The 115,343-nt window shown below is 71.5% G+C and carries 102 protein-coding genes (2 of these 102 only partly in view); 46 read left to right on the forward strand and 56 right to left on the reverse strand.

The window, feature by feature from the left end:
- From ACFYTT_RS07025 to mfd, 4 genes are all read right to left on the reverse strand, one after another.
- Window positions 1–1,559: the 5' portion of a DUF885 domain-containing protein gene (locus tag ACFYTT_RS07025; protein ID WP_387258021.1), read on the reverse strand. Its footprint begins 61 nt before the window's first position; the window shows 1,559 of its 1,620 coding nt (coding positions 1–1,559); it begins with the start codon at window positions 1,557–1,559; its stop codon lies beyond the left edge, outside the window.
- A 149-nt stretch (window positions 1,560–1,708) separates the two neighbouring features.
- A complete protein-coding gene (locus ACFYTT_RS07030; RefSeq protein WP_176092579.1) occupies window positions 1,709–2,683 on the reverse strand; it encodes a nucleoside triphosphate pyrophosphohydrolase in 975 nt (324 codons plus the stop codon).
- 2 nt (window positions 2,684–2,685) lie between these two features.
- The gene (locus ACFYTT_RS07035; RefSeq protein WP_387258022.1) at window positions 2,686–3,429 is read right to left on the reverse strand and encodes a hypothetical protein; all 744 of its coding nucleotides are present in this window, start codon (window positions 3,427–3,429) and stop codon (window positions 2,686–2,688) included.
- 22 nt (window positions 3,430–3,451) lie between these two features.
- Window positions 3,452–7,180, reverse strand: coding sequence for a transcription-repair coupling factor (mfd, locus tag ACFYTT_RS07040; RefSeq protein ID WP_387258023.1), 3,729 nt, complete (start codon window positions 7,178–7,180; stop codon window positions 3,452–3,454).
- 210 nt (window positions 7,181–7,390) lie between these two features.
- On the opposite strand from mfd, the gene ACFYTT_RS07045 reads away from it, so the two are divergent.
- Window positions 7,391–8,302, forward strand: a complete 912-nt coding sequence (locus ACFYTT_RS07045; RefSeq protein ID WP_387258024.1) for a cyclase family protein — start codon at window positions 7,391–7,393, stop codon at window positions 8,300–8,302.
- 12 nt (window positions 8,303–8,314) lie between these two features.
- Window positions 8,315–9,013, forward strand: a complete 699-nt coding sequence (locus ACFYTT_RS07050; RefSeq protein WP_357211717.1) for a hypothetical protein — start codon at window positions 8,315–8,317, stop codon at window positions 9,011–9,013.
- A gap of 46 nt (window positions 9,014–9,059) precedes the next feature.
- On the opposite strand, the gene ACFYTT_RS07055 is transcribed toward ACFYTT_RS07050, so the two are convergent.
- Window positions 9,060–10,100 carry a S66 peptidase family protein gene (locus ACFYTT_RS07055; RefSeq protein ID WP_176092574.1) on the reverse strand — a complete coding sequence of 347 codons (1,041 nt, stop codon included), beginning with the start codon at window positions 10,098–10,100 and terminating at the stop codon, window positions 9,060–9,062.
- A gap of 250 nt (window positions 10,101–10,350) precedes the next feature.
- Between ACFYTT_RS07055 and ppc the strand changes: the two genes are divergently transcribed.
- Window positions 10,351–13,137, forward strand: a complete 2,787-nt coding sequence (ppc, locus tag ACFYTT_RS07060) for a phosphoenolpyruvate carboxylase (protein ID WP_131051947.1) — start codon at window positions 10,351–10,353, stop codon at window positions 13,135–13,137.
- A 136-nt stretch (window positions 13,138–13,273) separates the two neighbouring features.
- On the opposite strand, the gene ACFYTT_RS07065 is transcribed toward ppc, so the two are convergent.
- Window positions 13,274–14,062, reverse strand: coding sequence for a hypothetical protein (locus ACFYTT_RS07065; protein WP_387258025.1), 789 nt, complete (start codon window positions 14,060–14,062; stop codon window positions 13,274–13,276).
- Between the two features lie 109 nt (window positions 14,063–14,171).
- Between ACFYTT_RS07065 and ACFYTT_RS07070 the strand changes: the two genes are divergently transcribed.
- Both ACFYTT_RS07070 and ACFYTT_RS07075 read left to right on the forward strand, forming a co-directional pair.
- The gene (locus ACFYTT_RS07070; RefSeq protein ID WP_131051945.1) at window positions 14,172–15,344 is read left to right on the forward strand and encodes a DNA recombination protein RmuC; all 1,173 of its coding nucleotides are present in this window, start codon (window positions 14,172–14,174) and stop codon (window positions 15,342–15,344) included.
- Between the two features lie 161 nt (window positions 15,345–15,505).
- Window positions 15,506–18,772 (forward strand): S8 family serine peptidase, encoded by a 3,267-nt coding sequence (locus ACFYTT_RS07075; RefSeq protein WP_387258026.1) that lies wholly within the window; start codon window positions 15,506–15,508, stop codon window positions 18,770–18,772.
- A gap of 119 nt (window positions 18,773–18,891) precedes the next feature.
- On the opposite strand, the gene ACFYTT_RS07080 is transcribed toward ACFYTT_RS07075, so the two are convergent.
- The 3 genes from ACFYTT_RS07080 to ACFYTT_RS07090 all read right to left on the reverse strand — a co-directional run bounded on the left by ACFYTT_RS07080 (window position 18,892) and on the right by ACFYTT_RS07090 (window position 21,433).
- A complete protein-coding gene (locus ACFYTT_RS07080; protein WP_387258027.1) occupies window positions 18,892–19,746 on the reverse strand; it encodes a hypothetical protein in 855 nt (284 codons plus the stop codon).
- Between the two features lie 188 nt (window positions 19,747–19,934).
- Complete coding sequence (locus ACFYTT_RS07085; RefSeq protein WP_176092571.1) at window positions 19,935–20,390, reverse strand: hypothetical protein; 456 nt, start codon at window positions 20,388–20,390, stop codon at window positions 19,935–19,937.
- Between the two features lie 53 nt (window positions 20,391–20,443).
- The gene (locus ACFYTT_RS07090; RefSeq protein WP_131051942.1) at window positions 20,444–21,433 is read right to left on the reverse strand and encodes a 4-hydroxy-3-methylbut-2-enyl diphosphate reductase; all 990 of its coding nucleotides are present in this window, start codon (window positions 21,431–21,433) and stop codon (window positions 20,444–20,446) included.
- Window positions 21,434–21,553: 120 nt separating this feature from the next.
- Between ACFYTT_RS07090 and xseA the strand changes: the two genes are divergently transcribed.
- Together xseA and ACFYTT_RS07100 are read left to right on the forward strand one after the other, a co-directional pair.
- Window positions 21,554–22,804, forward strand: coding sequence for an exodeoxyribonuclease VII large subunit (gene xseA, locus ACFYTT_RS07095; protein ID WP_131056002.1), 1,251 nt, complete (start codon window positions 21,554–21,556; stop codon window positions 22,802–22,804).
- Between the two features lie 31 nt (window positions 22,805–22,835).
- Complete coding sequence (locus ACFYTT_RS07100) at window positions 22,836–23,057, forward strand: exodeoxyribonuclease VII small subunit (protein ID WP_131056000.1); 222 nt, start codon at window positions 22,836–22,838, stop codon at window positions 23,055–23,057.
- A gap of 81 nt (window positions 23,058–23,138) precedes the next feature.
- Here ACFYTT_RS07100 and ACFYTT_RS07105 read toward each other — a convergent pair whose 3' ends face one another.
- Entirely contained in the window at window positions 23,139–23,972 is an 834-nt protein-coding gene (locus ACFYTT_RS07105; RefSeq protein WP_131055998.1) for a hypothetical protein, read from the reverse strand.
- A gap of 94 nt (window positions 23,973–24,066) precedes the next feature.
- Window positions 24,067–24,729 carry a DUF4245 domain-containing protein gene (locus ACFYTT_RS07110; protein ID WP_131055996.1) on the reverse strand — a complete coding sequence of 221 codons (663 nt, stop codon included), beginning with the start codon at window positions 24,727–24,729 and terminating at the stop codon, window positions 24,067–24,069.
- A 148-nt stretch (window positions 24,730–24,877) separates the two neighbouring features.
- Between ACFYTT_RS07110 and glpX the strand changes: the two genes are divergently transcribed.
- Together glpX and ACFYTT_RS07120 are read left to right on the forward strand one after the other, a co-directional pair.
- Entirely contained in the window at window positions 24,878–25,909 is a 1,032-nt protein-coding gene (gene glpX / locus ACFYTT_RS07115) for a class II fructose-bisphosphatase (protein WP_131055994.1), read from the forward strand.
- Between the two features lie 29 nt (window positions 25,910–25,938).
- Window positions 25,939–26,979, forward strand: a complete 1,041-nt coding sequence (locus tag ACFYTT_RS07120; protein WP_387258641.1) for a DMT family transporter — start codon at window positions 25,939–25,941, stop codon at window positions 26,977–26,979.
- On the opposite strand, the gene ACFYTT_RS07125 is transcribed toward ACFYTT_RS07120, so the two are convergent.
- From ACFYTT_RS07125 to ACFYTT_RS07145, 5 genes are all read right to left on the reverse strand, one after another.
- Entirely contained in the window at window positions 26,909–27,562 is a 654-nt protein-coding gene (locus tag ACFYTT_RS07125; RefSeq protein ID WP_131053575.1) for a rhomboid family intramembrane serine protease, read from the reverse strand. The two genes, ACFYTT_RS07120 and ACFYTT_RS07125, sit on opposite strands and share 71 nt — an antisense overlap.
- A 115-nt stretch (window positions 27,563–27,677) precedes the next feature.
- Window positions 27,678–28,361: a lytic transglycosylase domain-containing protein gene (locus ACFYTT_RS07130; protein ID WP_176092569.1), complete on the reverse strand. Its 684-nt coding sequence runs from the start codon at window positions 28,359–28,361 to the stop codon at window positions 27,678–27,680.
- Between the two features lie 292 nt (window positions 28,362–28,653).
- Window positions 28,654–30,069, reverse strand: coding sequence for a PhoH family protein (locus ACFYTT_RS07135; RefSeq protein ID WP_131053573.1), 1,416 nt, complete (start codon window positions 30,067–30,069; stop codon window positions 28,654–28,656).
- A 281-nt stretch (window positions 30,070–30,350) separates the two neighbouring features.
- Window positions 30,351–30,683, reverse strand: a complete 333-nt coding sequence (locus tag ACFYTT_RS07140) for a hypothetical protein (protein WP_131053572.1) — start codon at window positions 30,681–30,683, stop codon at window positions 30,351–30,353.
- Between the two features lie 28 nt (window positions 30,684–30,711).
- Entirely contained in the window at window positions 30,712–31,056 is a 345-nt protein-coding gene (locus ACFYTT_RS07145; RefSeq protein ID WP_131053571.1) for a hypothetical protein, read from the reverse strand.
- 264 nt (window positions 31,057–31,320) lie between these two features.
- Between ACFYTT_RS07145 and ACFYTT_RS07150 the strand changes: the two genes are divergently transcribed.
- From ACFYTT_RS07150 to otsB, 3 genes are all read left to right on the forward strand, one after another.
- Window positions 31,321–31,761 carry a helix-turn-helix transcriptional regulator gene (locus tag ACFYTT_RS07150; RefSeq protein ID WP_131053570.1) on the forward strand — a complete coding sequence of 147 codons (441 nt, stop codon included), beginning with the start codon at window positions 31,321–31,323 and terminating at the stop codon, window positions 31,759–31,761.
- 159 nt (window positions 31,762–31,920) lie between these two features.
- Window positions 31,921–32,274: a hypothetical protein gene (locus ACFYTT_RS07155; RefSeq protein ID WP_131053569.1), complete on the forward strand. Its 354-nt coding sequence runs from the start codon at window positions 31,921–31,923 to the stop codon at window positions 32,272–32,274.
- A gap of 88 nt (window positions 32,275–32,362) precedes the next feature.
- Window positions 32,363–33,187 carry a trehalose-phosphatase gene (otsB, locus tag ACFYTT_RS07160; protein WP_131053568.1) on the forward strand — a complete coding sequence of 275 codons (825 nt, stop codon included), beginning with the start codon at window positions 32,363–32,365 and terminating at the stop codon, window positions 33,185–33,187.
- Window positions 33,188–33,224: 37 nt separating this feature from the next.
- Here otsB and ACFYTT_RS07165 read toward each other — a convergent pair whose 3' ends face one another.
- The 3 genes from ACFYTT_RS07165 to ACFYTT_RS07175 form a co-directional block, all read right to left on the reverse strand.
- A complete protein-coding gene (locus ACFYTT_RS07165; protein ID WP_176092566.1) occupies window positions 33,225–33,995 on the reverse strand; it encodes an isoprenyl transferase in 771 nt (256 codons plus the stop codon).
- A 323-nt stretch (window positions 33,996–34,318) separates the two neighbouring features.
- Window positions 34,319–35,179, reverse strand: coding sequence for a hypothetical protein (locus ACFYTT_RS07170; protein WP_176092565.1), 861 nt, complete (start codon window positions 35,177–35,179; stop codon window positions 34,319–34,321).
- A 31-nt stretch (window positions 35,180–35,210) separates the two neighbouring features.
- Window positions 35,211–37,061 carry a phosphoenolpyruvate carboxykinase (GTP) gene (locus ACFYTT_RS07175; RefSeq protein ID WP_131053565.1) on the reverse strand — a complete coding sequence of 617 codons (1,851 nt, stop codon included), beginning with the start codon at window positions 37,059–37,061 and terminating at the stop codon, window positions 35,211–35,213.
- Window positions 37,062–37,487: 426 nt separating this feature from the next.
- On the opposite strand from ACFYTT_RS07175, the gene ACFYTT_RS07180 reads away from it, so the two are divergent.
- The gene (locus ACFYTT_RS07180) at window positions 37,488–38,015 is read left to right on the forward strand and encodes a GtrA family protein (RefSeq protein ID WP_131053576.1); all 528 of its coding nucleotides are present in this window, start codon (window positions 37,488–37,490) and stop codon (window positions 38,013–38,015) included.
- A gap of 101 nt (window positions 38,016–38,116) precedes the next feature.
- Entirely contained in the window at window positions 38,117–38,836 is a 720-nt protein-coding gene (locus ACFYTT_RS07185) for a GtrA family protein (protein ID WP_131053564.1), read from the forward strand.
- Window positions 38,837–38,916: 80 nt separating this feature from the next.
- Here the strand turns inward: ACFYTT_RS07185 and ACFYTT_RS07190 are convergent, their stop codons facing one another.
- Window positions 38,917–39,477: a PH domain-containing protein gene (locus ACFYTT_RS07190; RefSeq protein ID WP_176092564.1), complete on the reverse strand. Its 561-nt coding sequence runs from the start codon at window positions 39,475–39,477 to the stop codon at window positions 38,917–38,919.
- A gap of 117 nt (window positions 39,478–39,594) precedes the next feature.
- Window positions 39,595–40,470, reverse strand: a complete 876-nt coding sequence (locus ACFYTT_RS07195; RefSeq protein WP_176092563.1) for a biotin--[acetyl-CoA-carboxylase] ligase — start codon at window positions 40,468–40,470, stop codon at window positions 39,595–39,597.
- Window positions 40,471–40,544: 74 nt separating this feature from the next.
- Between ACFYTT_RS07195 and ACFYTT_RS07200 the strand changes: the two genes are divergently transcribed.
- On the forward strand, window positions 40,545–42,128 hold the full coding sequence (locus ACFYTT_RS07200; protein ID WP_131053111.1) for an acyl-CoA carboxylase subunit beta: 1,584 nt from the start codon (window positions 40,545–40,547) through the stop codon (window positions 42,126–42,128).
- 88 nt (window positions 42,129–42,216) lie between these two features.
- On the opposite strand, the gene ACFYTT_RS07205 is transcribed toward ACFYTT_RS07200, so the two are convergent.
- A complete protein-coding gene (locus ACFYTT_RS07205; RefSeq protein ID WP_176092562.1) occupies window positions 42,217–42,963 on the reverse strand; it encodes a M50 family metallopeptidase in 747 nt (248 codons plus the stop codon).
- 131 nt (window positions 42,964–43,094) lie between these two features.
- On the opposite strand from ACFYTT_RS07205, the gene ACFYTT_RS07210 reads away from it, so the two are divergent.
- Window positions 43,095–43,646 (forward strand): Uma2 family endonuclease, encoded by a 552-nt coding sequence (locus ACFYTT_RS07210; protein ID WP_254876715.1) that lies wholly within the window; start codon window positions 43,095–43,097, stop codon window positions 43,644–43,646.
- 97 nt (window positions 43,647–43,743) lie between these two features.
- Window positions 43,744–44,499 carry a GH25 family lysozyme gene (locus ACFYTT_RS07215; RefSeq protein WP_387258028.1) on the forward strand — a complete coding sequence of 252 codons (756 nt, stop codon included), beginning with the start codon at window positions 43,744–43,746 and terminating at the stop codon, window positions 44,497–44,499.
- An 80-nt stretch (window positions 44,500–44,579) separates the two neighbouring features.
- Here the strand turns inward: ACFYTT_RS07215 and ACFYTT_RS07220 are convergent, their stop codons facing one another.
- Entirely contained in the window at window positions 44,580–44,759 is a 180-nt protein-coding gene (locus tag ACFYTT_RS07220) for a hypothetical protein (protein ID WP_131053114.1), read from the reverse strand.
- Between the two features lie 145 nt (window positions 44,760–44,904).
- Window positions 44,905–47,280 (reverse strand): protein kinase, encoded by a 2,376-nt coding sequence (locus ACFYTT_RS07225; protein ID WP_387258029.1) that lies wholly within the window; start codon window positions 47,278–47,280, stop codon window positions 44,905–44,907.
- Between the two features lie 92 nt (window positions 47,281–47,372).
- Here ACFYTT_RS07225 and ACFYTT_RS07230 point away from each other — a divergent pair, with 92 nt between their 5' ends.
- Together ACFYTT_RS07230 and ACFYTT_RS07235 are read left to right on the forward strand one after the other, a co-directional pair.
- Window positions 47,373–47,585, forward strand: coding sequence for an acyl-CoA carboxylase subunit epsilon (locus ACFYTT_RS07230; RefSeq protein WP_387258030.1), 213 nt, complete (start codon window positions 47,373–47,375; stop codon window positions 47,583–47,585).
- A gap of 101 nt (window positions 47,586–47,686) precedes the next feature.
- The gene (locus ACFYTT_RS07235; protein WP_387258031.1) at window positions 47,687–48,148 is read left to right on the forward strand and encodes a hypothetical protein; all 462 of its coding nucleotides are present in this window, start codon (window positions 47,687–47,689) and stop codon (window positions 48,146–48,148) included.
- A gap of 226 nt (window positions 48,149–48,374) precedes the next feature.
- On the opposite strand, the gene ACFYTT_RS07240 is transcribed toward ACFYTT_RS07235, so the two are convergent.
- Window positions 48,375–48,497, reverse strand: coding sequence for a hypothetical protein (locus tag ACFYTT_RS07240; RefSeq protein ID WP_387258032.1), 123 nt, complete (start codon window positions 48,495–48,497; stop codon window positions 48,375–48,377).
- A 1,038-nt stretch (window positions 48,498–49,535) separates the two neighbouring features.
- Here ACFYTT_RS07240 and mycP point away from each other — a divergent pair.
- The 3 genes from mycP to ACFYTT_RS07255 are packed head-to-tail and all read left to right on the forward strand — an operon-like array spanning window position 49,536 to window position 52,017.
- Window positions 49,536–50,660 carry a type VII secretion-associated serine protease mycosin gene (gene mycP, locus ACFYTT_RS07245; RefSeq protein ID WP_387258033.1) on the forward strand — a complete coding sequence of 375 codons (1,125 nt, stop codon included), beginning with the start codon at window positions 49,536–49,538 and terminating at the stop codon, window positions 50,658–50,660.
- 37 nt (window positions 50,661–50,697) lie between these two features.
- Window positions 50,698–51,354 (forward strand): Maf family protein, encoded by a 657-nt coding sequence (locus tag ACFYTT_RS07250; protein WP_387258034.1) that lies wholly within the window; start codon window positions 50,698–50,700, stop codon window positions 51,352–51,354.
- Window positions 51,355–51,363: 9 nt separating this feature from the next.
- Window positions 51,364–52,017 carry an O-methyltransferase gene (locus ACFYTT_RS07255; RefSeq protein WP_176092559.1) on the forward strand — a complete coding sequence of 218 codons (654 nt, stop codon included), beginning with the start codon at window positions 51,364–51,366 and terminating at the stop codon, window positions 52,015–52,017.
- 179 nt (window positions 52,018–52,196) lie between these two features.
- Here ACFYTT_RS07255 and ACFYTT_RS07260 read toward each other — a convergent pair whose 3' ends face one another.
- Both ACFYTT_RS07260 and ACFYTT_RS07265 read right to left on the reverse strand, forming a co-directional pair.
- Window positions 52,197–52,952, reverse strand: coding sequence for an ABC transporter permease (locus ACFYTT_RS07260; RefSeq protein WP_176092558.1), 756 nt, complete (start codon window positions 52,950–52,952; stop codon window positions 52,197–52,199).
- Between the two features lie 20 nt (window positions 52,953–52,972).
- Window positions 52,973–53,932, reverse strand: coding sequence for an ATP-binding cassette domain-containing protein (locus tag ACFYTT_RS07265; RefSeq protein WP_131053122.1), 960 nt, complete (start codon window positions 53,930–53,932; stop codon window positions 52,973–52,975).
- Between the two features lie 182 nt (window positions 53,933–54,114).
- Between ACFYTT_RS07265 and ACFYTT_RS07270 the strand changes: the two genes are divergently transcribed.
- Window positions 54,115–55,866 carry a biotin carboxylase N-terminal domain-containing protein gene (locus ACFYTT_RS07270; RefSeq protein ID WP_176092557.1) on the forward strand — a complete coding sequence of 584 codons (1,752 nt, stop codon included), beginning with the start codon at window positions 54,115–54,117 and terminating at the stop codon, window positions 55,864–55,866.
- A gap of 90 nt (window positions 55,867–55,956) precedes the next feature.
- Here the strand turns inward: ACFYTT_RS07270 and ACFYTT_RS07275 are convergent, their stop codons facing one another.
- A complete protein-coding gene (locus tag ACFYTT_RS07275) occupies window positions 55,957–56,853 on the reverse strand; it encodes a LysR family transcriptional regulator ArgP (RefSeq protein WP_387258035.1) in 897 nt (298 codons plus the stop codon).
- A gap of 71 nt (window positions 56,854–56,924) precedes the next feature.
- Here ACFYTT_RS07275 and ACFYTT_RS07280 point away from each other — a divergent pair, with 71 nt between their 5' ends.
- Window positions 56,925–57,521, forward strand: coding sequence for a LysE/ArgO family amino acid transporter (locus ACFYTT_RS07280; RefSeq protein ID WP_176092555.1), 597 nt, complete (start codon window positions 56,925–56,927; stop codon window positions 57,519–57,521).
- A gap of 15 nt (window positions 57,522–57,536) precedes the next feature.
- Window positions 57,537–58,976 (forward strand): GuaB1 family IMP dehydrogenase-related protein, encoded by a 1,440-nt coding sequence (locus tag ACFYTT_RS07285; protein ID WP_176092554.1) that lies wholly within the window; start codon window positions 57,537–57,539, stop codon window positions 58,974–58,976.
- Between the two features lie 42 nt (window positions 58,977–59,018).
- On the opposite strand, the gene ACFYTT_RS07290 is transcribed toward ACFYTT_RS07285, so the two are convergent.
- Window positions 59,019–59,633: a TetR/AcrR family transcriptional regulator gene (locus ACFYTT_RS07290; protein ID WP_387258036.1), complete on the reverse strand. Its 615-nt coding sequence runs from the start codon at window positions 59,631–59,633 to the stop codon at window positions 59,019–59,021.
- Between the two features lie 85 nt (window positions 59,634–59,718).
- On the opposite strand from ACFYTT_RS07290, the gene ACFYTT_RS07295 reads away from it, so the two are divergent.
- Both ACFYTT_RS07295 and ACFYTT_RS07300 read left to right on the forward strand, forming a co-directional pair.
- Window positions 59,719–60,162, forward strand: a complete 444-nt coding sequence (locus tag ACFYTT_RS07295; protein ID WP_387258037.1) for a DoxX family protein — start codon at window positions 59,719–59,721, stop codon at window positions 60,160–60,162.
- A gap of 491 nt (window positions 60,163–60,653) precedes the next feature.
- On the forward strand, window positions 60,654–61,307 hold the full coding sequence (locus ACFYTT_RS07300; RefSeq protein WP_387258038.1) for a DUF998 domain-containing protein: 654 nt from the start codon (window positions 60,654–60,656) through the stop codon (window positions 61,305–61,307).
- Here the strand turns inward: ACFYTT_RS07300 and ACFYTT_RS07305 are convergent.
- Window positions 61,285–62,688, reverse strand: a complete 1,404-nt coding sequence (locus tag ACFYTT_RS07305; RefSeq protein WP_176092550.1) for an NAD(P)H-quinone dehydrogenase — start codon at window positions 62,686–62,688, stop codon at window positions 61,285–61,287. The genes ACFYTT_RS07300 and ACFYTT_RS07305 overlap by 23 nt on opposite strands.
- Window positions 62,689–62,794: 106 nt before the next feature.
- On the opposite strand from ACFYTT_RS07305, the gene ACFYTT_RS07310 reads away from it, so the two are divergent.
- Window positions 62,795–63,250 carry a gamma-glutamylcyclotransferase gene (locus ACFYTT_RS07310; RefSeq protein ID WP_131055326.1) on the forward strand — a complete coding sequence of 152 codons (456 nt, stop codon included), beginning with the start codon at window positions 62,795–62,797 and terminating at the stop codon, window positions 63,248–63,250.
- Between the two features lie 94 nt (window positions 63,251–63,344).
- On the opposite strand, the gene ACFYTT_RS07315 is transcribed toward ACFYTT_RS07310, so the two are convergent.
- From ACFYTT_RS07315 to ACFYTT_RS07325, 3 genes are all read right to left on the reverse strand, one after another.
- A complete protein-coding gene (locus ACFYTT_RS07315) occupies window positions 63,345–64,082 on the reverse strand; it encodes a hypothetical protein (RefSeq protein WP_176092549.1) in 738 nt (245 codons plus the stop codon).
- A gap of 74 nt (window positions 64,083–64,156) precedes the next feature.
- Window positions 64,157–65,089, reverse strand: coding sequence for a hypothetical protein (locus ACFYTT_RS07320; RefSeq protein ID WP_387258039.1), 933 nt, complete (start codon window positions 65,087–65,089; stop codon window positions 64,157–64,159).
- A gap of 4 nt (window positions 65,090–65,093) precedes the next feature.
- On the reverse strand, window positions 65,094–65,726 hold the full coding sequence (locus ACFYTT_RS07325; protein WP_387258040.1) for an MBL fold metallo-hydrolase: 633 nt from the start codon (window positions 65,724–65,726) through the stop codon (window positions 65,094–65,096).
- A gap of 113 nt (window positions 65,727–65,839) precedes the next feature.
- Here ACFYTT_RS07325 and ACFYTT_RS07330 point away from each other — a divergent pair, with 113 nt between their 5' ends.
- The gene (locus tag ACFYTT_RS07330) at window positions 65,840–66,874 is read left to right on the forward strand and encodes a DUF4349 domain-containing protein (RefSeq protein WP_387258041.1); all 1,035 of its coding nucleotides are present in this window, start codon (window positions 65,840–65,842) and stop codon (window positions 66,872–66,874) included.
- Here the strand turns inward: ACFYTT_RS07330 and ACFYTT_RS07335 are convergent.
- Entirely contained in the window at window positions 66,831–68,093 is a 1,263-nt protein-coding gene (locus ACFYTT_RS07335; protein ID WP_131054493.1) for an amidohydrolase, read from the reverse strand. The genes ACFYTT_RS07330 and ACFYTT_RS07335 overlap by 44 nt on opposite strands.
- 480 nt (window positions 68,094–68,573) lie before the next feature.
- The gene (locus tag ACFYTT_RS07340; protein ID WP_387258042.1) at window positions 68,574–70,160 is read right to left on the reverse strand and encodes a methylmalonyl-CoA mutase; all 1,587 of its coding nucleotides are present in this window, start codon (window positions 70,158–70,160) and stop codon (window positions 68,574–68,576) included.
- A 207-nt stretch (window positions 70,161–70,367) separates the two neighbouring features.
- Between ACFYTT_RS07340 and ACFYTT_RS07345 the strand changes: the two genes are divergently transcribed.
- The 4 genes from ACFYTT_RS07345 to ACFYTT_RS07360 all read left to right on the forward strand — a co-directional run bounded on the left by ACFYTT_RS07345 (window position 70,368) and on the right by ACFYTT_RS07360 (window position 75,549).
- Window positions 70,368–72,488 carry a serine/threonine-protein kinase gene (locus ACFYTT_RS07345; protein WP_387258043.1) on the forward strand — a complete coding sequence of 707 codons (2,121 nt, stop codon included), beginning with the start codon at window positions 70,368–70,370 and terminating at the stop codon, window positions 72,486–72,488.
- 46 nt (window positions 72,489–72,534) lie between these two features.
- Entirely contained in the window at window positions 72,535–74,253 is a 1,719-nt protein-coding gene (locus tag ACFYTT_RS07350) for a phospho-sugar mutase (protein ID WP_387258044.1), read from the forward strand.
- A gap of 215 nt (window positions 74,254–74,468) precedes the next feature.
- Window positions 74,469–75,353 (forward strand): helix-turn-helix domain-containing protein, encoded by an 885-nt coding sequence (locus ACFYTT_RS07355; protein WP_387258045.1) that lies wholly within the window; start codon window positions 74,469–74,471, stop codon window positions 75,351–75,353.
- Entirely contained in the window at window positions 75,346–75,549 is a 204-nt protein-coding gene (locus ACFYTT_RS07360) for a DUF397 domain-containing protein (protein WP_176092543.1), read from the forward strand. The genes ACFYTT_RS07355 and ACFYTT_RS07360 overlap by 8 nt, the downstream gene beginning before the upstream one ends.
- Window positions 75,550–75,785: 236 nt before the next feature.
- Here the strand turns inward: ACFYTT_RS07360 and ACFYTT_RS07365 are convergent, their stop codons facing one another.
- Window positions 75,786–76,460, reverse strand: coding sequence for a GPP34 family phosphoprotein (locus ACFYTT_RS07365; protein ID WP_176092542.1), 675 nt, complete (start codon window positions 76,458–76,460; stop codon window positions 75,786–75,788).
- 79 nt (window positions 76,461–76,539) lie between these two features.
- Window positions 76,540–77,172, reverse strand: a complete 633-nt coding sequence (gene upp, locus ACFYTT_RS07370) for a uracil phosphoribosyltransferase (protein WP_131054595.1) — start codon at window positions 77,170–77,172, stop codon at window positions 76,540–76,542.
- Window positions 77,173–77,304: 132 nt separating this feature from the next.
- Here upp and deoC point away from each other — a divergent pair, with 132 nt between their 5' ends.
- The 9 genes from deoC to ACFYTT_RS07415 all read left to right on the forward strand — a co-directional run bounded on the left by deoC (window position 77,305) and on the right by ACFYTT_RS07415 (window position 89,434).
- Entirely contained in the window at window positions 77,305–78,264 is a 960-nt protein-coding gene (gene deoC / locus ACFYTT_RS07375; protein ID WP_387258046.1) for a deoxyribose-phosphate aldolase, read from the forward strand.
- Window positions 78,265–78,269: 5 nt separating this feature from the next.
- Window positions 78,270–79,700 (forward strand): aldehyde dehydrogenase family protein, encoded by a 1,431-nt coding sequence (locus tag ACFYTT_RS07380; RefSeq protein ID WP_387258047.1) that lies wholly within the window; start codon window positions 78,270–78,272, stop codon window positions 79,698–79,700.
- Complete coding sequence (locus tag ACFYTT_RS07385) at window positions 79,693–80,517, forward strand: aldehyde dehydrogenase family protein (protein WP_387258048.1); 825 nt, start codon at window positions 79,693–79,695, stop codon at window positions 80,515–80,517. The genes ACFYTT_RS07380 and ACFYTT_RS07385 overlap by 8 nt, the downstream gene beginning before the upstream one ends.
- A 258-nt stretch (window positions 80,518–80,775) precedes the next feature.
- Complete coding sequence (locus ACFYTT_RS07390; protein WP_176092538.1) at window positions 80,776–81,276, forward strand: BlaI/MecI/CopY family transcriptional regulator; 501 nt, start codon at window positions 80,776–80,778, stop codon at window positions 81,274–81,276.
- Between the two features lie 22 nt (window positions 81,277–81,298).
- The gene (locus ACFYTT_RS07395) at window positions 81,299–82,192 is read left to right on the forward strand and encodes a M56 family metallopeptidase (protein WP_387258643.1); all 894 of its coding nucleotides are present in this window, start codon (window positions 81,299–81,301) and stop codon (window positions 82,190–82,192) included.
- 127 nt (window positions 82,193–82,319) lie between these two features.
- Window positions 82,320–83,990, forward strand: coding sequence for a thiol reductant ABC exporter subunit CydD (gene cydD / locus ACFYTT_RS07400; protein WP_131054601.1), 1,671 nt, complete (start codon window positions 82,320–82,322; stop codon window positions 83,988–83,990).
- On the forward strand, window positions 83,987–85,807 hold the full coding sequence (gene cydC / locus ACFYTT_RS07405) for a thiol reductant ABC exporter subunit CydC (RefSeq protein WP_387258049.1): 1,821 nt from the start codon (window positions 83,987–83,989) through the stop codon (window positions 85,805–85,807). Before cydD ends, cydC begins: the two co-directional genes overlap by 4 nt.
- 158 nt (window positions 85,808–85,965) lie before the next feature.
- On the forward strand, window positions 85,966–87,018 hold the full coding sequence (locus tag ACFYTT_RS07410) for a DNA primase (protein WP_131057309.1): 1,053 nt from the start codon (window positions 85,966–85,968) through the stop codon (window positions 87,016–87,018).
- A gap of 40 nt (window positions 87,019–87,058) precedes the next feature.
- Window positions 87,059–89,434 carry a transposase gene (locus ACFYTT_RS07415; RefSeq protein ID WP_387258050.1) on the forward strand — a complete coding sequence of 792 codons (2,376 nt, stop codon included), beginning with the start codon at window positions 87,059–87,061 and terminating at the stop codon, window positions 89,432–89,434.
- A 427-nt stretch (window positions 89,435–89,861) separates the two neighbouring features.
- Here the strand turns inward: ACFYTT_RS07415 and ACFYTT_RS07420 are convergent, their stop codons facing one another.
- From ACFYTT_RS07420 to ACFYTT_RS07435, 4 genes are all read right to left on the reverse strand, one after another.
- Complete coding sequence (locus ACFYTT_RS07420) at window positions 89,862–90,455, reverse strand: ATP/GTP-binding protein (RefSeq protein WP_117228677.1); 594 nt, start codon at window positions 90,453–90,455, stop codon at window positions 89,862–89,864.
- Between the two features lies 1 nt (window position 90,456).
- Window positions 90,457–90,834, reverse strand: coding sequence for a DUF742 domain-containing protein (locus tag ACFYTT_RS07425; RefSeq protein ID WP_131057170.1), 378 nt, complete (start codon window positions 90,832–90,834; stop codon window positions 90,457–90,459).
- Window positions 90,835–90,934: 100 nt separating this feature from the next.
- Window positions 90,935–91,339: a roadblock/LC7 domain-containing protein gene (locus ACFYTT_RS07430; RefSeq protein ID WP_131057168.1), complete on the reverse strand. Its 405-nt coding sequence runs from the start codon at window positions 91,337–91,339 to the stop codon at window positions 90,935–90,937.
- On the reverse strand, window positions 91,336–94,809 hold the full coding sequence (locus ACFYTT_RS07435; protein ID WP_387258051.1) for a nitrate- and nitrite sensing domain-containing protein: 3,474 nt from the start codon (window positions 94,807–94,809) through the stop codon (window positions 91,336–91,338). The genes ACFYTT_RS07430 and ACFYTT_RS07435 overlap by 4 nt, the downstream gene beginning before the upstream one ends.
- 461 nt (window positions 94,810–95,270) lie before the next feature.
- Here ACFYTT_RS07435 and ACFYTT_RS07440 point away from each other — a divergent pair, with 461 nt between their 5' ends.
- Window positions 95,271–95,612, forward strand: a complete 342-nt coding sequence (locus tag ACFYTT_RS07440) for a hypothetical protein (protein ID WP_254876712.1) — start codon at window positions 95,271–95,273, stop codon at window positions 95,610–95,612.
- Between the two features lie 15 nt (window positions 95,613–95,627).
- On the opposite strand, the gene ACFYTT_RS07445 is transcribed toward ACFYTT_RS07440, so the two are convergent.
- Complete coding sequence (locus ACFYTT_RS07445) at window positions 95,628–96,707, reverse strand: adenosine deaminase (RefSeq protein WP_357211655.1); 1,080 nt, start codon at window positions 96,705–96,707, stop codon at window positions 95,628–95,630.
- Between the two features lie 74 nt (window positions 96,708–96,781).
- Between ACFYTT_RS07445 and ACFYTT_RS07450 the strand changes: the two genes are divergently transcribed.
- On the forward strand, window positions 96,782–97,771 hold the full coding sequence (locus ACFYTT_RS07450; protein WP_176092532.1) for a putative RNA methyltransferase: 990 nt from the start codon (window positions 96,782–96,784) through the stop codon (window positions 97,769–97,771).
- Here ACFYTT_RS07450 and ACFYTT_RS07455 read toward each other — a convergent pair.
- The 11 genes from ACFYTT_RS07455 to ACFYTT_RS07505 all read right to left on the reverse strand — a co-directional run bounded on the left by ACFYTT_RS07455 (window position 97,768) and on the right by ACFYTT_RS07505 (window position 110,242).
- Window positions 97,768–98,448 (reverse strand): DUF4272 domain-containing protein, encoded by a 681-nt coding sequence (locus tag ACFYTT_RS07455; RefSeq protein WP_387258052.1) that lies wholly within the window; start codon window positions 98,446–98,448, stop codon window positions 97,768–97,770. The genes ACFYTT_RS07450 and ACFYTT_RS07455 overlap by 4 nt on opposite strands.
- Window positions 98,449–98,556: 108 nt before the next feature.
- Window positions 98,557–99,837: a thymidine phosphorylase gene (locus tag ACFYTT_RS07460; RefSeq protein WP_131051651.1), complete on the reverse strand. Its 1,281-nt coding sequence runs from the start codon at window positions 99,835–99,837 to the stop codon at window positions 98,557–98,559.
- Window positions 99,834–100,547, reverse strand: coding sequence for a cytidine deaminase (locus tag ACFYTT_RS07465; protein ID WP_131051652.1), 714 nt, complete (start codon window positions 100,545–100,547; stop codon window positions 99,834–99,836). Before ACFYTT_RS07465 ends, ACFYTT_RS07460 begins: the two co-directional genes overlap by 4 nt.
- Before the next feature lie 16 nt (window positions 100,548–100,563).
- Window positions 100,564–101,847 (reverse strand): ABC transporter permease, encoded by a 1,284-nt coding sequence (locus ACFYTT_RS07470; protein ID WP_176092531.1) that lies wholly within the window; start codon window positions 101,845–101,847, stop codon window positions 100,564–100,566.
- A 3-nt stretch (window positions 101,848–101,850) separates the two neighbouring features.
- Complete coding sequence (locus ACFYTT_RS07475) at window positions 101,851–103,173, reverse strand: ABC transporter permease (protein ID WP_131051654.1); 1,323 nt, start codon at window positions 103,171–103,173, stop codon at window positions 101,851–101,853.
- A 156-nt stretch (window positions 103,174–103,329) separates the two neighbouring features.
- Entirely contained in the window at window positions 103,330–105,207 is a 1,878-nt protein-coding gene (locus ACFYTT_RS07480) for an ABC transporter ATP-binding protein (RefSeq protein ID WP_387258053.1), read from the reverse strand.
- A gap of 19 nt (window positions 105,208–105,226) precedes the next feature.
- Window positions 105,227–106,291: a BMP family protein gene (locus ACFYTT_RS07485; RefSeq protein WP_131051681.1), complete on the reverse strand. Its 1,065-nt coding sequence runs from the start codon at window positions 106,289–106,291 to the stop codon at window positions 105,227–105,229.
- A gap of 274 nt (window positions 106,292–106,565) precedes the next feature.
- Window positions 106,566–106,907, reverse strand: a complete 342-nt coding sequence (locus tag ACFYTT_RS07490) for a hypothetical protein (protein WP_131051655.1) — start codon at window positions 106,905–106,907, stop codon at window positions 106,566–106,568.
- A 50-nt stretch (window positions 106,908–106,957) separates the two neighbouring features.
- A complete protein-coding gene (locus tag ACFYTT_RS07495; protein WP_387258054.1) occupies window positions 106,958–107,818 on the reverse strand; it encodes a sugar ABC transporter permease in 861 nt (286 codons plus the stop codon).
- Window positions 107,818–108,837, reverse strand: coding sequence for a carbohydrate ABC transporter permease (locus tag ACFYTT_RS07500; protein ID WP_131051657.1), 1,020 nt, complete (start codon window positions 108,835–108,837; stop codon window positions 107,818–107,820). The genes ACFYTT_RS07495 and ACFYTT_RS07500 overlap by 1 nt, the downstream gene beginning before the upstream one ends.
- A 100-nt stretch (window positions 108,838–108,937) precedes the next feature.
- Window positions 108,938–110,242, reverse strand: a complete 1,305-nt coding sequence (locus ACFYTT_RS07505; RefSeq protein WP_387258055.1) for an extracellular solute-binding protein — start codon at window positions 110,240–110,242, stop codon at window positions 108,938–108,940.
- A 326-nt stretch (window positions 110,243–110,568) separates the two neighbouring features.
- Here ACFYTT_RS07505 and ACFYTT_RS07510 point away from each other — a divergent pair, with 326 nt between their 5' ends.
- Together ACFYTT_RS07510 and ACFYTT_RS07515 are read left to right on the forward strand one after the other, a co-directional pair.
- The gene (locus tag ACFYTT_RS07510; RefSeq protein ID WP_236145581.1) at window positions 110,569–111,651 is read left to right on the forward strand and encodes a LacI family DNA-binding transcriptional regulator; all 1,083 of its coding nucleotides are present in this window, start codon (window positions 110,569–110,571) and stop codon (window positions 111,649–111,651) included.
- Between the two features lie 205 nt (window positions 111,652–111,856).
- Window positions 111,857–113,488: a glycoside hydrolase family 13 protein gene (locus ACFYTT_RS07515; RefSeq protein ID WP_387258056.1), complete on the forward strand. Its 1,632-nt coding sequence runs from the start codon at window positions 111,857–111,859 to the stop codon at window positions 113,486–113,488.
- 129 nt (window positions 113,489–113,617) lie between these two features.
- On the opposite strand, the gene ACFYTT_RS07520 is transcribed toward ACFYTT_RS07515, so the two are convergent.
- The 3 genes in view from ACFYTT_RS07520 to ACFYTT_RS07530 are tightly spaced (at most 56 nt apart) and all read right to left on the reverse strand, a layout consistent with a single transcriptional unit that may run on beyond the window.
- Window positions 113,618–114,055 (reverse strand): hypothetical protein, encoded by a 438-nt coding sequence (locus ACFYTT_RS07520; protein ID WP_131051661.1) that lies wholly within the window; start codon window positions 114,053–114,055, stop codon window positions 113,618–113,620.
- Between the two features lie 56 nt (window positions 114,056–114,111).
- Window positions 114,112–115,035, reverse strand: a complete 924-nt coding sequence (locus tag ACFYTT_RS07525) for a YihY/virulence factor BrkB family protein (RefSeq protein WP_131051662.1) — start codon at window positions 115,033–115,035, stop codon at window positions 114,112–114,114.
- A 3-nt stretch (window positions 115,036–115,038) separates the two neighbouring features.
- Window positions 115,039–115,343, reverse strand: the 3' portion of a protein-coding gene (locus ACFYTT_RS07530; RefSeq protein WP_236145582.1) for a 2'-5' RNA ligase family protein. Its footprint extends 241 nt past the window's final position; the window shows 305 of its 546 coding nt (coding positions 242–546); the start codon falls outside the window, past its right edge; it ends in the stop codon at window positions 115,039–115,041.

Below are 115,343 nucleotides of genomic sequence, written 5' to 3' on the forward strand. Positions count from 1 at the left end.
TCGTGCCAGTCCCGCAGGGGCACCTCGGACGGGCGGGCCCCGGCGATGTCGGCGACCTCCGCGTACCCGACGAAGTAGGTGGAGAGCTGGGCCGAGGTGAGCAGCGAGCGGCGCCACTTGCCGGCCGCCTCACCCTCCTCCTGGAAGCCCCGCCCGGTCAGCAGCGCCATCGCCTCCGCCTCGGGCACCTCCTCGGCGTGCACCAACTGGTCCAGCAACGCGTTGAGGGTCATCCGCAACTGCATCTTGAGCTGCTGCAACCGCACCGGTAGCCCGCCGAACCCGTGCCCGGCCATCAACTCCTCGGCGTAGACCGCCCAACCCTCGACGAACGGACCCGACCGGGTCAGCGCCCGGACCCGGGTCGTGCCCCGGTGCCGACGGGCGTGGGCGAGCTGGAGGAAGTGACCCGGCATCGCCTCGTGCACGGTCAGGTTCCTGATCATGTGATCGTTGTACTCGCGGTAGAACGACTCCACCCGGTGCGCCGACCAGTCCGTCGGAGCCGGCGCGATGCAGTAGAACGTGGGCAGGTCGGCGATCTCCAGCGCGCCCGGCGCGTCGCAGTAGGCCACCGCCACGCCGCGCGCGAACTGCGGCATCACCTGGATCACGCAGGGGTCCTCCGGCACGCTCACCAGGTCGTACGCGCGGACGAAGTCACTCGCCTCGTCCATCGTGATCGAGGCCAGGTCGACGATGGTGTGGTCGTCCGGGTGCTCGGCGGCGAGCAGGTCCAACGCGCGGCGTACCGTCTCGTCGTCGGCCGGACCACCGACCAGCTCGACCGCCGCCGCGCGGATCTCCTCGCCGACCCGGTCCAGGTTGGCCCAGGCCCGCCGCTGGATCTCGGCCGCGCCCAACTCGGTGTCGAGCGTGTGCCACAGGCGCGCCTCCCAGCGCCGCCGCCCCAACCGGGGATCCCGCCCCGGCCCGTCGTCGGCGGCCAACCCGAGACGCAGCCAGGCGACGAACTCCTCCAGCGCGGCGATCGCCGCAGTCGCCGCCGGCTCGATCCGGTCGGCCAGTGCCGGAGCCTGCGCGAGCAGTTCCGGCACCTCGTCCCGGACCAGCGCGGCGGCACCGGTGAACTGCCCGACCGCCGTCTCGGCGTGGATCCGGGGCATGTCGCGCAGCGTCGCCCGCGCGGTCGCCAACGCGTCCGGTACGGCGCCGAGCCGGCCGGCGAGCGCGGTCAGCCGCTCCTCGATCGGCGCGTACGGCCGGGCGACGAGGGCGTGCAGCAACGGACCGGGATTGTGCGCGAGCGGGTCCCACTCGTGCGCCCGGATCTCGGTCAGCTCGAAGAGTTCCCGGTCGACAGCCGCCGCGAGCAGTGCGTGATCCACCTGCTCCTCGACGTCACCCGGGTCCGGGTCGATCTCGCACAGCACGCTGGCCGCGTCCACGAGCATGGCCCGGTCGGCCGCCACCGCGTCGGCGGAGAGATCCGGCAACCGGTCGTCGTACCGGTGGTCCCCGACCGAGGTGGCCACCCCCGGCCGACTGACCAGCAACGCCTCGACGATCCGCTCCGCCACCACCTCGAACTTCTCCACCCCCCGACCCTAACCACCCGACCCACCCCCAGCCTCCGCCCGCCCTCGTCCGCGCCATGCCTTCCCTCAAGAGGAGCGTGGCAGCGTAGCTGTTCGACACGCCGGGGCAGCGCCAGCCACACTGCCACGATCCGGGGAGTGCCGGTGCCTCAGCGGGAGGGGGACTCGGCCTTGCGGATGGACTCGGCGTGGGCGAGGGTGACGCGACGCAGGGCGGTCTCCGGGTCCAGCCCGGCGTCACGGGCCTCGGCGACGGCGGTCAGCAAGGCGGCACCCAGGGCGGCCTCGGCATCCGGCTGGGCGTCCGGCGACGGCAGCGCGACACCGAGCCCGGCTCGGGCGGCGCGTTCCAGGATCTGGGCGGCCAGCGCCAGCGCGGGCTGACTCACCGCGATGCCGTCGAGCACCGAGTCGCGGGACTTCTCGGCCTGCTTGATCCGCTCCCAGCTCGCGGTGATCTCCTCCAGGCTGCCCGCCTGGGCGTCCGCGAAGACGTGCGGGTTACGCCGGACCATCTTGTCGACCAGGCCACCGGCCACGTCGTCGACCGTCCACCGCTCACCCTCGGGCAGTTCCTCGGCCAACCGGGCGTGCAGCACCACCTGGAGCAGCACGTCACCCAGTTCCTCGCGCAGCGCGTCGGTGTCCCCGGCGCCGATCGCGTCGTACGCCTCGTAGCACTCCTCCAGCAGGAAACCGGCCAGACTCTGATGGGTCTGCGCCCGCTTCCACGGATCGCCGCCCGGCGAGAGCAGCCGGTCCAGGACCGCGACCGCGTCGAGCAGCCGGGCACCCGGCGGATCCCACGAGCCGTACATCAGCTCCAGCTCCGCCAGCCCCGGCTCGCGGGCCAGCCGCAACCCCAGCTCCCGGGCCAGCGACTCGTCGCCGGCGGGACCGGCCAACCACACCACGGTCTCGTGCGTCGCCGACGCCTCCAGCAACGCGGGCACCGCCGGCCCGTCGAGGACCCGCAGATCGGCGCCCGCCACCCGCAGGGCCGTGGTCAGCTCGCTCTCCGCTCCGGCGAGCACCGGTGCGGCGCGTACGACGTCCCAGGCGGTCGCCGTCAGCAGACCGGCCGGCAACCGGGGTGAGGTCACCAGCAGGACGATCCGAGGCACGGTCAGCTGTCTGCCGGGCCGGTCTGCGCCGGCCTCGGGGTGGAGACGTCGGTGACCGCGTCGGAACCGGGCTCACCCAGCGGCACACCCACCGCCACCGCCTGGCCGGCGAAGCTGAGCACCGGGAACTGCAGCGGACGGTAGCGCGGGTTGACCGTCACGTCGTACGTGTCGACCGCCTCGGAGAGGGCGTTGCGGGTCGCCAGCGCCTGCCGGAGCTGTTCACCGTCGAGCTGCGGGGCGGCCTGCTCGACGGTCACGTCGGCGGGTACCGCACCGGCCCGCTTGCCCGCCGCGACCAATTCGGTCAGATCCTGCTCGGTCGGCGCCACCGGCGAGCCGACCGGGATGCCGGAGAGGCAGGTGTACAGCTCGGCAACCTGCCGCGCGTACGTGGCCTCGGGGCTGATGCCGAGCTGCTGGGCCACCTGCGCCGCCTCGGCCTGCCCCTGGGGGCGGTAACCCTCGGCGGCGGAGATCCGCTCGCAGACCTGGCCGAGCACCAGGGTGCTCACCACCTCGCTGCGCCCGGGCAGGCGTACCTGCTGCTGGCCGGGCACCTGCTCGGCCGCCTCGGTCGGCTCCGGGTTCTTGGCCCGGGCGTCGTCGATGACCTCGGTGACGGCGTCCTCGGTGATCCGGTGGTCACCGACGTACGCGGCGACACCGGGCTCGGAACGGCAACCGGAGAGGACGACGAGGCCGACCGCCACGCTGGCGACGGCGACAAGACGGCGAGCACGCATGCCCGTCACTCTCTCATGCCCCCTACCCACCGGTGGCACCCGCACCCGCAGGCACCGCCGGGGCGCCGAGGACGTCGGAGAGCAGCTGCGCGCACCACTCCAGCAGAGCCTGGTCGCGCAACGGCTCGCCACCGATCCGGCGGGTCGTCGGCCGGGGCACACTGACCTGGTCGAGCGCGGACTTGTAGACCGAGTCCGGGTGGTAGCGCTTGAGCCGCATCTGCTTCGAGTCGGGCAGCGGCAGCGGGCCGAAGCGCAGGTGCTTGCCCTGCACGCTGACGTCGGTGAGGCCGTACCGGCGGGCCAGCAGCCGGAACCGCGCCACCGCGATCAGGTTCTGCACCGGTGCGGGCGGCTCGCCGTAGCGGTCGGTCATCTCGGCCGCCACCTCGCGCAGCCGTTCCTCGTCGCGCGCCTCGGCGAGCTTGCGGTACATCTCCAGGCGCAGCCGTTCCACGCCGACGTAGTCGTGCGGCAGGTGCGCGTCCACCGGAAGGTCGATCTTGACGTCCGTCTCCTCCTCGGGACGCTCGCCCTTGAACGCCTGCACCGCCTCGCCGACCATCCGGACGTAGAGGTCGAACCCGACGCCCTCGATGTGCCCGGACTGCTCGCCGCCGAGCAGGTTGCCGGCACCCCGGATCTCCAGGTCCTTCATCGCCACGTACATGCCGGCACCCAACTCGGTGTGCTGGGCGATGGTGGCCAGCCGCTCGTGCGCGTGCTCGGTGAGCGGCTTCTCCGGCGGATAGAGGAAGTACGCGTACGCCCGCTCCCGGCCCCGGCCCACCCGGCCCCGGATCTGGTGCAACTGGGCCAGGCCGAGCAGGTCGGCCCGCTCCACGATCAGGGTGTTGGCGTTCGGGATGTCGATGCCGGACTCCACGATCGTGGTGCAGACCAGGACGTCGAACTCCTTCTCCCAGAAGCCGACCATGACCTTCTCCAGGGCGTCCTCGCCCATCTGGCCGTGCGCCACCGCGACCCGGGACTCGGGCACCAGCTCGCGCAGCCGGCGGGCCGCCCGCTCGATCGACTCGACCCGGTTGTGCAGGTAGAAGACCTGTCCGTCACGGAGCAACTCGCGGTGGATGGCGGCGGCCACCTGCCGGTCGTCCTGCGCCCCGACGGCGGTGAGCACCGGATGCCTCTCCTCCGGCGGGGTGGCGATGGTGGACATCTCCCGGATGCCGGTGATCGCCATCTCCAGGGTGCGCGGGATCGGGGTCGCCGACATGCTCAGCACGTCGACGGCGGCCCGCATCGACTTCAGGTGCTCCTTGTGCTCGACACCGAACCGCTGCTCCTCGTCGACGATGACCAGCCCGAGCGACTTGAAGCGGGTGGCAGCCGCCAGTAGTCGGTGGGTGCCGATGACGATGTCGGCGGTGCCGTCGGCGACCATCGCGAGCGTCTGCTCGGCCTCCTTCGGCGTCTGGAACCGGGAGAGCTGCCGGATCGTCACCGGGAACTGGCTCATCCGCTCGGCGAACGTGTTGTAGTGCTGCTGCACCAGCAGGGTGGTGGGCACCAGCACAGCCACCTGCTTGCCGTCCTGCACCGCCTTGAACGCCGCGCGTACCGCGATCTCGGTCTTGCCGTAGCCGACGTCACCGCAGATCAGCCGGTCCATCGGGACGCTCTGCTCCATGTCCCGCTTGACCTCCTCGATGGCGGCGAGCTGGTCGGGCGTCTCCTGCCAGGGGAAGGCGTCCTCCAGTTCCCGCTGCCACGGGGTGTCCGGGCCGAAGGTGTGCCCCTTGGACGCCTTGCGGGCGGCGTAGAGCTGGATGAGCTGGGCGGCGATCTCCTTGACCGCCTTGCGGGCCCGGGCCTTGGACTTCTGCCAGTCCGAGCCGCCCATCTTGTGCAGCGTCGGCTGCTCACCACCGACGTACCGGCTGAGCTGGTCGAGCTGGTCGGTGGGGACGAAGAGACGGTCGCCGGGCTGGCCGCGCTTGCTCGCGGCGTACTCGATGACCAGGTACTCCCGGGACGCGCCGTTGACCGTACGCTGCACCAGCTCCACGTACCGGCCGATGCCGTGCTGCTCGTGCACCACGTGGTCGCCGGCCCGCAGCTCCAACGGGTCGATCGTGTTGCGCCGCCGGCTCGGCATCTTGCGCATGTCCCGGGTGGAGACGCCCCGGCCACCGGTGACGTCGCTGCCGGTGAGCAGCACGAACCGGGCCGCCTCGTCGACGAAGCCGCCGGTGAGGCTGCCGCAGGTGACCAGGACCTCGCCCGACACGGGCGCGTCCGGGACCTGCTCGGTCATCCGGGCGCCCAGGCCACCGTCGCGGAGCACCTCGACGGCCCGGTGGGCGGGGCCGTGCCCCTCGAAGACCAGCGCGACCGACCAGCCCTCACCGGTCCAGCGCGTCAGGTCGGCCACCACCCGGTCGGTCTCGCCGTGATAGAGCGGCGCGGGCTGGGCGCTCAGGCTCACCGCGATGGCGTCGTCGGGGGTGACGTCGACCGCCGCCGGCGCGTCCTCCCACGGCTGCCGCTCCGGGGCGGCGTCCGGCTCGGCCATAATTCGGCCTCCGCGCCGGTGGCCGGCACTCCGGACCGAATGAAGGTCGTCGGCCATCCCGAACGGGGACAGCGTCCACCAGGGCCGGCGCCGCGTGGCGGCGGCCGCGCGGACGTCGGCCAGGGTGCGGAAGGCGGCGGCGCCGAGGTCGATCGGGGCCTGGCCGCCGACGGCCGCGGCGGCCCAGCTGGCCTGGAGGAACTCCTCAGAGGTACGCACCAGGTCGTGCGCCCGGGTGCGGATCCGTTCCGGGTCGCAGAGCAGGACGTGCGTGCCCTCGGGCATGCAGTCCAGCACCAACTCCATCGAGTCGTCGCCGATCAGCGCCGGGGCGAGGGACTCCATGCCCTCCACCGGTATGCCGCCGGCCAGCTTGTCCAGGATCTCGGCCAGCTCGGGGTGCTGCCCGGCCAGCTCGGCGGCCCGCTCCCGGACGGCCGGGGTGAGCAGCAGCTCCCGGCAGGGCGGTGCCCAGAGTTGCGGCACCTGTTCGATGGTGCGCTGGTCGGCCACGGCGAAGGTGCGGATCTCCTCCACCTCGTCGCCCCAGAACTCGACCCGCGACGGGTGCTCGTCGGTGGGCGGGAAGACGTCCAGGATGCCGCCACGGACGGCGAACTCGCCCCGCTTGGTGACCAGGTCGACCCGCGCGTACGCCATGTCGGTCAACCGGCGCGCCACCTGCTCCAGGTCGGCCTCGTCCCCGGCGGACAGCCGCACCGGCTCCAGGTCGCCGAGTCCCTTGAGCTGCGGTTGCAGCATCGACCGGACCGGCGCCACGACCACCCGCAGCGGCCCGGTGCGCCCGTGCGCGTCCGCCGAGTCCGGGTGGGCCAGCCGGCGCAGTACCGCCAGCCGTCGACCGACCGTGTCGGAGCGCGGCGAGAGCCGCTCGTGCGGCAGCGTCTCCCAGCTCGGGAAGATCGCCACCTGCTCGGCGGGGAGCAGCCCACCCAGCGCCGCCACCAGGTCCTCCGCCTCACGGCTGGTGGCGGTGACCGCCAGCACCGGCCGCCCGGCACCGCCGACCGTCGCGTCCCGCCCCTGTTCGGCGGGGTCCGCGGCGACGGCGGCGACCGCGAACGGGCGCAACGCCGGTGGCGCGGTCAGGTCGAGGCCGTCGACCTGGGCCGCACCCGAGCGCGCCAGGTCACGCACACGGGCCAGCCCCGGGTCGGCCAGGGCGGCGGCGAACAGTCCGGTGAGCGCAGTCATGATCACTTCCGCGGGTGAGGACACGACGATCGCCCCGCGTCCGTCCGGACGGGGGGTTCCACCGGTCGACACTATCTCTCCGGTCGGACGATCCACCGCCGTCCACGACGTCCGGGCTCCGGCACGCCTGCGGCCTGCCGGTCCGCGCGTACGGTCGGGGCCACCAGCAGGATCTTGACGACTGCCGGGCGCTGTGGTCGGCTGCCCGGCATGAACGGGGAGTTTCGCGCACAGTTCGACGCGGACGTCACCTTCGCCAACGGCGGCGGTCTGCGCACCGAGGGCTTCCGGCTGGACATCCCCGGCCGGAGCATCACCGACGAGGACCTGGCGGCGCTCTTCGTCCGGCACCTCGGGCTGCTGATGGTGGCCGAGGTCCGCATCACCGGCACGACGATCGTCGAGGAGCCGCACAAGGGCGGTCGCGGCGTCGCGGCCACCGCCCCGGGCACCGGCCACCGGTTCGTCGAGCTGAGTCATGTCGTCACCGACGGGATGACCACCCTGCCCGGCTGGCCGACGCCCCGGATCACCGAGTGGCTGACCCGGGAGGACTCCCGGAGCGCCTACGCCCCGGGCACCGAGTTCCAGGTCGGGCGGATCGACATGATCGCCAACACCGGGACGTACCTGGACACCCCCGCGCACCGCTACGCCGACGGCAGCGACCTGGCCGGCGTCGGACTGGACCGCCTGGCCGAGCTGCCCGCGCTCGTGGTGCGCCTGCCCGTCGGCACCCGTGCGGTGGACCGCCTGCTGCTGGCGCCGTACGACGTCGCCGGGAAGGCAGTGCTGCTGCACACCGGCTGGGACGCGCACTTCGGCACCGCCTGGTACGGCGCACCGGAGGCACCCCACCTGACCGGCGACGGCGCCCGGGCGCTTGTCGACGCCGGTGTCGCCCTGGTCGGCATCGACTCGATCAACATCGACGACATGAGCCCGGCGGCGGGCGGTACGCGTCCCGCGCACAGCATCCTGCTGGCCGCCGGTGTCCCGATCGTGGAGCATCTGACCGGACTGGACCAGCTTCCGCCCGACGGCTTCCGATTCACCGCCGCCCCGCCGAAGGTCGCCGGTATGGGTACCTTCCCCGTCCGCGCCTACGCCCGTATCGACTGAGACCGGAGAACCGTGACCTACCCGCCGCCCGGACACCCGCCCCAGCCGCCGTACGGCGGTCAACCCGCCCAGCCGCCGTACGGCGGTCAACCCGCCCAGTCTTCGCACGGCGGTTGGCCGTCGGGTCCGCACCCGACCCCCGTGGTCAAGCGCATCCCCGAGGACCAGCCCTTCGTCGTACGCCCCAACCTCGCCAAGCGCGGTCTGGTCATCGGTGGCGTCCTGCTGGCCGCCCTCGGCCCGCTCGCCTGCTGTGCCGGCTTCCTCGTTCTCGGCTCCATGAACTCGGCGGAACGCGGCAGCGCCGGACTCGGCCTGGCGATCGCGCTGGGCTGTCTGCTCCTCCTGGTCGCCCTGCCGGTCGGCCTCCAGCTCTGGCTGATCGGCTCCGGCGGTCCGGTGCTCGCACTGAGCCACGAGGGCCTCTGGATCCGCAGCCGGCCCACCCGTGGTCAGGCGATCTGGCTGCCGTGGGAGGCCGTCGCGCAGATCTCCCGCCGCCGGTGGAGCCTGGAGAAGATGCTGGTGGTCAAGCCGCACAATCCGGCGACGATGCCGAACCTGGGCGGCTACACGGCGTTCGACAGCGCGCCGTTGAACGTCCTGTACGGCTCCGGCCTGGTCGCCACCCTCAACTTCGCGGACAAGCCCGAGGCGGAGATCCTGGCGGCCGTCGCCCACTACAGCGCCGGCCGCTGCCAGCTCACCTGAGCGCCCCCGGGGTGGTGGTCCGGCCGCCGCCCCGGGACACGGGCCGTCAGTAGCGGACCGAGATGCGGCGGTCGACCGCGTCGACCCGCACCTCCCCGCCGTACGGGACGATCAACTGCGGATCGGTGTGACCGAGGTCGACGTCGAAGACCAGCACCGCGTCGGGGGCGTACTCGGCGAACGCCCGGGTCACGGCGGCGCGCTGCTCCCGGGCGTAGCCGGCCTTCTCGTCGGGGGTGAGCCGGCGGTCGAAGTTCCACGCCTTGGCGCGGCCGACCAGTGCGGCGGGAAAGCCGGCGAGCAGGCCGCGCTCGCCGAGGTTGCGCAACATGCGGTAGACCTCGACGGCGGGCGGCAACTCCTCCGAGGTCTCGATCAGGAAGACCGACCCCCGCAACGACTCCGCCGGGGCGACCCGGTCGGCGGCGAGCAGCCAGTGCAGCACCTCCAGGTTGCCGCCCCAGGTGCGGCCGGTCACCGTCGTGGCCGGTCCCTGCCAGCGCCAGCCCGCACCGGCGAACATCACCGGCTCCGCCGCCAGGCAGCCCGGGTCGTTCCAGTCGGCCGGTTCGTCGCCCCACTCCGGCGCCGCCGACAGGTCGTACCAGTCGGAGCCGAACAGCGCCGCGCGCAGCGAGTCGGCGGTCATCGGGTGCAGCGCGCCGGGGCGGCCGAGGTGCACCAGCACCGACCCGCCGTGGTAGCCGACGATCCCCAAGCGGTGCAGGTGATGGAGCAGGTTGGTGTTGTCGGAGTAGCCGAAGTAGGGCTTCGGGTTGGCGCGAAGCACGTCGTCGTCGAGGTGCGGGGTGACGGTGATCTGGTCGTCGCCGCCGATGGTGGCCAGCACGGCGGTGATCGTCGGGTCGGCGAACGCCTCGGTCAGGTCGCGGGCCCTGTCCCGCGGGTCGGCACCCATGACGCGGGTGGTCGGGTACTCCACCGGCTCCAACCCGAACTCCTCGCGCAGTCGGCGCAGGCCCAACTCGTACACGTGCGGGAAGAGGCCCGGCAGTCCGGCGGAGGGCGAGACGACCGCGACCCGGTCCCCCGGGCGGGGCTTCGGTGGGTAGCGCAACGACGGCATGGGCCGACGGTACCGCCCATCGGCGGCGTGGCCTTGATCACCGCGGGTGGGCGGGCTCGACCCCGGATCTGCCCGCTGCATGGGGCGCCACCAGCGCGGACGTCCCTCACTCCTCCTTCCGGGTGAAAGGAGGGGACCCCTCCTATACAAAAGGCGATAACAAGGGGCCCCTCCTTACAACCGGGTGCGCGCGGATACGATCGGGGAAGTCGGACAGCGCTGTCCTTCGTACTCACGTAAGGAGCGCACGGTGACCGACCAGCACGATCACGACGGGCCCGACGCCGCCCTACGCGCCGACATCCGCCGGCTGGGCACCCTGCTCGGGCAGACCCTGGCCCGCCAGGAGGGCCGCCCCCTGCTCGACCTCGTCGAGGAGATCCGCGCCCAGGTACGCACCGACGCCCCCGCCGCCGCCCGGCGGTTGGGTGGGCTCGACGTGACCACCGGCACCAAACTGGCCCGCGCCTTCTCCACCTACTTCCACCTGGCCAACATCACCGAGCAGGTGCACCGGGCCCGGGACCTGCGGCGTCGGCGCGCCGTGCAGGGTGGCTGGCTGGACCAGGCGGCCAAGATGATCGCCGAGCGCGGGGTACCGGCCGAGGAGATCGCGTCGGTGGCCCGCCGGCTGGCGGTACGCCCGGTCTTCACCGCCCACCCGACCGAGGCGGCCCGCCGCTCGATCCTGTCCAAGCTCCGCGCCATCGCCGACGAGCTGGACACCGAGACGGCCAACGCGATCCTCTACGGGGCCAGTGACGAGGGCCCGGCCAACCGCCGGCTGGCCGAGCTGCTCGACCTGATGTGGCAGACCGACGAGCTGCGGCTGGACCGGCCGGACCCGACCGACGAGGCGCGCAACGCCATCTACTACCTGCGCGACCTGTACGCCGAGGCGGCCCCGCAGGTGCTCGACGACCTCGCCGAGACGCTGCGCACCCTCGGTGTGGAGACCTCGCCGACCGCCCGTCCGCTGACCTTCGGCACCTGGATCGGCGGCGACCGCGACGGCAACCCCTTCGTCACCCCGACGGTGACCCGTGAGGTGCTGGCCATCCAGCACGAGCACGGGCTGACCGCCACCGAGGCGGCGATGGATGAGCTGATCAACGAGGTCTCCGTCTCCCGCCGGCTGCGCAACGTGTCGCTGGACCTCTCCGCCAGCCTCGCCGCCGACCTGGACGCGCTGCCCGAGGTGGCGCCCCGGTTCCGCCGGGTCAACGCCGAGGAGCCGTACCGTCTCAAGGCCCGCTGCGTCCGCGCCAAGCTGGCCAACACGCGGGCCCGGTTGCGTCAGGGCACTCCGCACGTGCCGGGGCGCGACTACCGGGGTTCCGCCGAGCTGATCGCCGACCTGGATCTGCTGCGCGCCTCGCTGGCCCGCAACTCCGGGCAGCTCACCGCCGTCGGCCGGCTCGCCTCGACCATCCGGACCGTCTCCGCGTTCGGCCTGCACCTGGCGACCATGGACGTCCGGGAGCACGCCGAGAAGCACCACGAGGTGCTGATCCAGCTCTACCGGGCGGTCGGCGAGGTCGAGGACTACCCGGCGTTGACCAGGCTGGAGCGCACCAAGCTGCTCGCCGACGAGTTGACCGGTCGTCGGCCGCTCTCCACCGCCGACACCCCGTTGACCGAGGCGGCGCGCAAGACGTTCGACGTGTTCAGCGCCATCCGCGAGGCGCAGGACCGGTTCGGCGGCGAGGTGATCGAGTCGTACATCATCTCGATGACCCTCGGCGTGGACGACGTGCTCGCCGCGGTGGTGCTCGCCCGCGAGGCCGGCCTGGTCGACGTGCACAGCGGTCGGGCGCGGGTCGGGTTCGTTCCGCTGCTGGAGACCCCGGCCGAGCTGAACTCCGGGGGCGAACTCCTCGACGAGCTGCTGTCGCTGCCCGCGTACCGGACGCTGGTGGCCGCCCGGGGCGACGTGCAGGAGGTGATGCTGGGCTACTCCGACTCCAACAAGGAGGCCGGCATCACCACCAGCCAGTGGTCCATCCACCGGGCACAGCGGGCGCTGCGGGACGTGGCCGCCCGACACGGGGTGCACCTGCGGCTGTTCCACGGCCGGGGCGGCACGGTGGGGCGCGGCGGCGGACCGACGCACGACGCGATCCTGGCCCAGCCGTACGGCACGCTCGACGGCGCGATCAAGGTGACCGAGCAGGGCGAGGTCATCTCCGACAAGTACACGCTGCCCGCGCTGGCCCGGGAGAACCTGGAGCTGACCGTGGCCGCCGCGCTCCAGGCGACGCTGCTGCACACCGCGCCCCGGCAGCCCGCCGAGATGCTGGAGCGATGGGACGCGGCGATGGACGTGGTGTCCGAGTCGGCGTTCCGGTCGTACCGGTCGCTGGTGGAGGACCCGGACCTGCCGGCGTACTTCTGGGCGTCCACCCCGACGGAGCTGCTCGGCGCGTTGAACATCGGCTCCCGGCCGGCGAAGCGACCGAACACCGGCGCCGGCCTGGGCGGGCTGCGAGCCATCCCGTGGGTGTTCGGCTGGACCCAGACGCGACAGATCGTGCCCGGCTGGTTCGGGGTGGGGTCCGGTCTGGCCGCCGCCCGCGAGGCCGGGTTGGCCGACGTGCTCTCCGAGATGAACCGCAACTGGCACTTCTTCCGCACGTTCCTGTCGAACGTGGAGATGATGCTGACCAAGACCGACCTCGACATCGCCCGCCGGTACGTGGAGACCCTCGTGCCGAAGAAGCTGCACCCGATCTTCACCAAGATCGAGGAGGAGTACGAGTTGACCCGGCGGGAGGTGCTGGCGGTCACCGACTCGCCGGACCTGCTGGAGAACTCCCCCGTGCTGCAACGCACCCTGGCGGTACGCGACACCTACCTGGAGCCGCTGCACCACCTCCAGGTGGCGTTGCTGCGGCAGTACCGCGACTCCGGTGCCGCCGGTCGGGCGGTGGCCACCGCACCGGGCGGCCGACGGGCCCCGAGCGACGGTACGGCTCTGGAGCGCGCGCTGCTCACCACCGTGAACGGCATCGCCGCCGGGATGCGCAACACCGGCTGACCGCGGCGAGGTTCGGAAGCACTGCAAGGAAGGGTCCCCTCCTAACGCCTGGCGTATAGGAGGGGACCCTTCCTAACATCTGCGGGCGCTGCCGCGACACATCTGCGGGCGCTGCCGCCGACGTCAGAACGCGACGTCAGAAGTCGCCACCGCCGAAATCACCGCCGCCGAAGTCGCCACCGCCGAAGTCGCCGCCACCGAAGTCGCCACCGCCGTAGTCGCCGCCCCCGTAGTCACCACCGCCCAGGTCGCCCGCGTCGCCGCCGAAGTCGCCGCCCTGGTCGTCCAGGCCCGCCGCCGCACCGGCGTCGTAGCCGGGGTCGCCGAACGAGGGCGAGAAGAGGGCGTCGGCGATCAGCATGCCGCCGAGTACGCCGACTCCGGCCCCCAGCGCCGTCTTCCACCAGGGAGTGGAGTACCAGCCGGACGGCACCGGTCGGCCCTGCATCCGCCCGCCCGGGTAGTAGTACGGCGTGTCCCGGCCCGGCTGCGGACCGGCCTTGAACGTCTGGCCCTGCACCTGGACCTGGCGCGGCACGGTCAGTTCGCCGGCACCACTCGCGGCGGCCAGCGGTGGCAGGGGTGGCCCGGGGTCGATGCCGAGTGCCGTCCGGGCCGCCCGGATGTAGGTCAGCCCCTCCACCGCGGTCTCCCGGGCCAACGTGAACTGCGTGATGCTCCTGGCCTGCTCCATCTGCGACCCGGCCGCGTGGTACCGCTCGGCGGCGTCGGCCAGCGCCTGACGCACCGCCGGATCGTCACCGCTGAGCGTCATCACCTGCCCACCGAGGCGTTCGTACCAGCGTCGGGCGTCGGCCTGGACATCGGCGAGTTTCCGGGCCTCACGCGCGGCGCGCTCCCGCTGCCACCAGACGAACGCACCGACGAGACCTGCGACAAGGAGTACGACCAGCAGAAGTTCCACCACTCCAACGTACCCACCATCTGCCAGCGGCCCACCTCCTGACGAGGTCGGACGCGGCACGCGGTGCCGATCGAGGCGCGAAGCGCTCATCTTTGGCAAGCTCGTCGGAATGGAGCTCTCGACTCTGGCGGTCGTCGTCGTCTGTCTCGGTGCCGGCGGTGCGGTGGGCTGGTTCGCCGCGCGGGCCCGCGCGGCGACCGAGATCGCCCGGCTGGACGCCACCCTGCGCGCCACCCGTGAGGGCGAGGGGCGGCTGGAGCAGTCGATGCGGGCGTTGAGTTACGAGGCGACGGCCCAGTCCCAGGAGGCGGTGGCCCGGGCGGTGGCGCCGCTGCACGACACGTTGCGCCGCTACGAGCAGCGGGTGGCCGAGTTGGAGCGGGACCGCGTCGACGCGTACGCGGAGCTGCGCGAACAGGTGCGGTCGATGAGCACGGTCTCGGGTGAGCTGCGTACCGAGACCAAGCAGTTGGTGGCGGCGCTGCGCGCTCCCCAGGTACGCGGCCGGTGGGGCGAGCACCAGTTGCGGCGGATCGTGGAAGCCGCCGGGATGCTGGAGCACTGTGACTTCTCCGAGCAGGTCACCGCCGCCACCGACCAGCAGACGGTCCGCCCCGACCTGGTGGTCCGGCTGCACGGGGGGCGCAGTGTGGTGGTGGACGCGAAGGCGCCGTTCGACGCGTACCTGACCGCGATGGAGGCGCGCGACGAGCGGGGGCGGGACACGCACCTCGACCTGCACGCCAAGCACCTGCGGGGGCACGTGGACGCGCTGGCCGCCAAGTCGTACTGGACGGCCTTCGAGTCCACCCCGGAGTTCGTGGTCCTCTTCGTGCCGGCCGACCCGTTCCTGGACGTGGCGCTGCAGCGCGATCCGACGCTGCTGGAGCACGCGTTCACCCGCAACGTCGTGTTGGCCACGCCGGCCACCCTGGTCGCGTTGCTGCGTACGGTGGCGTGGTCGTGGCGGCAGGAGCAGCTCGCCCGGAACGCCCTGGCGGTCCACACGCTGGCCCGGGAGCTGTACGGACGGTTGTCGACGCTCGGCGACCACGTCGGCAAGCTCGGCGCGTCGCTGGGCGGTGCGGTGACCGCGTACAACCGGGCGGTGGGTTCGTTGGAGGCGCGGGTGCTGGTCAGCGCGCGTAAGCTCGCCGAACTGGGCGTTTCCGACCAGGAGTTGGCGGTGCCGAACCAGGTCGAGATCGCCCCTCGCCAGCCGCAGGCACCGGAACTGGTCGATGGTCTTTCCACAACGGATGGTCGAATTCGGCCGGACTAATCAGACCCTTACCACCTTCGATGTGACATTGCGCGTCTCGCGTATCACGAGATGGTCACAACGTACCTGCCGGTAGTGACATCGATGGTCGGCACCACGAAGGATTCGCCTCACGCGTGCCCTGCATCTGAGGGCGCCCTGTTCTCTGGAGGAAAGAGAACGTGAGTAAACCCCGAATCCTGAGCCGGCGTACCTCCGCCGCGCTCTTCGCCTCGGTCATGGCGGCGGGCGCCGTGACCGTGGTCAGCGGTACCGCCACCGCGAGCGCCGCTCCTGCCGGACCCGACGCCGCGCAGGCCACCCCCGCCGAGGCGCTCGGCGAGCACGACGCCAAGCTGCTCTCCGAGGCGGAGGCGAAGAAGGCCCCCACCGTCACGATGATCGTCGCCACCGAGAAGGGCAAGGCGAAGGACGTCGCGGACGACCTCAAGGACCTCGGTGCCGCCGTCACCGAGCGCTACGACACCATCGGCTACGTGCTGGCGAAGGTGCCGACCGGCAAGGCGGTCACGGCCGCCACCCTGCCCGGCGTCGCCGCCGTGGACCTGGACGAGAAGATCCAGCTCCCCGACCCGAAGCCGGAGGTCGTCCCGGGCGCGAAGAAGGCCGAGAAGCAGGGCTCCACGCTCAGCGGCCCCGGTGCCAAGACGCCCGCCGACAACCCCTACATGCCGACCGGCGAGATCGGTGCGGCCAAGTTCGTCAAGCAGAACCCCACGTGGGACGGGCGCGGCGTCACCATCGGCGTGATGGACTCCGGTGTGGACCTGGACCACCCGGCGCTGCAGAAGACCACCACCGGCGAGCGCAAGATCGTCGACTGGGTCACCGCCACCGACCCGTTCGAGGACCCCACCTGGCGGCCGATGATCACTCAGGTCACCGGGCCCACGTTCACCGTCGCGGGCCGCACCTGGACCGCGCCAGCCGGCACCTACCGGTTCAACCTGTTCAGCGAGAACATCACCGCCAACAGCGAGCCGGGCGGTGACGTCAACCGCGACGGGGACACCACCGACCAGTTCGGCGTGCTCTTCGACCCGGTGACCAACAACATCTGGGTGGACACCGACCAGGACGGCGACTTCACCGACGAGGCCCTGATGCGGCCCTACAAGGAGAAGTTCGACGTCAACCACTTCGGCACCGACAACCCGGCGACTCCGATCACCGAACGGATGTCGTTCGTGGTCGAGTACCGCAAGAACGTCGACACCACCCCGCTCGGCGGCCCCGGCCTGGTCGACTACGTCAACATCGGCATCGTCGAGGGCTCGCACGGCACGCACGTCGCCGGCATCACCGCCGCGTACGGCATGCTGGGCAACAAGGCGTTCAACGGCGCCGCCCCCGGCGCCAAGGTCGTCTCCTCGCGCGCCTGCTCCTGGGGCGGCGGCTGCACGTACGCGGCGCTCACCACCGGCATGGCCGACCTGGTGATCAACCGGGGCGTCGACGTCATCAACATGTCGATCGGCGGCCTGCCGGCGCTCAACGACGGCAACAACGCCCGCGCCGTCCTCTACAACAACCTGATCACCACCTACGGTGTGCAGATGTTCATCTCGGCCGGCAACTCCGGCCCGGGTGTGAACACCATCGGCGACCCGTCCGCGTCCACCAACGTGGTCAGCGTCGCGGCCAGCATCAGCAAGGACACCTGGCTGGCCAACTACGGCTCGGTGGTCAAGCAGAAGAACGCCCTGTTCAACTTCTCCTCGCGCGGCCCGCGTGAGGACGGTGGCGCCAAGCCGAACATCGCCGCTCCGGGCTCTGCCATCTCCACCACCCCGGTCTGGCAGGCCGGCAACCCGGTCGCCGAGGCCGGCTACCCGCTCCCGTCGGGTTACGGCATGTCCAACGGTACGTCGATGGCCTCCCCGCAGGCCGCCGGTGGTGCCGCGCTGCTGCTCTCGGCCGCCAAGGCCACTGACCAGGGCGTGACCCCGGCCGCGCTGCGCCGGGCGATCTACAGCTCGGCCAAGCCGATCGCGAACACCGCCACCTTCGGTCAGGGCTACGGCATGTTCGACGTGCCGGGTGCCTGGAAGCTGCTGCGCAAGAGCAGCGAGCCGAACGACTACACCGCCGAGGCTCCGGTCTGCACCGTCCTCTCCGGCCAGCTCGCCACGCCGAACAGCGGCACCGGCGTCTACAACCGGTGTGACGCCGCCAACGGCGGACACAAGGTCAACCAGTCGAAGTCGTACCAGGTCAAGCTGACCCGGACCAGCGGCCCGACCGGCAACGTGAAGCACAACATCGGCCTGCGCGGCAACAACGGCACCTTCTCGGCGCCGAAGAACGTCACGCTGCCGCTGAACAAGACCGTCACCATCACGGTCACCGCGAAGCCGAAGACCGCCGGTGCCCACGGCACGATCGTCACGGTCGACGACCCGCGCACCAACACGATCGACTTCGAGTTCTCCGCCGTCGTGGTGGCCTCGAACGACGTCAGCAAGCCCGCCTTCGCCTACTCGGCGCGGGGCACCGTGGAGCGCAACAGCACCACGTCGTACTTCGTGACGGTGCCGCCGGGTGCCGGGGCGTTGCAGGTGAACCTCTCCGGCATCGCCACCGGGTCGCAGACCCGCTTCATCGCCTTCAACCCGTACGGCGTCCCGGTGGAGAGCACCTCCAGCCTGGCCTGCTACACCAACTTCGCCAGCACGGTCGTCTGCAACGCGTTCGAGCGTGACTACCAGAACCCACTGCCGGGTGTCTGGGAGATCGAGGTGGAGTCGCGGCGGACCTCGCCGGCCCTGAACAACCCGTACCAGCTCCAGGCACGGGTGCAGGGCGTCGCGGTCGAGCCGGCCGTGGTCGAGCTGCCGGCGGTCACCGCCGGTGTCCCGACCCCGGTGACCTGGTCGCTGAAGAACACCTTCGGCCCGGTCTCGGTGACCGGCCAGGGTGGCCCGCTGTCCAGCGTGCACACCGAGCGGCCGACCATCGTCGAGCTGGCCAAGCAGGAGTTCACCGTCGAGGTGCCGGCGGGCGCCACCAGCTTCACCGCCCGCATCGGCAACCCGTCCAACGCAAGCGCCGACCTCGACCTGTTCATCTACCGGGGCACCACCCTGGTCGGGCAGCAGGCCGACGGTGACTCGGAGGAGGCGGTGACCCTGACCAACCCGGTCGCGGGCACCTACCGGGTCGTCGTGGACGCGTACGCGGTGGACGGTGCGGGTGGCAGCACCCAGTACGACTACCGGGACTCGTTCTCGTCCCCGTCGCTCGGCACCCTGACGGCCTCGGGTGGCACGCTCACCCTGGCCAACGGCGCCACCGGCAACCTCTCGGGTTCGGTGACCGCCCAGTCCACCCCGTCGGCGGGTCGGGCGCTCTACGGTGAGCTGACCGTGGTGACCACCGAAGGCGCAGTCGTCGGCCGCGGCGCGGTCTCCGTCGGCGCAGTGAACTGACACCACCACCGCACCACCAGGAAGCCCGTCTCCGGTCCACCCGGAGGCGGGCTTCCGCCTTTTCGCTGTCCTCTCCACCACCGCCGGACACGCCCGCCAATCATGGACTTTTGGCGCGGTTAGTCGGAGTAGGGCGGGTGGGGGGTGGTCAGACCGGCCGCGAGCAGGAGGTAGGCGGTCAGCTCCACGGCGGCGGTGAGCGCCGAAACCGGAGCCGACAGCGTCGGGCCGGTGGTGATTCCGGCGGTGAGGAAGATCCCCTCACCCGACGGATAGGGCAACGGCAGCATGCCGAGGGCCGCGTCCAGGTGCAGCAGAGCAGCCGGCACAAGCAGTACGGCACCGGCCACGGCCAGCCGACGACCGGCCCACCCGGCCGGGCTGGACCTGCCACGCCCGAGAAGCAACGCGGCCAACCCGATCGCCGCCAGCGCGAGCAGGAACGGGGCCGACGCGGCGCTGATCTCCGTGCCGGCCCATCCGTCGTCCCCGGCCCGCCGCGACTCGGCGTCCCGCCCCGCGAGGTGCACCCGCACCACCAGCACGACCACGTAACCGGTCACCAGCACGGCGGCCACCGCCGCACCGGCCACCACCCGCCGCACCGGACGCTCGTGCCCCCATAGCGCGACCAGCGTCAGCACCAGGACGACGACGAGCGGCGCCCAGGTCGCCCGGAGGCCCGTGTCGAAGGCGACGTCCAGGTCCAGTGGTCCGGGGCGGAACACCTGCCACTGCCGCCCGTCGGAAGGGTCGGCGGGCATCGTGCGGTACGCGTCGACGACCGGTGCGACGAGCGCCAGCGGCACCGCCCAGCGGGGCTCGGGCGCGCCCACCAGCAGCGCGTACACCGCCAGCACCGACAGTGCCACGAGTTCGGCGGGCCGGAAGATCGGCACTGCGGCGAGCAAACCGAGGACGTGGAGTACGACGAGCACGGCCGCGCCGGCGGGGAGTATCCATCGAGGACGCACCGCCGCATCCTGCCAGCAACCGATCTTCCCCGTGGCCCCTCGACGGACCGGACGACACCTCGCCGATCATGGACTCGTGGCAAAGATAAAAGGCGCATATAGCACCCAAACCCTCGCCACAACTCCATGATCGACAGGGCGCTGCGGTGCGCGCCCGGGGGCGCGTACCGCAGCGCGGGTGGGGTGGGTCAGCCGCGCTTGGCGGTGGCGACCTGGAAGGGGGTGCCCTGCTGGCACGTCGTCATCAGGCTCGGGTTGGGCCGACCGGTCACCGTCACCGAGGCACCGGAGGTGAGTACGTCACGTGGCCCGCCCAACAGCAGGTAGCCGTCGAGCAGCAGGCAGCCGGGCTCCACGCCGGCCTCGACCCGACCGGTGAGCGTCATCTCACCGGTGACCGGCGGCGAGGTCGGCACGCCCCGGGTCGTGCCGGCCGGCGGCGGGCTGACCGGGGCGGTCGGGTCCACCGGGTCGGAGGGCGGGGGCACGGGGCCGGTCGGATCCGGGGTCGGCAGCTCGGTCACGGGTGACGCTCCCGTCGGGGTCGGGGCGGTGGTGGGGCCGGTCCCGGCGTCCTGACCGCCGCAGGCGACGAGCGCCGTGCAGACGATCAGCGCGGTGGCGGCGATCCGAAGGGTCCTCATGCCGGTCTGACGTGTCCGGAAGGTCAACCGTTCCATCGGCGCGTGCCGACGGATCAGCTCTGGGCCGCCGCAGCGGCCTTCATGTCGCGCTTGAGTTCCTGCGGCAGCGAGAAGGTGAGGCGCTCGTTGGCGGTCACCACCTCCTCGACGTCGGCGAAGCCGCGCTCGGCGAGGTGCGCGAGCACCTGCTGCACCAGTTCCTCCGGCACGCTCGCGCCGGAGGTGAGGCCCACCGTCCGGGCGTCGGTCAGCCAGGCGTCGTCGATCTCGTGGGCGAAGTCGACCAGGTGTCCGGCGCGGGCACCGGCGTCCAGCGCCACCTCGACCAGCCGTACGGAGTTGGAGGAGTTGCGCGACCCCACCACGAGCACCACGTCGCACTCGGCCGCGATCTCCTTGACCACGTGCTGCCGGTTGCTGGTGGCGTAGCAGATGTCGTCGCTGGGCGGGGACTGGAGCAGTGGCAGCCGCTTCTTGAGCCGGGCCACGGTCTCCAGGGTCTCGTCGACCGAGAGCGTGGTCTGCGACAGCCAGACGACCTTGCTCGGGTCGCGCACGGTGACGCGGTCGGCGTCCTCGGGGCCGTCCACCAACTGGATGTGGTCGGGGGCCTCGCCGGAGGTGCCGATCACCTCCTCGTGACCCTCGTGGCCGATGAGCAGGATGTCGTAGTCCTCGGCGGCGAACCGCTTGGCCTCGTGGTGCACCTTGGTCACCAGCGGGCAGGTCGCGTCGATCGCCTTGAGCGACCGCTCCTTCGCCTGCTCGTAGACCTCGGGCGCCACGCCGTGCGCGGAGAAGATGACGGTGGACCCCTCGGGGACCTCCTCGTTCTCCTCGACGAAGATCGCGCCCTGGGCCTCCAGCGTCCGCACCACGTGCTTGTTGTGCACGATCTCCTTGCGGACGTAGATCGGGGCACCGTAGAGCTTGAGCGCCTCCTCGACGGTCTGCACCGCCCGGTCGACGCCCGCGCAGTATCCACGGGGCTTCGCGAGCAGCACGCGCTTACCGGTCCCGGAAGTCCTCTCGCCCTCAGTCACGCCCCCATCGTACGTGCCGCCCGCGCCCCCGGCACCGCGCGCGCCCCGCCGCCGACCCCGTCGGCCGCCGCCCCGGTCGTGATCAGCGAGGCGGTCGGTGGGTGGGCTTAGGGTGGGCGGGTGAGTACGGGTGGGACGGCGACCGGGAGCGGGACGGCTGCCGGCACAGGGGCCAGCACGGCGGAGGAGCCGTGGCCGGTGCGCGTGGTCAGTCAGAAGATCGGCGCCTGGGTGGCGCGCCTGGGCTGGGTCTGGGTCGACGGGCAGGTGGCGCAGATCAGCCGGCGGCCCGGCGCCAGCACCGTGTTCCTCACGTTGCGTGACCCGTCGGCGGATCTGAGCCTGACCGTCACCACCAACCGCGACGTGCTCGACACCGGCGCGCCGGAGCTGCGCGAGGGCGCCCGCGTCGTGCTGCACGCCAAGCCGGAGTTCTATGCCGCCCGGGGCACGCTCAGCCTGCGGGCCGACGAGATCCGGCAGGTGGGTCTCGGTGAGCTGCTGGCACGGCTGGAGAAGCTCAAGAAGCTGCTCGCCGCCGAGGGGCTGTTCGACCGGGCCCGCAAGCGCCGGCCGCCGTTCCTGCCGCAGCGGATCGGGCTGATCACCGGCCGGGCCAGCGCCGCCGAGCGGGACGTGCTCACCAACGCCCGTCGCCGCTGGCCGGCGGTGGAGTTCCGGACGGTGAACGTGGCCGTGCAGGGCCCGGGTGCCGTGCCGCAGATCGTGGACGCGCTCAAGGTGCTGGACGGCGACCCGAGCATCGATGTGATCATCCTGGCCCGGGGCGGTGGCGGCATCGAGGACCTGCTGCCCTTCTCCGACGAGGCCCTCTGCCGGGCGGTGTTCGCCTGCCGTACGCCGGTGGTCAGCGCGATCGGCCACGAGACGGACGCGCCGCTGGTCGACTACGTGGCCGACGTCCGCGCGTCGACCCCGACCGACGCGGCCAAGCGGGTGGTGCCCGACCTGGCCGAGGAGGTACGCCTGATCGGGCAGGCCCGCCACCGGCTGCGGCGCGCGGTGCACCACCTGGTCGACCGCGAGTCGCACCGGATCGAGGCGCTGCGCTCCCGTCCGGCGCTGGCCCGCCCGCAGGTGATGGTGGAGCAGCGGGCCGGTGACCTGGCCGCCCTGCGCCAGCGGGCCGTGCGCTGCCTGGACCACCGCATCGCCGCCGCCGACGACGACCTGCGGCACACCCTGGCCCGGCTGCGCGCGCTCTCACCGGCCGCCACCCTGGACCGGGGGTACGCCATCGTGCAGCGCGCCGACGGCCACGTGGTCCGCGCCGCCGGCGACGTGGCACCCGGCGACCCGCTGCGGGTACGCGTCGCCGACGGCGAACTGTCGGCCACCGTGAACCCCTGACCTGTCGGCCCTGTTGTGGGAGAGGCAAGCGATGACTGACGAGAAGACCGACGGGTCGGACGAGCGGCTCAGCTACGAACAGGCTCGTGCCGAACTGGCGTCGGTGGTGGAGCGGCTGGAGGCCGGCGGGACGTCGCTGGAGGAGTCGCTGGCCCTGTGGGAGCGCGGTGAGGCGTTGGCGGTGATCTGCCAGAGTCGCCTCGACGGCGCCCGTGCCCGGATCGACGCCGCCCGCCAGGAGTCGACGACCTGACGCCTGGACGTACCCCGGACACGACGCGGCGGGAGCCGGAAGGCTCCCGCCGCGTCTCGTCGCCGCCCCGCGAGGGACCGCTTACTTGAACAGGTTGTACAACTCCGGCGGCGCCTCGACGACCTGGTCGGCCGGGGGCTTCTGCGCGGCGGTCGCGTTGCCGTAGTCGCTGTACGTCATCTTGATCTCCTGGCCGGCCGCGGCCCCCGTCGGCGGCATCCGCAGCACCAGTTCGGTGAGGCGGCCCTGCGCGTCGGTGGTGGCGGTGAAGGGCACCGCGTTGGCCTCCGGGCCGAGCGCGGTGACCACGCCCTGGTCCAGCGAGCCTGCCTCGGCGGCCTTGGAGACGTCGATGGTGCCGGAGAAGGTGCCGTCACCGGTGCGCTGCACCTCGGTGACCGCCTGGGTGAGCGCGGCGCTCCCGGCCGGGTCGACCTTGTCGAAGTCGAAGCCGAGGTTGCGGTCACCCTGGATCCGGCTCTGGTCGAGGTGCTGGAACTTGCCGAGGTTCAGCCGGTCGAGGCCGGGCACGCTGGTCGCGGCGCCGCCCTTGAGGTCCACCTTGACCCAGCTGTCCGGCTTGGCGTGGATCAGGTCGAGGCTGATCGCCAGGTCGTCGGTCGGCTCGCCCAGGCGTACCCGGATCTCGGCGCTCTGGCTCGGCTGGTGCACCTGGCCCTCGGCGACCGAGCCGACGCCGGACATGGTGAACCGGAAGTTGCCGTTGCTGATCTCCTTGGTCGAGTCCAGCAGCGCCTGCTTGGCCTCGGAGTCCGCGGCGGGTGCGCCGGAGCCGGTGGCGGACGGTGTGGCAGTGGTGGTGGGCGCGGTGTCACCGGAGGTTGTGCAGGCGGCGACTCCAGGCGTGAGCAAGGCGGCGGCCATGAGACCGGCGCTCAGTCTGCGAATGGTCATCGGTGTCTCCCAGCGGTCACCCGACGCTTCCCGCGCCGGTGGCTCGCCTCTCCTGTTCCCTGCCGACGCCGCCCGCAATCACCACGAAGCAGGCTCAGTCGACGGCGGTGGCCATCTCGCGCAGTTCGTTGTCCCGGGCGTCCCCGACGACGATCACGGTCCGCTCCGGTTCGAGCAACACCAATGCCTGCTCGTTGCCCCGCCCGGTGTACCGCTGCCAGGCGCCCGACCCGAGGTCGGCCTGCCCCTGCGGTCGCCCCTGCTCGGTCAGCTCGGTGGGCAGCAGCCGCTCCGGCGGCACGTTGCTCTGCACGAGTTGCAGACCACGCCCCTCGGGAGTGAGATAGCCCACCCGCAGGGTCGCGCCCTCCTCCGTGGTCCGGTACGCCGCACGTACGGTCTTCCACCCGTCGGGCAGCCCGGACGGCTCGGAGACCGGGAAGGCGGCGGCCGAGCGCGCCTGATCGAAGGCGGGGGTCGGGTTCACCGTGCTCGGCGCGTCCCCACCGAGGAAGCCCCGGGAGAAGGCGATCAGCAGGGCGATCGGGACCAGCAGCACCAACAGCGAGATGGCCATGTCGCGGGGTCTGCGCTCGGAGCGTCCCGGGGCGGTCTCGGCCGCCGGTTCCCCGGCGGTCCGCGTCGGCTCCGGCCGGTCCTCGGGTACGTCCGGTCCGGCGGCCCGGTCGACGGTCGGCTGCTCGGCCGTAGACGGCTGGTCTGCGGTTGCGCGGTCGGCAGGCTGTGCGGGTTCCACCGGGCCATTCTCGCAGCCGCCCGACCGGCGGTATCCGGCCCATCACCGCCCCGCCCCGGTCGCGGGTCCGCCATCGTGTGAGGATCAGGAACGAAGCCGGCAGGACCCGGCCCGGTCAACCCCGCACCGCCGCGAGGAGGAGCCGTTCATGACGACCGCCAGGACGCGTACCCCACAGAACCTCGACCGCAACATCGCCCTCGACCTGGTCCGGGTGACCGAGGCCGCGGCGATGGCCGCCGGTCGCTGGGTCGGCCGGGGTGACAAGGAGGGCGGCGACGGCGCCGCCGTCGACGCCATGCGCAAGCTGATCAACTCGATCCCGATGAAGGGTGTCGTGGTGATCGGCGAGGGCGAGAAGGACAACGCCCCGATGCTCTTCAACGGCGAGGAGGTCGGCGACGGCACCGGCCCGGAGGTGGACGTCGCGGTCGACCCGATCGACGGCACCACGCTGATGAGCAAGGGCATGCCGAACGCGCTCGCGGTGCTGGCGGTCGCCGAACGGGGTGCGATGTTCGACCCGAGCGCCGTGTTCTACATGGAGAAGCTCGCGGTCGGCCCGGCGTACGCGGACGTGGTCGACATCAACGCCGGGGTGGCCGACAACCTGCGCCGCATCGCCAAGGTCAAGGGCACCGGCCTCGACGAGGTGACGGTCTGCGTACTCGACCGGTCCCGGCACGACGGGCTGGTGGAGGAGATCCGGCGTACCGGGGCGGGCATCCGGTTCATCTCCGACGGCGACATCGCCGGTGTCATCGCCGCCGCCCGGGGCGAGTCCGACGTCGACGTGCTGATGGGCATCGGCGGCACCCCGGAGGGGATCACCGCCGCCTGCGCGCTCAAGTGCATGGGCGGGATGATGCAGGCCAAGCTCTGGCCACGCGACGACGCCGAGCGGGAGAAGGCGCTCGCCGCCGGGCACGACCTGGACCGGGTGCTCACCACCGACGACCTGGTCACCGGGGACAACTGCTTCTTCGTGGCGACCGGTGTCACCTCCGGTGACCTGCTGAAGGGTGTGCGCTACCGCTCGGGTGGGGCGTACACGCAGTCGATCGTGATGCGGTCCAAGAGCGGCACGATCCGGGTGATCGACTCGTTCCACAAGTTGGAGAAGCTGGCGCTCTATTCGGCGGTGGACTTCGACGGCCGCCCCCTGGACCAACAGGCTTGAGTCAGGGCGCGACGGCGACCGGGCCGACGGTGTCGGCCGGTCGGCGGGCCGGTGCCGTGGCGCTGGGAGCCGTCGCCGGGGTCGCCGTCGCCACCCAGTCGCGGATCAACGGCGAGCTGGGCGTACGGCTCGACGACGGGGTCGCCGCCGCGTTGGTCTCGTTCGGCCTGGGGCTGCTGGTGCTGGTGGTGCTCGGCGTCGCCACCGGGAACGGGCGTCGGGGCCTGACCGCGCTGCGCGCCACGCTCGGCACCGGCAGGTTGCGGCCCTGGCAGTGCCTCGGCGGGGTCTGCGGGGCGTTCCTCGTCTTCACCCAGAGCGCCACCGTCGGTACGCTCGGCGTCGCCGTGTTCACCGTGGCGGTGGTCGCCGGACAGTCCGGCAGCAGCCTCGTCGTGGACCGGGCCGGGGTCGGCCCGAGCGGGCCGCAGCCGGTGACCCTCGCCCGGCTCGCCGGTGCGGTCCTCACCGTGGCCGCGGTGCTGTTGGCCGTCGGTGATCGGCTGGCCGAACCGGCCACCATCGGTCTGGCCCTGCTGCCGCTGCTGGCCGGCGTCGGGGTGGCCTGGCAGCAGGCGGTGAACGGGCGGGTCCGCGAGGCCACCCGGAGCACGGTGACCGCCACGCTGGTCAACTTCGCCGTCGGTACGGCCGCCCTGCTGGCCGTCTTCGCGGTCAGCCTCGCCGTACGCGGTGTGCCCGCCGGTGACCTGCCCGCCGAGCCGTGGCTCTATCTGGGCGGGCCGATCGGGGTGACCTTCATCGCGGTGGCGGCGGCGGTGGTCCGCCTCACCGGCGTGCTGCTGCTCGGCCTGGCCACCGTCGCCGGTCAGGTCGTCGGCGCGGTGCTGCTGGACGTGCTGCTGCCCTCCGCGCAGACCCGCCCGGCGACGAGTACGGTGCTCGGCGCGGCGCTGACGCTGGTGGCGGTGGCGGTCGCCGCGCTCGGTGGCCGGATCGGCGCGGCCGCTCGGGCCCGGCGGCGTGACGGCGACGGGGTCAGGGCATCGTCATCGGGGACTCGGAGCGGTACGGCCCGTCGAGGTCGGTCCGGCGACGCCGGAAGATGATCGCGGCCACGATGCCGCCGAGCAGCCCGAACAGGTGTCCCTGCCAGGAGATCCGCTCGTCGGTGGGCAGGACGCCGACCAACTGGCCGCCGTAGAGGAGGCCGACCAGCAGGAAGACGGCGAAGTTCCACCAGCTCCGCTCGAAGATGCCCCGGGTCAGCAGGATGCCGAGGTAGCCGAAGATGACACCGCTGGCGCCCACCACGATCGTGTTGGGCGAGCCGGTGAACCACACACCCAGCCCGCTGACCAGCACGATCACCAGGGTCGACCAGAGGAACCGGCGGGCGCCCGCGGCCAGCACGAAGGTGCCGAGCAGGATCAGCGGGATGCTGTTGCTGTAGAGGTGGTCGAAGCCGTGGTGCAGGAACGGTGAGAAGAAGACGCCGTCCAGCCCGTCGATGCGCTGCGGGATGATGCCGGCGGCGGCGTCGAAGCCGGCGCCGAGCCACTGGTCGAGACCCTCGATCAGGAAGAGGACCGGCACCACCGCGCACATGGCGACGAAGGCCCGGCCGATGGAGGCGTAGAACGCATCGGTGCCGAACCGGTGGGGGTCGCCGCTTCCGGGCTGCAGGGTCACCCGTCAAGAGCTATCAGCAATCGCGGGCAGCCGCCACTTTTCGCCCACCACCGGGGACGAAGACGGCGGTACGCGAGTGCCGCGTACCGCCGTCGTCAAGGTGCTCAGGTGGGACTCAGTAGTAGCCCGAACTCTGCGACTTCGCCCACGCGCCGCAGGGATTGCTGTATCGGCCCTTGATGTAACCGAGCCCCCAGGTGATCTGGGTGGCCGGGTTGGTCTGCCAGTCGGCGCCGACCGAGGCCATCTTGTTGCCCGGGTACGCCTGTGGGATGCCGTAGGCGCCGGAGGAGGGGTTGCGGGCCTTGTGGTTCCAGCCGCTCTCCTTGTTCCACAGCTTGTCGAGGCAGGGGAACTGGTCGATATTGAATCCTGCGTCGATCATCATGGCGCAACCGATCTTGCGGTTGCCGCCGTACTCCGCGCAGGAGGCGGGGATCGGACCGTCGTACGGCCGGGAGGCGGCACGCGCCGCGGCCTCTTCTCGGGCCTTCCGCTCCTGCTCGGCCTTCTTCTTGCGCGCTGCCTCTTCGGCCTTGCGGGCCTTCTCGGCGGCGGCACGGGCCCGCTTCCTGGTCTCGGTGGCCTGTTCCCGAGCGGCGCGAACCTGACGGGAGACCCGCTGCGACTCCTGTCGGTACTCGACGTCGATCTCGGTGACACTTCCGGCCACCTGCGCGCCTGGGCCCTGGCGCTGAGACTGGCGGTCCTCGCTGAGGTAGAAACCGCCGGCCACGCCCATGCTCAGCAGCGCTACGGCTGTGGCGCGGGCGGTGAACCGGCTCCATGGCCGACTCACGTGGTGATCCCTTCGTCGGGGTCAGGGACGCGGCGTGACCACGGCCATACCGGGCCGAGGCGTGCCGCGAGCGCCCGCCACCGGTGAGGCCGGTGGCCGAAGACGCACCCCGTCCGCTTCCCGGCGAATCGGCCGACCCCCTCGTGGAGTGACGAACGATCACCAACGATGCGTCAGGTGCGTGGGCGCCCGCTGGACACCATCGCGCACGGTGAGGCTGATGGGAAACCGCCAGCCTCGATTGTGACATGGGTCACGGCAAATAACAGCTCTAAAACGCCCTAAACGGGCATCATTGGGGGACATCCTCCAACAGGTCGGTCACCATGGCGGCGATCGGAGATCGCTCCGATCGGCTGAGCGTGACGTGCGCGAACAGGTGATGACCCTTGAGTGCCTCGATCACGGCGGTGACGCCGTCGTGCCGGCCCACCCGCAGGTTGTCCCGCTGCGCGACGTCGTGCGTCAGCACCACCCGGGAGCCCTGGCCGATCCGGGACAGCACGGTCAACAGGACGCCCCGCTCCAACGACTGCGCCTCGTCCACGATGACGAACGCGTCGTGCAGGCTCCGACCCCGGATGTGGGTCAGCGGCAGCACCTCGAGCAGCCCCCGGGAGGTGACCTCCTCCAGGACGTTCTCGTGCACCACCGCGCCGAGCGTGTCGAAGACCGCCTGCGCCCAGGGCGACATCTTCTCCGACTCCGACCCCGGCAGGTAGCCCAGTTCCTGGCCGCCGACGGCGTACAGGGGGCGGAAGACGATCACCTTCTTGTGCCGGCGACGCTCCATCACCGCCTCCAACCCGGCGCAGAGCGCCAGCGCGGACTTGCCGGTGCCGGCCCGGCCGCCGAGCGAGACGATGCCGATCGACTCGTCGAGCAACAGGTCCAGGGCGATCCGCTGCTCCGCCGAGCGCCCGTGCACCCCGAACGCCTCCCGGTCGCCGCGCACCAGCCGTACGGTCTTGTCCGGCAACACCCGGGCGAGCGCCGAGCCCCGGGCGGAGTGCAGCACCAGACCGGTGTGGCAGGGCAGGCCGGCGGCGGCGTCCACGTCGATGGTCTCGCCGCCGTAGAGCCGGGAGATGTCCTCCTCGCCCAACTCCAGCTCCGCCATCCCGGTCCAGGTCGGGTCGCTCGCCTGGCCGTGCCGGTACTCGTCGGCCCGCAGCCCGACCGAGGCGGCCTTGACCCGCAACGGCATGTCCTTGCTGACCAGTGTCACCTCCCGCCCCTCGGCGGCGAGGTTCAACGCGACGGAGAGGATCCGGGCGTCGTTGGACTCGTTGCGGAAACCGGGCGGCAGCACCCCGTCGTCGGTGTGGTTCAGCTCCACCCGCAGCGTGCCGCCGACGTCGTTGGCGGGTATCGGCCGGTCCAGCCGGCCGTGGCGTACCCGCAACTCGTCCAGCGTGCGCAGCGACTGTCGGGCGAACCAGCCCAGCTCGGGATGGTGTCGTTTGCCCTCCAGCTCGGAGATCACCACCAGCGGCAGCACCACCTCATGCTCGGCGAAGCGGTGGAACGCCGCCGGGTCGCTGAGTAGCACGGAGGTGTCCAGGACGAAGGATTGGCCCGCTGGTCGGGGCTCCCTGGTGTCCGCCGACCCGGCCGCGGCGGTCCGGCGGCTACGGGTGGTGCGGCGAGTCGTGGCAGTCGAGGCCGGGCTCTGGTCGGCACCGGGGGTAGTACGGCGAGTCGTCACAGGCCTGCTCCGGCGGATGGGCACCCGGCCACCCGCGGTCCGCCTCCTCCGGTGCCCGGCTGACACGGGGTCGGATGCGGGCCCCGTGTGCGAGGTCGCAGGCCGGGCGGGCCGGCTGGCTCGGGACAATCCCGCGCCATGCCTAGACGCTAGCCGCCCGCACCCGTCCCGGCTAGTGGCCTTTCGTTAACTGCTGGTGCCACCGGCGGATCAGGCGGCGGACCGGCCGGGATGCATGCCCCCTGCGCGCATCCCGGCCGGTGGACCCACCGTCACCGGACTCAGCCGGTCCGCCGGACCAGGGTGCTGGTCGGGTGCCGCCCCACAACCGAGGCGGCCGGCTCCGTGAACGACGATCCGGTGTACGTGGTGCCGGGTCGGACCACCCCGGCGGAGACCCGCTTGGCGGGCGCGGTCACCGCGAGTGCGGTGGCGATGGCCGCCTGCGCGTCCCGACGACGCCGGTTCCACGCCCCCCGGTCACCGTCGAAGTACCCCTGGCGGTAGCCGAAGCGGTAGCCGATCCGGTAGCTGAGCTGCCCGTGCAGCCGACCGGCGGCATAGCTCGTGGCGGCCAGCACCAGGACGAGGAAGATCGCGAGGAACGGGCTCATCCGGCGGCCCCGGTTCCTCGCCCGCTCGTCACTTCTCCTCCGGTTCGACCGTGGTGGGGTCGGCGATCAGCAACCGGTCGAGATCGTCGGTGCCGATCTCCTCGACCAGCTCGACGCTGATCCGGCAGCCGTCCACCACCACCTCGGCCACCGAGGAGCGGCGGATCTCCCCGCCGGCGTCGTAGACCCGGACGCTGAGTTCCGGGCAGCCGAGGTGGGTACGCCAGGCGTTCCACTCGGCCCGGTCACCGACGGACAGCGACAGGTAGCGACAGCCCCGGGCGAGATAGAGCCGCCACGGCGCGATCAGGCCGGCGGCGACGCCCTCCGCGATCAGACCGAATGCCTGGGCACGGGTCGCGAGTTCGGTCACCACTCCCCCCTTGCACCGAGCGCGTGACGCAGCTGAGCACCTATCGTCTCATTCACGTGACACACCGTAGGTTGTCCCATGGGCGTGACAGTATCAGCTTTTCGTTTGTTTGCCTCGACCCCCACGGACATCTATCCTGCCCAGGTGACACCCCTCAAGAACAGCGCTTCATCCCGAATTGCCAGGCCAGGATCAGCGTCACGCAAGCGTGACAAAGGCGTGCCCGGGACTTCTCATGAGGCGCATTCGCCGTACGGTCACCACGTGACCGAGACGGCCAACGCGCGGAAGATCGCCTTCGCCACCTTCGTCCGACGCGCCATCGACGAGGCCCGGGCCACCCGGGCGTGGAGCGGCACCGAGGTCTCCCGCCGCACCGGCGTCTCACGCCAGACCATCAACCGCTGGGTCCGCGGCGACTGGGCCAGCGACCCGGAGGCGGAACGGGTGGTCGCGTTCTGCGAGGGGCTCGGGCTCGACCCGGCTGCGGCCTTCGCGGCGCTCGGCTGGGACCGTACGGCGTCGCGCCGGTCCGCCCCGCCGCCACCGCCGATGGACCCCGACGTCGAGGCGCTCCTGCGTCGACTGGTCGACCCGGAGGTCTCCGACGCGGAGAAGTTCCACATTAGAGAAACCATTCGTTATCTCGCATATCGCCCGACCCTGCCGGCCGGTGTCCGAAAACGAGGCGACGCCGCCAGTTAGTTCCTCAGATGGCGAAAGAACGGCAGGTCAGCCTCATTCGTTTCGCTACGGGGTCGGAACGGGCGCGCTAGCGTCCGTATTCGTACTGCTTGGGCTCGTCGTCGGCGGGGGGACGGGACAAGGCCGAACCCAGCCCTGCGGGACAGAAGGGGGTCTGTCATGACCCTGAAATGGATGGCGGTCGTGGTCGCGACGGTCTCGTTGACGCTCTGCGTCACCGGGAACGCGGTCACCCTGGCTCTGAACGGCGGGCAGCTTCCCCTGCTCGTGAACCTTCTCGCGCTCACCACCGCGGCCACCGCGATCGTCCTGGCCGTCCTCGCCGAGCTGCACGACCGGCTCGACGACCGGCTCACCGCGCTCACCGAGTTCCTGGTCGAGCGGCTCCGGGACATCGAGGCCCACACCGGCGACCGGAACACCGGTTTCGTGGAGGGCTACCTGCTCAGCCACGGCCAGGAAGCGGCCGTGGTGCCCTTCGTACGTCGGGGCCGGGGAGCCGCCGAACGCTGACCCCGCGCGCCGAACGCTGACCCCGCCCGACGACCGCGCCTGCTCCACGCCAGGAATGACCGGCCGAAGCCGGGGTACGCTGACGCGCGTGCCGCCGTTGAATCTGGGCAACCAGCCGCCGAAGACCCCGTTGAACGCCGACCAGGCCTGGCAGACAACCGCCGACCGGGCAGCCGAGACCATCCTCTTCTTCGACTTCGACGGCACACTCGCGCCAGTGGCCGACGATCCCACGCAGGTGCAACCCGCGCCGAAGGTGCTGGCCGCGATCGAGACACTCGCCCCGGTCGTCCGGCGGATCGCGATCGTCTCCGCGCGTCCGGTGGAATTCCTGCGCGAGCACTTCGGCGGGCTCACCGGCGTCGACCTCTACGGGCTCTACGGCCTGGAGCACAGCCACTCGGGCGGCGAGACCGTCACCGAGCCGGCCGCGCTGCCCTGGGTGCCGACCATGGCCGAACTCGCCGACCTGGCCCGTGCCGAGCTGCCGCCGGGTGCCCTCGTCGAGTACAAGCGGCTCTCCGTGGCGCTGCACTGGCGTACCGCCCCGCAGTTGGCCGCCACCATCGAGGAGTGGGGTCGCGCGCAGGCCGAGCGCCTCGGCCTGCGGTTGCAGGTCGGGCGGATGGTGCTGGAGGTCAAGCCGCCGGTCGACCGGGACAAGGGCATGGTGATCGGCGAGCTGGTGCAGGGCGTCGGCGGTGCCTGGTATTTCGGCGACGACGTCTCCGACATCAAGGCCTTCGCCGCGTTGCGGGCCCGCGCCGCCGCCGACCCCGACTTCCTGGGCGTCTGCGTCGCGGTGGCCAACCCGGAGACCGGTGACGAGGTCGCCGAGGCCGCCGACCTCACCATCGACTCCCCCGCCGCGCTGGGCGACTTCCTCACCGAGGCCACGCACCACCTCACCTGAGGCGGTACGGCGGTGTCGCCTCAGGTCGATGCGGCGGTCAGACGCCGTAGCGGCGCTGGCGGGTGGCGTACGAGCGCAGGGCGCGGAGGAAGTCGACGCGACGGAAGTCCGGCCAGTTGAGTTCGCAGAAATAGAACTCCGAGTGCGCCGACTGCCAGAGCATGAAGCCCGACATGCGCTGCTCGCCGCTGGTCCGGATGATCAGATCCGGGTCCGGCAGCCCCCGGGTGTAGAGGTGCTCGGAGATGTCGTCGACGTCCAGCGAGCCGGCCAGGTCCTCCAGCGTGCCGCCGTTGGCCGCCTGCTCCAGCAGCAGTGAGCGCACCGCGTCGATGATCTCCCGCCGGCCGCCGTACCCGACCGCGATGTTGACCTGGGCGCCGCCGCTGCGCTCCCGGGTGCGCTCCTCGGCTGCCTTGAGCGCGGCGGCATGCTGCGCGGGGAGCACGTCCAGTGCCCCGACCATCCGCAGCCGCCACGGGTTGCCCTGCTCGGCCAGCTCGGTCGTCAGGTCCTCGATGATCTGGAGCAGCGGGTCGAGCTGCTCCGCCGGCCGCGACAGGTTGTCGGTGGAGAGCAGCCAGAGCGTCACGTGCCCGACGCCGGCGGCGTCGCACCACCGCAGCAGCTCCTTGATGCGCTCGGCGCCCATCCGGTGCCCGTCGTTGGGGTCGACGAGCCCCATCTCCCGGGCCCACCTGCGGTTGCCGTCGCACATCACACCCACGTGCTGGGGCACGGGGCGGCCCGCGAGCTTGGCGGTCAACCGCCGCTCGTAGACGGAGTAGAGAATTTTCCGCAGAGTCATCACCTTGCAGGGTAGCGAGCCCCCACCCGGATCCGGGTGCCGGTGGCCGACACCACGCCGTGGCCCTTCCGCACCGCCCCCGCACCCCGCCCACCACCTGCGCCGACGCCGCTACCACGCCGTCGCCGCGCCTCTCCCACGGGCTGTCACATGGGTTGCCGGTCACCCCCGGAGCGCCCTTTGCTCTGCTTCACCGCACGCACCGAAGACGCATGAATTCTGTTGCGTCGGGTGAAGCAGAGCAAAGGGCCCGAGCAACACCCCCCATCCGGCCCGCCGACACGCCGGGCGCGGAGGTGGTCGGGTGCGGACGCGCGGCGGGATCAGGCCGGGGACGCCGGGGTGGGGACTCGGGCGGCCCGGCGCACGCCGTAGACGGCGAGGACGGCGGCGGCGACCAGTGGGGCGCCGTCCCGGACCAGACCGTCGACGCCGAGCAGCCACCAGCACAGCGGCAGGTCGACCGCGAGTACGGCGACGCTGACCACCACGAGCAGGGTGCCCGCCCAGCGTTTGCCCCGCAGCAGGAAGGCCGTGCAGAACAGCACCAGGTAGCTGGTCGCGATGCCGGCGCCCAGCCAGAACAGCACCGCCGGCACGGCGATCAGTCGACCGTCGACGATCCCGGCGGTGGCGACCAGGGCGGGCACCAGCATCAGCGGGCTGTAGGTGAACGCGGCGACCCGGCTGGTCAGCAGCCAGGCGTTCGTCTCCGGCCGGCGCGGCGGTGTCTCCCGCCAGGAGATGCCGGACCGGTCGATCACCAGCCGGGACCGGTGTCGCACCAGGTGCCCGGCGATCGCCGGGGACCGGTACAGCAGCCAGACCACGGTCGCGCAGAGCGCGGTGAGCAGGGCGAAGCCGAGCAGGCCCGGCAGGGACGGCACGCCCTGCCGGGGCACGATCAGCCGGCCCACCGCGAAGACCGTGGTGATCGCCAGGATCAGGCCGAGCGGGCGGGCCACCGTCCGGCCCCGGCGCACGTGGCCGATCAGCAGCAGGAAGCCGAACGAGCGCAGCATCGCCCAACCGGTACGCACCGCCAGGCCGAAGCCCTGCTCCGGCGCGTACCACCAGTTGAGCACCTCGACCACGACGGTGGCCGCAGCGGTCACGGCGAGCAGTGCGGTCAGCGCCCGGACGGCGGACGGCCGCCGGACCTCGGTCTCGGCGGCCGTCCTCATGAGATCCGATGATGCCCGGATCCGGCGTCGATCACACCCCGCGCTGCGGTTGCTCCGCGTCGAGTCGGGCGCGCAGAGCGTCCAGCTCCGCCCAGAGGACACCGGGCAGCTTGTCGCCGAACTTCTCGAACCACTCGGTGACCAGCGGCAACTCGTCGCGCCACTCCGCCGGGTCGACCTTCAGCGCGATCCGGACGTCCTCCGGCGTCATGTCCAGGCCGTCGACGTCGAGCGCGTCCGGCGTCGGGACCATGCCGATCGGCGTCTCCACGGCCTCGGCGCGACCCTCGATCCGCTCGATGACCCACTTGAGCACGCGGGAGTTCTCGCCGAAGCCGGGCCAGAGGAAGTTGCCCTCCGGGTCCTTGCGGAACCAGTTGACGTAGTAGACGCGGGGCAGCTTCGACTCGTCGCCGTCGGTGCCCTTGCCCATCTCGATCCAGTGCCGGAAGTAGTCACCGGCGTGGTAGCCGATGAACGGCAGCATGGCCATCGGGTCACGCCGCACCACGCCGACCGCACCGGAGGCGGCGGCGGTGGTCTCCGAGGAGAGCGTGGCCCCCATGTAGACGCCGTGCACCCAGTCCCGCGCCTCGGTCACCAGCGGGACGGTGTCCCGCCGCCGGCCACCGAACAGGATGGCGTCGATCGGGACGCCGTTCGGGTCGAAGTAGTCGTCGGCGAGGATCGGGCACTGGGTGATCGGCGTGCAGAACCGGCTGTTCGCGTGTGAGGAGAGGTTCTCGCTCTCCGGCGTCCAGTCGTTGCCCTTCCAGTCGATCAGGTGCGCCGGCGGCTCGCCGAGGCCCTCCCACCAGATGTCGCCGTCGTCGGTCAGGGCGACGTTGGTGAAGACGGAGTTGCCCTGCTCCAGCGTCCGCATCGCGTTGGCGTTGGTCTTCCAGTCCGTGCCGGGCGCGACGCCGAACAACCCGTACTCGGGGTTGACCGCGTAGAGCCGGCCGTCCGGACCGAAGCGCATCCAGGCGATGTCGTCGCCGATCGTCTCGACCTTCCAGCCCGGGATGGTCGGCTCCAGCATGGCCAGGTTGGTCTTGCCACAGGCGGACGGGAACGCACCCGCGATGTGGTAGACCCGACCCTCCGGCGAGGTGATCTTGAGGATCAGCATGTGCTCGGCGAGCCAGCCCTCGTCCCGCCCCATCACGCTGGCGATCCGCAGCGAGTAGCACTTCTTGCCGAGCAGCGAGTTGCCGCCGTAACCGGAGCCGTACGACCAGATCTCCCGGCTCTCCGGGAAGTGCGAGATGTACTTGGTCTCGTTGCACGGCCAGGCGACGTCCTGCTGACCCGGCGCGAGCGGCGCGCCGATCGAGTGCAGCGCGCGGACGAAGTCCGCGTCGTCGCCCATCGCCTCCAGGATCCTGGCGCCCATCCGGGTCATGATCCGCATGGACGCGACCACGTACGGGCTGTCGGTGATCTCGACACCGAACATGGGCTTCTCGGCCTCGACCGGGCCCATGACGAACGGGATGACGTACATCGTCCGTCCGCGCATCGAACCGCGGTAGAGCGGGGTCATGGTCCGCTTCATCTCAGCGGGGGCCATCCAGTTGTTGGTGGGCCCGGCATCCGCTTCGTCCGCGGAGCAGATGAAGGTGCGCTCCTCGACCCGCGCGACATCCGTCGGGTCCGTACGGGCGTAGAACGAGTTTGGTTTCTTCTCGGGGTTCAACCGGATGAGCGTGCCGGCATCGACGAGTTCGTCGGTGAGGCGACGCCATTCCTGATCGGAGCCGTCCACCCAGACGATTTGCTCAGGGGTGGTCAGTTCAGCGACCTCACGGACCCAGGCGAGAAGTTTGGGGTGGGACGTCGGGGCCTGATCGATTCCCCTGACGGTGGCCGGAGCAACCATGACACATCTCCTTGTGGTCGACGCTGACCGGTCTATGGAGTGCACGAGTCTCGGCGCCGCGATGCGTCGCCTTCGTGGAAACATGGGATTGGGCTCAGCGTAAACCGATGTACAGCCCCAGTCAGTGGTACTGGTTGTGAAGAACTGCACAAGGTGCGGCCACGCTGCGGCATCACGAGCCTTTACCCGCTTTCACGCGCAGTTTCACGCAAATCCTGCGGCGGACCTCAGGTCAACGGCGCTACGCCAAAGAGTCACAGGTCACTTTTCGACCTCGTGAGCGGAAGTGCGAAACAACACCGAATCGCAGCCGCCCGGTTACGCTCCGTTCGTGCCTGTCCGTACCACCGCCCCGGCGGGCCCCGGTGGCCGTTGCTACCCGATCGCGACCCCGGCAACCGGTACGCTCGCTTCGTGGCCGCCACAATGACCGGGGAGCCAGGCTCCCCGCAGACCCGCACGGGTCTGGTCCACTCCCTGGTCGACCGGTTCGGTCACCTCGTGCGGGAGATGAGCAAGTTCGCGACCGTGGGCGGCATCGCCTTCGTCATCGACTTCGCCCTGTTCAACTACCTGATCGGGCCGCAGAACGTCGAGCAGGTCACCGCCAAGACCATCGCCACGGTGATCGCGGCGACCTTCGCCTTCCTGGGCAACCGGTTCTGGACCTGGCGGCACCGCAAGCGCTCCAACCCGGCCCGCGAGTACGCGCTGTTCTTCTTCTTCAACGCGGTGGGCCTGGGCATCGCGGTGGGGTGCCTGGCCATCAGCAGGTACGGGCTGGGCAGCATCTGGCCGGAGATCTTCCAGACCCGCCTGGCCGACAACATCGCCAGCTTCGTCGTCGGCACCGGGCTCGGGACGCTGTTCCGTTTCTGGTCGTACCGACGGTTCGTCTTCGTCGAAGCGGGAACCCCGACCGGTGCGGAAGCGGACCCGGACCGGGACGCGTGACCTGCCGCCTCCGGTCCCGTCAGAGCCACCTGGTCCCGTCACAGTCAGCCGGTCCCGTCCGAAGCCAGCCGTACCCCGCCCACTGCCCTAAGGTGTTGCCCATGCCTCTCGTCCGTCTGCTGCCTGAGCGCTGGCAGAAGTTCATCCACGAGGCTCTCAAGTTCGGCCTGGTCGGCGGCGTCAACACGGTCATCAACTACGCCGTGTTCAACGCGCTCGCACTCACCGTCTTCGTCGATGGGCAGTTGAAGGCGACGGTCGTGGCCACCGTGGTGGCGACGATCACGTCATATCTGATGAATCGACACTGGACGTATCGCGATCGGCCCAAGTCGGCCATGCAGCGCGAATACGCCCTGTTCTTCCTCTTCAACGGCGTGGGTCTGCTGATCGAGCTGGGCGTGCTGGCAGCCGCCAAATACGGGCTGGGCGTCACCGGCCTGCTGGCCCTGAACGTCGCCAAGACGGTTGGTGTGCTGCTGGCGACACTCTTCCGCTTCTGGTCGTACCGCACGTTCGTCTTCCAGCCCGCACCGGCGGTCGAGCCCACCCAGACCACCTGGGCCGGGCTGCCCCGCGACGAGTGGGACACGATGGCCGGGATGGACCCGGTCGCCGAACTCGCCGAGGCCATGACGGAGCTGGAGGAGGAGGAGCCACCAGCCACTCCGCCACCAGTGCCGCCGCCGCTGGCGGTGCAGCCCCGGCCGACGCCGACGGCCCCGCAGGCCGAGTTGGCGGGGCTGGACAAGGAACTGGAGGAGGAGTTGGCCGCCCAACTCCAGCCGGCTCCCGCGCCGCGCCGGTTCCGGCGCCGCTGACCCGGACGACGAAAACGCCCGCCGGCACTCGCCGACGGGCGTTTCCCATGCCGTCCGGTCGTGGACCGGGTGGGGCAGCCTCAGAGGCCGCCACCCTTGGTGTCCCGTTCGGCGAGGATCTCGCGCAGTTCGCCGTCGCCGAGCGAGTGCTTGTCGTGGAAGGCCTCGACCAGCTCGTAGAGCTTCGTCTGCACCCGGTCCACCTTCGGCACGTCGGGAAGCACGGACTGGCCGCGTTCGCCGGCCGACTCGATGGTGAGCGTGCCGTAGCCGAGCAGCCGGCCGACGAACTGCTGGTTCATGGAGTGGTCGTTGACCCGGCTGAGCGGGATGTCCCGCCGCTCGCGGGAGAAGACGCCGTGCTGGAGCACCACCCGCTCGTTGGTGAACAGGAAGTGCGTGGTGCGCCAACCGATCCACGGCCAGACGGTCAGCACCAGTACGGCCAGCAACGCCAGGCCGCCGATCACGGCGAGCGTGATCGAGCCGCCCCCACCGGCGGGCAGGAACAGCACACCGACCGCCACCGCGGCGATGGCGAACACCAGCACCACGACCGGACGGACCATGGTCTTCCAGTGCGGATGCAGGTGCAGCACGACATGCTCGTCTTCGGTGAGCACGTCCTCGGGGAACGCCACGGAAACCTCCTCGCAGGAACGGACGCGCAGACCGTAACCCCCCAGTGCCACCCCCTCACATCCGCCACGCGGCCGACCTCGGCGGCGTACCCCGCCGACGATTCGGCCCGGCCGGGGTCAGCGCAGGTGGAGGACGTCGGCGGCGGCCAGGGAGCGTTCCCCGGCGGCGGTGGTGACCAGAAGCCGACCGTCGAGGTCGACCCCGGTGGCGGTGCCGGTGAGCTCCGTGCCGTCGGGCAGGAAGGCCCGCACCTCGCGGCCCACGGTCCCGCACACCGCCAGGTACGCGTCCCGCAGGCCGCAGGCGGCCGCGTCCCCTCCGGCGGCACGCCAGCGGGCGTACCAGTCGGCGACCGCCCGGAGCAGTGCCCGCAGCAGGGGGTCCCGGTCGGTGGCCACCGCACCGGCCAGTTGCAGGGAGGTGGCCGGCAGTCCGGTCGGATGTTCCGGTAGCTCGTCGGCGCGCAGCGTGACGTTCAACCCGACACCGAGCACGATCGCGGGCGGATCCTCCGGACCCGGTCCGGGCACCGCCTCGGCGAGGATCCCGGCGCACTTGGCGTCCCCGAGCAGCAGGTCGTTGGGCCACTTGAGGGTGGCGTCCAGTTCCGCCAACAGAGTCACCGCCTCGACCAGCGCGACACCGGCCAACAGCGGCAGCCAGCCGTACCCGGACGGTGGTGCCGGCGACCAGGCACGGTCCGGCACGGCCTGGCCGGGCCGCAGCAGCACGCTGGTCGCGATGCCCGCGCGCGGCGGTGACTGCCAGGCCCGCCCCCGCCGCCCCCGCCCGGCGCTCTGCCGCTCGGCGACCACGACGAGGCCCTCCGGCTCCCCCGTCCGGGCCGCCTCGACGACGTCGGCGTTCGTGGAACCGGTCTCGGCCCTCAGATCCAGACGCGTCCACGGGCCGTACGGCGCCACCAGCGCCCGGCGCAACCGGGTCGCCGACAGCGGCGGACGATCGAGGTCGGTGTACGGCGAATCCGGCATCCGGCCAGCCTACGGGCCACGGGTGAGGCGAACTGCACAGCGGCGGCGACCTGAACCATCGTTATATTCCCAGGGTGACTACCGAGACCGGGACCAACATCCACAGCACCGCGGGCAAGCTGGCGGACCTGGCACGACGGGTCGACGAGGCAGTGAACGCCGGGTCGGCCCGCGCGGTCGAGAAACAGCACGCGCGAGGCAAGAAGACCGCCCGGGAGCGGATCGAGATGCTGCTCGACGAGGGCTCCTTCGTCGAGCTGGACGAGTTCGCCCGGCACCGGTCCACCAACTTCGGCCTGGACCGCTCCCGCCCGTACGGCGACGGCGTGATCACCGGCTACGGCACCGTCGACGGCCGGCAGATCTGTGTCTTCGCCCAGGACTTCACGGTCTTCGGCGGCTCCCTCGGCGAGGTCTTCGGGCAGAAGATCGTCAAGGTGATGGACCTGGCCATGAAGATCGGCTGCCCGGTCGTCGGCATCAACGACTCCGGCGGCGCCCGCATCCAGGAGGGGGTGGTGTCGCTCGGCCTCTACGGCGAGATCTTCTTCCGCAACGTACGCGCCAGCGGCGTCATCCCGCAGATCTCGCTCATCATGGGCCCGTGCGCCGGTGGGGCGGTCTACTCCCCGGCGGTCACCGACTTCACCGTCATGGTCGACCAGACCTCGCACATGTTCATCACCGGCCCGGACGTGATCAAGACGGTCACCGGCGAGGACGTGGGCATGGAGGACCTCGGCGGGGCGCGCACCCACAACACCCGCAGCGGCAACGCCCACTACCTCGCCTCCGACGAGTCCGACGCGGTCGACTACGTCAAGGCGCTGCTGTCCCACCTGCCCGCCAACAACCTGGACGAGCCGCCGGTCTTCGACGCCCCGGCGGAGCTGACCGTCACCGACGCCGACCGGGAGCTGGACACCCTCGTCCCCGACTCGGCCAACCAGCCGTACGACATGCACCGGGTGCTCGAACACGTCCTCGACGACGGGGAGTTCCTGGAGGTCCAGCCGCTCTACGCGCAGAACATCGTGGTCGGCTTCGGGCGGGTCGAGGGGCGTCCGGTGGGCGTGGTCGCCAACCAGCCGATGCACTTCGCCGGCACGCTGGACATCGCGGCCAGCGAGAAGGCGGCCCGGTTCGTGCGTACCTGCGACGCCTTCAACATCCCGGTGCTGACCTTCGTGGACGTACCCGGGTTCCTGCCCGGCACCGGTCAGGAATGGGACGGCATCATCCGCCGGGGCGCCAAGCTCATCTACGCGTACGCCGAGGCCACCGTGCCGAAGGTCACCGTGATCACCCGCAAGGCGTACGGCGGCGCGTACGACGTGATGGGTTCCAAGCACCTGGGCGCGGACCTCAACTTCGCCTGGCCGACCGCGCAGATCGCGGTGATGGGCGCCCAGGGCGCGGTGAACATCCTCTACCGCCAGGAACTGGCCGCCGCCGAGGACCCGGCCGCGGTCCGGGCCGAGAAGATCGCCGAGTACGAGGACACCCTGGCCAACCCGTACGTCGCGGCCGAACGCGGGTACGTGGACGCGGTCATCCCGCCGCACGAGACGCGGCTCCAGATCGTCCGTGCCCTGCGGGTGCTGCGCACCAAGCGCGAGACGCTCCCGCCCAAGAAGCACGGCAACATCCCGCTGTAGGGGGTCGCGTGCAAGGAGGGGTCCCCTGCTAACGCCTGGCGTATAGCAGGGGACCCCTCCTAACAACTGCGCCGCACACCGGCGTAGCTCACCAGAAGGCGATGCCGGCGTCGGTCAGCAGCGGCCCGGCCAGCATCCGGCCGCCCACCACCAGCACGACGACGTTGACGATGCCGAAGAGCAGCACCCAGAAGAACGGCGGCAGCGGCGTGATGCCCGCCAACTGGTCGGCGTCGGAGGCCGGCATCCCGCGCCGGGTGCGCAGCCGCTGCAACTCCACCACCGGGCGTACGCCGCCGAGCAGCAGGAACCACACGCCGGTCCAGGCGAAGGCGGCCTGCACCTGCGGGCTGGCGTACCAGGAGATCGCAAGCACGGCGCCACCCGTGACGACCAGTGTCAGTGCCCCGTACACGTTGCGGATCATGATCAGCATCGCCAGCAGCAGGACCACCGCGAGCCAGAGCAGCAGCGTGATCCGGTTTCCGGCGAGCAACCACGCCCCGCCCAGACCGACCAGCGGCGGGGCCAGATAGCCGGCGAGCAGGGTGAGCACCATGCCCGGTCCGGTGGGACGCCCGGCCGAGAGCGTGAGGCCCGAGGTGTCCGAGTGCAGCCGGATGCCGTGCAGCTTGCGTCCGGTGAGTACGGCCGCCAACGCGTGCCCGCCCTCGTGCGCGATGGTGATCGCGTTGCGGGCGATCCGCCACGGCATCCGGGTGGAGACCACCACCAGCGCGACCAGGCCGGTCAGCAGCACCAGCAGCGGGAGCGGGTCGGGCTGCGCGCCGAGCAGACGGTCCCAGAACGCGGTCATGCCCTCGATCGACACCATGGGGCGGCAGCCTACGCCCGCAGGGCACGAAGGTCCCAGGGCGGGCCGTCTCCTTCGGCGTCGGTGCCGGGGCACCCGCCCGTATCGTGTGAGACTGACCGGGTGGCGATCGGACCAGGAGGTGAACGGCGGTGAGCGCGGCCCCTCTGGAACCCCATGTCGGCCTCTGGACAGAGGTCGAGTACTTCGCCATGGGCGACACCCACGACCGGATCGAGCTGCTCGACGGGAGCCTGATCGTGAGCCCTGCCCCGAGCAAGCGACACCAACTCGTGTCGCGCCGGTTGGCGAACAGCATCGACACGGCGGTCGAGCCGACGGGACTGACGGTCTTCGAGGCGGTCAACCTTCGTCTCGGACCGGACCGGATCGCGATCCCGGACATCGTCGTGGCGGACACCGACGACGAGGGCACGGTGATCGAGGCGGCCGAGGTGACGCTCGTGTGCGAGCTCGTCTCGCCCGGCAACGCCGCTGCGGACCGCGTGCTCAAGATGCAGCTCTACGCGATCGCGCGCATCCCGTGGTATCTGTTGGTCGAGCAGGACGGCGAGACGCATTCGCTGCGGTTGCACCGGCTCGACGGCGGCCATTACGTCGAGGAGCGGGTGGCCAAGGCGGGCGAAACGCTCGCTCTCACCGAACCCTTCCAGTGGCAGGTCGACCCGGCCACCCTGCGTTGACTCGTTCCGCATTGAAAGTTTTCTTAGTATCTCTTGCCTTGGCAGGCATTCACCTTCAAAGATGTCTGTCTATCGACAGTCGTCTCAGGAGGACGCCATGGGTCGGACCAGACCAACGCTGCGCCGGCTGACCGCCGCCGCGCTCACCGTACTCGCGACCGCTGCTGCCGGGCTCGTCGCCACCGCGACCCCCGCCGCGGCGGCCACCGTGCCCGGCATCGACGTCTCGCGCTACCAGGGCACCATCAACTGGACGAGCGTGCGCAACGCGGGCATCCAGTTCGCCTTCATCAAGGCCACCGAGGGTACGAGCTACAAGGACCCGAACTTCAACACGAACTACGTCAACGCGTACAACGCCGGGGTGATCCGGGGCGCGTACCACTTCGCCCGGCCGAACATCTCCTCCGGCGCCGTGCAGGCGAACTACCTGGCCTCCAACGGCGGTGCGTGGTCGGCCGACAGCCGTACGCTCCCCGCCGCGCTGGACCTGGAGGCGAACCCGTACAGCGGCGGCTACTGCTACGGCCTGAGCACCACCGGGATGCGCAACTGGGTGCAGGACTTCCTGAACACCTACCGCTCGCGTACCGGTCGCTACGCGGTCATCTACACCACCACAAGCTTCTGGAACCAGTGCACCGGCAGTTGGACCGGCCCATGGACCAACCACCCGGTCTGGGTCGCCCGCTGGTCCTCCTCGGTCGGCGCGCTGCCGGCCGGCGCAGCGGTCTGGAGCTTCTGGCAGTACACCGACTCGGGCAGCGTCGCCGGCATCAGTGGCGCGGTCGACCGCAACTACTGGAACGGCGACCGGAACCGGCTGATCGCCCTGGCCAACAACACCGCCTGACACACGTCACGACGGCGGGTCGACGTCCACCGAGTGGATTCGGGACGTCGGCCCGCCGCCGTGGCGCGACCACCGCCGGTTCAGGCCCGCCGTCGCGCGGCCAGTGCCACGGGTACGCCGACACCGCCGTGCCGGGCCACCGTGCCCCGACGGGTGACGGCCCACCCCACGTACGCGGCCCCGGCGAGCGTCACGACGCTCAGCAACGTGGCCAGCAGTGCGACTCCGAAGGTGACGAACAGTAGTACGCCGACACCCACCACTGCGCTCGTCCACAGTGTCAGTCGGGTTCGGGCATCCCTTGGTCGGTAACCCATCTCGGGCCTCCCTTCCGTCCTTCGAGATCAGGTACCCCGAACGACGGACGGTCATGCCTCGTCTCGACCGCCCTGCTGTCGGCGGACCTCAGTCCTGACGGTCCGGCACGAACTCGCGGAACGCCGTCTCGAAGTTCGGCAACTGCGCGTCCCACTCGCTGTTCGGCACCTCCCAGCGCAGGGCGAAGCCCCGGTTGCTGGCGGTGACGAAGCCCCGGTTGCGTACCCGCAGCTCGACCCCGTTGCGGGTCTGGTTCCAGTCCCAGTCGGCGCAGGTCCGCCACTTGCAGTCGATCGTCGAGATGTCGATGAACCGGTAGTTCTGCACGCCACGGACGTTCTTCCGACCCGGTTCGAGCTGCCGCCAGGTGGCCGCCGCGTCCCGCTGCGGCGACGAGGTGCGGTCGATGGTCAGCTCGCTGACGCCGTTCGGGTCGCGGTACTTGACCCAGGTGGAGCCGGAACTGCGCCGCCAGCCCTCCGGCACCGGCACCTTGAAGCCCACCGGGTCGTTCCGCAACGTCCAGCCCTCGGGCAGGCCACCGGCGGCGCTCTCGGACGGGGTGGGTGACGGGGACGCCGACGGGGAGGCGCTGGGCGGTGCGGCGGAGGTCGGTGGTGGCGCGGCCGGCTCCGAGGTCGGCGGTGCGGACGACTCGGACGTGCCGGCCGTGTCCTGCGGGGTGTCGCCGCCGTCGCCGTCACCGCTGGTGAGCAGCGGAACCGCCACCACCAGGCCGACGAGCAGCAGCGCGACCAGTGCGCCGACCAGCACGGCACGGCGGGTGCGCTCGGAACGGAGTTGGCCGGTCTTGAAGACGGAACCCCGAGCCGGTGCCGCCGGGCTCACCGGTGCCGACGGCATCAACGAGGTCGAGGCGGGCGCGACGGGGGTGGCGGCCGCCGTGGGAGCCGGTGGGCCGACCCGACGGGTCGGCTCGCCCGAGCCGGGCCGGTCGGTCGTCGCGCTCGCGTCGGCCTGTGCCTTCGCCTCCACAGCGGGACCGTCGACCTTGGTGACGTCGGCCGAGGCAGCGGCTGCTCCGCTGGTCGCGGCAGCCCGCACGGTCGCGTCGGATCCGTCCGGCGTCGTCGGCGTACCGGCCGGGGCGGTGTCCCCGCCGTCCTGGGCCGCCGGGGCGTCGGCGCGGCCGGTCGCGGTCTCCGTGGTCGACCCGCCGGAGTCGGCCCCGGAATCCGTCGCGGACGATGCCGCGTCCGCACCTGACGTCAGCCCCGCACCGGCGGCACCGGCAGCGGTCGACGCCGCGTCCACCTTCGTCGTCGGGTCCGCGTCCTGACCGGCGTCGACCTTCGCGGTCAGATCGGCGTCCACCTTCGTGGTCGGATCGGCGTCCGCGCCTGTGGGAGCCGCGACCTTCGCCGTCGGCGCGGCGTCGGAGACCGGCGGCTTTCCGGCCGTCGCACCGGAGCCAGACGGACCGGAGGTGGTCGCGCCGGCTGCGGCGGCACCCGCCGCGAGCGGACCCACGGCCGAGGGCGTACGGGGCACGGGCGGAGTCACCGGCGCGGTGGGCTGCTCCCCCGACGGGCGGGGCGCGGGCACCATCGGCTGACGCGGCTCACGCGGCCCGTTCGGCCCCGGCCGGCGTACGCCGTCGAGCAGCGAGATGCCCCGACTCCGCTTACCGCTGGCCCGGCGCAGCATCCGCTCGGCCGACTCGGCGGTGATCCGCTCCTCGGGGTCCTTGCGCAGCAGCCCGGCGAGCACCTGCTTGAGCGGACCGGCGTTACGGGCCGGCGGCACCGGTTCGGTGGCGAGCGCGGCCAGGGTGCTGATCGCCGACGGTCGGGCGAACGGTGACTTGCCCTCCACGGCGGCGTAGAGCGTGGCACCCAGCGACCAGAGGTCCGCCTCCGGGCCGGTGGTGCCGTCCCGGGCACGCTCGGGCGAGATGTACGCCGGGGAGCCGAGCACCATGCCGGTGCGCGTGACGTTCGGGTCGCCGGGGATCGTGGCCAGGCCGAAGTCGGTCAGCACCACCCGACCGTCGGTGCCGAGCAGCACGTTGCCGGGCTTGACGTCGCGGTGCATGATGCCGGCCTTGTGCGCCGCCTTCAGGGCGTTGAGCACGCCCAGCCCGATCTGCACCGCCTGGGCCGCCGGCACCGGCCCGTCCTCGGCGAGGGTGTCCTGCAACGAACGGGACGCGACGTACTCCATCACGATCCACGGGTCACCGTCGGTGCGGAGCACGTCGAAGATGCGTACCACGTTGATGTTGTTCAGGCGGGCGATGGCGCGCGCCTCCCGCAGCGAGCGTTCGCGCATCTCGCGGCGCTCCTCGTTGGTCAGGCCCGGCGGCGGGACCAACTCCTTGATGGCGACGTCACGGTGCAGCACCTCGTCGCGCGCCTTCCATACCCGGCCCATGCCGCCCTGACCGAGCGGCGAGAGGAGCCGGTACCGGTCGGCGACGAGTTGGGGGGAAGGCTCAGACATCGCTGAGACGGTACCCGCCACCCCCGACGCTCACACCGTCGGCACGCCACTGTGTGCCGGAGGTCGAGCTCACAGCGCGTACGCTGGGGTGCATGTCTGTCGAGGAGCCGCTGTTCCGGGTCGTCCGCGGCGTGCCGACCGCCGAGGAACTGGCCGCGCTGGTGGGCGCGATCGTCGTCCGCTCCCGGCCGGCCCCCGTCGCCGCCACCACCCCGGTCTCGGTCTGGGCCCGCAGCGGCCGACCGGCCGGTGCCACACTGCTCCCGGGAACCGGCGCCTGGCGCGCCTCCGGTCTGCCCCGCTGAGGCGGATCGGCGAGGCTGTCGACGGCGACCGGGGCTGCCGGGGAGGCGTCCAAGGATTAGCCTCACAGAGGGGAACCGGGCCGTTACAGTTTGGAGGGCCGATGATCCCTGAGGATGATCGACAGGCGTCCTGGTCAGGCGGCCACCGTGGCGTCGAGGCGGACCTCCGCCAGATGCGGGAATTCGCCGACATGCTTCGCGCCGAGGTGGACGGCAACTACACGCCCCACCTGCCGCGCATCGCGGACGACATGCTGACCCGGGTGCCGAATCCGGCGGACGCCTTCATCGAGCTGGTGCAGTTCATGCGGGCCCACTGGGAGACACAGCAGGCCACGACGAACGCCGTCTGGGGCCTCGGCCACACCACCGGCCACCTGGCGCACGCCGCCAGACAGGTGGCCGACCGGTACGCCGACACCGACGCCTTCTCCGCAGCCCGCGTCGCCGACGTCCAGCAGGCGCTCGGGCAGCCGGGAGACGTACCCGCCCAGCCCACACCCTCACCGTCGCTGACCAATCCGACCGGCCCCGACAACGACGGGTCGGTGGTGCTGCCGTGAGGGACCCGGGAGTCGGCCGCAGCGGCGGCCTCACCGACTGGTACCTGATGAGCGTCGCCGACATGTGGGCCTGCCTCCAGGACCACGATCCCGACAACCACTGGCGGCACGTCGCCGGCTGGCGCAAGATCTCCGAGCTGGCCGACCAACACCTGCACCGCCTCCGGACGTACCGCCAGCGTCTCGCCCGGGCCTGGCCGCCCGACACCAACGAGGCCGCCCGCGCCTACCTCGCCGAGCTGGACGACCTGATCGCGCAGGTGCAGCGCACCCACGACGCCGCCAGCGCCAACCAGAGCGCGCTCACCGCCGCCACCCAGGCCATCACCAGCACCCGCAACGAACTCAAGAAGATCCACGACGAGTACGCGGACAAGCTCCGACAGAAGCGCGGATGGGAACAGACAGCCGCCGACCCGAAAGCCGTCGCCGGCAGCCGGAACAGCCAACCACCGGTTACCGACGCCGATCTGGAGCAGTTGAACGTCAGGGCGCGCGGCATCATGTACGGCCTGAGCAGCGACCTCCAACAGGCCCAAGTAACCCTCCGCCAACCCCCGCCAGCAATACGAAGGCAACCTGCCAAGGATCAGCCAGAATCCGAGTTCGATGCAAGCGGCGGCACTCCCTTACCCGCCATTCCGCCCATTGTCCCAATGTCAGCAAACGTCAAAGTCACATCAGGCGACACTCAACTGCCCCGACTGTCGCAGTCGGCGACGACACCCACAGCCGCTAACCTGGGTCCGGTGCTAGGCAACGCTAATCCGCCCCCTACTCCGGCAAACCCAACACCACCGTCCACGGCGCCAGCATCCTCCCCTGGCAGGGACGCACCGTCCATTCCATCGACGTCCTCTGTCACGCGACCTCTCGCCTCAGAGTCAAGGCAGGTGCAGCCTGGCCAAGCACAACGGCCGAAAACAGGCGCACCAAGCGTTACACCACGCCCAATGCCGCCAGGTGGAATTATCGGAGGGCCACCAGTTTTAGGCGTTGGCCAACCCGCCGCAGGAACCAACCATTCGCGCGGAGTGAACCCAATTGGCGGCGTGATTGGGGGCGGCGCAGCTGGCTCGGGCCCAACCGGCGGAGCCGGCTCTCGCCCCGGTGCGGGAAGAGGACTAGGTGCCGGCCATGCGTTTCCACCCTATGGCGGCTCCCCACACTCGGGAGTCTCGATCGCGCGCGGGTTTCGCGGGTCGCCCGAATACCCCAGTCAACCCGGTCGCGATCCTAAGCACCCCCGCCACTGGGACCCAGAGAATCCTTGGGAAACTGATCAGGGCGTTAGCCCCGTTGTAAGGCCACCCGACGACGACGGACCAATCGACCCAGGGCCAGCCATCGGCCTAAGTCGGTGAACTTAGACCATCGAGTTATGCGCATGGCTCTGCTATTGATCGCATTCACCGCACCGACACCCAGCCACGCGCTAGCCCTTCCTTCAGAGCCGGACACCGTTCAGATCCGCAAGCTGCAGGGCCATCTTGCCTACCTTGGCGCAAAGAAGGCACATGCGACCAGCCAAGGAAAAGGAGTAGTAGTCGCTGTATTAGACACTGGCGTTGCACCGCACCCCGATCTGCGCAAGAACCTGCTTCCCGGTGCGGACATCGTGGCGGATAGCAACGGTGACGGTTGGCAGGATGTAGATGGCCACGGAACGGCCATGGCAGGCCTAATTGCTTCACATGGCCAATCCTCAGGTCGCGGCACACTCGGAATCGCACCTGAAGCCGAGATCCTTCCGGTCCGCTTCAAGTCGGCCGGACAGGAGGGCACAGCTCACGATCTGGCTCGCGCGATCGCTTATGCGGTCAACAACGGCGCCGACGTCATTAGCATCTCCTCCACCGGAGCTCCGGATATTCGACTTCAAAAGGCAGTTCAGTTAGCACAGCAGGCAGACGTTTTAATAGTGGCCGCTGCGGGGAACCTTCCAGAAGACGAGGCCGTAGGCTTTCCAGCGGCCTATCCAGATGTAGTCGCCGTGGGCGGAATCGACCAAGACGGCAAGCGATCTGCGATCTCGGTGTCCGGGGGCGAGATCGATGTCGTCGCGCCAGCGGTCGAGATCCACAGCACCAACTTTGACGGTGGATACCGGGTAGGAACAGGCACCTCGGGAGCTACGGCGATCGTTGCCGGGGCGGCGGCGTTGATTCGGGCCAAGTATCCGTATCTGCCGGCGGACGAGGTGGCGCACCGGTTGACGGCGACCGCGATCGACAAGGGGCCTCCTGGGCGCGACGACCAGTACGGCTACGGCGTGATCGATCTGGTGGCGGCGCTCACGGCAGACGTACCGCCGAGGGGTTTTGGGCCGAGCGGGTCGGCCACTCCCGGGCCGGGCACGACGCGCGCCGTGGGTCCTGAGGCCGATCAGGACGGTGCGGCCGTGCGAGGTCTGGTGACTCTGGCGGTGCTGCTGGCGGCCGGTGCCGGTGGGGTGTGGTGGGTCCGGCGGCGGCGACGGTCGGACGACCCGCCGCCACGCATCAGCCGCTGAGGGGTCTGGGCGGACGGTTGGCGGTACCGTCGTGCGCGTGTCTGATGTGCTTCCGCTCCGCCTCGTGCTCGCTTCGGCGAGCCCTGCCCGCCGTAAGACTCTGCAGGCCGCCGGCATCGAGCCGGACGTGCTGGTCAGTGGTGTCGACGAGAGTGTGGTGGTGACCGATCGGGCGGAGGATCTCTGCCTGGAGTTGGCCCGACTCAAGACGGAGGCGGTGCTGACCCGGCTGGCGCCCGGCGACGGTCAACGGACATTGGTGCTCGGCTGCGACTCGGTGCTCGCGTTCGACGGTGAGATCTTCGGCAAGCCCGACGACGCGGCGGACGCTACCCGACGGTGGGAGCGGATGCGGGGGCGCAGCGGAGTGCTGCACAGTGGCCACTGTCTCATCGACATCGTCAGTGGGCGTCGGGCCGAGGCCGTGGCCTCCACGGTGGTGCACTTCGCCGACATCAGTGACTGGGAGATCGCCACCTACGTGGCCACCGGCGAGCCGCTGGCGGTGGCCGGCGCGTTCACGATCGACGGGTTGGGCGGGGCGTTCGTGGAGCGGATCGAGGGTGATCCGGGCACGGTCGTCGGGTTGTCCATGCCGTTGCTGCGGCGGCTGCTCGACGAGCTGGACCTGCGGATTACCGATTTGTGGACGAAAGTGGCGCCCGGTAACCAGATCGTCGAGCCGCTCGGTTAGCGTCCGAACATGACGCTGAAGTCGATTCCGCTCACCGACGAGTTGCACGCGTACCTCGTCGCGCACGGCGCGCCACCGGACGAGATCGTCCGGGACCTGGCCGAGGAGACCCTCGCCCTCCTGCCGGAGCACGCCTCCATGCAGGTGGCGCCGGAGCAGGCCGCCTTCCTGACGTTCCTGACCCGCTTGCTCGGTGTCCGCAACGCGGTGGAGGTGGGCACGTTCACCGGTCTCTCCTCGTTGGCGATCGCCCGGGGCCTGACCGACGGCGGGCGCCTGACCTGCTTCGACATCTCCGAGGAGTACACCGGTATCGCGCGCCGGTACTGGGCGCGGGCCGGTGTCGACGACCGGGTCGAGCTGCGTATCGGCCCGGCCGGGGAGACGTTGCGGGAGTTGCCGCAGGAGCGGTATCTGGACTTCGCCTTCATCGACGCCGACAAGACCAGCTATCCGCTCTACTGGGACGAGTTGGTGCCCCGGATGCGGCCGGGTGGCGTGATCGCCGTGGACAACGTGCTGCGGCACGGACGGGTGGTGGCGCCGGAGAGCGAGGCGGACCGGGCCATCGCGGCGTTCAACGACGACGTCCTCGCCGACGTACGGGTCGACGCGGTGATGCTGCCGATCGCCGACGGCCTGACTCTCGCCCGCGTGCACTGACCGTTCACGCCGGCACCGGTCGCCTCCCCGGTTGGGGTACGCGGACCGGTGCCGGCGTCCGGATCGACGGTCGTCGGCCGTGCCGCTGAGTGTCGGTCGTGCCGCCGCTGGGTGAGCGGGGCGTTAACAGGGTGCCCGCGCTCTACCGCAGGCGTTAATAAGGTGCCCTTCCTTTCACGTCACCGGACGCTGCGGGCGAACTGGCGGGCCGCCCAATAGACGCCGGCGGCGGCGAGGATCGCGATGATGGTCAGCCCCTGCCAGACCCGGTCGTTGCCGATGTCGCCGTTGAACAGCGCGCGGGTGCCGTCCACCGCCCAGGAGAACGGATTCCACTTGGCGACGCCCTGCAACCAGCCGGGCGCGAAGGCGAGCGGGAGCAGAATGCCGGAGAGCAGCAGCACCGGCTGGGCGACCGTGTTCATCAGCGGAGCCAGCGCGTCCTCGCTCTTGACCTTGAGCGCGACGCCGTAGCTGACCGCCGACGTCATCAGCGCGATCAGGGCGAGCATCAGGTATGCCAGCAGCAGGTCGCCGATGAAGACCCGCAGGTCGAACAGGAGCGCCAGCAGGGTGATGATGACCGCCTGGACCATCAGCGACACCACGTCGCGCAGCGAGCGGCCGAGCAGCAGGGCGAGCCGGCTGACCGGGGTGACCCGGGAGCGTTCGATCACTCCGGCGCGCAGCTCGGCGATCAGGCCGAAGCCCTGGAACAGGCCGCCGAAGATGGCCAGCAGCACCAGCAGGCCGGGAACGAAGATCTTGTACGCCTCGGCCTGGGTCGGCGCGTTCAGCGCGGGCTTGAGCAGCGGGGCGAACAGGAGGAGATACATCACCGGCTGGAAGACGCCGACGAAGACCCACACGGGGTTGCGCAGCAGCAGGTGGAACTGCCGCTGGAAGATCAGCCAGGTGTCGCGGGCGAGCTTCATGGGACTTTCTCCTGGTCGGGTCAGGACTCGCGCAGCGAGCGGCCGGTCTTGGTGAGGAAGACGTCGTCGAGGCTCGGGCGGTGCAGCTCGATCGACTTGAGGTCGAGACCGGCACCGTCGACACGGCGCAGGATCCGCGGGATGGCGGTCGCGCCGTCGTCGACGAAGAGGCGCAGGCCGCCGTCCTCCAGGCTCTCCAGCCGGTTCACGTACTCCTCGCCGTCGAGCAGCTTCTCCGCCTCGCCGGTGGCCACGATGTCGAGGCCGACCAGCACGACGTCGCCGGAGATCTCCCGTTTCAGGGCGGTCGGCGTACCCTCGGCGACCACCTCGCCGTGGTCCATGATCGCAATGCGGTCGCAGAGCGCGTCGGCCTCGTCCAGGTAGTGCGTGGTGATGAAGACGGTCATCCCGTCGGTCCGCAGCCGCCGGATCTCGTCCCACATGTGCGCCCGGCTCTGCGGGTCCAGGCCGGTGGTGGGCTCGTCCAGGAAGACGATCTTCGGCTCGTGGATGATGCCGAGCGCGATCTCGACCCGCCGTCGCTGACCGCCCGAGTACGTCTTGCACTTGCGGTCGGCGAACTCGCTGAGCTGGAACGCCTCCAGCGCGCGTACCGCCCGACGTTGGGCCTCGGCCTTGCCGATGCCGTACATCCGGGCCTGGAGCACGAGTTCCTCACGCGCGGTCGACTCGTCCCAGGTGCTGCCGCCCTGGGCCACGTAGCCGATCCGACGGCGTACCTCACCCGGGTTCTTGAGCAGGTCGGCACCGGCGATGGTGGCCTGCCCGCCGTCCGGCTCGATCAGCGTCGCCAGCATCCGCAACGTGGTGGTCTTGCCGGCGCCGTTCGGGCCGAGGAACCCGAAGATCTCACCGGCCGGGACGTCCAGGTCGACGCCGCGTACCGCCTCGACGGTCTTCGTCTCCCGACCGGCCCGGCTGCGGAACGACTTCCGCAGCCCTCTGGTCTCGATCATTTCCACTCCCCGCTCATGGCCACTCTCCGGCCATATCGTCACGGCACTCCACCACATCGGTACGACACCACGCCGCCGACGACCTGGCCAGACAGTGCGTCATCCCACACTGAGCGATCGTTCGGGGCACCACCGTGAGCTATAAACTCCCGGTCAGAAACCCGCCGGGAGGAGCCACCAAGGTGCGCAAGGTACTCATCGCCAACCGGGGCGAGATCGCCGTCCGGGTCATCCGCGCGTGCCAGGACGCCGGCCTGGGCAGCGTCGCGGTGTACGCGGACTCCGACCGGGATGCCCTGCACGCCACGCTCGCCGACGAAGCGTACGCCCTGGAGGGCGACACCGCTGCGAATACCTACCTCCGCATCGACAAACTGATCGACGTCGCTGCCCGGGCCGGCGTCGACGCGGTGCACCCCGGCTACGGCTTCCTCTCCGAGAACGCCGACTTCGCCCAGGCGGTCATCGACGCGGGCCTGACCTGGATCGGTCCCACCCCGCAGGCGATCCGCGACCTCGGTGACAAGGTCACCGCCCGGCACATCGCCCAGCGGGCCGGTGCTCCCCTGGTGCCCGGCACCCCGGACCCGGTGGACAGCCCGGACGAGGTGATGGCCTTCGCCGTCGACCACGGTCTGCCGGTGGCGATCAAGGCCGCCTTCGGGGGCGGCGGGCGTGGCCTGAAGGTGGCCCGCACCATGGAGGAGATCCCGCAGCTCTTCGAGTCGGCCACCCGCGAGGCGGTCGCGGCCTTCGGTCGGGGCGAGTGCTTCGTCGAGCGGTACCTCGACCAGCCGCGCCACGTCGAGGCGCAGGTCCTGGCCGACCAGCACGGCAACGTGATCGTCGCCGGCACCCGGGACTGCTCGTTGCAGCGCCGGCACCAGAAGTTGGTCGAGGAGGCACCGGCGCCGTTCCTCACCGCCGCGCAGCGCACGCAGATCCACGAGAGCGCGAAGGCCATCTGCCGGGAGGCCGGCTACCACGGTGCCGGGACGGTGGAGTACCTGGTCGGCAACGACGGCACCATCTCCTTCCTGGAGGTCAACACCCGGCTCCAGGTGGAGCACCCGGTGACCGAGGAGACCGCCGGCATCGACCTGGTACGCGAGCAGTTCCGCATCGCCGACGGGGAGAAGCTGCGGCTCACCGAGGACCCGACGCCGCGCGGGCACTCCATCGAGTTCCGGATCAACGGCGAGGACCCGGGTCGCGGCTTCCTGCCCGCTCCCGGCACGGTGACCGCCCTGCGGCTGCCGAGCGGGCCCGGCGTGCGGGTGGACACCGGCATCTCGGCCGGCGACGTGATCGGCGGCAACTTCGACAGCCTGCTCGCCAAGGTCGTCATCACCGGGGAGACCCGCGCCGAGGCGCTGGAGCGGGCCCGGCGGGCGCTGGACGAGATGGTGATCGAGGGGATGGCCACCGCGCTGCCGTTCCACCGCCTGGTGGTCCGTGACCCGGCGTTCACCGCCGAGCCGTTCACGGTGCACACCCGCTGGATCGAGACCGAGTTCGACAACACGGTTGCGCCGTTCACCGCAGTGGCCGACGGCCCGGCCGCCCCGGCGGAGCGCGAGACGGTCGTGGTCGAGGTGGGCGGCAAGCGGCTGGAGGTCAGCCTCCCCGCCGGGCTGGGCGCGGGTACGGCGGGTGCCGCACCGAGCGCGAAGAAGCCCACCCGTCGGGGTGGCGGTGCCACGGCCGGCGCGGCGGCGGGCGGTGACGCGCTCACCTCGCCGATGCAGGGCACGATCGTCAAGATCGCGGTCGCCGACGGCGACACCGTGGCCGAGGGCGACCTGGTCGTGGTGCTGGAGGCGATGAAGATGGAGCAGCCGTTGCACGCGCACAAGGCGGGTACGGTCGGCGGCCTGGCCGCCGAGGTCGGCGCGGTGATCACCGCCGGCGCCGCCATCTGCACCATCGCCTGAGGCGTTCCCGGAGGTAAGGAGGGGTCCCCTGCTAACGCCTGGTGTATAGCAGGGGACCCCTCCTTACATCTCAGCGCAGGTCCTGACATCTCAGCGCAGGGATTCGGCGGCCACCGTGCAGACGGCGGTGGTCAGCGCGGTCAGCACCGGCGAGTCGAGTCGCCAGTGCTGCCAGTAGAGCGGGGTGTCCAGCACCCGGCCGGGGGCGATGTCCACGCAGCGTCCGGCGGCCACGTCGGCGTCGGCGATCTGCTCGGCCATCATCCCCCAGCCGAGGCCGAGCCGGATCGACTCGTTGAACGCCGGGACCGACGGCACGTAGTGCACCGGTGGGTCGACCGCGTGCCCGGTCACCGTACGCAGGAAGCGGTGTTGGATCCGGTCCTTGCGGTCGAAGACCACCACCGGTGCGGCGGCTGCCGCAGCCCGGGTGAGGCCGTCGGCGAACCATCGTCGGGCCATCGACGGCGCGGCCAGCGCCCGGTAGCGCATCGCGCCGAGACGGCGTACCCGGCAGCCCTGCACCGCCTCGCGTTGGGCGGTCACCGCAGCGGTCACCACCCCGTCGCGGAGCAGGGCGGCGGTGTGGTCCTGGTCGTCCTGCCGGATGTCGAAGGAGAGTTCCGGCTGGTCGGGCAGCCGGGCCAGGGCAGCGGGGAACCAGGTGGCGAGCGAGTCGGCGTTGACCACGATCGCGACCCGGGTACGGTCCCGGTCGCCGCCGAGCGGCCCCCGGGCATCGGCCAGCGCCTCCCGTTCGAGCAGGGCGAGTTGCCCGGCCAGACGCAGCAGCGGTCGCCCGGCCTCGGTGGCGTCGCAGGGACGGTGCCGCCGGACGAGCACCTGCCCGACGGTCTCCTCCAGTGTCTTGATGCGCTGGCTGACCGCCGAGGGCGTGACGTGCAACAGGCGTGCCGCCGCCTCGAAACTGCCCTCCGCGACCACGGCGGCGAGCGTCCGGAGCTGGCTGGAGTCCAGACCGCCCATGCAGCTCAGCTTAACCGGATGAAGAATCTTTAGCTGGACTGATCCGTACCCGCGCTCCTACCGTCGGCGTCGTGCTCACCTCTGTCGTCGCCGGTTTCTCCCTCTCCATCGCCCTCATCGTCGCCATCGGCGCGCAGAACGCCTTCGTACTCCGTCAGGGTCTGCGCCGGGAACACGTGGTGCCGGTCGTCCTGACCTGCGCGATCTCCGACGCCCTGCTGATCGGCGTCGGCATCGCCGGGGTGGGGTCGGTGGTGGCGGCCCGACCCGACCTGCTCACCGCGATCCGCTGGGGCGGGGCCGCCTTCCTGCTCGGGTACGCGGCCCTGGCCGCCCGCCGCGCGTGGCGTCCGAGCGCGCTCACGCCGGCCGAGCGGCCCCCGGCGCGGCTCGGCGCGACGCTGCTGGCCTGCCTCGCCTTCACCTACCTCAACCCGCACGTCTACCTGGACACCGTGCTGCTGCTCGGCGGCATCGCGCAGCAGCAGCCGCACCGGTGGCTGTTCGGCCTGGGCGCGGCGGTGGCCAGCGTCGTCTGGTTCAGCGCACTCGGCGCGGGGGCGTACCGGCTCGCGCCGATGCTCGCCCGGGCCCGGGTCTGGCAGGTGCTCGACGGCGTGATCGCGCTGGTGATGGTGGTGGTAGCGGTCGCGCTGTTGGTGAGCTGAGGGAATGATGGCCGGGTGCGGTTCCTCAGTGGCGCGACTCCCGGGTACGACCTGACCTACAACGACGTCTTCATGGCCCCAGCCCGGTCGGAGGTGGGTTCACGGCTGGACGTGGACCTCTCCACCGGCGACGGTACGGGCACCACGATCCCGCTGGTGGTGGCGAACATGACGGCGGTCGCCGGCCGGCGGATGGCCGAGACGGTGGCCCGGCGCGGCGGCATCGCGGTGATCCCCCAGGACATCCCGATCGAGGTGGTGGCCGAGGTCGTCGCCTGGGTCAAGCAGCGGCACCTGGTGCACGACACGGCCATCGCGCTGGGCCCGAACGACACCGTCGGTGACGCGATCCACCTGTTGCCCAAGCGGGCGTACGGCGCGGTGATCGTGGTCGACGAGGAGAGCCGCCCGATGGGGGTGGTGACCGAGGCGGACACGGTCGGGGTGGACCGCTTCGCCCAGTTGCGCGACGTGATGTCGGCCGATCTGCACACCGTGCCGGTGGACGCGGATCCGCGTACCGGCTTCGACCGGCTCAGCGTGGCGCGGCGGCGGTTGGCGCCGGTGGTGGACGGCGAGGGCCGGTTGGTCGGGGTGCTCACCCGGCCGGGCGCGTTGCGGGCGACGCTCTACCGACCTGCGGTGGACGCCCAGGACCGGCTGCGGATCGCGGCGGCGGTGGGCATCAACGGCGACGTGGCGGGCAAGGCGTCGGCGCTGCTGGAAGCCGGAGTGGACACCCTGGTCGTGGATACCGCGCACGGCCACCAGGAGCGGATGATCAGCGCATTGCGGACCGTCCGGGGCCTCGACCCGGGCGTACCGGTGGCGGCCGGCAACGTGGTCACCGCCGACGGCGTACGCGACCTGGTCGCGGCCGGTGCGGACATCGTCAAGGTCGGCGTCGGACCCGGCGCGATGTGCACCACCCGGATGATGACCGGGGTGGGTCGCCCGCAGTTCTCGGCGGTGCTGGACTGCGCGGCTGCCGCCCGCGAGCTGGGCCGGCACGTCTGGGCCGACGGCGGGGTACGGCATCCGCGTGACGTGGCGCTGGCGCTGGCCGCCGGCGCGTCGAACGTGATGGTGGGCTCCTGGTTCGCCGGCACCTACGAGTCGCCCGGTGACCTCTACACCGACGAGGACGGCCGGCGGTACAAGGAGAGCTTCGGGATGGCCTCGGCGCGCGCGGTCAGCGCCCGGACCGGCGACGACAGCCCCTACGACCGGGCCCGGAAGGCGATCTTCGAGGAGGGCATCTCGTCGGCCCGGATGTACCTGGATCCGACGCGGCCCGGGGTGGAGGACCTGATCGACGAGATCATCTCCGGCGTACGCAGTGCCTTCACCTACGCCGGCGCACGGAACCTGGACGAGTTCCACGATCGGGTGCTGGTCGGGGTGCAGAGCACCGCCGGCTACACCGAGGGGATGCCGCTGCCGACGAGCTGGTGACGGTCGGCTGGTGACGGTCGGCTGGTGACGGCCGGGGTTCGCTCAGCCGGGGTCCGCCGCCGGAGCGAAGAGGCGCTCGATCACCGTTCGGGCAACCTCTCGCGGGTCGTCACCCACCCCGGGTGGTAGCGCGTCGGCCAGCCAGAGCGTGGCGAAGCCGTGCACGATCGACCATGCGGCCAGGGCGTCACCAAGCGGCCCGTGCACGCCGCCCCGCCCGTCGCCCCGCCCGTCGCCGGCGTCCGTCGAAGCGGCGGGCAGTGCCGTCACCCCGGCATGCAGGGCGGCACCGGCACGGTCCCGGGCGGCCCGGACCTCGGCGGCATCGGATCGGTAGAGATCGGGGTGGAACATCACCTCGAAATGGGCGCGGTGCCGCACGGCGAAGTCGACGTACGCCACGCCGAGGTCCAGCAGTTCGCCGCCGGTCGATTCCAGCGCCTCGGCGAGCAGGTCGAAGCCCTGCACCGCGAGCGCGGTGAAGAGGCCGGCCCGGTCGCCGAAGTGGTGGGCCGGAGCGGCGTGCGAGACGCCGGCACGTCGGGCCAGGTCACGCAGGCTCAGCGCCGCCGGGCCCGACTCCCTGATCGCCTCCTCCGCCGCGGCGAGCAGGGCACGAGGCAGGTCGCCGTGGTGGTAGCCGCGGGTGCCGGTCATCACCCGAGCCTATCTTGCCATTGACAAGATACGCCATCACGAGCCAATCTTGTCGGCGACAAGATTGGTCTTCGAGGAGGTACCGATGGCTCCGCTGATCGCCCTGGTGGCGGGCACCGCGCTCGCCCGACTGGCCGGCCTGGTCGGGATTTCCGTGCTCGACGGCTGGCACCCGGCCCTGCAGGTCGGGCTGGCCGTGATGTTCGTGCTGACCGGGATCGCACACTTCACCGGCCGGCGGCGCGACCTGATCGAGATGGTCCCGCCCCGACTGCCCCGACCGGACCTGCTGGTCACGGTGACCGGCGTGCTGGAACTCGTGGGCGCGGTCGGCCTGCTGGTGCCGGCCACCGCCCGCTGGACCGCCGCCGGACTGGCCGTACTGATGCTGGCGATGTTCCCGGCGAACGTCTCGGCCGCGCGCCGAGGACTCAGCCTGGGCGGGCGCCCGGTCACCCCACTCGGCGTCCGTACCGCACTCCAGGTCGTCTTTCTCGCCGCCGCCGTCGCGGTCGCCGTCGGGCCATGACCGATCAACGCCGCCGGGTTCTCGCCCGTCATCAACGGTGGCGGGCGGCGGAGGGTGGCCGGGCCGCTGGCACGGGACCTGCCAGCGGCCCGGCGGCGACCCGGGCGCCAGGAACGGGGGACCCGGCGCCCACTGGGCCGCGCGCCGACAACGGTACGCGTCCCGACGCCGATCCCGCGACCATCGATTGGCGACGACCCTGCCCGATCTCCCTGGTAGTAGTGCCGAAAGGTGCCCGTCGACCCCGGGGCGGGAGACGGTGCGGCTGGTCATCAGCGCCCGCGACCGACGCGGTGATGTCGGACACTCCGTCACTCTCGGTATGTTCCGGTCAACTCACCCGGTGACCGGACAGAGGTGACACGCCCCCCTCCGGTACCCCGACGCCCGTCACCGGGGAAAGCCGGATCGCCACTCGGGGGTGTCCCCGAGGACGGATTTCGGTGCTCGTCCCGGATCCGTCTGAGGTGCCCGCCGCGACAGGCTGAGCCATGCCTGCAACCCGGAACAGCGCGACGCTGGCGCTCGGCGGCATCGTCCTCGCGGCACTGCTCGCCGTGATCGGCCACGCGGGTGTCGAGGACCTGGACCCGTTGAGCCTGACCGTCAGCGACTACGCCGTCTCCGAGTCCGGTGGGGCCATCCACCTCGCCATGCTCACCCTCGGCGGGGCGTCCGCCGTGCTCGTCCTGGGACTACGCCGCCTCGACCGACCCGGCGGTACCGGCCGTGGTCGCGTCGGCGCGGCCCAGGTGCTGCTCGCCGCCTGGGCCGGGGGGCTGCTGCTGGCCGGACTGGTACCCACCAACCCGCCCGGCACCGAGATGGACACCGCCGCCTACCTGCACCGGTATGCCTCAGTGGTCGCCTTCCTGGCACTGCCGCTCGCCGGTTGGCTGATCGCCGCCCAGTTGCCCACCACCGCTCGCACCGCCAGCACCGCTCGCACCGCCCGGTGGCTGCGCGCGCTGGCCGTCGCCAGCCTGCTCCTCGCCGCCGCGATGATCTGGTCCGCCTACCCCGGCGACCGCGCCTACTACGGCCTGATCGAGCGCGCCCTCATCCTCGCCGAGGTAGCCCTGCTCACCGTCCTCGCCACCGTCGGGGGGAGGGTAGGGGCGGCTACTCCAACTCGTGGAGCATGAGTTGGCGGGCGGCTTCGGTGAGGGAGCCGGAGAGGCTGGGATAGATGGTGATGGTCTGGGCCAGCTCGTTGACGGTGAGGTTGTTCTCCACCGCCATCGTGATCGGCAGGATCAGTTCGCTCGCCTTCGGCGCCACCACCACGCCGCCGATCACCTGACCGCTGGCCGGACGGCAGAACAGCTTGACGAACCCGTCGGCCACCTCGTCCATCTTCGCCCGGGCGTTACCGGCCAACGGCAGCATCACCTGCCGGGCCGGCACCTTGCCGGCGTCCATCTCGTCCTGCGACACACCCACGGTGGCCAGCTCGGGGTCGGTGAAGACGTTCGCCGAGACGGTACGCAGCCGCAGCGGCCGGACCGCCTCGCCGAGCGCGTGCCACATGGCGATCCGGCCCTGCATCGCGGCGACACTGGCCAGCGGCAGGACACCCGTGCAGTCACCGGCCGCGTAGATGCCGGGGACGTTGGTGCGGGAGACCCGGTCCACGGTCACGTAACCGCCCCGGGCCAGCGTGACGCCGTACTCGGCCAGGCCCAGCTCCTCGGTGTTCGGGATCGAGCCGACCGCGATCAGCGCGTGCGAGCCGTACACCTTGCGGCCGTCGGAGAGGACGACCTCGACGCCGTCGTCGGTCCGGCGGACCCCCTCGGCGCGGGAGTTGTTCAGGATGCTCATGCCCCGGGCCCGGAAGACCCGCTCGATCGCCTGCGCCGCGTCGGCGTCCTCGTGCGGCATCACCCGGTCCCGGCTGGAGACCAGGGTGACCTCGACCCCCATCGCCAGGTAGGCGCTGGCGAACTCGGCGCCGGTCACGCCGGAGCCGACCACGATCAGGTGCTCGGGCAGCTCGGGCAGGTCGTACACCTGCCGCCAGGTGAGGATGCGCTCGCCGTCGGGCACGGCGGTGGGCAGTTGGCGGGGGGTCGCGCCGGTGGCGACCAGCACGGTCGAGGCACTGATCGAGTACGGTGCCGCGCCGCCGTCGGGCGTGACGATCACCCGGTGGGTGTGGCCGAGGGTGTCCTCACCCAGCCGGGCTTGCCCGGAGACGAAGGTGACCCCGGCCTTGAGCAGCTTCGCGTGGATGTCGGACGACTGCGCCAGGGCGAGCCGCTTGACCCGCTCGTGGACCGCCCGGGCGTCGACGGTGACCGCCTCCAGGCCGTCGGAGTGCACCCCGAACACCTCGGTGTCCCGATATCCGGTCACCACCTCGGAGCTGGCGATGAACGTCTTCGACGGTACGCAGTCGGACAGCACGCAGGCTCCGCCCGCGCCGTCGGCCTCCACCACGGTGACGGCGGCGTCCAGTTGAGCGGCGACCAGCGCGGCCTCGTAACCGGCCGGCCCCCCGCCGATGATCACGATCTGGCTCACCACGACCGCCCTTCGTCCATGCTCACAGTGACTTTCTTCTCCCCGACGCGTCCGACACGCACCGTCGTATTCTCCCCCACCCGCCCGGCGGGCTATCGTCATCGCCGTGCGTCTGTACGCCGCCTACGGCTCGAACCTGGACCCTGCCCGAATGCGGGCCTACTGCCCGCATTCCCCCATGGTGGGCATCGGCTGGCTGGAAGGCTGGCGACTCACCTTCGCCGGCGAGGACGTGATCGGCTGGGAGGGTGCCGTCAGCACCGTGGTCGAGTCCCCCGGCGACCGCGTCTTCGTGGCGCTCTACGACATCCACGCGTACGACGCGGCCCAGCTCGACGAGATCGAGGGTGTCACCGCCGGTACGTACCGGAAGCTGACCGTCCGGGTCTCGACGCTGGACGGCGACGTGACGGCGTGGGTGTACGTCTTCGACGGCTACGAGGGTGGCCTGCCCACCTCGTGGTACGTCTCGGAGATCGCGAACGCCGCCGAGAAGGCGGGCGCGCCGGACGACTACGTCGTCGAGCTGCGGTCCCGCCCCACCGGCACGGCGTCGGCCTAGCGCGTCTCCCACACCCCCAGTCTGCTACCGACCGGCGGCGCCCTGCCCGGCACCCCCGCCGAGCCGGACGCCGGTCACCGCCCGACACCGCCGGTCAGCCCTGCGTGTGCGCCCGCGCCTCGGTCAACAACTCGACCAGTTCGGCGCCGTCGGCCGGGCCGAGCACGGCGAAGGCGGGCGCGACCAGACGGTCGGTCACCGCCTCGGCCCAGAGCCGGCGACGCACCAGCGGCCCGACCGGCGGGTACGGCGGCGGCCACCCGCAGGCCATCGCCCCGCTCTCGCCCTCCGGCCCGGCCAGCACCGCCTCCAGCGGCGTCATCCCGCCGGCCCGTACGGCCACCAGGTGCGCGCCGGTGAAGTGCTCGCGGAGCAGGCGCAGCCCGGCGGCGGCCCGCGCACCCGGGCTCCCCGGCTCGGAGGGCACGGCCCGCCAGGCGGCGAAGAGCGGCATGGCGCTGGCGTCGGCCGCCGCGACGGTCCGTTCCAGGAGGGTGGCGAGCCGGTCGACGCGGGGCAGCGCGGAAAGCTGGTCCTCGCCCCAGCGACAGCACTCGGCCAGGCTGGCGGCGGCCACCTCGGTGGGGCGTACGGTGCGGGCGGCGGCGTCCCAGCCGTCGGCGACGGCGTCGGGGGCGATGAACCCGAGCGCGGCGGCGACCGTCTCGGCCCGTACGTCACCCAGTGCCCCGGCGCGCCCGGTGATGTAGAAGGCCCAGCCGGAGATGCCGAGCAGCCGGGCCCGACGCAGCGTGGTGGGGCACCGGCCGTACGCCTCGCCGAGCGCGAGCACCACCGGCTTGCTGGCCGCCGCCACCTGTTCCGGGGTCATGCGGTGCCGCCCGGCGCGCAGGCGTCCGAGCGTCCGTCCACGAAGGATCCGACCGAAGGTCCGTCCATGACGGATCAGTCTGCCGCGCCGGTGCCCGAGTCGGCATCCCCCTCCTCGGCGGTCAACGCCTCCATCGCGGCCTCCACCTCACCGGTGCGTCGCCGGGCGACGGCGGCGGCCCGTTCGGCGGCCCGGCGGGCCAGTCGGGACCGGCTCAGTTCCTGCTCGGTGACGGCCCGGCGGCGTTCCAGCTCGGCCAGTTCCGTCTCGACCGCGTCCAGCGCGGCCGTGCCGGCGCGCTCGGCGGACTGCGCGGCGTCGAGGTCCGTCTCGGCCCGTTCCTGGTCGGTACGCGCCCGGGTCAGCTCCTTCTCCAGCGCCCTGCGGCGGCGGGTCAGCTCGGCACGGGCGGCCCGTCGGGCCTGTTCGGCCCGCATCGCGCCGCGGTCCTGCCGACGGTCGGGTGGCGCCGGTGCGGGCGGCTCCTCCTCGCCGGTGACCAGCCGCAGTTGGGGCCGGGGCACCTCGCCGAACCCGGCGTAGTGGGCGGGGCGGAGCAGTCGACCGGATCGCACCTGCTCGGCCACGCCGGGGTCGGCGAGGGCCGCGTTGAGGGTCGCCTCGACCTCGGCCAGCGGCAGCTTCCCGGCCGACGGCGCCCCCGGCACGTCGGCGGCGAGCCGGCGTACCTCGGCGACCAGGGCGGCGACCACGGACCGCCGCTGCGCGGAGAGTTCCCGCAGGCGCGGACCGCGTAGCTCGCGCTGGGCGTCCCGCAACGCGTCGGCCAACTGCGCCAGGTCGCCCACCAGCTCGGGTCGCTCGATGGCGAGCAGGTTGACCAGCCAGGCGGCGACCGTGGGGCGACGCAGTCGGGCGATCTCGCGGGCTCCCCGCACGTCCCCGGCGTGCCGGGCCTGCGCCACCGCTTCGTCGCGGGCGGCGACGAAACGGTCCGGTGGCGTGCGGTAGAGCCGCGGCACCGGGTCGGACGGCGGTGCGGGCATCGACTCAGCCGTCGAGCCGGCTGCCCGGCTCCAGCCGTCGGTACTCGCTGCCGGACAGGGCGGTGTACTGCCGGTCGAGCACCGCGAGGCCGTTGCCGTTGAGCAGGGCGTCGTGCAGCGCGTAGACCCGACGCGGTGCCACCGCCCGGATGAAGTCGACCACCTCGGAGAACTTCGACCAGGGCGCGTGAATCGGGGCGAAGAGCGTGTCGACCTGGATGTCGTCCGGCACGAACAGCGCGTCGCCGGGGTGGTAGACCACCTCGTCCAGCAGGTAGCCGAGGTTGTCGACGAGCGGGATGTCCGGGTGGATGACCGCGTGCCGACCGCCGTAGGCGCGGACCGGGACACCGGCGGCGGTGAACGTGTCTCCGGGGGCGACCGGGCGCAGCGCCTCGGCCGCGTCGCCGAGCGGTCCGGCCACCGAGGCCGGTCCGTGGATGGTGAACGGCCGCCGGGCCAGTTGCCGGTTGATCGCCTCGGCGTCCACGTGGTCCTGGTGCTCGTGGGTGATCAGGACCGCGTCGGCCCCGTCCAGTGCCACGGCGGCCTCGCTGAACACACCCGGATCGACGACCAGCACTCCCCCGTCGTGCTCGACCCGCAGGCACGAGTGGGCGTACTTGGTGATCCGCATCGTGATGCCTCCCATATCGAATCGTGACGTCCTGAGCGCAGTCTGCCGGAACCGGGGAGGCAGCGCTCGACGTCCGAGCTATCACCCGCTCAGGGTCGAAGAAGGGAACATCGATGACTCCGACAACAGCCCGCCGGCACGCGGCGACGGGACTGACTGCGCTGGTCATGCTGCTGGTGGTGACCGGCTGCGGCAGTGGCGACAGCGGCGGCGACAGCGCGGCGACCTCCGACGAGGCGGGCCGGGCCGCCGCGCCGCAGGCGGCGGACGGCGCCGGTCCGGCGGGCGAGCGGCCCGGTCCGGCGGGCGAGCGGCCCGGTCCGGCGGATCAGCGGGGCGGTGTCGGCGCAGCGGCGGACACCCGGGTCGACCAGCGGTCCATCGTCTACACCGGATCCATCCGGGTGCAGGTGGACGACGTGGAGGCCGCGGCACGGGCGGCGACCGGTGCGGCCACCCGGGTGGGTGGCTTCGTCGGCGGCGACCAGCGCCGCAGCTCGGACGCGGACGCGGTCGCGGAACTGACCCTGCGCGTGCCGGCGGACCGGTTCTATCCGGTGGTCGAGGAGTTGGCCGGTCTCGGTCGGCAGGAACGCCGGCAGATCGACACCGAGGACGTCACCGAGGAGACCGTCGACCTCGATGCGCGCATCGCCACCCAGCGGGCCCGGGTGGAGAGCGGTCGCCGGCTGCTCGACCGGGCCGACTCGATCGCCGACCTGGTCAGCCTGGAGAACGAGCTGGCCCGACGGGAGGCCGACCTCGCCTCGCTGGAGGCGAAGAAGCGGCGGCTCGCCGATCTGACCGCGCTCTCCACGATCACCGTGACGCTGGTGGGGCCGGACGCCAGCACCGCCGACGAGGAGCGGGAGATCGGCTTCCTGGCCGGGCTGAGCGGGGGCTGGACGGTCTTTCTCGCCTCGATGACCGTCCTGCTCACCGTGCTCGGCGCGGTGCTGCCCTGGCTGCTGGTCCTGGGCGTACCGCTGGGCGCGCTCTGGTGGTGGAGCCACCGCCGACGCCGCCGGGTCCGCCCCGAGCCGGTGCTGGTCGCGCCGATCGGCACGCCGCCACCGCCCGGGGTGGGCCTCGGGTCGTCGTCGGTCAGCGAACCGCCGCCAGTGCCTGGAGCGCGGTCTGCACCATGAGTCGTACGCCCGCCGGGATGCACCGTTCGTCCACGTCGAACGACGCCCGGTGCAGGTCCACGTTCGGCCCGGAGCGGCCGACCCCGAGCCGGGCCAGCGCGCCGGGGACGTACTCCAGATACCAGGAGAAGTCCTCGCCGCCCATGCTCTGCGGGGTCTCGGCGACGCCCTCCGGGCCGAGCGCGGCGACGGTGGCCGAGGTCAGCACGTTGATCGCCGCCGCGTCGTTGCAGACCGGCGGGCGGCCCCGCAGGTACTCCAGGTCGACCGTGGCCCCGGTGGGGGCGATCACGTCCCGGACCACCTGGGTGACGATCTTCGGGGCCTGTTCCCAGGCGTCCCGGTCCATCACCCGCAGCGTGCCGGAGGCGGACGCCTCGGAGGGGATGACGTTGTAACGGGTGCCGGCGGAGGCGTGACCGAAGACCAGCAGCAGCCCGCTGTTGGCCGGCACCCGGCGGCTGATCAGCGCGGGCACCTCGGTGATCAGCCGGCCGAGCGCGTCGACCAGGTCGACGGTCAGGTGCGGGCGGGCGGTGTGCCCGCCCGGCCCGGTGAGCCGGACGGTCACGTTGTCGGCGGCGGCGGTGATCGGCCCGACCCGCAGGCCGACCTTGCCGACCGGCTGGTTCGGGTCGCAGTGCAGCGCGAAGATCTGCACCACGTCGTCCAGTCCGCCCGCCTCGATTACTTCGAGCGATCCGCAGGGCAGGATCTCCTCGGCCGGCTGGAAGATCAACCGGACCCGGCCGGGCAGCTCGCCCAGGTCGGCGAGTTGGGCGAGCAGCATGCCGACACCGAGCAGGATCGTGGTGTGCACGTCGTGCCCGCAGGCGTGGCAGACCCCGTCCACGGTGGAGCGGTACGGCACGTCCTTGACGTCGGTCAGCGGCAGCGCGTCGATGTCGGCGCGCAGCGCGATCACCGGCCCGTCAGGGCGGCCGTTCACGTCGCAGATGACCCCGTTGCCCTTCGGCAGCATGCGGGGGCTGAGCCCGGCCAGGGTGAGTTCCCGGGCGATCAGGGCGGCGGTGTCGAACTCCGAACCGGACAGCTCCGGATGCGCGTGAATGTGACGGCGCGTGGCGATAAGGCCCGGTACCCGGAGGGCGAGCAGGTGGTCCAGCTCGGACGGCAGGGGCTGGCCACCGGTCGGTGGCGCCTCGGGCCAGGACGACGCCAATTGCTCGCCGGTCGGCATGGTCAACGCACTCGTCACGTCGAATTCTCGATCACTAGAAATGGATGGATCATCGGGGACAGCAGACAGCGTAGACCCCTGAAGGTAACTCTGCGCAACCTCGTTCCGGTGATGGTCGGACCGCACAGCGTCACGTATGCCCTGCTTGGAGTGCCCGTGGACGGGTGGGACAGCAGGTAGATCGCGTTCGTACGCTGCCATCCGCCCCCCACCTCCTACAACGCGTAATCGGGGATGCGGGCGGAGAATCTTGTCGAAACTCGTCGCCCGTCGTTCCGAATTGTCGCATTAGTCGGCGCAATGAACTGACGGTACGACAATTACCCGACCACCCACGGCGATCGGCACCGGTGGACGTTCACACGTCCGGACAGTCCTCGACCGCACAGGGTGTGCGTCAACGAGATCATTCGGACGGGATACCCGGAGACGGCCGCGTCGACACGTACAGCGACCGGAAGAGTGGCGAGAAGCGACCGGAAGAGTGCCGAGAACGGCTCAGAAGCGGTCGGTCGGGCGGTAGACGCCCCACACCTCGCGCAGCGCCCCACACACCTCGCCGACGGTGGCCCGCTCCCGCAGGGCGGCCTTCATCGGGTAGAGCACGTTGCCGGTGCCCGAGGCGGCCTCCCGCAACTCGGCCAGGGCCCGCTCGACGACCGCGCCGTCCCGCCCGGCCCGCAGCTTGGCCAGCCGCTCGCCCTGCGCCGCCTCGATGGCCGGGTCGACCCGCAACGGCTCGTACGGCTCCTCGGCGTCGATGGTGAAGCGGTTGAGCCCGACCACCACCCGCTCGCCCGAGTCGATCTCCTGCGCGATCTGGTACGCGGACTGCTCGATCTCGCGCTTCTGGAAGCCCGCCTCGATGGCGTCCACCGACGACCCGAACTCGAAGACGCGGCCCATCAGCGCGTCCGCCGCCGCCTCGATCTCGGCGGTCATCGCCTCCACCACGTACGACCCGGCGAACGGGTCCACCGTGGCGGTCAGGTCCGTCTCGTACGCGAGCACCTGCTGGGTCCGCAGCGCCAACCGGGCCGCCTTCTCGGTGGGCAGCGCGATCGCCTCGTCGAAGCTGTTGGTGTGCAGCGACTGCGTGCCGCCGAGCACCGCGCCCAGCCCCTGCACCGCGACCCGGACCAGGTTCACCTCGGGCTGCTGGGCGGTCAACTGCACGCCTGCGGTCTGAGTGTGGAAGCGGAGCATCAGCGACTTCGGGTTCTTCGCCCCGAACTCGTCGCGCATGAGGCGGGCCCAGATCCGCCGGGCCGCCCGGAACTTCGCCACCTCCTCCAGCAGCGTGGTGCGGGCAACGAAGAAGAACGACAGCCGGGGCGCGAAGTCGTCCACGGCCAGCCCGGCGGCGATCGCGGCGCGGACGTACTCGACGCCGTTGGCCAGCGTGAAGGCGATCTCCTGCACCGGGGAGGCACCGGCCTCGGCCATGTGGTAGCCCGAGATCGAGATGGTGTTCCACTTCGGCACCTCGGTCCGGCAGTAGCCGAACGTGTCGGCGACCAGCCGCAACGACGGCTTCGGCGGGAAGATGTAGGTGCCCCGCGCGATGTACTCCTTGAGGATGTCGTTCTGGATGGTGCCGTTGAGCGCGGCGCCCGGCACCCCGTTCTCCTCGGCGACGAGCTGGTAGAGCAGCAGCAGCACCGAGCCCGGCGCGTTGATCGTCATCGAGGTGGAGACCTTGTCCAGCGGGATGCCGTCGAAGAGCAGCCGCATGTCCTCGATGGAGTCGATGGCGACCCCGACCTTGCCGACCTCGCCCGAGGCGATCGGGTCGTCGGAGTCGTACCCCATCTGGGTGGGCAGGTCGAAGGCGACGGAGAGGCCCATGGTGCCGGCCCGCAACAACTGGTGGTACCGCGCGTTGGACTCCGTGGCGGTGCCGAAGCCGGCGTACTGACGCATGGTCCACGGGCGGGAGGTGTACATGGTGGGATAGACCCCACGGGTGTACGGGTAATCGCCGGGAGCGCCCAGCCGGGAGTCCAGGTCACCCGGCAGGTGCTCCGCCGTGTAGACGCCCTCGATCGGGAAGCCGGACTCGCTTGACCGCCGCCGTTCGCTCATCACCGGATGGTAGGACGAATGTGCTGGTCACAGGGTGAGGGATAGCGCACACTGAGCCGCCCGACGCCGACACTCGACGTGAGGACATGCACACGTACCGTTCCGGTCGGTAAACGTCCGCCGCGCCGGGTTTCGCATCGGGCGTCTGAACCAGCAAGATAGAGAGGTTGTGTCCCAGCCCCCTCGACTTCCCCCGGTGGCTTTTCTGTGACTCAGATCCCGACGTGGAGCGGCGGACCAGTCAGCATCCCTACCAACGGCCGCGCGACACCCGGCACCGTCATCGGTGACCGGTACTCGTTGCGTTCCACGGTGGGCAACGGTGGCATGGGCACGGTCTGGCGGGCCACAGACACACTTCTGCGGCGCGACGTGGCGGTCAAGGAGGTCGTCCTACCGCCCGGCCTGGCGCCCAGCGACCGCGACGCGATGTACGAACGCACCCTGCGCGAGGCCCGCGCGGCAGCCGCCATCGCCCACCCGGCGGTGGTCCAGGTGTACGACGTGGTCACCGAGGCCGGACGCCCGTGGATCGTGATGGAGCTGCTGGACGCCCGCAGCCTCGCCGACATGGTGATCGAGGACGGGCCGATCGCCCAGCGGGTGGTCGCCAAGATCGGCATCGCGCTGCTCGGCGCGCTGGAGGTGGCTCACGCCATCGGGGTGCTGCACCGCGACGTCAAGCCGGCCAACGTGCTGATCTGCTCCGACGGTCGCTGCGTGCTGACCGACTTCGGTGTCGCCCGGATGCCCACCGACGTGCAGCTCACCACGCCGGGGATGGTGCTGGGCTCGCCGCACTTCATCTCGCCCGAGCGGGCCATGGGCCAGGAGTTCGGCCCGCCCAGCGACCTCTTCTCCCTCGGCGTGACCCTCTACACCGCCGTGGAGGGCCGACCGCCCTTCGACCGGGGCGACCCGATCGAGACCATGCACGCGGTGGTCGAGGACCCGCCGGCCCCGCCGCAGCGCAGCGGCCCGCTGACCCGGGTGCTGATGGGCCTGTTGGAGAAGGACCCGGCCCGTCGACTCGACGTGCACACCGCCCGCGCCATGCTCCGCGAACTGCTCGCCGGCCCGCTGAGCAGCACCGCGTCCGCGGTCAACTCGATGACCGACCCCTACTCCGTGGTGCGGATGCCGCAGCAGTCCGCGCCGATCACCGCGCCGGCCGCCCCGGCGAAGAAGTCCACGCCGTCCGCCGAGATCGGCGGCCCGGCGATGCTCGCCCCCGGTGAGTCGCTGACCGACCGGCTGGCCGCCCTCAGCCGGGGTGAGCGGCCCGGCAAGGCCACCGCCGCCAGTGCCGCCGCGATGGAGGACACCAGCGCCGACGCGCTGGCCCGCCCGGGTCAGCAGAACGCCGCCTCGTCCGCCGGCCGCACCTACGGCGGCGGGGCCGAGGCGACCCAGCGCATCGGCGGCGCGGAAGCCACCCAGCGGATCGGTGGTGCGGAGGCGACCCAGCGGATCGGGGCCGACGCCACCCAGCACATCGGCGCGAACGCCACCCAGCGCATCGGCGCGGACGCGACCCAGCACATCGGTGCCGGGGCGTACGGGTTCGGTGCCCGGCCGGAGGCCACCCAACAACTCGGCGGCGACTACGGCGGTCGCTGGCCCGCCGCGCCCCGCCAGCCGTACGGCGCACCAGCACCGCCCGCCGGTGGTGGCGGCAGCCCCCTCGACAAGGCCAAGGCCACGGGGACCCGCGCGGTCGAGACCGTGAAGGGCTGGCCGCGCAAGGTCCAGCTCGCGGCGGCCGGTGGCCTGGTGCTGGTCCTGCTGATCAGCGTGGTGGCGCTCTCCGGCGGCGGCGACCCGCCCGTCACCGACCCGGTCGCCGGACCCGGCAACTCCTCGGACGAGGGGGACCCGGTCGAGATGCAGGAGCACTCGGCGCGCGGCGTGCAGATGCTGGTGCCGAAGGGCTGGAAGCGGACCGCCCCGGCCGGGGCCGTCTACATCGACTACACCGACCCGGACGACAGCGGTCGCCGGGTCCGCATCCTCAACGAGAAGTGGGCCGGTAGCTCGACCCGCTGGGCGCAGAGCGCGGAGAACAACCTCAGGACGCGGTCCAACTCCTGCGCCAAGCCGTACACGCAGATCTCGATGGCGGACAAGGAACTGGCCGGCAAGCCGTCGGCCGAGTTCGAGTACACCTGCGGTGACGGCGAGGCCATGCGGCACGGCGTCTGGCACGGGGTGGCCCACGAGGGCCGGATCTACTCCTTCTATCTGACCGTCAGCGACGCCCGGTTCGACGAGAGCAAGCCGATCTACGACGAGATGCTCAAGTCGTTCCAGCTCACCTCCGCCGGCTGACCGGGGAGACGTCCACGGTGATCCGCCGCCGTGCTATCAAGAGGCAATGGCGGCGGAGACCACTGACATCGACACCATCCGCGAGCAGGCTCAGCGCTGGCTCGCCGACGACCCAGACCCGGCCGACCAGGCGGAACTGCGAGCGGTGCTCGACCGACTGCCGGACAGCGCCGCCGAGCTGGCGGACCGCTTCGCCGGGCCGCTGACCTTCGGCACCGCCGGGCTGCGCGGCCCGCTGCGCGCCGGCCCCAACGGCATGAACCTCGCCGTGGTCACCCAGGCCGCCGCCGGGCTGGTCGCCTGGCTCGCCGCCGAGGGCGGCACCGGCCCGCTGGTCATCGGGTACGACGCCCGGCGCGGCTCCCGCGCGTTCGCCGAACAGACGGCCCGGGTCGCCACCGGGGCGGGTCGCCCGGCCCTGCTGCTCCCCCGCCCGCTGCCCACTCCGGTGCTCGCGTACGCGGTGCGGCAACTGGGTGCGGTCGCCGGGGTGATGGTGACGGCGAGCCACAACCCGCCGCAGGACAACGGCTACAAGGTCTATCTCGGTGCCGAGTTGGGCGGGGAGTCCGGCGCCGGAGCGCAGATCGTGCCGCCGGCCGACACCGGCATCGAGGCCGCCATCCGGGCGGTCGGCCCGCTGAGCCGGGTGCCACTCGGTCCCGGGGGCGAGGTGCTCGGTGACGACCTGGTGGCCGCTTACGTGGCACGGGCGGTGCAGGTGGTGTCGCCCGGCGGATCCCGCGACCTGACGGTGGCGTACACGCCGCTGCACGGCGTCGGCGCGGCGGTCCTCACCGCCGCCTTCGCCGCCGCCGGTTTCCCGGTGCCCGGCGTGGTCCCGGAGCAGGCCGAACCGGACGCGGACTTCCCGACGGTCAGCTTCCCCAACCCGGAGGAACCGGGCGCGGTGGACCTGCTGGTCGCGCTCGCCGACACCACCGGCGCGGATCTCGCCATCGCCAACGACCCCGACGCCGACCGCTGCGCCGTAGCGGTCCGGACCTCGGGCGGCGCGCCCTCTGCCCCCGTCGCGGGTGGGCCGAGCGGCGCAGCGGGCGGTGCGGGCTGGCGGATGCTGCGCGGGGACGAGGTGGGGGTGCTCCTCGCCGACCATCTGATGCGGCGCGGCGTGACCGGCCTGTACGCCACCACCATCGTCTCGTCGTCGCTGCTGCGGGCGATGTGCACCGCCCGGAACCTGCCGTACGGCGAGACGCTGACCGGGTTCAAGTGGATCGTGCGGGCCGGGGACGGCTCCGCGCCGCTGGTGTTCGGCTACGAGGAGGCGCTCGGCTACTGCGTCGCCCCCGACCACGTACGCGACAAGGACGGCATCACCGCCGCGCTGACCGTGGCCGAGTTGGCCGCCGACCTCAAGACCCAGGGCCGTACGCTCACCGACCGGCTGGACGAGCTGGCCGCCGAGTTCGGCGTCCACCACACCGACCAGCTCTCGGTCCGCGTCGACGACCTGCGGCTGATCGCCGACGCGATGGCCCGGATCCGGGCGGCCACCCCGGACACGCTGCTCGGCCAGCCGGTCACCGAGGCACAGGACCTGCTGCCCGAGGCGGACGTGATCATCCTGCGTACCGGGGCGGCCCGGGTGGTGATCCGGCCCTCCGGCACCGAGCCGAAGCTCAAGGCGTACCTGGAGGTGGTCGAGCAGGTCGCCGACGGTGACGTCGCAGCGGCCCGTACTCGCGCGGAGAGCGCCGTCGGAGAGTTGCGGCGCGAGGTTGCGCGGGCTTTAGGGATGTAAGGAAGGGCACCTTATTAACGCCTCGTGCATAGTAGGGGTCCCCTCCTAACACCCGAGCACAATCACCGAGCGCTACCGCTTGCCCGCGTTGCGCGTCGACAAATAGCATCACTCCATCAACCATCGCCATTTCCGCATCCGGCGGAAACGAGTTCGCAATACGTTTCCTCGACGGTGGAATTTGGTTGCATTCTGGAACTGAGGAGTGTTGCACGGTGCATGCAACGAACGGTTCGACCGTCCCGCGACGACAGCTCGGCAGGCTGCTCACCCAACTGCGGGTCGATGCCAGGGTCAGCATCGAGGCGGCAGCCGAGCAGTTGGACTGCTCGCGACAGAAGATCTGGCGGATCGAGCGCGGTCTCTCCCCGGCCAGGGGCCCGGACGTGCGCGTACTCTGCGAGCTTTACCAGGCCACACCCGACCAGGCGAGCGTGCTGGTCGGGCTCGCCGAGGTCAGCAAGGCCGAGGGATGGTGGCACGCGTACGGCCAGTCCATCCCCGCCTGGTTCTCGCTCTACATCGGGCTGGAGAACGTGGCGAGTAGCGTGCGCCACTACAACGCCGAACTGGTGCCGGGACTACTACAGACTCCCGAGTACGCCACCGCGCTCTTTCTTCTCAACCGGCCCGAATTGGGCGAGGAGGAACGAAAGAAGGCGGTCAACTTCCGGATCCAGCGGCAGGGACTACTGACCCGGCGCCTTCCACCCGCTCCGGAACTGACCGTGATGTTGAGCGAGGCGGTGCTGCGCCGCCCGGTGCCCGACCGGCCGGTGATGGCCGGTCAACTCCGCCACCTGCTTGCCGTCGGCCAACGGCACAACATCTCGATCCGCGTCCTGCCGCTCGCCGCCGGCCCGCCACTCGCCGCCGAGGCGGGCACTTTCGTGCTGCTCGACTTCCCGGATTCCCTGCTCGGAAGCCCGTCCGAACCGCCCACCGTCTATGTCGAAGGGCTCACCGGCGCGCTCTATCTCGACCAGCCGCACGAGATCGCCGCCTACGTACGGGTCTGGCGTGGGCTGGAATCCATCGCGCTCGGGGAGGGAGAATCGATGGAGCTCATCGATGCCATCCGGGGAGAGTGCTATGAGTGACCTGACCGGCGCGACGTGGCGCACCAGCACCCGCAGCGGCACCAACGGCGGCGACTGCGTCGAGGTCGCCGACAACCTGTCCGACGTCGTCGGCATCCGCGACAGCAAGGACCCGACCGGCCCGACCCTCACCGTCACGCCCACCGCCTGGTCCGCCTTCGTCACCGCCGTCCGCACCGAGCATCTGTCCCACTGACCCCTCACCCCACGTCGAGCGCCGCACGTCGGGCGTCGGGCGGCCGACGTCCGTCCGTCCGGCGTCGATCATGGAGTCGTGGCAGCCGCAGATGTGGACGTATCAACACAAACTCGCGACCACAACTCCATGATCGGCGCCCAGGACGTCGGCGGGGCAAGGCGACGACGCGGCAGGGCAGGAGGACGGCGCCGGGAGGGCGACGGCGAGGGCAGGAGGACGGCGGGGCGGGCGGGTCAGCGACGGGGGCCGAGAGCCGCCTGGACGGCGCGGCCCAGGGCGGCGACCACCAGGCCGACCGAGGGGCGGACCACGGAGCTTTCCAGGCCCACCTCGCCGGAGAAGCCGGCACCACTGGCGATCTCCTCCAACCGGCGGAGGGCCTCGGTGGCGTCCTCGCCGGTCGCCCCCAGCGCCGACTCCATCCGGAGTACGGCGACCAGCGTCGCCAGGGCGGCGGTCCGCTCGTCGGGTGCCTCACCGGTCAGCGCGGCGGCGAGCCGTTGGCGGGTCTCCGCCTCCACCGAGGGGTCCAGCACCGGGTAGCGGTGCACGTGGATGAAGCCCATCTCCGTCTCGTCGACGTCCCGGACCACCCCGTGTGCGCACAGGTCACCGAGGACCTTGTCGCGCAGACCGTGCCGCAGCCGCTGCACCCAGGAGGACGGGCTGTGCGGGGTGTCCGCCGCGATCCGGGACAGCACGTCGTCGGTGATCGGCTCGCCCGTCGGTGTCGCGTCGACCACCGTCAGAGCGCCTTCGGCGTACGCGATCCGGCCCGCCAGGGCCAGCTCGATCAACACGGCGGCGGCCATGCCCAGGTCGAGGCTGATCCGGGGCATGGTCGCCTTGCCGGTTTCGTCGTCGTACGCCAGCAGGAGCAGTTCCTCGGCGAGCGGAACACCAGTCATGGCCCGAGACGGTAGCCGCTCGATGCCACCGCCCGCACGACAAACCCGCCACCACGAGCGTGGGACGACGAAGGACGGATCAGAACCGGGGCATGCCGCCGAACTGGCGGTCCCCGGCGTCACCGAGACCGGGCACGATGAACATGCTGTCGTTGAGGCCGTCGTCGATCGACGCGGTGACCAGACGCAGCGGCAGGCCGGACCGCTCCAGCCGGGCGATGCCGGCCGGTGCGGCGAGTACGCAGAGCACCGTGATGTCGGTGCAGCCACGGTCGGCCAGCAGCCGGCAGCAGTGCTCCAACGAGCCACCGGTGGCCAGCATCGGGTCCAGGACCAGCACCGGCAGGCCGCTCAGGTCGCGGGGCAGCGACTCCATGTAGGCGCGCGGCTCGAAGGTCTCCTCGTCCCGGGCCAGCCCGACGAAGCCCATCGACGACTCCGGCAGCAGACCCAGCGCGGCGTCGGCCATGCCGAGACCGGCCCGCAGCACCGGCACCAGCAGCGGCGGGTTGGCCAGCCGGGTGCCCTCGGTGCCGGTCACCGGGGTCTGCACCGGGTACCGCTCGATCGGGAAGGAGCGCGCGGCCTCGTACACCAGCATGGTGGTGAGTTCGTGCAGCGCCGCCCGGAACGAGGCGGAATCGGTCCGTTCGTCCCGCATGGCGGTCAGCCGGGACTGGGCGAGCGGATGGTCAATGACGTGTACGTCCACGATCGCTCAACCTACCCGCCCCGGACCCCGGCGCACGGGCCCCGGCCCCGAGCAGCGACGTCGCTCACCCGGGACACCCGCCCGCCGTCATGATCAAGATCGGGTGGCTCCCGCCTGCGTAGACTTCGGCGCATGACGGCGACAGCGACGTCGGCCCGGTCGGACCTCTCCGAGCTGGGACGATCCGAGACCGCTCTGCGGACCTTCCTGCACGGCCTACCGGGCGTGGACCAGGTCGGCGCGGAGCAGCGGGCAGCCCAACTCGGCACCCGCTCCATCAAGACCACCGCCAAGGCACAGGCGATCGACCTCGCGATCCGAATGGTCGACCTCACCACGCTCGAAGGCGCGGACACCCCCGGCAAGGTACGCGCGCTCGCCGCCAAGGCGCTGCGCCCCGACCCGGCCGACCCCTCGTGCCCGCACGTCGGCGCGGTCTGCGTCTATCCCGCGATGGTCCCCCACGTGGCCGAGGTGCTGCGCGGCTCGAACGTGCACCTGGCCAGCGTGGCGACCTCGTTCCCGTCCGGTCAGGCGCCCTTGGAGATCAAGCTCGCCGACACCCGGGCCGCCGTCGAGGCGGGCGCCGACGAGATCGACATGGTGATCAACCGGGGCGCGTTCCTGGCCGGTCGCTATGCCAAGGTGTACGACGAGATCGTGGCGACCAAGGAAGCCTGCGGGGACGCCCACCTCAAGGTGATCCTGGAGACCGGCGAACTGGCCACATACGACAACGTGCGCCGGGCCTCCTGGCTGGCGATGCTGGCCGGCGGCGACTTCATCAAGACCTCCACCGGCAAGGTCCCGGTCGCGGCCACCCTGCCGGTGACGCTGGTCATGCTGGAGGCGGTCCGCGACTTCCGCGCCGCCACCGGTCGACAGGTCGGCGTGAAGCCGGCCGGCGGCATCAAGACCACCAAGGACGCCGTCAAGTACCTGGTCATGGTGAACGAGACCGTCGGGCCGGACTGGCTGGACCCGGACTGGTTCCGCTTCGGCGCCTCCAGTCTCCTCAACGACCTGCTCATGCAGCGCACCAAGCTGACGACCGGTGTCTACGCCGGTCCCGACTACTTCACCCTGGACTGAACGCGATGTTCGAATACGCACCCGCCCCCGAGTCGCGCTCGGTGGTGGAGATCAAGCCCTCCTACGGCCTGTTCATCGACGGCACCTTCGTCGACCCGGCCGACGGCGGCAGCTTCAAGTCGATCAGCCCCTCCTCGGAGGAGGTACTCGCCGAGGCCGCCGAGGGCGGCAGCCAGGACGTGGACCGCGCGGTCCGGGCCGCGCGGACGGCGTACGACAAGGTCTGGGGTCCGATGCCGGGCCGGGACCGGGCCAAGTACCTGTTCCGGATCGCCCGCCTCATCCAGGAACGCTCGCGTGAGCTGGCCGTGCTGGAGTCGCTGGACAACGGCAAGCCGATCAGGGAGTCCCGCGACGTCGACCTGCCGCTGGTCGCCGCGCACTTCTTCTACTACGCGGGCTGGGCGGACAAGCTGGAGCACGCCGGGTTCGGCGCGAACCCGCGACCGCTCGGCGTCGCCGCGCAGGTCATCCCGTGGAACTTCCCGCTGCTGATGCTGGCCTGGAAGATCGCCCCGGCGCTCGCCGCCGGCAACACGGTGGTGCTCAAGCCCGCCGAGACCACCCCGCTGACCGCGCTGCTCTTCGCCGAGATCTGCCAGCAGGCCGACCTGCCGGCCGGTGTGGTCAACATCGTCACCGGCGCTGGCGAGACCGGCCGCGCCCTGGTCGAACACGACGGCGTCGACAAGGTGGCGTTCACCGGCTCCACCGACGTCGGCCGGGCCATCGCCCGCGCCGTCGCCGGCACCGACAAGAAACTCACCCTGGAACTCGGCGGCAAGGCCGCCAACATCGTCTTCGACGACGCCCCCGTCGACCAGGCGGTCGAGGGCATCGTCAACGGCATCTTCTTCAACCAGGGGCACGTCTGCTGCGCCGGATCCCGGCTGCTGGTCCAGGAGTCCGTCGCCGAGCAGGTGTTGGAATCGCTCAAGCGTCGGATGGCGCTGCTGCGCGTCGGCGACCCGCTGGACAAGAACACCGACGTCGGTGCCATCAACTCCGCCGCCCAGCTCGCCCGGATCCACGAGCTGACAGAAGCCGGCGCCGCCGAGGGCGCGCAGCGCTGGTCACCGCCGTGTGAGCTGCCGGACCGTGGCTTCTGGTTCGCGCCGACCATCTTCACCGGCGTCACCCAGGCCCACCGGATCGCCCGCGAGGAGATCTTCGGCCCGGTGCTGTCCGTGCTGACCTTCCGCACCCCGGCCGAGGCCGTGGAGAAGGCCAACAACACGCCGTACGGGCTCAGCGCCGGAATCTGGACCGAGAAGGGTTCCCGCATCCTGTGGATGGCCGACCGGCTGCGCGCCGGAGTCGTCTGGGCCAACACGTTCAACAAGTTCGACCCCACCTCGCCGTTCGGCGGCTACAAGGAGTCGGGCTACGGTCGCGAGGGCGGCCGGCACGGGCTGGAGGCGTACCTCAATGTCTGAGCGGGTCGCGGTACGCAAGACGTACAAGCTCTTCATCGGCGGGAAGTTCCCGCGTAGCGAGTCGGGACGGTCGTATCTCGTGCAGGACTCCAACGTGTCGCTGGCCTCCCGCAAGGACGCCCGGGACGCCGTGGTCGCCGCCCGCGCCGCCGTGAAGGGCTGGGCCGGAGCGACCGCGTACAACCGGGGTCAGATCCTCTACCGCGTCGCCGAGATGCTGGAGGGCCGCCGCGACCAGTTCATCGGTCTCGGCGTACCCGCCGACGAAGTCGACGCCGCCACCGACCGCTGGGTCTGGTACGCGGGCTGGTCCGACAAGCTGCCGCAGGTGTACGGCGGCGCGAACCCGGTCGCCGGCCCCTACTTCAACCTCTCCGCACCCGAGCCGACCGGCGTGGTCGCCGTGGTGGCCCCGGAGAGCCCGGCCCTGCTCGGCCTGGTCAGCGTGATCGCTCCAGCGATCGTCACCGGCAACACCGTCGTGGTCGCCGCCTCCCCGGACGCGCCACTGGCCGCGATCACCCTCGCCGAGGTGCTCGCCAGCTCCGACCTGCCCGGCGGTGTCGTCAACATCCTCACCGGGCGGCTGCCGGAGACCGTACCCACGCTGGCCGCCCACATGGACGTCAACGCGATCGACCTGACCGGGGTCACCGACGCGGACCTGGCGGTCGACTCGGAGATGAAGGCCGCGGAGAACCTCAAGCGGGTACTCCGTCCGGTGGGCTCCGGGCACGACTGGTCGGCTGATCCGGGGCTCGGACGGATGACGGCGTTGCTGGAGACGAAGACGGTGTGGCATCCCAAGGGGGTGTGATTCCTTTTCTTGCTGTGGGGGTTTCCGGGGGGAGCCCACCCGCTCCGGGCGGTCAGGCTTGATCCCTGCGCGGGTGGGCTCCCCCCGGAAACCTGACCTGGGCGCGGTCGGAGGTCTGGTGGCGGCTTCGGGGTGCCGCCTTTCGCTGAGTCACCGGTTGCGGGGGTGTTCGCGGGGCGTGCGGGGAGCGGGTGTGGGAGGCGGGTGTGGGAGGCGGGTGCGGGGCGGGGGGTCTACTACGGGGGGTAGGATTCAGGGGTGACTCGGCTGGGGGATCTTGAGCGTGCGGTGATGGACGTGCTGTGGGACACGGTTCCCGCCGCGTCCGACGGGGTGACGGTGCGCGAGGTCGCCGACGTGCTGGCCGGGCGCGAGTTGGCGTACACGACGGTGATGACGGTGCTGGACCGGCTCGCCGGCAAGGGCATGGTGCAGCGCGAGCGGGAAGGGCGGGCCTGGCGCTATCGGGCCACCGCCAGCCGCGAGGCGTACATCGCCCAGATCATGCTCGACGCCCTGGACCTGGGTGGCAGCCGCGACGCGGCACTGGTCCGCTTCGCCCGCTCGGTGACGGGCACCGAGGCCGATGTCCTGCGGGCCGCGCTCTCCGCCGAGGCCGGGATGACCCCGGGTACGCCGGACGGGCCGGGCGACGGTGCGGCGTTGACCGATCAGGTCGAGGCACCCGCACCGGAACAGGCGATCCGACGGGACCGGACGACCCGGCCGGGTCGGGCCGACGAGACCGCGGAGCGGTAGGGGCGACGACGTGGCGCAGACCATGCACTTCGCCGCCGCGATGCTGGCCTGCTGGCTGATCGCGCAGGTACTCACCCGTTCCACCTGGACCTGGCGTACCCCTCGGGTCGCGATCCTCTGCTGGCAGGCGGTCGGCCTGGCCGCCGGCCTCTCCGCGGTGGGCCTGCCGATCGCAATCGGACTGGCCGCGTACGACCGGGGCACCGGCAGCGCGCTGCTGGCGCTCGCGAACGACCTGTGGCACAGCACGCTTCCGGTGGGCGTCGGCCCGGTGCACCTGGGGCTGGTCGGCGTCGGGTTCGGCATCGGCGCGGTGCTGCTGACCTCGACGGTACGCAGCATCCACGGCACGGTGCGCGCGCAGCGGCGGCACCGGGACCTGCTGGCTTTGGTGGCCCGGCAGGACCCCACCGTGCCCGGGGCGCTGGTGCTCGACCATCCGAGTGCGGCGGCGTACTGCCTGCCGGGAGTGAAGCCCCGGGTGGTGGTCAGCGCCGGCACGCTGAGTCTGCTCGACCGGGCCGAGCTGGAGGCGGTGCTGACGCACGAGCGGGCGCACGCCGAGGAGCGGCACGATCTGGTGCTGATGCCGTTCACCGCGCTGTGCCGGGCGTTGCCGTGGCTGCGCTGGGTGCACGAGGCGCACGAGCGGGTGTCGCTGCTGGTCGAGATGCGTGCCGACGACAAGGCTCGGGAGCTGCACGCGGAGGCTCCGCTGGCCGGTGCGCTGCGCCGGTTCGCCGCCGCCGAGAACCGGATCACGCCGGTCGGCACGCTCGGTCTGGGCGACCGGGACCTGGACGTACGGGTGCAGCGGCTGATGGTCGCGGAACGCCCCGCCCGGCTGATCGGTGCTACCGCGCTGACCGTGGCCACCACCGTGGCCGCCCTGCCCATCTCGCTGTTCCTGAGCTGACGACCGACGTGGTGTCCCGCGTACCCGCTCCGCGCTCGCGGGCGCTCGGCGCGTCCCGACTAGGCTGCCAGGCGATGTGCTGGCGGATTCTCCGGGGACGGACCGACGGTCGGGCACCGGTGCCCTGGTGAGCCGCCGCCCCTTCGACCCACGGCTGCTGCGCCGGGTCCCTGCGGCCCGACGCGACCTCGTGCTGCTCGCGCTGCTCGGGGTGCTCGCCGCCGGACTGGTCGTGGCGCAGGCGACCGCCCTGGCGATGCTCCTGGCGACCGCGTTCACCGGGCGGCTGGACCGCGTCGCGCTGGCCGGTCTGGTGGCCGCCGTCGCGGCCCGCGCGCTGGTGGTGTGGGCGCAGGGCGCGGTCTCGGCGCGGGCGGCGGCCACGGTGAAGGCCGCGCTGCGGGCCGATCTGCTGGGCGCGGTCGCCCGGCACGGTCCGGGCTGGGTCGCCGGCCAGCGGGCCGGACAGTTGGCCACGCTGGCGGGGCGTGGACTGGACGCGCTCGACGCCTACTTCACCGGTTACCTGCCGCAGCTCGTGCTGAGCGTCACGGTGCCGGTGGCGGTGCTCGGTCGGGTCGTCTTCGCCGACTGGAGTTCGGCGGTGATCATCGCGCTGACCCTGCCGCTCATCCCGATCTTCGGAGCGCTGCTCGGCTGGCAGGCCCAGGCCGCCACCGAACGGCAGTGGCGGCGGCTGTCCCGCCTCGGCGGGCACTTCCTGGACATGGTGGCCGGGCTGCCCACACTGCGGGCGTTCGGGCGGGCCCGCGCGCAGACCGACGCGGTGCGGCGGATGGCCGACGGGCACCGGGTCGCCACCATGCAGACCCTGCGGATCGCCTTCCTCTCCGCCCTGGTGCTGGAGCTGGTGGCCACCCTGTCGGTGGCGCTGGTCGCGGTCCCGGTCGGTCTCCGCCTGCTCGACGGCGGGCTGGCACTCCAGACCGCGCTGCTGGTGCTGCTGCTCACCCCGGAGGCGTACCTGCCGTTGCGGGCCGCCGGCAGCCGGTTCCACGCCAGCATGGAGGGCCTCACGGCGCTGGACGAGGCGCTCACGCTCTCCGGTTCCGCGCCGACGCCCGTACCCCGTTCCGGTGCGTCGCCCGACGGGCGCGGCGAGATCCGGTTCGAGGCGGTGACGGTCGCGTACGAACGCACCACCGCGCTGCGGGACGTGTCGCTGACCATCCGGCCCGGCGAGCGGGTGGCGATCATCGGCCCGAGCGGCGCCGGTAAGAGCACCCTGCTCGGGCTGCTGCTCGGCTTCGTCGCACCGACCACCGGGCGGGTCACCGTCGGCGGTGTCGACCTGGCCGGCGCGGACGCCGACGAGTGGCGTCGACAGGTGGCCTGGGTGCCGCAGCGGGCCCACCTGTTCGCCGCGTCGCTGGCCGACAACATCCGCCTCGGCCACGCCGACGCCGCGCCGGAGGCGATCACCGCAGCGGTGCGCGACGCGGCGCTGGACGAGGTGGTCGCCGCGCTGCCCGACGGGTTGGACACCGGGCTCGGCGAACGCGGGCACGGCCTGTCCAGCGGCCAGCGGCAGCGGGTGGCGCTGGCCCGGGCGTTCCTGCGGGACGCACCGGTGGTGCTGCTCGACGAACCGACCGCCCGCCTGGACGCCGCCGCCGAGGCGGCGGTGCTGTCGGCCACCCGTCGACTGGTGACCGGACGGACCGCGCTGCTGGTCGCACACCGCCCCGCGCTGCTGGAGGACGCCGACCGGATCCTGCGGGTGGAGGACGGTCGGGTCACCGAGCTGACCCCGCAACCGGCCGGGGAGGCCCGATGAGCACTGCTCCGGCCACCACGACCCGCCGTGTCGACTCGTCGCCCGAGGCGGCCGTACTCCGGTTGGCCCGGCCGTACCTGCGACGGCTGGTCGGAGCGGGACTGCTCGCGGCGGCCACCGAGTTCGCCGCCCTCGCCCTGATGGCCACCGCCACCTGGCTGTTGATGACCGCCGCCGGTCGGCCGGAACTGGACCGGCTCACCGTGGCGATCGTCGCGGTGCGGGCGCTCGCGGTGAGCCGGGGCGTGCTGCGCTACACGGAACGGCTGGCCGGGCACGACGCGGTGCTCCGGCTCGTCACCGACGTCCGGGCCCGGGTGTTCGCCACGCTCGCCGCCCGACGGGGTGCCCCGCCGCGCACCGGAGACGCGCTCAGCCGTCTGGTCTCCGATGTGGAGGCGGTGCAGGACCTGCTGCTGCGGGTGCTCGTCCCGGCCGCCGCCGCGGCGACGGTGAGCCTGGTGGCCGTCGGCCTGACCGCACTGATCTCGCCGCCGGCCGCGCTCACCCTCGCCGTCGGCCTGCTGATCGCCGCCGTGGGCCTGCCGCTGCTGGCCACCGCGTTGACCCGGCGGGCCGCCGCCGAGATGGCACCACTGCGCGGTGCCCTCGCCACCGACGCGGTCGACCTGACCCACGGCGCCGCCGACCTGGCCGCCTTCGGTGCCACCGCCGGCGCGCTCGACGCCGCCGGTGGGCGGGCCCGCCGTCTCGCCCGGCTGGAGCGGCGGCTCGCCGCGCGCGGCTTCGCCGTCGACGCCCTCGGGGTGCTGGTCGCCGGGCTCACCGCCGGTGCCGTGGTGGTCGTGGCGCTGCGGACCGACGTGTCCGGCGCGTGGATCGGGGTGTTGGCGGTCGGCACGCTGGCCGCCGTGGAGATCGCCCTCGCGCTGGTCGGTGCCGCCCGGCAGTGGACCGGTCTGCGCTCCGGACTGGCCCGGGTCGCCCCGCTGCTGACGCCGGCCGCCGAGAGCCGCGACACACCGGCCGCCGCCGGGGAGCCGACCGGTGGGCGGGACAACCCGTCGACGGAGCGGCGCGACGTCCCCCGGGTACGGTTCGAGGAGGTCACGGTCCGTTACCGGGCCGGGGTGCCCGCCGCGCTCGACCGGTTCGACCTCGACCTGCCACCCGGCCGCCGGATCGCGGTGGTGGGCCCGAGCGGGGCCGGCAAGAGCACCCTCGCCGCCGTGCTGACCGGTGCGGTACGCCCGGACAGCGGTCGGGTGGGTCTGGACGGCCACGACGTGTCGACGTACCCGCCGGAGGACCTGCCGAGGGCGGTCGGCGGGCTGCTCGCCGAGGCGTACGTCTTCCACGCCACCGTCCGGGACAACCTGCTCCTCGGCCGCCCCGACGCCGACGAGGCAGCACTGGCCGCCGCCACCGAGGCCGCCGGCCTGGCGGACTGGGTACGGGCGCAACCGGAGGGCTGGGACACCGTGGTCGGCGAGGAGGGTGGGCAGCTCTCCGGTGGTCAACGGCAGCGGTTGGCGCTGGCCCGCGCGTTGCTCGCCGCGCCCGGCGTACTGGTGCTGGACGAGCCGACGGAGGGTCTCGACCCGGTCGCCGCCGACGAGGTGCTCGCCTCCACCCTGGCCGCCACGCCGGCCGGGCATTCGGTGCTTCTGATCACGCATCGACTCACCGGTCTCGACGGGCTCGACGAGGTGCTGGTGCTCGACGCCGGGCGGGTGGTCCAGCGGGGACCACACGCGGACCTGGTCGACGCCGAGGGCTGGTACCGCGACCAGTGGGTGGTGCAGCAGGCCGCCGAGCACGGTTACCTCGCGCTCTCCGGCCCGCACCGGCCCTGACCTGTGCGGCGCGTCACCGATGCCGGGCCGACCGGCACCGGCCGGCGACGGCGCGGCGTACGGGTTGTCGGGACCGCCATCGGGGTGCGGGCACCGATTACCCAGAGCAGCCCATTAGGGTATGTGCCCAGAGTCACTCATCGACATCGAGTCGGTGAGTGGGCAGCCCGACGCACACGGAGGTCACCGTGGCCCGCCAGTCGCCCCAACGGCCGGACGCCGACGAGCCCGAGCTCGATGACACCACCGGCCCCGCCAAGCCGGACGCCACCGAGCCGGAGGCCGTCGCCGAGCCGGACCCCGCCGAGCGGGAGGCCGACGACGAGTCGTCGGACGTCGAGGAGGCGGACAGCGCGGCGGCCCAGGCGTCCCGCGCCCTCTGGGACGAGCTGCGGATCGACCCGATCGAGGTCGCTCTGCCCGCCGGCACCGGCTTCACCCTGCGGGCCTACCGGCCGGCCCGTGAGTTGACCCCGACCGACGTCGCGGAACGCGACGCCGACGACCCGTTCCTGGCCCGTCGGCAGGTCGTCGAGACCGACGACGAGGACGACGACGTCGTGATCCTCGACGAGGACGTCGCCCGGGAGTTCGCCGAGAGCGACGAGGACGAGAAGCAGGACAAGGACGAGGAGTCGGGCAAGTCCGCCTCGGGCAAGTCCACCTCGAAGAAGGACTCCGACGCCGACGAGGACGCCGACGAGAAGGCGGACGACGACGGCGACGAGGAAGTCCCCGTCTTCCTGAGTCACCGGGGACGGCTGCTGCTGTTCAAGACCCCGGAATCCCTGGTCAGCTTCGTCCGTTCCGGTGCGCCCAACGATATGTCCCAGCTGGACAGCTGGAATGAATTGTCCGAACGGGTGGAACCGGCGGACATCGCCCCGCTCGAGGAGGACGTCTACGAGCTCGATCTGGTAGTGGAGAACCTGCGGGGTGGCCACGACAGCTGGGCTCCGACGCTGCTCATCGAGGCGGGCGAGGTCGCTCGCGACCTGTCGTACGCGCTGCGCCTGCCCGCCGTGCTCGACATGCTGTCCAGCGGCTCCAGCCTCGACGATCTGGACGACGCGCTACGCGCGTCTGTCAAGGGCGGCATCGGCGGATTCCTCGGTCGACGTAAGCTGAAGAAAATTGGGGCACAAACCGCAAGTCTGGGTTGGCGGACCATTGTCGGAAAGATCTCTGCGGTCGTGGACTGGCGCGACTGACGCGCACCAGGGAGCATCAGTCTCTGGCAGAGAAGACCCTGTGTTCCGGGAGGAGGACGACGCCGTGGCGCTCGTGCGCGTGTACTGCGGTCTGGCCTCGGCGGATCCGGCTGGCCGACCGGTCTCGGCCGGTTCGACGCTGACGTCCGCTGTGGTCGACGACGCAGGCCGTCTGCTGCATGTCTGCGAGGTGAGCGACGACCCGGCGGGTTACGCCCGGCTGGTCACGCTGCTCGTGGAGCGCTCAGGCGGGCCGAGCGGTGCGGCGATTGCCGCCGACAGTGACGACCACACCGTCACCTCGCTGCTCAGCGCCGCCGGTCGTCCGCTGGCGATCGCCGACGACGACTCGGTCGACGACTTCGCCGAGCGGTTCGCCGACGACGACTCCTTGGAGGAGATGCAGGCCCCGCCGGCCGTCCGACGGGCTGTCGGACTGGCTCGCGCCCTCCAGGCCGGCGCCCTCTCCGCGGTGACCCTGCCGGCACCCCGGGACCTCGCCGGTTACAAGCAGGTGCTCGCGGCGCACGCCGCCCTGGCCGCCGGCCGGCACTCCGCCGCAGCCGCGCTGCGCGAGGTGCTGCGCGAGCTCTACCCGGCCGCGTTGCGGGCCTACCCGGATCCGGCCGAGTCGATCCCGCTGGCGGTGCTGGACGCGCTGCCCGAGCCGGGCATGCTCACCGACGCCGCAGGACGCGGTCGTGACGCGGCGGTCACCGCCGACGCCGTCACCGCCCAGCTCGCGGCCGAGGGCGCGGGCGAGGCGGACGCGATCGACGAGGCGGTCACCGCGCTTCGGGTGGCGATCTCCGAGACGCCGCGCCGGTCCACGGTCAACCGGGCCCTCACCTCCGCCGCCGCCGAGACGATCCGACAGGCGGTCGCCTCGGTCCGGGCCTGCGACGCCGGTTGCGAGGCGCTGGTCGGCGCCCTGCACGCCCGCACCGCTCCCCCCGCTCACCCCGCACCGGCCGTCGGACGCCGGGCCGCCGCCCGACGGGGCGAGCCGGTGGGCGAGCTGCCCTCCACCGCCGCCGCGCCCGCTCCGGCTCCCGCCCCCGGTCTGCGCCCGGTCCGGCCCACCGGGCCCGAACCGGCCGGTGGTGGCCGCCGCAGTCGGCCCGAGCCGCAGCCCGGCAGCGGTCCCGCGTCGCCGCGTCCGCTCGGTCCGCCGCCGGTCGCCCCGGCACCGGTCGCACCGCCGCCCGTCGCACCCATGCCGCTGACGCCGGCTGCGATGTCCGGCCCGCCCGTCTCCGCGCCGTCGACGCACGCCGAGCCCGGCCCGTCGCGCATCGACGGCCCGACGAACCGTCCGATCTCGACGCCGCCCCCGCCGCCGCCCGGCATCACGCCGATCGCGCCCTCGCAGCGCGGGACGGTGCCGCCCGCCGAGGCCGGCGAACCGTTCCGGCCGACACTCACCACCGCAGCGATCAACAGCGCGCGGGCCGAACGGCAGCGCACGATCATCCCGCCGCGTCCGAAGACCAACGGCGAACCGCCGACCGGCGGGTTCAGCGCCACCGACCTCAGCGTTCCGGTGCCGGCGCCCCGACCCGATCAGGAGCCGACGGCACCCCCGGGGTCGCGGGCCAACTGGCCGCTGGTGAACAACCCGGAGAACCCGGCGGACGTCACCTCGCCGCTCAATCCGGTGGTCACCTCCGCCTACGACGACCGGAAGCGGCACGAAGCACCGCAGCCCCCCGCCGACCTCGGTGCGGAGCGTCGGGTGACCCCGCCGTGGCTCGCCGACGACCTGCCGCCCGAGCCGCCGGTGCTGCGACTGGTCGAGCCGCCGCCGCTGGCCGACCGTGCCCTGCGCAGCTCCGCCGAGTCGGCCCAGGAGACCCCGCCGCTGCGGCTGGTCGACCGGGGTGACCCGGCACGTGGCGGGCGTCCGGTGGAGCGGTTGGACCTCACCCCGCCGGCGCGCCGCGCGGAGCCGCCGGTGGAGCACCGGCCGCCGCCCGTCCCCGACGAGGGCGACGGCGACCTGTTGATCTTTGCTCAGGCCAGGTCCGCCTGGTTCGTCGGGCACGGCGAGAGCGCCGACCTGGAGTGGTCCAGCCTGGCCGACACCGGTTGGGAGGCCGCCGAGCAGGCCGCCCGTCCGGCGGTGGGTGCCGAGACCGGGGCCGGGTTGCCCAAGCGGGTGCCGCAGGCCAACCTCGTGCCCGGCTCGCCGCTGCGCGAGGAGCGTCCGCTGCGCATCGTCCGGGACGCGGCCAGCCTGGCCGAGAACACCACCGGCTACTTCCGCGGCTGGCGTCGCGGGCAGGAGATCGGCGGTTTCGCGGTCGGCGGGCGACCGGGCCGGGAGTCCGCCGGTGGCTGGGACTTCACCCGGGACTCCGGCGAGCGCGACGACGACCGGGAGTACGAGTACCGTTCCGCCGGCTACCGGTCCTGACGCCTGCCACAACCCCGCTCACCTGCGTTTTTTCACCCACGCCCGGTTGATTCGACATCGAGTCGACCGGGCGTGTGCATGACCAACGCACCAACCCCGCAGGTCATGATCGTGCACCGCGTGCCGCCGGGGTGGAGGTGGTCCGCACGGTAGGGCTCCCCGTGTCATTCGCCGGCGTCATCCACGCCGCCCAGCGCGCCGTGACGGCCCGATCGGACGCCGTGGTGATCCCGGGGACATCAGCCCGCTCCGGAGCCGCCACACGCACGCTGCGCAGTCTCGCGGTCCACCCGACGTGGCCTGGAACCGCCCGAGCTGAGCGGTCGGCCGGGCGGCCCCGACCGAGCCGCCGAACCTCCGGCCGGGCTGCGGACAGCATTGCGCGCCCGGTGCCCTCCTGGTCGGCACCGGGCGCGGCAGCCGATCGTCAGGCGGGAGCGACGGCCCGGGTACGGCGCATCGTGAGCACGTACTCGACCAACGAGATCAGCACGTGCTTCGTCGACTCGCGGTTCCGGGCGTCGCAGGCCACCACCGGCACGTCGCTGGAGATAGCGAGCGCCTCCCGGACGTCCTGCGGATCGTGGTACTGCATGCCGTCGAAGCAGTTGATGGCCACCAGGTACGGCAGCCGCCGGTGCTCGAAGAAGTCGATCGCCGCGAAGCAGTCCGCCAACCGGCGGGTGTCCACCAGCACGACCGCGCCGATCGCGCCCCGGACCAGTTCATCCCACATGAACCAGAAACGGGTCTGACCCGGCGTACCGAAGAGGTACAGGATCAGGTCACGATCGATCGAGATACGACCGAAGTCCATGGCCACCGTGGTCGTCGTCTTACCCGGCACCTGCCGGGTATCGTCGACGCCGACACCGGCGGACGTCATGATGGCCTCGGTGGTCAGCGGCGTGATCTCCGAGACCGAGCCGACCAGCGTCGTCTTGCCGACGCCAAATCCACCGGCGATAACGATCTTCGCCGACGTCACGCGCCCGCTCGGGGTCGGCGGACGGTGCGACATGTCAGAGCCTGCGAAGTCCACTCAGCACCCTCTCCAGCAATTCAGTGCCCACCGCGTCGTCCGAGTCGTCCAGGATGGTCGGCTCGTGGATAGCGACCAGGCCGTCCGTCGCCATGTCGGCGATGAGCACCCGGGCCACGCCGAGCGGAAGTTGCATACGCGCCGCGATCTCAGCGAGCGACTGCACACGTCCGTCACACAGCGCAGCGATGTACTGGTGCTCTCGGCCTTGCCCGCCGTTGCCTGTGGCAACGGCCCGACCGCGCACCGTGGTCTCGACCAGCGCCTCCAGGGCGATGTCGAGGCGAGGACGGGTACGACCGCGGGTCACGGCGTATGGACGGACCAAAGCGCCGGTCGGCTCGTCACGATCGGCCATGTCGCCGCTCACCTCCTTCGTCCCCGGCACCGGCTCGCACCGGCGCTACTCCTCGTAAGTCGTGTTCGCGCCTCACCCGCCCCACCGGCTGGCGCGACGCTCAGCCCATCATCCCGACGGCGGTACGTGGCGCCGGAGTCAGCGCATCGCCCACCCGGTCCACGAGCAGAGCCATCTCGTACCCGACCTGTCCCACGTCGCTGGCACGCGCGGCGAGGACCGCGAACGACGAGCCGTCGGAGATCGACATCAGGAACAGGAAGCCGTTGTCCATCTCGACCACGGTCTGCAGCACCGCCCCTCCCTCGAAACAGCGGGCGGCACCCTGGGTCAGGCTGACCAGGCCGGAGGCAATGGCCGCCAGCTGGTCCGCCCGGTCCCGCGGAAGGTCTCGTGACGACGCCAGGAGCAGGCCGTCCGCGGAGACGGCGACCGCGTGCGCGACACCGGGTACCCGATCGGCGAAGTTGGCCAACAGCCAACCGAGATCCTGCGTACTAGTCATCCTTCTTGCTCCTTCTGCCCGCTCCCGGCCACCGGGCCTGAGCCAGACTGCGAGGATTGCTGCCCGCCCGAAGTTCCCTCCGGGCCGGTCGGGTTGCTGTCCGACGGGTGGTTACGTCCCCGTTGGACACCCCGGTGGTAGGCGGAGAGCAGACCGCGCACCGACTCGGGGTTGCGTTTCTGCACCGTGGCCGCCGGCTTCTCGACCGCACCCGGCACAAGCTGGGCCATCGGCGTCCGCTTCGGCAGCCCGGTCTGCGTGGTGGCGGCCGCCGCCGGCGCCTGGCTGGCCGCGCTGGCGGCCCGCCAACCGTCGTCGGCCGCGGTCTGCCACACATTATCCTGCGGCGCGGACCGGTACGAGGGCCTGTTCTCGCCGCCACCGCTGGGACGGAACCCGCCGTTCCCGCCGGACGCGGCTGCGGCCGTCGGTGCCTCTGCCATCGGCGGCTTGGCTGCCGGCGCGGCCGGAGGCTGCGGCGCGGGCCGACCCGGGTCGATCGCGGTGATCTGCTGGGTCGTGGCGCCGTTGGCCGCCGGCTGGCGGGCGCCGGCCGACTCCTCCGGCCCCGGACGACGGGTGCGGAACCACGCGGACTCCAGCTCCCGGAAGATCGGCAGCTCCATCGTCTCGTCCGCGTACCGCTGCCGGTTCTGGGCCTGCGGCGGCGTGGGCGTGGTCGGCTGGGGCTGCGGCGCCGAGGTCGGCCAGGCGGACGGCGTCTGCTGCGGCGTCTGACGCGACACCCGAGGCAGTTCGGTGGTCATGTCCAGCGCGGCGGCCAGTCGCTCGGGCACCGCCGGGGCGGCCGTCTCCCCGGCGACCGGCGGCCAGGCCGGCGGCGCCGAGGGCTGCTGGTATCCGGTGCCCGGCGAGACGGGCCGCTGCGGCAACCCGCCCGGCGCACCCGAGACCGGCGAACCGGAGACCGGGTGCCCGGAGACCGGGGCGCCGGAGACCGGCGGCGCGGAGTACGGCGTACCCGAGACCGGCGGCGACGAGACCGGCGGCACCGGCGGCGCGGACACCGCGGGCGGCGCGTAGGGAGCCGCCTCCGGGCTGCTCGGAAGCTGACGCGGGATGTTCGGCTGCTGCCCCGAGGGCGGCTCGTCGGTGTGGCGACGCTGCGGCAGCGGGTCGTGCGACGACCCGTTCGGGTTCCGCGGGGCGAAGTTGTTGCCCCCCGGGACGCCGCTGGCACCGGTCAGGTCCGACCAGGCGGGCAGGTTGCCCGCGCCGGCCATGAAGCCGGGTGCACCGGCACCGTTGCGGCTGGCCGGGTCGAAGGGTCGGCCGCCCAGGGTCACCTGGTTGCCGGAGCCACCGGGACGCTGCGTGGGAACCTGCGGCATGCCCGGACCGTGGCCGTTGTGACCCGCCGGCGGCATGCCACCGAACGTGGGGGCCGGGCCGGGCTGGGGGGCGGCAGGAGGCAGCGCGGGGTGCTGCTGCCCACGGCCGGAGAGCGCACGCGGCACCAGCACGGTCGGCGGCAACGTGACGTCGGCGACGGTGCCCCGGTCGTTGCCGGGACGCAGCTCCACCCGGACGGCGTGCCGGGACGCCAGCCGGGCGACCACGACCAGGCCCATCATCCGGGAGACCGCGACGTCCACCTGCGGCGGCGTGGCGAGGCGCTCGTTGAGGTCGGTCAACTGCTCCGCGCTGATGCCGATGCCGCGGTCCTCGACGTACAGCGTGGCGCGGTCACCGACCCGGCGGGCCTCCACCAGCACCTGGGAGTCCGGCGGAGAGAACGCGGTCGCGTTGTCGAACAGCTCGGCGACCAGGTGGACCAGGTCGTTGACGGCGTGCGCGGCGACCTCGATGTCCCGGTCGATGACGCCGAACTCGATCCGGGTGTAGTGCTCGACCTCGGACTGGGCCGCCCGGAGCACGTCGATCAGCGCGGCGGGCTCCCGCTGGACACGGGTCGAGTCGGCACCGGCGAGGACCAGGAGGTTCTCGTCGTTACGGCGCATCCGGGTGGCCAGGTGGTCGAGCTGGAACAGCTCGGCCAGCCGGTCCGGGTCCTCCTCGCCGCGCTCCAGCCGGTCGAGGTGGCCGATCAGCCGGTCGACCAGGATCTGGGAACGGCGGGCGAGGTTGACGAACATGGTCGCGACGGACGCCCGCAGGGCGGCCTGCTCGGCGGCGGTCCGGACCGCCTCCAGGTGGACGGCGTTGAACGCCTCGGTCACCTGCCCGAACTCGTCCTTGCTGCGCACCGGCAGCGGCTCGGCGATCTGGTTGGCGAGCTGCATCGGCGAGAGCTGGCCGGTGACCTGCGGGTCGCGCAGCCGGGCCACCGCCTGGGGAAGGCCGTACTGGGCGATGGAGAGCGCGCCCTGTCGGAGGTCACGCAGCGAACGGGCCATCGAGCGGGCCACCAGGAACGCCAGGAAGATAGCGAAGAGCAGCGTGGTCAGCAGCAGGCCGGTCTCCAGGAACACCTGCCGCTGCACGTCGGAGCGGAGGGTGGCGGCCTCGGCGGCGACGTCCGAGTCGAACTTGGACTCCACCGACCGGATCAGCCGACCGTTGGCGACCAGCGCCGTGTCCCACTGCTCCGGCGTGAAGTCGAGTCCGCCGAGGGTGTCCGAGGTGTCGGCGTTGACCTGGCTGATGTAGATCGTCGCCTCACGCCGGTCACCACCACCGACGGTCTGGGCGTGGAACTCCGCCTCGGCCTCGGTGGCGACCGCGTTGAAGCTCTGCTGCGCCTGCTGCTGGCCGGTCTCGCTGGAGATGTAGTCGGTGCGCAGGGTCGAACTCATGCCGCCCTGGATCATGGCGCGGTGCACGACCACCCGGCGGACGGAGAGCCACTCCTTCTCCCGCGCGACGGCGGCGGAGGCACGCATCCGGTCGCTCAGGTCGTTGTCACCGGCGAGCTGGCTGGCCGAGTCCCGCACGGAGAGCAGCTGGTTGATCAGCTCATCGTACGACTGGAGCGTGTCGGTGATCTTGAACTTGCCGTTGATCACCTGGCTCCGGGTGCCCGGCAGGTCACCGAGGCGCTCGTCGATCGCCGTCAACAGATCCTGAAGGCTGGGCGGCAGGTCGGTGAGGTCGGAGCGCTGCGACGAGTAGGGATCCGTGGCCCGGTCGACGGCGCCCGCGACATCGGTGTAGCGCGCGGAGGCGTTCTTCTTCGCCTCCGACTCGGCCTGCCCGGCCGACTGCGGCGGCACGCCGAGGAGCAGGACGGCAGCCGTCCGCTCGTCCTGCAGACCGTCCACCAGGGCACCGGAGTGCCCGATGAGTTCCGCGAGGTCGCCGGCCCGGTTGGCGTCACTGAGCGAGTCCAGGTGGTCGACCAGACCGCTCGTGCCCACGACGACCGTGGCGATGGTCGGCACGATCATGATGAGACCGAGCTTGGACCAGATCGGCATGTCGCGGAGCCGACCGACCGGTCGACCCATACGCGACAGGAAGGAGCCTGCCGTCTTCGGTCGTTTGCTCACGTCACCGCCCTCGTGATTGCAGCGTCCGCGTTGTCTTGCGGACAACGCCCAGCAGCCGACCCGGCGGGTCGGACCATCCGAGATTCCATCACGCCTCTCCGGAAAGAGAAAGCCCAGGTTGGCCCCAGCCAAAGGTGTGATGAGATGTTGACGCAATTTGATCGCGGTCCGTCTGTTCGGAGTCACTGAAGGTAATGAAGCCCCCGCACCGAGTCGTCCTGCTCGCCGGCCCCTCCGGCTCCGGGAAGTCGTACGTAGCGCGACAAACCGGCCTGCCAGTGCTCTGTTTGGACGATTTCTACAAGAATGGCGATGACCCATCGTTACCACGCCGAGACGGCCAGATCGACTGGGAGTCGCCCGCCTCGTGGGACGCCGAAACAGCCGTTGAGGTGATAACCCGACTGGCGATGGACGGTCGGGCAGACGTCCCGGTATACGCCATCAATGAGGACCGCCGGGTGGCCAATCGGCCGTTCGAGCTGGCCGACTCGCCACTTTTCGTGGCCGAAGGGATCTTCGCCGCGGAGATCGTCGAGGAGTGCCGACTCCGGGGCGTGCTCGCCGGGGCGTACGCGCTGCGCCGACCGCGCGGGGCGACCTTCCTCCGTCGACTGGCCCGCGACCTGGCCGAGCAGCGCAAGGGCCCCCGGGTGCTGCTGCGCCGGGGCGTGACGCTGCTGCGGGCCGAGCCGGCCGTGCTGCGCCGCCAGACCGGACTGGGCGCGGAGGCCGCCCGCGCCCGGGAGATCCTGCGTCAGGTCGCCGGTCTGCACCGCCCCGGCCACCCACCGGCCCGGTGAGCCGGCGCCGCAGACTCAGGCCAGCAGCTTGGCGTACGCGGGCTTGATGACCTCGTCGATGATCCGGAGCCGCTCGTCGAACGGGATGAAGGAGCTCTTCATCGCGTTGATGGTGAACCACTGCACCTCACGCCAGCCGTAGCCGAACGCCTCGCAGAGCAACGCCATCTCCCGGGACACCGAGGTGCCGCTCATCAGCCGGTTGTCGGTGTTCACGGTGACCCGGAACCGCAGGTCACGCAGCAGCCCGATGGGGTGCTCGGCGATCGACGCGACGGCACCGGTCTGCACGTTGGACGACGGGCAGAGCTCCAACGGGATCCGCTTGTCCCGCACGTACGCGGCCAGCCGGCCGAGCACCGGCTCCGCGCCGACGGTGATGTCGTCCACGATGCGTACGCCGTGGCCCAGCCGGTCGGCTCCGCACCACTGGATCGCCTGCCAGATGGAGGGCAGCCCGAACGCCTCACCGGCGTGGATCGTGAAGTGGAAGTTCTCCCGCTGGAGGTACTCGAAGGCGTCCAGGTGCCGGGTGGGCGGGAAACCGGCCTCGGCACCGGCGATGTCGAACCCCACCACCCCGTGGTCGCGATGGCGAACCGCCAGCTCCGCGATCTCCTGCGAGCGCGCCGCGTGCCGCATCGCGGTGAGTAGCGTGCCGACCCGGATCGGCGTACCGGCCTCGGCGGCGAGCGCGCTGCCCTCGACGAACCCGGCCAGCACCGCCTCGACCACCTCGTCCAGGCTCAGATTGCGTTCCAGGTGCTGCTCCGGGGCGAAGCGCACCTCCGCGTAGACCACCCCGTCCGCGGCGAGGTCCAGTGCGCACTCCCGGGCCACCCGGCGCAGCGCCGGAGCGGTCTGCATCACGGCCACGGTGTGCGCGAACGTCTCCAGGTAGCGCTCCAGCGAACCCGAGTCGGCCGCCGCCACGAACCAGCGCCCCAGCTCCGCCGGGTCGGTGGTGGGCAGCTCGTGACCGACCTCGGCGGCCAGCTCGACGATCGTCGCGGGCCGCAGACCGCCGTCCAGGTGGTCGTGCAGCAACGCCTTCGGCGCCTTGACGATGTCCTCATACCCGATGTTCGCGGCCATGACCAGACCCTAGTCCGCAGCGGACCGCTGGGTACGCTCGGGAGCGTGGATCTGGCCTGCGACCTGCTGTGGTGATGGAAACTCGCGTCGTCGAGCGGCTGCGTTGCCCGGTCTGCGCAGACCCACTGGGCGAGGTCTCCGCCGGTGCCGCCGGCACGTTGACGTGTCCGCGTCGGCACAGCTTCGACATCGCCCGGCAGGGCTACGTCAACCTGCTCGCCGGCCGCGCCCCGCACGGCGGGGACAGCGCGGAGATGGTCGCCGCACGGGCGGACTTCCTCGCCGCCGGCCACTACGACCTGATCTCCGCCGCCCTCGCCGAGGCCGCCACCCGCGTCACCGGGCAGGCCGCCACCCCGCACCCAGGTGTCCCGCGCTGCCTTTGCTCTGCTTCAACGGACGCACCGGTTTCCGGGCGTGTCTGTTGCGCCGAGGTAAGCAGAGCAAAGGGGCCGCACCAGGATGTCCCGACCGACGACGTCGGGGCGTACCCGCTGGTGGTGGAGGCGGGCGCCGGCACCGGTCGGCACCTCGCCGCGGTGCTGGCGGCGCTGCCGGCGGCCGTCGGTCTCGCCCTGGACGTCTCCAAGCCCGCGCTGCGCCGGGCAGCCCGGGCGCACCCCCGGATCACCGCGGCGGTCGCCGACACCTGGCAGCGTCTGCCGCTGGCGGACGCGTCGACGGCGCTGCTGCTGAACGTCTTCGCGCCCCGCAACGGCGCCGAGTTCCACCGGGTCCTCGCACCGACCGGGCGGCTGCTGGTGGTGACGCCGGCCGTCGACCACCTCACCGAGCTGGTCGACGCGCTCGACCTGCTCCGGGTCGACCCGGCCAAGGCGGACCGGGTCGCCGCCGGCCTCGGCGGGCACTTCGTCGAGGAGTCGCACACCGCGCACCGACAGGAGCTGCGCCTGACCGGTGCGGACGTGCGGACACTCGTCGGCATGGGCCCGAGCGCCTGGCACACCGACCCGGCCGGGCTGGCCGACCGGATCACCGCCCTCGGCGAGCCGGTCCGGGTGACCGTCTCGGTCCGGCTCGGCGTGTACCGCCCGCGTCCCTAGGTGGAGAGGTCGACCTCTTCCCAGCCCGGGGGCTCGTCGTGGTACGGCCCGCGCAGCATCACCGCCCACTCCAGCGCCCAACGGCGCTGGCCGATGGCGTTGGCGTCCACCAGCCCCGGCAACAACCGCCCGGCCCGGCTCACCTCCAGGTACGCCCAGTCCAGGCAGTAGTGCAGGTCGAGCAGGGCTGCGGCGTCGGCCGGATGCTGCGGCGCGGTCAGGATGCGGGCCTGCCAGCGCCGGAAGGTCTCCCCCTCGACGATGTTCGGCAGACGCTCCACCAGCCGCTCGTCCACCGGCAGCGTGGGATCGAGCTGCTTGGTCAGGCCGAGCACCCAGGTCAGGGCGAAGAGCGCGTCGTGGTGCAGCACGAACGAACGGTGGTCGCCCTTGGCGCCGGTGACGAACTGGAACTCCGGTGGGGTGACCATCTCCAACAGGTGCGACGCGAGCAACCAGCTCATCGCCGCCTGCGGCGGCATACCGAAGCAGCGCGCCTGGATCAGGTGCAGGACGGCGATCCGCGCCTCGACCTCCGAGGTCGGCCGCAACTCGATCTCGTCGCCGGGCTCCCACACCAGCGGGAACTGCGGTGGCGGCAGTGGCAGCCGCAGCCGGGACAGCTCCTCCAGGCTCGCTTCACGCACCTCGCGAGGGTCGGGGGCAGGCACGATCACGGCAACATCCCTGTCTGGTCATGATGTCTCGGGCGCCGATTGTCCCCCCTGGCCTGCGAGGATAGCGGCCAGACCGGCCCGGCACCATGGGGCGCGACCAGGGTGGACTCACTCCACCCGTTCGAGGACCAGTGGATTCGGGACCGACGGTGTCGCCGCGAGAGTCACCGCCCGGGCCGCCTCCGCCAGCGCCCCCGGAATCCTCTCCGGACTCTCGGAACGCAGCTCGTAGAGAGGGTCACCGGCCCGCACCGGGTCACCGGGCCGCTTGTGCAACAGCACCCCGGCGGGGACGCTGACCGGGTCCTCCTTGCGCGCCCGGCCGGCGCCGAGCCGCCACGCGGCCACCCCCATGGCGTACGCGTCGACGGTCGCGACGTAGCCGTCCGTCTCGGCACGCACTACCTCGACCTCGGGCGCGGTGGGCATGGGCGCGTCGGGGTCACCGCCCTGTGCGCGGATCATCGACCGCCACACGTCCATCGCCCGCCCGTCGCGCAGGGCGGCGGCGGGATCGGCGTCGGGCAGCCCGGCGGCGTCGAGCATCTCCCGGGCCAGTGCCAGCGTCAGTTCCACCACGTCGGCCGGGCCACCGCCGGCCAGCACCTCGACCGACTCGGTGACCTCGACCCCGTTGCCGATGGCCAGGCCGAGCGGCGTCGACATGTCGGTGAGCAGGGCGACCGTGCGGACGCCGTGCGCGCCGCCCAACTCCACCATGGTCCGGGCCAGCTCACGGGCATCGTCGACCGACTTCATGAACGCGCCGGAGCCGACCTTCACGTCGAGGACCAGCGCGCCGGTGCCCTCGGCGATCTTCTTGCTCATGATCGAGCTGGCGATCAGCGGGATCGCCTCGACCGTGCCGGTGACGTCCCGCAACGCGTACAGCTTGCGGTCGGCCGGGGCCAGCCCCGACCCGGCGGCGCAGATCACCGCCCCGAGATCGCGCAGTTGGGCGGTGAACTCCTCGTTACTCAGCGCGGCCCGCCAGCCCGGGATCGACTCCAGCTTGTCCAGCGTGCCGCCGGTGTGCCCGAGGCCGCGCCCGGAGAGCTGCGGCACCGCCGCGCCACACGCGGCCACCAGTGGGGTGAGCGGCAGGGTGATCTTGTCACCGACACCACCGGTCGAGTGCTTGTCCACGGTCGGCCGGGACACCGACGACAGGTCGAGCCGCTCGCCGCTGGCGATCATCGCGGCCGTCCACCGGGCGATCTCCGGTCCCGTCATGCCGTTCAACAGGATCGCCATGGCCAGCGCCGACATCTGCTCGTCGGCCACCGCCCCCCGGGTGTACGCGTCCACCACCCAGTCGATCTGCGCGTCGGAGAGCACTCCCCCATCCCGCTTCGCCCGAATCACGTCCACCGCAGTAAACACACTCACCCTTGAGTCCCATCCCACCGCACCGGAATCTCCACCGGCGGCTCGCCCTCACCGGCCCAGAAGATCGTGCCCGACGCGTCCACCACCACGACCCGGGGCGTACGCGCCAACCCCCAGGTGATCGCCTCCGCCGGGTCGTCCCAGGTCGGCGCCTCCTCCAGCACCCCGGTCTCAGCGCCCGCGTCGTCGCCGGCCGACCGTTCCCAGTAGGCCGTCCAGATCTGCTGGCCGGCGGAGAGGTCGGGGTGCACGAAGACGGTGCCGCGTCCGCGCCAGGCGGCCAGTCGGTCGGGGACCACCGGCACCGGCCGTTCCCGGGTGACCGCGTCGAGGTCGGCCACGTCGAAGGCGTGCGGCAGCAGCTCCGCCATCCGCAGCGGACCGCCCCTGGCCTCGATCAGACACTCCGGCCCGCCCTGTTCCCAGAGCAGTTGCCGGCAGCGCCCGCACGGCATCAGCGGCTCACCGGTGGCGTCGACGCAGGACAGCGCGACGATCCGGCCTCCGCCGGTGGCGTGCAGCGAGGAGACCACGCCGCACTCGGCGCAGAGCACCACACCGTACGCGGCGTTCTCGACGTTGCAGCCCACCACGACCCGGCCGTCGTCGACGAGTGCCGCCGCGCCCACCGGGAACTTCGAGTACGGCACGTACGCGTGCCGCATCACCTCGGTGGCGGCGGCGCGCAACCGCGCCCAGTCGATCTCCATGCTGCGCTCCCCTGGATCAGCCCTTGATGTACGGCTTGCCGTCGGCGGCGGGTGCCCGGACCCGGCCGACCAGCCCGGCCACGGCCAGGATCGTCGCCAGGTACGGCAGCATGGCCAGGAACTGGCCGGGGATGATGCTGTTGATCGCGCCCAGGTAGGTGGCCAACTGGTCGGCGAAGCCGAAGAAGAGCGCGGCGAGCAGCGCCCCCGTCGGGCTCCACCGACCGAAGATCAGTGCGGCCAGGGCGATGAAGCCCTTACCGCCGATCATGTTCTTGGTGAACGAGTAGAGCGCCAGCGTGTACGACGCGCCGCCGATGCCGGCCACCACCCCGGCCAGCAGTACGTTGCGGTAGCGCACCCGCAGCACCTTCACGCCCAGGGTGTCCGCCGCCGTCGGGTGCTCGCCGACCGAGCGGGTCCGCAGACCCCACCGGGTGCGGAACAGCGCGATGTGGATCACGAGCACCAGCAGCAGGGCGAGATAGAGGAAGATGTTCGCCTGGAACAGCGCCGGCCCGAGGACCGGGATGTCGGAGAGCAGCGGGATCTCCCAGTTGCTGAACCGGGGGGCGCTGTTGTAGCGCGCCGCGTCGGTCTGCATCAGCCGCTCGTAGAGGAAGCCGGTGATGCCGACCGCGAGCAGGTTCAGCACGATGCCCATGACCACCTGGTCGACCAGGTAGCGGATGCAGAAGACGGCGAGCAGCAGCGAGATGAACGCGCCGCCGATCGCGGCGGCGACCAGGCCCACCCAGATGCTGCCGCTGATGCTGCCGAACAGCGCGCCGCTGAACGCGCCCATCAGCAACTGCCCCTCGATGGCCACGTTGACCACGCCGGAGCGCTCGCAGAGCACACCGGCCAGCGCACCGAAGATCAACGGCAGGGCGAGCAGGAACGTGCCGCGCACGATGTTGACCAGCGGCATGAAGTTCTGCCCGGTCGGTGCGGCGGAGACCTGCCAGCAGAGGAAGGAGAGCACGAAGGCGACCAGACCGACGGCGAGCACCGGGACGAACCAGCGCTTCGGCAGGCGGGTGGCGAGCATCGCCGCCCCGGCGGCCAGCGCGATCAGTCCGAAGAGGACCGCGCCGACCGTCCCGTGGATCTCCAACGCGGCCCCGGCGGAGTCCTCGCTGAGCGTGAAGCGGGCCTGCTCACCGGTGGCGAGCGCGCCGAACAGCACGGTGGCCAGCAGGCCGAGGGCCGACAGCACCAGGCCCACCTTGCGGGTCCGGGTCCAGAAGCCCTCGTCGACCTGCGCGACCGCGACGTCGGGGACGGCCATGGTGGACATGCCTCACCAGCCCTTCGCGAGGCTCGTCTGCAACCGGGCGGCGCGGGCCGCCCGGAGCTGGAAGATCGCCTTCACCAGGGCCGGCGCGGCGATGAAGATGACGATCAGCGCCTGGAGCACGGTGACCAGCTCCAGCGAGATCCCCGAGTACGACTGCATCCGGTTGCCGCCGGCCTGCAACGCGCCGAAGAGCAGCGCGGCCAGCGCAACTCCCCACGGTTTCACGCGACCGAGCAGGGCTACCAGGATGCCGTCGAAGCCGATCTGCGCGACCACCAGCGGGGTCAGGGCGGCGGCCGTGGTGCCGAGCACCATCTGCGAGCCGCCCAGTCCGGCCAGCGCCCCGGCGAAGACCATGATCAGCACGTACGTCCGGGTGACGCTGATGCCGGCGGTGCGGGCGGCGTCCGGGTTGGCGCCGACCGCGCGCAGCTCGAAGCCGAGCGTGGAGCGGTTGAGCAGCCAGGCGACCGCCAGGGTGGCCAGCACGGCGAGGATGATCCCGGCGTGCGCCCGCAGCCCGTCCCCGAACAGGCGCGGCAGTTGGGCCGAGGCGTCCACCGGCCGGCTGATCGCGTCGGTGCGGTTCGGGTCCTGCACGCCGTTCTGCACGATCAGCCAGGTCAGGAAGTAGACCGCGATGTAGTTGAGCATGATCGTGTTGATCACCTCGTGGGCGCCGGTCCGCGCCTTGAGGATGCCGGGGATGAAACCCCAGATCGCGCCGCCGACCGCACCGGCCAGCACCGCGACCAGCAGGTGCAGGCCGGGCGGCAGCGGCAGCAGGAACCCGGCGAGCGCGGCCAGGATCACGCCCATGGTGGCCTGACCCTGGGCACCGATGTTGAACAGGCCGCCCCGGAAGGCGAGCGCTACCGACAGGCCGGTGAAGACCAGCGGCGCGGTGTAGGTGAGCGTCTCCGAGATGGGGCTCAGCGCCGCGTTGACGGTGGTGGCGGCCGGGTCGAAGACGCTGCCCTTGAACAGGTTCGCGTACGCCTCGCTGACCAGCGTCCAGCTCGCGTTGAGCGCGTCGGTGGGGCGGGCGGTGAAGTAGGCGTAGGTGCCCAACACGTCCGGATCAGAAATGATCATGAGGATGGCGCCGACCACCATCGCCAGCACCAGCGACAGCAGCGTCACGGTGAACGTGTTGGCCGCCCACAGGTTCTCCAGGAACAGCCGACCCAGGGTGGGCCGTCCCTGCGGGGACTGCCCGGTGGTGGCCGTCTCGGCGCGCTCGGTGTTGCCGATCGCCGTCCGGTTGGCCTGCTCCTCGCTCGCCGGTTCCTTGTCCGGCGAGCCAGGCTGGGAAGAAGTGGTCATGCCGGCACTCCGCTTCGCTCCGTACCGTCATGAGGCACCACCGCACTGAGCCTGATGATTCGCTCGCAGAGCTCGCTCATGCCGGCACTCCGCTTCGCTCCGTACCGTCATGAGGCACCACCGCACTGAGCCTGATGATTCGCTCGCAGAGCTCGCTCATGCCTTCTCGTCCTCGTTGCCGGGACCCTCGGGGGCCGGGGCCACGCCGTCGGTGGTGGCCGTGACGTCGCGGTCGGTGGTCGCGGTCGTGCCGTCGGCGCTCGCCGCGTCCGCGTCGGTCACCGCTGCGTCGTCCCGGTCGATGGTCGCCACGGCGGTGCCGTCGGCGGCTGGGGTGCTCTCCGGGGAACCGCCGGTCGCGTCGGGGGTGATGCCCGCCATCAGCAGACCGATCTCCTCGCGCGGGGTGTCCGGGCCGACGATGCCGATGACCCGGCCGCGATACATCACCGCGATCCGGTCGGCCAGCCCGATCACCTCGTCGAGTTCGCTGGAGACCACCAGCACGGCGGTGCCCACGTCACGCTCGCGGATGACCTGGCTGTGGATGAACTCGATCGAACCGACGTCCACGCCCCGGGTGGGCTGGGCGGCGATGAAGAGCTTGAGCGGCCGGGACAGCTCCCGTGCCACGATCACCTTCTGCTGGTTGCCGCCGGAGAGCGTGCCCACCGGCGCCTGCGCCGACGAGGTCCGGACGTCGAACTGGTCGATCCGCTCCTGCGCCGACTTCGCGATCGCGTCCGGCTTGAGCGACAGCCCGCTGCCGAACGGCGGCCGGTCGTAGATGTCCAGCACCAGGTTCTCGGCGACGCTGAACTCCTTGACCAGGCCGTCGACACTGCGGTCCTCGGGGACGTAGCCGACCCCGGCGCGCAGCACCTTCTTGGTGCTCCAGCCGTCGACCCGCTGACCGTCGAGGCTGATCGTCCCGGCGAGCACCGGGCGCAGCCCCATGACCGCCTCGATCAGTTCGGTCTGCCCGTTGCCCTGCACGCCCGCGACGCCGAGCACCTCGCCCGCGCGTACGGTCAGGTCGACGCCGTCCACCGCGCGGACCTGCCGGTCGTCGTCGACGACCAGGCCGGAGATCTCCAGCACCGGCTCGCCCGGCGTGGCCGGCGCCTTCTCCACGGTGAGCCGGACGCTGCGGCCGACCATCAGCGCGGCCAGCTCGTCCCGGCTGGCGTCGGGCGACGCGGTGCCCACCGTCTTACCGCGCCGGATCACCGTGATCCGGTCGGCGATCGCCTTGACCTCGCCGAGCTTGTGGGTGATGAACACGATGGACTTGCCGGCGGCCTTGAGCGACCGCATCACGGTGAGTAGTTCCTCGGTCTCCTGCGGGGTGAGCACCGCGGTGGGCTCGTCCAGGATGAGCAGGTCGACGTCGCGGGTCAGCGCCTTGACGATCTCGACCCGCTGCTGGACGCCGACCGGCAGGTCCTCGATCACCGCGTCCGGGTCGACCCGCAGGTTGTAGCGCTCCGAGACCTCGGCGACCTCGCGGCGCGCGCGGCGCCGGTCCAGGAATCCGGCGATGCCGCCGCGCACCTGTTCGGCGCCGAGCATGATGTTCTCGGTGACGGTGAAGACCGGTACGAGCATGAAGTGCTGGTGCACCATGCCGATGCCGGCGGCGATCGCGTCGGAGGGGCCGCGCAGCTTGAGCGGCGTGCCGTCGACCAGGATCTCGCCCTCGTCGGGCTGGTAGAGCCCGTAGAGGACGTTCATCAGGGTCGACTTGCCCGCGCCGTTCTCGCCGAGCAGGGCGTGGATCTCTCCAGGCTCCACCGTCAGGTCGATGTGGTCGTTGGCGACCAGATCACCGAACCGCTTGGTGATGCCGCGCAGTTCGAGTCTCAGCGCAACCTCCTGGAGTGCGAAGCGATGGTGCAGCGTAGCTGCTGGCGGACGGTGTGCGGCCGGGACCCGACCGGGGGCGCGGACCGGCCGCCCCGAGCGCGGGTCTCCCCGCGCCGGAGCGGCCGGATCATGGGCTCCGCGTACCGGTCGCCCCGGTGATCGTCTCACCGGGGCGACCGGTGACGGGTCACTTCGGCTGGGCGGCCGACTCGACCTTGACGGTGCCGGCGGCGATGTCCGCCTTGAGCTTGTCGACCTCGGCCTTGAGCTCGGCCGGGACCTTGCCTTCGAACTCGTGGTACGGGGCGATCGAGACGCCGTCGTTGGCCAGCGTGCCGACGAAGCCCTCCTCGGCGTTGAGCTTCTCGCCACCGGCGGCCTTGAGCACGGCCTCCTTGACGGCGCCCGGGATGTTCTTCACCACGGTGGTGATGATCGCCGAGCAGTCCGGCGTGCTCTCGCAGCCGTCGACGTCCACCCAGATGGTGTTGTACTTGCCGCCGGAGGCCTTGGCCGCACCGGTGGTGCCGAGGCCGGCGCCGCCGGCGACCGGCATGATGATGTCCGCGCCCTGGGCGACCAGCGCGTCGCTGACCTTCTTGCCCTCGTCCTGCTTGATGAAGTCGTTGGTGAAGGAGCCGTTCTGGGTCTCCTTGTTCCAACCCAGGGCCTGCACGTCGGCGCTCTTGGCCTGGTTGTAGTGCGCGACGCCGTCGACGAAGCCGTCCATGAAGATGGTCACCGGCGGGATCTTCATGCCGCCGTAGGTGGCCACCTTGCCGCTCTCGCTCATGCCGGCGGCGACGTATCCGGCGAGGAAGCCGGCCTGGGCGGTGTCGAACTCCATCGGGTAGACGTTGCCCACCCCGGGGTTGGCGTCGACGATCGCGAACTGCTGGTCCGTGTTCGCCTCGGCGATCTTCTTGGTGGCGTCACCCATCAGGCCACCGACGGCCAGGATGAAGTTGCAGTCCTGGTTCACGTACTGGGTGAGGTTCGGCTCGTAGTCCGCCTCGGCCTTGGACGCGACGTACTTGATGTCGACGTTGCTGTTCTCGGCCTTGGCTTCCTCGAGACCCTTCCAGGCCGAGGCGTTGAACGACTTGTCGTCGATGCCGCCGACGTCGGTGACCATACAGGCGACGTACTTCTCGCCGCCCGTACCGGCGTTGTTGTCCTCATCCGGGGCCTCGCCACAGGCGGCGGCGCTCAGTACGAGCCCACCCGCCGCGATGACCGAGGCGATCCGCATCCCACGCACCGAGCGCAAGACGTCTCCTTCCCACTGCACACCGCGTGGTTGCGGTGGCTCCCTTGAACCGGCTTGCGCTGTGCCGCCGGCATCCCACGTTACGGACGCAGAGCGTACGCCCGCGCCCACCTGCCGAACGACAATCGTGCAGGACTGTTGGAGGCCTGTTACCCGTACGTAATGCTCCGGTGGGGCAGATCACTCAGGGTGGCGACAGGCGGGCGAAGGTGCGTCCGTTAAGTCCCTTTCCGGCGGCGATCGACGGGCTCGCCGCTCACCGCCAGAAGACCGCGACAGCGGCGTTGACCAGGGTCAATCCCACGATGGCGAGGAAGTGCCCACGGTTCACCTCGTCCCGCTTGCGGGAGAAGAAGACCATTACGAAGATCAGCAGCGCGAACACCAGCTTCGTCACAAGCTTCGCCGGTGCCGGCTCGTCGCCGTCGCGCAGCGGGGCGGAGAGTCCGATGCCGGTGGCGAGTTGGATCACCGCGCCCCAGAGCATCGCGGCGTTGATCCGGATCTTGCCGGTGAGGTATTGGGCGATCGCGCCGCCGAGCAGCAGCGCGAAGCCGATCAGGTGGCCGTAGAGGAGGATGAGTCGAAGTGCTTCCACCCGACCCATCCTGCCCTATCAACGACGGTTTGTAGTAGAGGGCCTTCCGGTCAGCCCTTCGTGCCGCCCGCGGTCAGGCCGGAGACGAGGTGCTTCTGGGCGACGAAGAAGACCAGCCCGGCCGGGACGGTGACCAGGACGGCGGCGGCCGTCAGGTACTCCCACTGCGGGTTGAACTGCGGCACGAACTGCTGGAGGCCGTAGGCCAGGGTGAACTTGTTGTCGGTCTGGATGAAGGCCGACGCGTACGCCACCTCGCCCCACGCGGTGAGGAAGGTGTAGAACGCGGTGACCGCCACCGCCGGGCGGGCCAACGGCAGCACCACCCGCCAGAAGGTGGCGAACGGACCGCACCCGTCCAGCGCCGCCGCCTCGTCCAGCGAGGTCGGGATGGAGTCGAAGTAGCCCTTCAACATCCAGGCGCAGAACGGCACCGCGATGGTCAGGTACGCGATGATCAACGCGGGCATCGTGTTGATCAGCCCGAGCCGCGCCATGATCGTGTAGATCGGCACGATCAGGATGGCCACCGGGAACATCTGGGTGACCAGGAAGACCATCATCAGCGGCCGGCGACCCGGGAAGTTGAACCGGGACACCGCGTAGCCGGTGGTGGCCGACAGGAAGATGCCGATCCCCATGGTGAACGCCGCGACGATCACCGAGTTGAGGAACCACCGGGGGAAGTTGGTGCTGGTCAGCACGTAGCTGTAGTTGGCCAGCGTGGTGTCCCGGAACAGCGTCAGCTCGCTGCTCTGGATCGCGTACCCGGGCTTCAGCGACGACAACAGCACCCAGGCGATCGGGCCGACCGCGATCAGCGAGGCCAGGATCAACGTGCCGTGCAGCAGGACCGACTTCAGCGGCGAACGGCGACTGCGCGCCTGCGCGGGTCTGCGTGCCTGCGCCATCACCACACCTCGCCTTGCTTGCGCAGGGCCCGCCGGTAGAACATCGAGAACACCAGCAGGATCGACAGGATCAGTACGCCGTACGTGGAGGCGAGCGAGTAGTTGCGGATGCCCTCGAACGCCGCCCGGTAGGCACCGGTCACCAGGATCTCGCTCTGCCCTGCCGGCTGCCCCTCGGTCACCAGGAAGATGATCGGGAACATGTTGAAGGTCCAGATGGTGCCGAGCAGCACCACGGTCATGCTGACCGGACGCAGGCCGGGCAGGGTGATGTTGACGAACCGCTGCCACGGCGAGGCGCCGTCGATCTCGGCCGCCTCGTACAACTCGGACGGGATGGTCTGCATCCCGCCGAGCAGGGCCACCATCATGAACGGCACGCCGAGCCAGATGTTGGTGACGATGGCGGTCAGCAGCGCCGTCCACCGGTCGGCGAACCAGGAGACCGGGTCGATGCCGACCGCCGAGAGCAGGGCGTTGGCCAGGCCGAAGCGCTCGTTGAAGATGAACTTCCAGGCGAAGGCGCTGACGAAGGCGGGCACCGCCCAGGGCAGCACCAGCAGCACCCGGTACATGCTGCGGCCCCACATCGGCCGGTTGATCATGGTGGCCAGCCCGAGGCCGAGACCGAAGTGGCAGGCCACGCAGACGAACGTCCAGATCAGCGTGACGCCGGTCCACTGCCAGAAGTCGCCGACCTGGCCGGTGAGGACCCGGACGTAGTTGTCGAGGCCGACGAACTCCCACTTGTTGGGGTTGTCCCGGCACACCTCGCTGCCGGTGATCGACTTGGTGCAGATCTCGGCGACCTGGTTGGCCTCGGTGAGGTCGGTGAAGGAGAGCCAGATCCCGCGGAAGAGCGGGTAGAAGATCAGTACCGCCAGGACGATCACGACGGGCAGCACCATCGCCCAGGCGTACCAGTGCTTGTCCCAACTGCGGCGCAGCCGGGACGTTCGAGCGGACCGGCCGGGCGGCGTCGTGGACGACGGCGCCGGGTCGGCTGTCACGGTGGTCATCAGCGCTCCCGAGGAGAAGTCCGGCAGGGGCGCGCGACCGCGACGGCCGCGCGACCCTGCCGGGTGCCGAAAGGTCACCGGCCGGAGCCGGCGCGGGCGGTCAGAGCCCGTAGCCGGGCACGACCTCGGCCTTGTACTTCCGGGCCACGGTGTCCAGCGCGGCCTTCGGGTCCTTGTTCTGGATCAGGACCTCGGTGGCCATCTGGTCGAGCGGGCCGAAGAACTGACCGGCCTCGGGGATCCACGGCCGGCCCACACCGGCCTCCACGACCGGCTGGAACGCGGCCACGACCGGATTGTTCTTCACCGCGTCGAGGGCGTACGCGGAGGTGCGGGTCGGCAGCAGGCCGAGCTTCTCGGACAGGAACGCCTGAGACTCGGCGGAGCTCATGAACTTCACGAACGCGACGGCGGCGTCCACCTTCTCCTGCGGCATGCCGGACCAGATCACGTAGTTGTGGCCGCCGACCGGGCCACCGGCCCGCGCCGAGCCGCCCGGCACCGGGGCGATGCCGAGGTTCTCCAGGCCGCCGAAGCCGGGGGCCGTCGTGACGTTGTTGACCTCCCACGGGCCGTTGATGATCATGGCGACCTTCTTCTCCTTGAAGAGGGTCATCATGGTGCCGTAGGCGTCGTTGGCGGACGGCTTGGCAGCCGCACCGCTGGTGATCAGGTCCTTGGCGATCGCCAGTCCGGCCGCGTTCTGCTCCGAGTTGATGACGATCTTCTGGCTCGCGGTGTCGACCAGGTCGCCACCCTCGCCGTACATGAACGGCAGCATGAAGTAGCCGGCCGGGTTGACGTACACGCCCTCGGCGTCGGTCTTCTCCTTGACCGCCTGCGCGGCGGTCTTCAGCTCCGCCCAGGTCTTCGGCGGCGCGTCGACGCCGGCCTGGCTCAGCAGCTCCTTGTTGTACATCAGCGCCAGGCTGTCGGTGACCTGCGGGACGCCGTACGTCTTGCCGTCGAACCTGTTGGAGGCCAGCGGCGTCTCCAGGAAGTCCGAGGAGTCAGCGAGCAGTTCGGAGCCGTCCAGCGCGTAGAGGTAGCCCAGCGAGGCGAACTCCGGCACCCAGGCCACCTCGGCGCGGAGGATGTCCGGAGCGCCGCTCTTGGCCTGCGCGGCGGTCTTGAACTTGTTCTGCGCCTCACCGAACGGGACCGACTGATAGTTGATCTTCACGTTCGGGTGCGTCTGGTTGAACTTGGCGATCAGCTCCTGGAACGCGGGGCCCTCGTTCTGCGGGTCCGAGGTGTCCCACCAGGTCAGTTCTGCGGTGAGGGAAGCGGGGTCGACGGTGGACTGCCCATCAGCCGGGTTGTCCTCTCCGCCGCCGCAGGCGGCGACGGAGAGGGCGAGGGTGGCGGAGGCGAGTACGGCGATCCCCCTGGCTGTGCGACGCATGTTCGCTCCTAGATTCCTGCCGGGTGTCGGCGGGACAGTAGCAAGAACTTGCGTAACTCGAAACCCCTTGCGAACATCACCGCAACAACCGCGCTGGATCCGCAACCCGACCACTCCACAACTGCGGCCTTACCGGCATTTCCCAACGGTCCAGCCGCCCGCAGACGGCGACTGGATCACGCTCTGCACACCGGAAACACACCCACCGTCCCGATGGAGGCCGTTGCGACAGCGCCGATGTGAGAGCGAACCGCCGCCTGCTGCCCACTTCTGCAAGTTCTTGCCGACCACTGCGCAAGAAGTTGAGGGTGAGCTACAGTGCGGCCATGCGCGCTCGCCTGTCCGACATAGCCCAGCAGGCCGACGTCAGCGAGGCCACGGTGTCGCGGGTGCTCAACGACCGGCCCGGCGTGGCACCCGAGACCCGGCAGGCCGTCCTGACCGCCCTCGACGTGCTCGGCTACGAGCGCCCCGCCCGGCTCCGCAAGCGCAGCGCCGGGCTGGTCGGCCTGGTGGTGCCGGAGTTGGACAACCCGATCTTCCCCGCCTTCGCCCAGATCATCGAGTCGGCGCTGGCCCCGACCGGGTTCACCCCGGTGCTCTGCACCCAGACCCCCGGCGGTGTCCGCGAGGACGAGTACGTGGAGATGCTGCTCGACCGGCAGGTCTCCGGGATCGTCTTCGTCTCCGGGCTGCACGCCGACACCGCCGCCGACCACGACCGGTACCGCACCCTGATCGCCCGGCCGCTGCCGATCGTCATGATCAACGGATATGCCCCCGGCATCCCGGCGCCCTTCGTCTCCTGCGACGACCGCGAGGCGGCGGAGTTGGCCGTCTCGCACCTGGGCGCCCTGGGCCACCGTCGGATCGGCCTGATCACCGGGCCGGACCGGTTCGTGCCGGTGCAGCGCAAGGTCAGCGGATACAAGACCGCGATGGCGCGCCTCGTCCAGCTCGACGACGACGAACTGCGCGAGCTCACCGAACTCTCCCTGTTCGGCGTGGAGGGCGGCGAGGCCGCCGCCGGCCGCCTGATCGAGCGGGGCGTCACCGGGATCGTCTGCGGCTCGGACCTGATGGCACTCGGCGCGATCCGGGCCGCCCGGCAGCGCGGACTCTCCGTCCCGGAGGACCTGTCGGTGGTCGGTTACGACGACTCGCCGCTGATGGCCTTCACCGACCCGCCGCTGACCACCATGCGCCAGCCGGTGACCGCGATGGCGGTCGCCGCGGTCCGGGCCCTGGTGGACGAGATCAACGGCCACGCCGCCCCGCGCTCGGAGTACCTCTTCCGTCCCGAGCTGGTGGTGCGCGGCTCGACCGCGGTGGCCCGTCGGGACGACAGCGCCCCGCAGGGCGGCCAGGGTCGGCGACCGGCGTCGCCGGTGCTGTCGATCCCGGCGTGACGCCGGACACCTGCCACCTCCGCCTGGCGTGAAGGTCGGGCTGATTCCGGCCGCCTGCCGCCTTCGGAGCGGCACATCCACCGCCCCCCTTGCGCAAGAAATGCTTGACTCTTGCAGAGGCGGGGCGGCATCCTTCTCAGACACCCGCGCCACCTCGCCCACGCCCGGGTGCCGCCGTCCCGCACCACAGAACGGGGAACACCCGATGACCGCCAGCACTCCGTCGCCGCTGACCTCCGACGCCGACTGGTGGCGATCCGCCGTCGTCTACCAGGTCTACGTCCGCAGCTTCGCCGACTCCGACGGCGACGGCATCGGCGATCTCCAGGGCATCCGCGAACGTCTGCCCTACCTGCGTGACCTCGGGGTGGACGCGCTCTGGCTGACCCCCTTCTACACCTCGCCGATGGTCGACGGCGGCTACGACGTGGCCGACTACCGCGACGTCGACCCGATGTTCGGCACCCTCGGCGACTTCGAAGCGATGATCACCGACGCGCACGCGCTCGGGCTGCGGATCATCGTGGACCTGGTCCCGAACCACACCTCCGACCAGCACCCGTGGTTCCAGGCCGCGCTGGCCGCCGCCCCCGGCGCGGCCGAGCGGGCGCGGTACCTCTTCGCCGACGGCAGGGGTGAAGACGGTGCGCAGCCCCCGAACGACTGGGAGAGCATCTTCGGCGGCCCCGCCTGGACGCGGATCGACGACGGCCAGTGGTATCTGCACCTGTTCGACCCGACCCAACCCGACCTGAACTGGCGCCACCGGGAGGTACGCGCCGAGTTCGAGGACGTCCTGCGGTTCTGGCTGGACCGGGGCGTCGACGGGTTCCGCATCGACGTGGCCCACGGCATGATCAAGGCGGACGGCCTGCCGGACGTCGGCTTCAGCTCGATGACCACCGGCCGTCGCCAGTCCGAGTTGCTCGGCAAGGGCCGCCTGCCCTACTTCGACCAGGACGAGGTGCACGACATCTACCGCACCTGGCGTCCCATCCTGGACAGCTACCCCGGCGGCCGGATGGCCGTGGCCGAGGCGTGGGCGGAGACCCCGCAGCGACTGGCCCGCTACATCGGCCCGGACGAGCTGCACCAGGCGTTCAGCTTCGACTTCCTCGACGCCACCTGGTCGGCCGACTCGTTCCGCAAGGTGATCGACACCGCGCTGGGCGAGTCCACCATCGTCGGCGCCCCCACCACCTGGGTGCTCTCCAACCACGACCGGCAACGGCACGTCACCCGGTACGGCGACGGGGAGGTCGGGCTGCGCCGGGCCCGCGCCGCCGCGCTGCTGATGCTCGCCCTGCCCGGGTGCGCCTACCTCTATCAGGGCGAGGAACTGGGGCTTCCCGAGGTGCTCGACCTGCCCGACGAGCTGCGTCAGGACCCGGCCTTCCTGCGTACCGGCGAGAGCCGCGACGGCTGCCGGGTGCCGATCCCGTGGAGCGGTGACCTGGCACCGTACGGCTTCGGACCGGCCGGCAGCGCGCTGAGCTGGCTACCGGCCCCGGCGACCTGGCAGTCCCTCTCGGTCGCCGCCCAGGCCGGCGTGCCCGGCTCGACCCTGGAGCTGTACCGGGCGGCGCTGCGGATCCGGCACACCCATCCGGCACTGGCCGGCGTCGGCGGCATCACCTGGCGCCAGACCGGCCCGGACGTGCTCGCGTTCCACCGGGAGGTCGACTCCGTGGTGCTGACCTGCGTGGTGAACACCGGCGACTCGCCGGTGCTGATCGACGGGTACGGCACGCCGCTCGTGGCCAGCGCGCCGCTCACCGAACGCGACGGCGGCCACCTGCTCCCGGGTGACACGGCCGCCTGGTTCGAACGGCGCTGACCGGGGTATCACCCCCGACGACCTGGTCCCCGCCGGGATGACCGGGACGACGACCCCTTGTGGTGGGGGGTGCGGTGCGGGCACCAGTGCCCGGACGACGACGTCCGGGCACCGGTGCCGGGTGGTTCGTCAGCCTCCGGGGAGCCGCGTCGCGATGCGGGCGAAGCCGGCCCGCAGTTCGTCCTCGTCCGGCACCGGCAGCGGCCCGCCCGTCTCCTCCCGCTCGGCCGCCGCCATCTCCTCCTCGTCGACGGTGTCCTCGTAGTCGCCGTACAGGTCGGCCTGGTCCACCCGGACCGTCTCGTCGGTGGCGGCGAGCTGCGCGGCGGCGATCTCACCACGGATCTGCGCCACGTTCACCGCCGGCACCAGCGGCTCGACCACCGCCATCAACGACTCCTCGGCCACCACCGCCTCGGCCAGCGCCAGCGCGTGCGGCCGCTCGTACGGCCCGCAGACCACCGGCTCCCACTCGTCGGCGTCTCCGAGCGGCCCGAACGTGATGATCCACGGCAGGTCGAGCATCGGTGAGTCGCTCGGCAGGTCCAACGTCACAAGTGCCCCCACGGGCCCATCATCGTCGGTGCCCGACGAGGTGGGGGCGGGTTCCCCACACATCACGGTCAACCGGCCCCGCCAGGGGTACCGGGATCGCTCTCCACGTCGAGGTCGACGGGCCGGGGACGGCTCGCCAGGTCGACCACCTGGCCGCGTCGGCTGGTCGCGGCCAGCGCGGCACCGAAGAGCACCAACTGGTTGAGCAGGTAGAGATAGACCAGCAGGCCCACGGCGGTGGCCACCACGGTGTACGCCGGGTTGTGCTCCACCCGCCCCACCCAGAACCGCCCGACGGTGTTGAGCAGCGTGATGCCGACCGCGACGAGCAGCACCACCGGCCGCAACCGGGCCCGGCTCATCCGCAGCCGGGGCACCGCCACCAGCAGCAGCGTCGCCAGCACCGCGTTCACCACCACGCTGAGCACCGCGCTGACCGTGGTCAGCCCGACGGAGCCGGTGCTGCGCAGCAGGAACCGCAGCAGCGTCTCCAACGCGTCGACCGCCGCCACCGAGACGCCGAGCAGCACGAAGACCACGAGGAGTACGCCGAGGTCGACCAACCGGCGGACGACCAGGTTGCCGGGGTGCTGGTCCAGGCCGTGGATCAGCCGCTGCGAGGACCGGATCGCCTCCACCCAGCCGATCCCGGTCAGGATCAGGATCAGCAGGCCCACCACGCCGACGGTGCCACTGCTCTCGGCCACCTGCGCCGGATCGAGGAACGGCAGGTTCTCCCGGAGGAACTCCTCCGCCCCCGCGCGCAGCTCGTCGTTCTCGTCCAGGATCGCGCCGAAGGCCGCGTACGACACCAGGGCGAGGGCGAAGACCGCGAAGAAGCCGTAGTAGGCGATCGCGGCGGCCAACCGCCCGCCGTGCAGGTCGGTGTAGCGCACCCCGGCCCGCCACAGATGCCCGAAGGCCGGGGAGCGGTGCCGGGCGCTCCGCAGGCCACGGTCGACGCCCGCCTCGACCCGTCCCAGCAGGTTCACCGGTCAGCCGCCCAGCCGGAAGTACCGGCGGGGCTGCCACCGCGTCTGCCCGCTGTGCGAGAACAGGGTGAAGCCCTCCACCTCGAACATCGCGGAGAAGTCGGCGAGGTCCTCGTACGCCCGGTCGAGGGCCTCCGGCGCGACGTCCTGCGCCACCGTCACGTGTGGATGGTAGGGAAAGCGCAGCTCACGGCGAAGTTGAGGGGCCGCGTTGATGGCGGCGGCGAGCAGTTCGCACTCGCTGATGCCGGCCGCCACCGTCACGAAGACCACCTGCGTCACCGGCCGGAAGGTGCCGGTGCCGCGCA

This window comes from Micromonospora sp. NPDC003816 (genome assembly GCF_042874705.1).
In the GTDB taxonomy this organism is placed as follows: Bacteria; Actinomycetota; Actinomycetes; order Mycobacteriales; family Micromonosporaceae; genus Micromonospora.

Excerpts from the sequence above, each read along its gene's own strand:
- ACFYTT_RS07470 (WP_176092531.1), bottom strand. The coding sequence starts at position 101,847 with ATGTCCACCATGGCCGTCCCCGACGTCGCGGTCGCGCAGGTCGACGAG.
- ACFYTT_RS07180 (WP_131053576.1), top strand. The coding sequence starts at position 37,488 with ATGACCGGGGAGCCAGGCTCCCCGCAGACCCGCACGGGTCTGGTCCAC.
- cydC (WP_387258049.1), top strand. The coding sequence starts at position 83,987 with ATGAGCACTGCTCCGGCCACCACGACCCGCCGTGTCGACTCGTCGCCC.
- ACFYTT_RS07330 (WP_387258041.1), top strand. The coding sequence starts at position 65,840 with ATGACTCCGACAACAGCCCGCCGGCACGCGGCGACGGGACTGACTGCG.
- ACFYTT_RS07500 (WP_131051657.1), bottom strand. The coding sequence starts at position 108,837 with ATGACCACCGTGACAGCCGACCCGGCGCCGTCGTCCACGACGCCGCCC.
- ACFYTT_RS07070 (WP_131051945.1), top strand. The coding sequence starts at position 14,172 with ATGGAGCTCTCGACTCTGGCGGTCGTCGTCGTCTGTCTCGGTGCCGGC.
- ACFYTT_RS07165 (WP_176092566.1), bottom strand. The coding sequence starts at position 33,995 with ATGACTCTGCGGAAAATTCTCTACTCCGTCTACGAGCGGCGGTTGACC.
- glpX (WP_131055994.1), top strand. The coding sequence starts at position 24,878 with ATGACGACCGCCAGGACGCGTACCCCACAGAACCTCGACCGCAACATC.
- ACFYTT_RS07175 (WP_131053565.1), bottom strand. The coding sequence starts at position 37,061 with ATGGTTGCTCCGGCCACCGTCAGGGGAATCGATCAGGCCCCGACGTCC.
- ACFYTT_RS07425 (WP_131057170.1), bottom strand. The coding sequence starts at position 90,834 with ATGGCCGATCGTGACGAGCCGACCGGCGCTTTGGTCCGTCCATACGCC.
- ACFYTT_RS07510 (WP_236145581.1), top strand. The coding sequence starts at position 110,569 with ATGCGCGCTCGCCTGTCCGACATAGCCCAGCAGGCCGACGTCAGCGAG.
- ACFYTT_RS07380 (WP_387258047.1), top strand. The coding sequence starts at position 78,270 with ATGTTCGAATACGCACCCGCCCCCGAGTCGCGCTCGGTGGTGGAGATC.
- deoC (WP_387258046.1), top strand. The coding sequence starts at position 77,305 with ATGACGGCGACAGCGACGTCGGCCCGGTCGGACCTCTCCGAGCTGGGA.
- ACFYTT_RS07035 (WP_387258022.1), bottom strand. The coding sequence starts at position 3,429 with ATGCGTGCTCGCCGTCTTGTCGCCGTCGCCAGCGTGGCGGTCGGCCTC.
- ACFYTT_RS07445 (WP_357211655.1), bottom strand. The coding sequence starts at position 96,707 with ATGGCCGCGAACATCGGGTATGAGGACATCGTCAAGGCGCCGAAGGCG.
- ACFYTT_RS07430 (WP_131057168.1), bottom strand. The coding sequence starts at position 91,339 with ATGACTAGTACGCAGGATCTCGGTTGGCTGTTGGCCAACTTCGCCGAT.
- ACFYTT_RS07365 (WP_176092542.1), bottom strand. The coding sequence starts at position 76,460 with ATGACTGGTGTTCCGCTCGCCGAGGAACTGCTCCTGCTGGCGTACGAC.
- ACFYTT_RS07045 (WP_387258024.1), top strand. The coding sequence starts at position 7,391 with ATGAACGGGGAGTTTCGCGCACAGTTCGACGCGGACGTCACCTTCGCC.
- ACFYTT_RS07340 (WP_387258042.1), bottom strand. The coding sequence starts at position 70,160 with ATGAGCGAACGGCGGCGGTCAAGCGAGTCCGGCTTCCCGATCGAGGGC.
- ACFYTT_RS07295 (WP_387258037.1), top strand. The coding sequence starts at position 59,719 with ATGGCTCCGCTGATCGCCCTGGTGGCGGGCACCGCGCTCGCCCGACTG.
- ACFYTT_RS07495 (WP_387258054.1), bottom strand. The coding sequence starts at position 107,818 with ATGGCGCAGGCACGCAGACCCGCGCAGGCGCGCAGTCGCCGTTCGCCG.
- ACFYTT_RS07170 (WP_176092565.1), bottom strand. The coding sequence starts at position 35,179 with ATGAGGACGGCCGCCGAGACCGAGGTCCGGCGGCCGTCCGCCGTCCGG.
- ACFYTT_RS07235 (WP_387258031.1), top strand. The coding sequence starts at position 47,687 with ATGATCCCTGAGGATGATCGACAGGCGTCCTGGTCAGGCGGCCACCGT.
- ACFYTT_RS07265 (WP_131053122.1), bottom strand. The coding sequence starts at position 53,932 with ATGATCGAGACCAGAGGGCTGCGGAAGTCGTTCCGCAGCCGGGCCGGT.
- ACFYTT_RS07105 (WP_131055998.1), bottom strand. The coding sequence starts at position 23,972 with ATGACCATTCGCAGACTGAGCGCCGGTCTCATGGCCGCCGCCTTGCTC.
- ACFYTT_RS07320 (WP_387258039.1), bottom strand. The coding sequence starts at position 65,089 with ATGCCCGCACCGCCGTCCGACCCGGTGCCGCGGCTCTACCGCACGCCA.
- ACFYTT_RS07275 (WP_387258035.1), bottom strand. The coding sequence starts at position 56,853 with ATGGGCGGTCTGGACTCCAGCCAGCTCCGGACGCTCGCCGCCGTGGTC.
- ACFYTT_RS07395 (WP_387258643.1), top strand. The coding sequence starts at position 81,299 with ATGCACTTCGCCGCCGCGATGCTGGCCTGCTGGCTGATCGCGCAGGTA.
- ACFYTT_RS07450 (WP_176092532.1), top strand. The coding sequence starts at position 96,782 with ATGGAAACTCGCGTCGTCGAGCGGCTGCGTTGCCCGGTCTGCGCAGAC.
- ACFYTT_RS07385 (WP_387258048.1), top strand. The coding sequence starts at position 79,693 with ATGTCTGAGCGGGTCGCGGTACGCAAGACGTACAAGCTCTTCATCGGC.
- ACFYTT_RS07230 (WP_387258030.1), top strand. The coding sequence starts at position 47,373 with ATGTCTGTCGAGGAGCCGCTGTTCCGGGTCGTCCGCGGCGTGCCGACC.
- ACFYTT_RS07420 (WP_117228677.1), bottom strand. The coding sequence starts at position 90,455 with ATGTCGCACCGTCCGCCGACCCCGAGCGGGCGCGTGACGTCGGCGAAG.
- ACFYTT_RS07315 (WP_176092549.1), bottom strand. The coding sequence starts at position 64,082 with ATGACCCCGGAACAGGTGGCGGCGGCCAGCAAGCCGGTGGTGCTCGCG.
- ACFYTT_RS07085 (WP_176092571.1), bottom strand. The coding sequence starts at position 20,390 with ATGAGGACCCTTCGGATCGCCGCCACCGCGCTGATCGTCTGCACGGCG.
- ACFYTT_RS07100 (WP_131056000.1), top strand. The coding sequence starts at position 22,836 with ATGACTGACGAGAAGACCGACGGGTCGGACGAGCGGCTCAGCTACGAA.
- ACFYTT_RS07465 (WP_131051652.1), bottom strand. The coding sequence starts at position 100,547 with ATGGAGATCGACTGGGCGCGGTTGCGCGCCGCCGCCACCGAGGTGATG.
- ACFYTT_RS07325 (WP_387258040.1), bottom strand. The coding sequence starts at position 65,726 with ATGCGGATCACCAAGTACGCCCACTCGTGCCTGCGGGTCGAGCACGAC.
- ACFYTT_RS07205 (WP_176092562.1), bottom strand. The coding sequence starts at position 42,963 with ATGGTGTCGATCGAGGGCATGACCGCGTTCTGGGACCGTCTGCTCGGC.
- ACFYTT_RS07505 (WP_387258055.1), bottom strand. The coding sequence starts at position 110,242 with ATGCGTCGCACAGCCAGGGGGATCGCCGTACTCGCCTCCGCCACCCTC.
- ACFYTT_RS07485 (WP_131051681.1), bottom strand. The coding sequence starts at position 106,291 with ATGCGGATCGCCTCGGTCATCGCGGCGGGTGGGCTCGTACTGAGCGCC.
- ACFYTT_RS07260 (WP_176092558.1), bottom strand. The coding sequence starts at position 52,952 with ATGAAGCTCGCCCGCGACACCTGGCTGATCTTCCAGCGGCAGTTCCAC.
- ACFYTT_RS07195 (WP_176092563.1), bottom strand. The coding sequence starts at position 40,470 with ATGCCGGATTCGCCGTACACCGACCTCGATCGTCCGCCGCTGTCGGCG.
- mycP (WP_387258033.1), top strand. The coding sequence starts at position 49,536 with ATGGCTCTGCTATTGATCGCATTCACCGCACCGACACCCAGCCACGCG.
- mfd (WP_387258023.1), bottom strand. The coding sequence starts at position 7,180 with ATGACTGCGCTCACCGGACTGTTCGCCGCCGCCCTGGCCGACCCGGGG.
- ACFYTT_RS07360 (WP_176092543.1), top strand. The coding sequence starts at position 75,346 with ATGAGTGACCTGACCGGCGCGACGTGGCGCACCAGCACCCGCAGCGGC.
- ACFYTT_RS07140 (WP_131053572.1), bottom strand. The coding sequence starts at position 30,683 with ATGAGCCCGTTCCTCGCGATCTTCCTCGTCCTGGTGCTGGCCGCCACG.
- ACFYTT_RS07055 (WP_176092574.1), bottom strand. The coding sequence starts at position 10,100 with ATGCCGTCGTTGCGCTACCCACCGAAGCCCCGCCCGGGGGACCGGGTC.
- ACFYTT_RS07290 (WP_387258036.1), bottom strand. The coding sequence starts at position 59,633 with ATGACCGGCACCCGCGGCTACCACCACGGCGACCTGCCTCGTGCCCTG.
- ACFYTT_RS07215 (WP_387258028.1), top strand. The coding sequence starts at position 43,744 with ATGGGTCGGACCAGACCAACGCTGCGCCGGCTGACCGCCGCCGCGCTC.
- ACFYTT_RS07255 (WP_176092559.1), top strand. The coding sequence starts at position 51,364 with ATGACGCTGAAGTCGATTCCGCTCACCGACGAGTTGCACGCGTACCTC.
- ACFYTT_RS07300 (WP_387258038.1), top strand. The coding sequence starts at position 60,654 with ATGCCTGCAACCCGGAACAGCGCGACGCTGGCGCTCGGCGGCATCGTC.
- ACFYTT_RS07185 (WP_131053564.1), top strand. The coding sequence starts at position 38,117 with ATGCCTCTCGTCCGTCTGCTGCCTGAGCGCTGGCAGAAGTTCATCCAC.
- ACFYTT_RS07155 (WP_131053569.1), top strand. The coding sequence starts at position 31,921 with ATGACCCTGAAATGGATGGCGGTCGTGGTCGCGACGGTCTCGTTGACG.
- ACFYTT_RS07515 (WP_387258056.1), top strand. The coding sequence starts at position 111,857 with ATGACCGCCAGCACTCCGTCGCCGCTGACCTCCGACGCCGACTGGTGG.
- ACFYTT_RS07475 (WP_131051654.1), bottom strand. The coding sequence starts at position 103,173 with ATGACCACTTCTTCCCAGCCTGGCTCGCCGGACAAGGAACCGGCGAGC.
- ACFYTT_RS07350 (WP_387258044.1), top strand. The coding sequence starts at position 72,535 with ATGGCGGCGGAGACCACTGACATCGACACCATCCGCGAGCAGGCTCAG.
- ACFYTT_RS07225 (WP_387258029.1), bottom strand. The coding sequence starts at position 47,280 with ATGTCTGAGCCTTCCCCCCAACTCGTCGCCGACCGGTACCGGCTCCTC.